Annotated in this window: 107 protein-coding genes and 2 tRNA genes (1 of these 109 running past the window's edge); 41 read left to right on the top strand and 68 right to left on the bottom strand. The window is 63.6% G+C overall.

What is annotated here, in order from left to right:
• Positions 1-468: 468 nt before the first annotated feature.
• The 4 genes from NCS00_RS08890 (at position 469) to NCS00_RS08905 (ending at position 4,155) form a co-directional block, all read left to right on the top strand.
• Entirely contained in the window at positions 469-1,683 is a 1,215-nt protein-coding gene (locus NCS00_RS08890; protein WP_175983165.1) for a DUF2863 family protein, read from the top strand.
• Between the two features lie 190 nt (positions 1,684-1,873).
• The gene (locus NCS00_RS08895) at positions 1,874-2,680 is read left to right on the top strand and encodes a helix-turn-helix transcriptional regulator (protein ID WP_250439923.1); all 807 of its coding nucleotides are present in this window, start codon (positions 1,874-1,876) and stop codon (positions 2,678-2,680) included.
• Between the two features lie 68 nt (positions 2,681-2,748).
• Entirely contained in the window at positions 2,749-3,423 is a 675-nt protein-coding gene (locus NCS00_RS08900; RefSeq protein WP_033535783.1) for a membrane protein, read from the top strand.
• A 147-nt stretch (positions 3,424-3,570) separates the two neighbouring features.
• Positions 3,571-4,155 carry a BspC domain-containing protein gene (locus NCS00_RS08905; RefSeq protein WP_034473902.1) on the top strand — a complete coding sequence of 195 codons (585 nt, stop codon included), beginning with the start codon at positions 3,571-3,573 and terminating at the stop codon, positions 4,153-4,155.
• A 93-nt stretch (positions 4,156-4,248) separates the two neighbouring features.
• Here NCS00_RS08905 and NCS00_RS08910 read toward each other — a convergent pair whose 3' ends face one another.
• The gene (locus NCS00_RS08910; protein WP_008341683.1) at positions 4,249-5,409 is read right to left on the bottom strand and encodes a M14 family metallopeptidase; all 1,161 of its coding nucleotides are present in this window, start codon (positions 5,407-5,409) and stop codon (positions 4,249-4,251) included.
• 32 nt (positions 5,410-5,441) lie between these two features.
• Positions 5,442-6,221, bottom strand: coding sequence for a peroxide stress protein YaaA (gene yaaA / locus NCS00_RS08915; RefSeq protein ID WP_008341685.1), 780 nt, complete (start codon positions 6,219-6,221; stop codon positions 5,442-5,444).
• A 56-nt stretch (positions 6,222-6,277) separates the two neighbouring features.
• Here yaaA and NCS00_RS08920 point away from each other — a divergent pair, with 56 nt between their 5' ends.
• Genes NCS00_RS08920 through NCS00_RS08950 form a run of 7 tightly spaced genes read left to right on the top strand, consistent with a single transcriptional unit; the run spans position 6,278 to position 13,436 of the window.
• On the top strand, positions 6,278-6,757 hold the full coding sequence (locus tag NCS00_RS08920; RefSeq protein WP_008341688.1) for a putative toxin-antitoxin system toxin component, PIN family: 480 nt from the start codon (positions 6,278-6,280) through the stop codon (positions 6,755-6,757).
• Positions 6,758-6,803: 46 nt separating this feature from the next.
• Positions 6,804-7,985, top strand: coding sequence for a pyridoxal phosphate-dependent aminotransferase (locus NCS00_RS08925; RefSeq protein ID WP_008341690.1), 1,182 nt, complete (start codon positions 6,804-6,806; stop codon positions 7,983-7,985).
• A 48-nt stretch (positions 7,986-8,033) separates the two neighbouring features.
• A complete protein-coding gene (locus tag NCS00_RS08930; RefSeq protein WP_250439924.1) occupies positions 8,034-9,575 on the top strand; it encodes a 3-hydroxyacyl-CoA dehydrogenase in 1,542 nt (513 codons plus the stop codon).
• Complete coding sequence (locus NCS00_RS08935) at positions 9,572-10,360, top strand: oxepin-CoA hydrolase, alternative type (protein ID WP_008341693.1); 789 nt, start codon at positions 9,572-9,574, stop codon at positions 10,358-10,360. Before NCS00_RS08930 ends, NCS00_RS08935 begins: the two co-directional genes overlap by 4 nt.
• A gap of 4 nt (positions 10,361-10,364) precedes the next feature.
• Positions 10,365-11,090 (top strand): histidine phosphatase family protein, encoded by a 726-nt coding sequence (locus tag NCS00_RS08940; protein WP_250439925.1) that lies wholly within the window; start codon positions 10,365-10,367, stop codon positions 11,088-11,090.
• A 22-nt stretch (positions 11,091-11,112) separates the two neighbouring features.
• The gene (locus NCS00_RS08945) at positions 11,113-12,216 is read left to right on the top strand and encodes a phosphotransferase (protein ID WP_244807404.1); all 1,104 of its coding nucleotides are present in this window, start codon (positions 11,113-11,115) and stop codon (positions 12,214-12,216) included.
• Positions 12,213-13,436, top strand: a complete 1,224-nt coding sequence (locus tag NCS00_RS08950; protein WP_250439926.1) for an acyl-CoA dehydrogenase family protein — start codon at positions 12,213-12,215, stop codon at positions 13,434-13,436. The genes NCS00_RS08945 and NCS00_RS08950 overlap by 4 nt, the downstream gene beginning before the upstream one ends.
• On the opposite strand, the gene NCS00_RS08955 is transcribed toward NCS00_RS08950, so the two are convergent.
• The 25 genes from NCS00_RS08955 to NCS00_RS09075 all read right to left on the bottom strand — a co-directional run bounded on the left by NCS00_RS08955 (position 13,425) and on the right by NCS00_RS09075 (position 37,915).
• The gene (locus tag NCS00_RS08955) at positions 13,425-13,895 is read right to left on the bottom strand and encodes a MaoC family dehydratase (protein WP_250439927.1); all 471 of its coding nucleotides are present in this window, start codon (positions 13,893-13,895) and stop codon (positions 13,425-13,427) included. The genes NCS00_RS08950 and NCS00_RS08955 overlap by 12 nt on opposite strands.
• A gap of 154 nt (positions 13,896-14,049) precedes the next feature.
• Positions 14,050-14,499, bottom strand: a complete 450-nt coding sequence (locus tag NCS00_RS08960; RefSeq protein WP_250439929.1) for a DUF1178 family protein — start codon at positions 14,497-14,499, stop codon at positions 14,050-14,052.
• Between the two features lie 198 nt (positions 14,500-14,697).
• The gene (locus NCS00_RS08965) at positions 14,698-15,297 is read right to left on the bottom strand and encodes an NUDIX domain-containing protein (RefSeq protein ID WP_250439931.1); all 600 of its coding nucleotides are present in this window, start codon (positions 15,295-15,297) and stop codon (positions 14,698-14,700) included.
• A 50-nt stretch (positions 15,298-15,347) separates the two neighbouring features.
• Complete coding sequence (locus NCS00_RS08970; RefSeq protein WP_175983173.1) at positions 15,348-15,668, bottom strand: DUF2818 family protein; 321 nt, start codon at positions 15,666-15,668, stop codon at positions 15,348-15,350.
• Complete coding sequence (gene nuoN, locus NCS00_RS08975; RefSeq protein WP_008341711.1) at positions 15,668-17,140, bottom strand: NADH-quinone oxidoreductase subunit NuoN; 1,473 nt, start codon at positions 17,138-17,140, stop codon at positions 15,668-15,670. The genes NCS00_RS08970 and nuoN overlap by 1 nt, the downstream gene beginning before the upstream one ends.
• A gap of 25 nt (positions 17,141-17,165) precedes the next feature.
• Positions 17,166-18,665 (bottom strand): NADH-quinone oxidoreductase subunit M, encoded by a 1,500-nt coding sequence (locus NCS00_RS08980; RefSeq protein ID WP_008341712.1) that lies wholly within the window; start codon positions 18,663-18,665, stop codon positions 17,166-17,168.
• Between the two features lie 13 nt (positions 18,666-18,678).
• Positions 18,679-20,748, bottom strand: coding sequence for an NADH-quinone oxidoreductase subunit L (nuoL, locus tag NCS00_RS08985; RefSeq protein WP_250439932.1), 2,070 nt, complete (start codon positions 20,746-20,748; stop codon positions 18,679-18,681).
• A gap of 17 nt (positions 20,749-20,765) precedes the next feature.
• The gene (gene nuoK / locus NCS00_RS08990; protein WP_007588140.1) at positions 20,766-21,071 is read right to left on the bottom strand and encodes an NADH-quinone oxidoreductase subunit NuoK; all 306 of its coding nucleotides are present in this window, start codon (positions 21,069-21,071) and stop codon (positions 20,766-20,768) included.
• Between the two features lie 20 nt (positions 21,072-21,091).
• The gene (locus NCS00_RS08995; protein WP_008341733.1) at positions 21,092-21,769 is read right to left on the bottom strand and encodes an NADH-quinone oxidoreductase subunit J; all 678 of its coding nucleotides are present in this window, start codon (positions 21,767-21,769) and stop codon (positions 21,092-21,094) included.
• A gap of 154 nt (positions 21,770-21,923) precedes the next feature.
• Positions 21,924-22,412 (bottom strand): NADH-quinone oxidoreductase subunit NuoI, encoded by a 489-nt coding sequence (gene nuoI, locus NCS00_RS09000; protein WP_008341734.1) that lies wholly within the window; start codon positions 22,410-22,412, stop codon positions 21,924-21,926.
• Positions 22,413-22,433: 21 nt separating this feature from the next.
• Positions 22,434-23,498: an NADH-quinone oxidoreductase subunit NuoH gene (gene nuoH / locus NCS00_RS09005; protein WP_008341736.1), complete on the bottom strand. Its 1,065-nt coding sequence runs from the start codon at positions 23,496-23,498 to the stop codon at positions 22,434-22,436.
• 2 nt (positions 23,499-23,500) lie between these two features.
• Entirely contained in the window at positions 23,501-25,840 is a 2,340-nt protein-coding gene (gene nuoG, locus NCS00_RS09010) for an NADH-quinone oxidoreductase subunit NuoG (RefSeq protein WP_175983175.1), read from the bottom strand.
• A 59-nt stretch (positions 25,841-25,899) separates the two neighbouring features.
• Positions 25,900-27,222, bottom strand: coding sequence for an NADH-quinone oxidoreductase subunit NuoF (nuoF, locus tag NCS00_RS09015; RefSeq protein ID WP_008341740.1), 1,323 nt, complete (start codon positions 27,220-27,222; stop codon positions 25,900-25,902).
• Positions 27,219-27,704, bottom strand: coding sequence for an NADH-quinone oxidoreductase subunit NuoE (gene nuoE / locus NCS00_RS09020; protein WP_008341741.1), 486 nt, complete (start codon positions 27,702-27,704; stop codon positions 27,219-27,221). Before nuoE ends, nuoF begins: the two co-directional genes overlap by 4 nt.
• Before the next feature lie 150 nt (positions 27,705-27,854).
• Positions 27,855-29,108: an NADH-quinone oxidoreductase subunit D gene (locus NCS00_RS09025; RefSeq protein WP_008341742.1), complete on the bottom strand. Its 1,254-nt coding sequence runs from the start codon at positions 29,106-29,108 to the stop codon at positions 27,855-27,857.
• 9 nt (positions 29,109-29,117) lie between these two features.
• The gene (locus tag NCS00_RS09030) at positions 29,118-29,720 is read right to left on the bottom strand and encodes an NADH-quinone oxidoreductase subunit C (protein ID WP_008341743.1); all 603 of its coding nucleotides are present in this window, start codon (positions 29,718-29,720) and stop codon (positions 29,118-29,120) included.
• Positions 29,721-29,741: 21 nt separating this feature from the next.
• Complete coding sequence (locus NCS00_RS09035; RefSeq protein WP_006052903.1) at positions 29,742-30,221, bottom strand: NuoB/complex I 20 kDa subunit family protein; 480 nt, start codon at positions 30,219-30,221, stop codon at positions 29,742-29,744.
• A gap of 61 nt (positions 30,222-30,282) precedes the next feature.
• On the bottom strand, positions 30,283-30,642 hold the full coding sequence (locus tag NCS00_RS09040; RefSeq protein ID WP_008341784.1) for an NADH-quinone oxidoreductase subunit A: 360 nt from the start codon (positions 30,640-30,642) through the stop codon (positions 30,283-30,285).
• 215 nt (positions 30,643-30,857) lie between these two features.
• A tRNA-Leu gene (locus NCS00_RS09045) sits at positions 30,858-30,942 on the bottom strand.
• Positions 30,943-31,069: 127 nt separating this feature from the next.
• Positions 31,070-31,447 carry a preprotein translocase subunit SecG gene (gene secG / locus NCS00_RS09050; RefSeq protein ID WP_175983176.1) on the bottom strand — a complete coding sequence of 126 codons (378 nt, stop codon included), beginning with the start codon at positions 31,445-31,447 and terminating at the stop codon, positions 31,070-31,072.
• An 88-nt stretch (positions 31,448-31,535) separates the two neighbouring features.
• The gene (gene tpiA, locus NCS00_RS09055) at positions 31,536-32,309 is read right to left on the bottom strand and encodes a triose-phosphate isomerase (RefSeq protein WP_008341786.1); all 774 of its coding nucleotides are present in this window, start codon (positions 32,307-32,309) and stop codon (positions 31,536-31,538) included.
• 177 nt (positions 32,310-32,486) lie between these two features.
• A complete protein-coding gene (locus tag NCS00_RS09060; protein ID WP_034473898.1) occupies positions 32,487-33,503 on the bottom strand; it encodes an NAD(P)H-quinone oxidoreductase in 1,017 nt (338 codons plus the stop codon).
• 190 nt (positions 33,504-33,693) lie between these two features.
• Positions 33,694-35,832 carry a polyribonucleotide nucleotidyltransferase gene (gene pnp / locus NCS00_RS09065; RefSeq protein ID WP_250439935.1) on the bottom strand — a complete coding sequence of 713 codons (2,139 nt, stop codon included), beginning with the start codon at positions 35,830-35,832 and terminating at the stop codon, positions 33,694-33,696.
• A gap of 363 nt (positions 35,833-36,195) precedes the next feature.
• Complete coding sequence (gene rpsO / locus NCS00_RS09070) at positions 36,196-36,465, bottom strand: 30S ribosomal protein S15 (protein ID WP_008341789.1); 270 nt, start codon at positions 36,463-36,465, stop codon at positions 36,196-36,198.
• A 160-nt stretch (positions 36,466-36,625) separates the two neighbouring features.
• Complete coding sequence (locus NCS00_RS09075) at positions 36,626-37,915, bottom strand: branched-chain amino acid ABC transporter substrate-binding protein (protein WP_250439940.1); 1,290 nt, start codon at positions 37,913-37,915, stop codon at positions 36,626-36,628.
• A 195-nt stretch (positions 37,916-38,110) separates the two neighbouring features.
• Between NCS00_RS09075 and NCS00_RS09080 the strand changes: the two genes are divergently transcribed.
• Entirely contained in the window at positions 38,111-38,626 is a 516-nt protein-coding gene (locus NCS00_RS09080; protein ID WP_250439942.1) for a hypothetical protein, read from the top strand.
• Positions 38,627-38,761: 135 nt separating this feature from the next.
• Here the strand turns inward: NCS00_RS09080 and NCS00_RS09085 are convergent.
• From NCS00_RS09085 to NCS00_RS09115, 7 genes are all read right to left on the bottom strand, one after another.
• A protein-coding gene (locus tag NCS00_RS09085; RefSeq protein ID WP_124633364.1) for an IS3-like element ISBcen22 family transposase occupies positions 38,762-39,870 on the bottom strand; the annotation gives its coding sequence in 2 pieces (ribosomal slippage) (positions 38,762-39,609 and positions 39,609-39,870; 1,110 coding nt in all).
• A 115-nt stretch (positions 39,871-39,985) separates the two neighbouring features.
• Positions 39,986-41,530: a 2-isopropylmalate synthase gene (locus NCS00_RS09090; protein WP_008341793.1), complete on the bottom strand. Its 1,545-nt coding sequence runs from the start codon at positions 41,528-41,530 to the stop codon at positions 39,986-39,988.
• 357 nt (positions 41,531-41,887) lie between these two features.
• Positions 41,888-42,544: a C40 family peptidase gene (locus NCS00_RS09095; RefSeq protein WP_008341795.1), complete on the bottom strand. Its 657-nt coding sequence runs from the start codon at positions 42,542-42,544 to the stop codon at positions 41,888-41,890.
• A gap of 147 nt (positions 42,545-42,691) precedes the next feature.
• The gene (locus tag NCS00_RS09100; RefSeq protein WP_250439943.1) at positions 42,692-44,290 is read right to left on the bottom strand and encodes an ABC transporter ATP-binding protein; all 1,599 of its coding nucleotides are present in this window, start codon (positions 44,288-44,290) and stop codon (positions 42,692-42,694) included.
• Positions 44,287-45,408 (bottom strand): ABC transporter permease, encoded by a 1,122-nt coding sequence (locus NCS00_RS09105; RefSeq protein WP_008341799.1) that lies wholly within the window; start codon positions 45,406-45,408, stop codon positions 44,287-44,289. The genes NCS00_RS09100 and NCS00_RS09105 overlap by 4 nt, the downstream gene beginning before the upstream one ends.
• Position 45,409: 1 nt before the next feature.
• Entirely contained in the window at positions 45,410-46,450 is a 1,041-nt protein-coding gene (locus tag NCS00_RS09110) for a microcin C ABC transporter permease YejB (RefSeq protein ID WP_008341800.1), read from the bottom strand.
• Positions 46,451-46,462: 12 nt separating this feature from the next.
• A complete protein-coding gene (locus NCS00_RS09115) occupies positions 46,463-48,328 on the bottom strand; it encodes an extracellular solute-binding protein (RefSeq protein WP_244807412.1) in 1,866 nt (621 codons plus the stop codon).
• Between the two features lie 240 nt (positions 48,329-48,568).
• Between NCS00_RS09115 and fabI the strand changes: the two genes are divergently transcribed.
• Positions 48,569-49,366 (top strand): enoyl-ACP reductase FabI, encoded by a 798-nt coding sequence (gene fabI / locus NCS00_RS09120; protein ID WP_008341802.1) that lies wholly within the window; start codon positions 48,569-48,571, stop codon positions 49,364-49,366.
• A gap of 85 nt (positions 49,367-49,451) precedes the next feature.
• Here the strand turns inward: fabI and NCS00_RS09125 are convergent, their stop codons facing one another.
• The 3 genes from NCS00_RS09125 to NCS00_RS09135 all read right to left on the bottom strand — a co-directional run bounded on the left by NCS00_RS09125 (position 49,452) and on the right by NCS00_RS09135 (position 51,965).
• Positions 49,452-49,847: a hypothetical protein gene (locus tag NCS00_RS09125; protein WP_008341803.1), complete on the bottom strand. Its 396-nt coding sequence runs from the start codon at positions 49,845-49,847 to the stop codon at positions 49,452-49,454.
• Positions 49,848-50,112: 265 nt separating this feature from the next.
• Positions 50,113-50,463: a hypothetical protein gene (locus NCS00_RS09130; protein ID WP_008341804.1), complete on the bottom strand. Its 351-nt coding sequence runs from the start codon at positions 50,461-50,463 to the stop codon at positions 50,113-50,115.
• A gap of 188 nt (positions 50,464-50,651) precedes the next feature.
• Positions 50,652-51,965: an MFS transporter gene (locus NCS00_RS09135; protein WP_244807413.1), complete on the bottom strand. Its 1,314-nt coding sequence runs from the start codon at positions 51,963-51,965 to the stop codon at positions 50,652-50,654.
• A gap of 142 nt (positions 51,966-52,107) precedes the next feature.
• Here NCS00_RS09135 and NCS00_RS09140 point away from each other — a divergent pair, with 142 nt between their 5' ends.
• From NCS00_RS09140 to loiP, 9 genes are all read left to right on the top strand, one after another.
• On the top strand, positions 52,108-52,881 hold the full coding sequence (locus NCS00_RS09140; RefSeq protein ID WP_244808122.1) for a GntR family transcriptional regulator: 774 nt from the start codon (positions 52,108-52,110) through the stop codon (positions 52,879-52,881).
• A complete protein-coding gene (mdcA, locus tag NCS00_RS09145) occupies positions 52,878-54,539 on the top strand; it encodes a malonate decarboxylase subunit alpha (RefSeq protein WP_250439944.1) in 1,662 nt (553 codons plus the stop codon). Before NCS00_RS09140 ends, mdcA begins: the two co-directional genes overlap by 4 nt.
• Positions 54,539-55,396 carry a triphosphoribosyl-dephospho-CoA synthase gene (locus NCS00_RS09150; RefSeq protein ID WP_244807415.1) on the top strand — a complete coding sequence of 286 codons (858 nt, stop codon included), beginning with the start codon at positions 54,539-54,541 and terminating at the stop codon, positions 55,394-55,396. The genes mdcA and NCS00_RS09150 overlap by 1 nt, the downstream gene beginning before the upstream one ends.
• A gap of 13 nt (positions 55,397-55,409) precedes the next feature.
• A complete protein-coding gene (locus tag NCS00_RS09155) occupies positions 55,410-55,718 on the top strand; it encodes a malonate decarboxylase subunit delta (protein ID WP_244807416.1) in 309 nt (102 codons plus the stop codon).
• Positions 55,715-56,557 carry a biotin-independent malonate decarboxylase subunit beta gene (locus NCS00_RS09160; RefSeq protein WP_244807417.1) on the top strand — a complete coding sequence of 281 codons (843 nt, stop codon included), beginning with the start codon at positions 55,715-55,717 and terminating at the stop codon, positions 56,555-56,557. The genes NCS00_RS09155 and NCS00_RS09160 overlap by 4 nt, the downstream gene beginning before the upstream one ends.
• Positions 56,554-57,369 carry a biotin-independent malonate decarboxylase subunit gamma gene (gene mdcE / locus NCS00_RS09165; protein ID WP_250439945.1) on the top strand — a complete coding sequence of 272 codons (816 nt, stop codon included), beginning with the start codon at positions 56,554-56,556 and terminating at the stop codon, positions 57,367-57,369. The genes NCS00_RS09160 and mdcE overlap by 4 nt, the downstream gene beginning before the upstream one ends.
• Positions 57,369-58,010: a malonate decarboxylase holo-ACP synthase gene (locus NCS00_RS09170; RefSeq protein ID WP_244807419.1), complete on the top strand. Its 642-nt coding sequence runs from the start codon at positions 57,369-57,371 to the stop codon at positions 58,008-58,010. The genes mdcE and NCS00_RS09170 overlap by 1 nt, the downstream gene beginning before the upstream one ends.
• Positions 58,007-58,942, top strand: a complete 936-nt coding sequence (gene mdcH, locus NCS00_RS09175; RefSeq protein WP_244807420.1) for a malonate decarboxylase subunit epsilon — start codon at positions 58,007-58,009, stop codon at positions 58,940-58,942. Before NCS00_RS09170 ends, mdcH begins: the two co-directional genes overlap by 4 nt.
• Positions 58,943-59,111: 169 nt before the next feature.
• The gene (gene loiP, locus NCS00_RS09180) at positions 59,112-59,870 is read left to right on the top strand and encodes a metalloprotease LoiP (protein ID WP_033535773.1); all 759 of its coding nucleotides are present in this window, start codon (positions 59,112-59,114) and stop codon (positions 59,868-59,870) included.
• Between the two features lie 236 nt (positions 59,871-60,106).
• Here the strand turns inward: loiP and NCS00_RS09185 are convergent.
• From NCS00_RS09185 to cysS, 6 genes are all read right to left on the bottom strand, one after another.
• A tRNA-Ser gene (locus NCS00_RS09185) sits at positions 60,107-60,199 on the bottom strand.
• Positions 60,200-60,381: 182 nt separating this feature from the next.
• Positions 60,382-61,632: an aspartate kinase gene (locus NCS00_RS09190; RefSeq protein ID WP_175982697.1), complete on the bottom strand. Its 1,251-nt coding sequence runs from the start codon at positions 61,630-61,632 to the stop codon at positions 60,382-60,384.
• Between the two features lie 327 nt (positions 61,633-61,959).
• Complete coding sequence (gene tilS / locus NCS00_RS09195; protein WP_250434896.1) at positions 61,960-63,387, bottom strand: tRNA lysidine(34) synthetase TilS; 1,428 nt, start codon at positions 63,385-63,387, stop codon at positions 61,960-61,962.
• Positions 63,388-63,430: 43 nt separating this feature from the next.
• Complete coding sequence (locus tag NCS00_RS09200) at positions 63,431-64,402, bottom strand: acetyl-CoA carboxylase carboxyltransferase subunit alpha (protein WP_008341830.1); 972 nt, start codon at positions 64,400-64,402, stop codon at positions 63,431-63,433.
• A 119-nt stretch (positions 64,403-64,521) separates the two neighbouring features.
• Positions 64,522-65,541, bottom strand: a complete 1,020-nt coding sequence (locus NCS00_RS09205; protein ID WP_250439946.1) for a DNA-3-methyladenine glycosylase family protein — start codon at positions 65,539-65,541, stop codon at positions 64,522-64,524.
• Between the two features lie 47 nt (positions 65,542-65,588).
• Entirely contained in the window at positions 65,589-66,986 is a 1,398-nt protein-coding gene (cysS, locus tag NCS00_RS09210) for a cysteine--tRNA ligase (protein ID WP_250439947.1), read from the bottom strand.
• 555 nt (positions 66,987-67,541) lie between these two features.
• Here cysS and NCS00_RS09215 point away from each other — a divergent pair.
• The 4 genes from NCS00_RS09215 (at position 67,542) to NCS00_RS09230 (ending at position 70,238) form a co-directional block, all read left to right on the top strand.
• A complete protein-coding gene (locus NCS00_RS09215; RefSeq protein WP_250439998.1) occupies positions 67,542-68,219 on the top strand; it encodes a tetratricopeptide repeat protein in 678 nt (225 codons plus the stop codon).
• 54 nt (positions 68,220-68,273) lie between these two features.
• Positions 68,274-68,855: a peptidylprolyl isomerase gene (locus tag NCS00_RS09220; RefSeq protein WP_008341835.1), complete on the top strand. Its 582-nt coding sequence runs from the start codon at positions 68,274-68,276 to the stop codon at positions 68,853-68,855.
• A gap of 74 nt (positions 68,856-68,929) precedes the next feature.
• On the top strand, positions 68,930-69,421 hold the full coding sequence (locus NCS00_RS09225) for a peptidylprolyl isomerase (protein WP_008341836.1): 492 nt from the start codon (positions 68,930-68,932) through the stop codon (positions 69,419-69,421).
• A gap of 13 nt (positions 69,422-69,434) precedes the next feature.
• On the top strand, positions 69,435-70,238 hold the full coding sequence (locus tag NCS00_RS09230) for a UDP-2,3-diacylglucosamine diphosphatase (protein WP_250439948.1): 804 nt from the start codon (positions 69,435-69,437) through the stop codon (positions 70,236-70,238).
• Here NCS00_RS09230 and cysE read toward each other — a convergent pair.
• A complete protein-coding gene (gene cysE, locus NCS00_RS09235; RefSeq protein WP_250439950.1) occupies positions 70,235-71,041 on the bottom strand; it encodes a serine O-acetyltransferase in 807 nt (268 codons plus the stop codon). The two genes, NCS00_RS09230 and cysE, sit on opposite strands and share 4 nt — an antisense overlap.
• Before the next feature lie 127 nt (positions 71,042-71,168).
• A complete protein-coding gene (locus tag NCS00_RS09240; RefSeq protein WP_244807423.1) occupies positions 71,169-72,068 on the bottom strand; it encodes an RNA methyltransferase in 900 nt (299 codons plus the stop codon).
• A 121-nt stretch (positions 72,069-72,189) separates the two neighbouring features.
• Here NCS00_RS09240 and NCS00_RS09245 point away from each other — a divergent pair, with 121 nt between their 5' ends.
• The 5 genes from NCS00_RS09245 (at position 72,190) to NCS00_RS09265 (ending at position 79,292) form a co-directional block, all read left to right on the top strand.
• On the top strand, positions 72,190-72,993 hold the full coding sequence (locus tag NCS00_RS09245; protein WP_008341842.1) for an inositol monophosphatase family protein: 804 nt from the start codon (positions 72,190-72,192) through the stop codon (positions 72,991-72,993).
• Positions 72,994-73,188: 195 nt separating this feature from the next.
• A complete protein-coding gene (gene lplT, locus NCS00_RS09250; protein WP_175982702.1) occupies positions 73,189-74,487 on the top strand; it encodes a lysophospholipid transporter LplT in 1,299 nt (432 codons plus the stop codon).
• 205 nt (positions 74,488-74,692) lie between these two features.
• The gene (locus NCS00_RS09255; protein WP_008341847.1) at positions 74,693-75,061 is read left to right on the top strand and encodes an ElaB/YgaM/YqjD family protein; all 369 of its coding nucleotides are present in this window, start codon (positions 74,693-74,695) and stop codon (positions 75,059-75,061) included.
• A gap of 222 nt (positions 75,062-75,283) precedes the next feature.
• The gene (gene mutS, locus NCS00_RS09260) at positions 75,284-77,977 is read left to right on the top strand and encodes a DNA mismatch repair protein MutS (protein ID WP_409014100.1); all 2,694 of its coding nucleotides are present in this window, start codon (positions 75,284-75,286) and stop codon (positions 77,975-77,977) included.
• Between the two features lie 49 nt (positions 77,978-78,026).
• Positions 78,027-79,292 carry a hypothetical protein gene (locus NCS00_RS09265; protein ID WP_250439952.1) on the top strand — a complete coding sequence of 422 codons (1,266 nt, stop codon included), beginning with the start codon at positions 78,027-78,029 and terminating at the stop codon, positions 79,290-79,292.
• Positions 79,293-79,335: 43 nt separating this feature from the next.
• Here the strand turns inward: NCS00_RS09265 and NCS00_RS09270 are convergent, their stop codons facing one another.
• The gene (locus NCS00_RS09270; protein WP_008341850.1) at positions 79,336-79,884 is read right to left on the bottom strand and encodes an FKBP-type peptidyl-prolyl cis-trans isomerase; all 549 of its coding nucleotides are present in this window, start codon (positions 79,882-79,884) and stop codon (positions 79,336-79,338) included.
• Positions 79,885-79,917: 33 nt separating this feature from the next.
• Here NCS00_RS09270 and NCS00_RS09275 point away from each other — a divergent pair, with 33 nt between their 5' ends.
• Both NCS00_RS09275 and NCS00_RS09280 read left to right on the top strand, forming a co-directional pair.
• Entirely contained in the window at positions 79,918-81,156 is a 1,239-nt protein-coding gene (locus NCS00_RS09275; RefSeq protein ID WP_033535775.1) for a cupin domain-containing protein, read from the top strand.
• Positions 81,157-81,424: 268 nt separating this feature from the next.
• Entirely contained in the window at positions 81,425-81,679 is a 255-nt protein-coding gene (locus tag NCS00_RS09280) for a hypothetical protein (protein WP_074168913.1), read from the top strand.
• 127 nt (positions 81,680-81,806) lie between these two features.
• Here NCS00_RS09280 and NCS00_RS09285 read toward each other — a convergent pair whose 3' ends face one another.
• The 10 genes from NCS00_RS09285 to NCS00_RS09330 all read right to left on the bottom strand — a co-directional run bounded on the left by NCS00_RS09285 (position 81,807) and on the right by NCS00_RS09330 (position 90,973).
• Positions 81,807-82,580 carry an MBL fold metallo-hydrolase gene (locus NCS00_RS09285; RefSeq protein WP_008341854.1) on the bottom strand — a complete coding sequence of 258 codons (774 nt, stop codon included), beginning with the start codon at positions 82,578-82,580 and terminating at the stop codon, positions 81,807-81,809.
• 23 nt (positions 82,581-82,603) lie between these two features.
• Positions 82,604-83,746: an NlpB/DapX family lipoprotein gene (gene bamC / locus NCS00_RS09290; protein WP_008341855.1), complete on the bottom strand. Its 1,143-nt coding sequence runs from the start codon at positions 83,744-83,746 to the stop codon at positions 82,604-82,606.
• A 182-nt stretch (positions 83,747-83,928) separates the two neighbouring features.
• Positions 83,929-84,834 carry a 4-hydroxy-tetrahydrodipicolinate synthase gene (gene dapA / locus NCS00_RS09295; RefSeq protein ID WP_008341856.1) on the bottom strand — a complete coding sequence of 302 codons (906 nt, stop codon included), beginning with the start codon at positions 84,832-84,834 and terminating at the stop codon, positions 83,929-83,931.
• Positions 84,835-84,897: 63 nt separating this feature from the next.
• Entirely contained in the window at positions 84,898-85,485 is a 588-nt protein-coding gene (locus NCS00_RS09300; protein WP_250439954.1) for a class I SAM-dependent methyltransferase, read from the bottom strand.
• Positions 85,485-86,687: a tryptophan--tRNA ligase gene (locus NCS00_RS09305; protein WP_008341861.1), complete on the bottom strand. Its 1,203-nt coding sequence runs from the start codon at positions 86,685-86,687 to the stop codon at positions 85,485-85,487. The genes NCS00_RS09300 and NCS00_RS09305 overlap by 1 nt, the downstream gene beginning before the upstream one ends.
• Positions 86,688-86,691: 4 nt before the next feature.
• Positions 86,692-87,357, bottom strand: coding sequence for a site-2 protease family protein (locus NCS00_RS09310; protein WP_008341863.1), 666 nt, complete (start codon positions 87,355-87,357; stop codon positions 86,692-86,694).
• Between the two features lie 130 nt (positions 87,358-87,487).
• Positions 87,488-88,117: an L-threonylcarbamoyladenylate synthase gene (locus NCS00_RS09315; protein WP_008341865.1), complete on the bottom strand. Its 630-nt coding sequence runs from the start codon at positions 88,115-88,117 to the stop codon at positions 87,488-87,490.
• 157 nt (positions 88,118-88,274) lie between these two features.
• Positions 88,275-89,105 carry a 3',5'-nucleoside bisphosphate phosphatase gene (locus NCS00_RS09320; RefSeq protein ID WP_008341867.1) on the bottom strand — a complete coding sequence of 277 codons (831 nt, stop codon included), beginning with the start codon at positions 89,103-89,105 and terminating at the stop codon, positions 88,275-88,277.
• 85 nt (positions 89,106-89,190) lie between these two features.
• Positions 89,191-90,075, bottom strand: a complete 885-nt coding sequence (locus NCS00_RS09325; protein ID WP_250439956.1) for an alpha/beta fold hydrolase — start codon at positions 90,073-90,075, stop codon at positions 89,191-89,193.
• Between the two features lie 58 nt (positions 90,076-90,133).
• Entirely contained in the window at positions 90,134-90,973 is an 840-nt protein-coding gene (locus NCS00_RS09330; RefSeq protein ID WP_250439957.1) for a ferritin-like domain-containing protein, read from the bottom strand.
• Positions 90,974-91,148: 175 nt separating this feature from the next.
• Here NCS00_RS09330 and NCS00_RS09335 point away from each other — a divergent pair, with 175 nt between their 5' ends.
• From NCS00_RS09335 to NCS00_RS09345, 3 genes are all read left to right on the top strand, one after another.
• Entirely contained in the window at positions 91,149-91,673 is a 525-nt protein-coding gene (locus NCS00_RS09335) for a gamma carbonic anhydrase family protein (RefSeq protein ID WP_008341871.1), read from the top strand.
• Between the two features lie 50 nt (positions 91,674-91,723).
• Complete coding sequence (gene hslO / locus NCS00_RS09340; protein WP_175982707.1) at positions 91,724-92,674, top strand: Hsp33 family molecular chaperone HslO; 951 nt, start codon at positions 91,724-91,726, stop codon at positions 92,672-92,674.
• Between the two features lie 164 nt (positions 92,675-92,838).
• Entirely contained in the window at positions 92,839-93,189 is a 351-nt protein-coding gene (locus NCS00_RS09345) for a hypothetical protein (protein ID WP_008341874.1), read from the top strand.
• Positions 93,190-93,275: 86 nt separating this feature from the next.
• Here the strand turns inward: NCS00_RS09345 and ftsB are convergent, their stop codons facing one another.
• From ftsB to NCS00_RS09390, 9 genes are all read right to left on the bottom strand, one after another.
• Positions 93,276-93,743 (bottom strand): cell division protein FtsB, encoded by a 468-nt coding sequence (ftsB, locus tag NCS00_RS09350; protein WP_008341875.1) that lies wholly within the window; start codon positions 93,741-93,743, stop codon positions 93,276-93,278.
• A gap of 113 nt (positions 93,744-93,856) precedes the next feature.
• Positions 93,857-95,140, bottom strand: coding sequence for a phosphopyruvate hydratase (gene eno, locus NCS00_RS09355; RefSeq protein ID WP_008341877.1), 1,284 nt, complete (start codon positions 95,138-95,140; stop codon positions 93,857-93,859).
• A gap of 329 nt (positions 95,141-95,469) precedes the next feature.
• A complete protein-coding gene (gene kdsA / locus NCS00_RS09360) occupies positions 95,470-96,324 on the bottom strand; it encodes a 3-deoxy-8-phosphooctulonate synthase (RefSeq protein WP_008341878.1) in 855 nt (284 codons plus the stop codon).
• Positions 96,321-98,009 (bottom strand): CTP synthase, encoded by a 1,689-nt coding sequence (pyrG, locus tag NCS00_RS09365; protein WP_008341880.1) that lies wholly within the window; start codon positions 98,007-98,009, stop codon positions 96,321-96,323. The genes kdsA and pyrG overlap by 4 nt, the downstream gene beginning before the upstream one ends.
• A 161-nt stretch (positions 98,010-98,170) precedes the next feature.
• Positions 98,171-98,992, bottom strand: a complete 822-nt coding sequence (locus tag NCS00_RS09370; protein ID WP_008341881.1) for an alpha/beta fold hydrolase — start codon at positions 98,990-98,992, stop codon at positions 98,171-98,173.
• 24 nt (positions 98,993-99,016) lie between these two features.
• Positions 99,017-101,503 carry a DNA internalization-related competence protein ComEC/Rec2 gene (locus tag NCS00_RS09375; RefSeq protein ID WP_244807431.1) on the bottom strand — a complete coding sequence of 829 codons (2,487 nt, stop codon included), beginning with the start codon at positions 101,501-101,503 and terminating at the stop codon, positions 99,017-99,019.
• Positions 101,504-101,564: 61 nt separating this feature from the next.
• The gene (locus NCS00_RS09380) at positions 101,565-102,353 is read right to left on the bottom strand and encodes a TatD family hydrolase (RefSeq protein WP_175982710.1); all 789 of its coding nucleotides are present in this window, start codon (positions 102,351-102,353) and stop codon (positions 101,565-101,567) included.
• 26 nt (positions 102,354-102,379) lie between these two features.
• A complete protein-coding gene (lolD, locus tag NCS00_RS09385; protein WP_008341887.1) occupies positions 102,380-103,093 on the bottom strand; it encodes a lipoprotein-releasing ABC transporter ATP-binding protein LolD in 714 nt (237 codons plus the stop codon).
• Positions 103,086-104,339, bottom strand: coding sequence for a lipoprotein-releasing ABC transporter permease subunit (locus NCS00_RS09390; protein WP_033535777.1), 1,254 nt, complete (start codon positions 104,337-104,339; stop codon positions 103,086-103,088). Before NCS00_RS09390 ends, lolD begins: the two co-directional genes overlap by 8 nt.
• A 156-nt stretch (positions 104,340-104,495) precedes the next feature.
• Between NCS00_RS09390 and NCS00_RS09395 the strand changes: the two genes are divergently transcribed.
• From NCS00_RS09395 to NCS00_RS09415, 5 genes are all read left to right on the top strand, one after another.
• Positions 104,496-105,590 (top strand): regulator, encoded by a 1,095-nt coding sequence (locus NCS00_RS09395; protein ID WP_250439958.1) that lies wholly within the window; start codon positions 104,496-104,498, stop codon positions 105,588-105,590.
• 11 nt (positions 105,591-105,601) lie between these two features.
• Positions 105,602-107,305, top strand: a complete 1,704-nt coding sequence (recJ, locus tag NCS00_RS09400) for a single-stranded-DNA-specific exonuclease RecJ (RefSeq protein WP_008341891.1) — start codon at positions 105,602-105,604, stop codon at positions 107,303-107,305.
• 83 nt (positions 107,306-107,388) lie between these two features.
• A protein-coding gene (prfB, locus tag NCS00_RS09405) for a peptide chain release factor 2 (RefSeq protein WP_144403574.1) occupies positions 107,389-108,493 on the top strand; the annotation gives its coding sequence in 2 pieces (ribosomal slippage) (positions 107,389-107,469 and positions 107,471-108,493; 1,104 coding nt in all).
• Between the two features lie 76 nt (positions 108,494-108,569).
• Positions 108,570-110,096: a lysine--tRNA ligase gene (lysS, locus tag NCS00_RS09410; protein ID WP_244807434.1), complete on the top strand. Its 1,527-nt coding sequence runs from the start codon at positions 108,570-108,572 to the stop codon at positions 110,094-110,096.
• Between the two features lie 285 nt (positions 110,097-110,381).
• Entirely contained in the window at positions 110,382-111,110 is a 729-nt protein-coding gene (locus NCS00_RS09415; RefSeq protein ID WP_250439959.1) for a glycine zipper 2TM domain-containing protein, read from the top strand.
• 71 nt (positions 111,111-111,181) lie between these two features.
• Here the strand turns inward: NCS00_RS09415 and pssA are convergent, their stop codons facing one another.
• From pssA to ilvC, 3 genes are all read right to left on the bottom strand, one after another.
• Positions 111,182-112,048, bottom strand: coding sequence for a CDP-diacylglycerol--serine O-phosphatidyltransferase (gene pssA / locus NCS00_RS09420; RefSeq protein ID WP_008341899.1), 867 nt, complete (start codon positions 112,046-112,048; stop codon positions 111,182-111,184).
• Between the two features lie 13 nt (positions 112,049-112,061).
• Positions 112,062-112,706 (bottom strand): phosphatidylserine decarboxylase, encoded by a 645-nt coding sequence (locus tag NCS00_RS09425; RefSeq protein ID WP_250439960.1) that lies wholly within the window; start codon positions 112,704-112,706, stop codon positions 112,062-112,064.
• A gap of 106 nt (positions 112,707-112,812) precedes the next feature.
• Positions 112,813-113,654, bottom strand: partial view of a ketol-acid reductoisomerase gene (gene ilvC / locus NCS00_RS09430; RefSeq protein ID WP_008341903.1) — the 3' portion only. 175 nt of this gene lie beyond the right edge of the window; the window shows 842 of its 1,017 coding nt (coding positions 176-1,017); the start codon falls outside the window, past its right edge — the gene reads right to left on this strand; its stop codon occupies positions 112,813-112,815.

Genomic DNA, 113,654 nt, shown 5'->3' on the forward strand with positions numbered 1-113,654 from the left:
CTATCGCCGATTCCGAAGAACCAGCCGCACTCGCCATCAAGCGCCCACACTTATCGGCTGTTAGTTTTTAAAGAGCACATCGCAAGACAAGCCTTACTTCAACTTCCGTCTTGCGTCGCTGCATCAGCAGCAGAGAAACGAGATTATGAAGAACGCTTCGGTTCGTGTCAACAAGAATTCGAAGTTTCTTTTTCCTGCCGATCCGCGCCCGGAGCCTTCTACAACCTACCCCCCAAGCGCACCGCCGATACCGCCCTCTCCCGCTTCCTTCGCGTTCATCGAATCGCGAAGGAACGGAATTCTAGTGAGCGAATCCCGACTCCGCAAGGGGATGCAAAGAAATTATCGCGGCGCTCCAAGTCACCCTGCACTCTCCTCCGATCGACGTGTTGCAACGCCGCACGATAAAAGCATCGCCCGAGCGACTACAATCAAAGGTTCACCGCACTAATTCACTCTAGTATCTATATGCGCTCGCGAATCGCAAAACGTATTCCCCCAGATGCAGACAAGCTCGTCAGCCTCTCCCTCGCGCTTTTCGCGTCCGGCAGCCGTGTCGAGGACCGCTTCTGGGAAGCTCGCCTCGACACGCTCATCGCCAAACTCGTGCGCAACGGCAATCAGACGACGCTCGACGCCGCGCTCGACCATCTGCAGCAGAATCATCCGGACGCCTACGGCGCGCTCGCCGATATGGCCGAGACGCACAGCGAGTCGTTCAGATTCGACATCGAAGGCGCACCGCATGAAGCCTTGCTCATTGCCGCGCCGGTGCTCGCGTGGACGCGCTACGCGATTCCATCGGGCTCGCTCAAAGGCGATGCCGTCGACGCACTGCGCACGCAGATGCAGGCTCATGTGCTCGCAGCCGATGCCCGGGTAGCCGTCGCGCCCTATCTGTACAGCATCGATCAGTTGCCACGCCACCATGTGGATACGTCGCGCCTCGCGCAACAGTTGCTGCAGACGGTGACGAGCGGCAGCGTCGCACGTCTGAATCTGTCGGACCTCCCGGAAACCTCGCCGATTCTCGCGGACCCGCGATTTCTATTGGCGCTGGTCGTCGTACCGGCCGGTGCGGCGTTCTTTCGCTGGCAGGAAGACGAAAACGGCAGCCGCGTGGAGCGGGGTCAATGCCTCGAACAGTGGGCCGCGCAAGGCGGACCGAGCTTCGCGGCAATTCTGCCGGGCTGCGAGTTCGAGTGCTTGCTTCCTGACGCCTACTACTCCGCCTGCCGCGACGCCGACGAGCAGGTGCGTCCGCACACCGTACGTACCGCCGTCCGATATCTGTTCGATACGCTCGGCACCGCGCCCCAGGACTTGCGCGCGGTCATCGCGGGCTTCGGCGAGCGGCGCATCGACGAATATCGCATCGGCTTTACACGTCGCGGCAGCAACGATGTGATCTACGGCGTCGTGTGGCCGCTCTACGGCCGCGAGAACGGGGAACTCGGAATGGACGAGGATCCGGTCGATCTCGAGGGCGCCAATGGACCGGTGGAAGAAATCGTCGAGTTGCTGAAGAAGACAGGTGTCTCTGACGTACGCCGCCATGCGGGACGCTTCGAACCGGAGTTCTGCGACGACTGCGGCGTGCCGCTCTATGCCGATCCGCTCGGCGAGATCGTTCACGCTGAAATGCCGGAAGACGCTGATCCTGCGCAGCCACATTTCCATTAACGATGCTCAATAGCAGCTATTTACGCCAAAAAGAACCCCGCCGCGTGCGGGGTTTTGTGTATTTATGCCTATGCCATTCGGATAGGGGGCCAAATCACCTTAAATTTGTCAACATACCGACTGGCGCCGATGCAAACCGGCGCCGAGTTCCGAAGCCGGTAGGCGACGGTGTATTGACAAGAGGTGAAGCATGATAATCAACATCATTGGTTCCGACGCAGAACGCCGGGCGGGCCTTAAAACATTGCTGCGCCGCGTTGCGCGCCAAGCGCAATTCATCGAGGCGAAGGATTGGAGACAAGCCCGTTCCGCCTTGAAGCGCTCCTCCCCTGACATGATCGTGATCGACTGGGCGCCCGAACTGCGCACCGGCGACCTGCAGATCCTGCTCGACGACGCCCCAGATGTGCCAGCGGCCATCATGGTCGACCGTTGCGGCGCCGCGCTGGTCTACGCGCTGATGAGCGTCGGCGCAATGGGCGTGATCCCGCGCGCCCTCGATCCCATCCTGATACTCCGCGCGCTGGAGATGGTCCTCGTCGGTGGACATTACATTCCGCCGGACGTGGTCGACCCGGAACTGACGCTTGAGCTCACCAACCGCCGCATTCGAAACAGTGCCAAGCTGCCGAAGATTCGCCATCATCCGACGCTGTCACCGCGACAACAGCAGATCATGCGCTGCGTGCACATGGGCAGCACGAACAAGATGATCGCGAAGACGCTCGGTATCAGCGAAGGCACGGTGAAAATCCACCTTGCAAGTATCTTCCAGCAGCTGGGCGCGACAAATCGCGCGGCCGCGGTCGCGATCTACAACGGCGTGCAGAATTCGCATCTCGAGATTCTGCGCAGCGGAGGCGAGAAACCGGTGCGCGTCGTATCGGGCCAGCCAGGCGTGATTCCGCTGCGCCGGCCGCGGACGCGCTATCCGTCGCTTCTCGACAACGATGCGGCCGCGCTGCCGATGGCCGCCGAGCCTGAATCAACGTTCTAGCAACAAACGAGGCAAACGGGTCCGTCCTTTGCGCACACGTTTTACGCGCAACGAGTAATATGCAAGGCATGGGGTTCTTCTACACACCGCTACCGCTTTGGCTAACCGTCGGCAGCTGGATCGCCGCCGCGGGGCTGCTCGCGCTCGCAATGCTGCAGCGTCCGTTCGCTCGCCTGCAGGACGCCACGCTGCAAAACGTGTGGCTTGGCGTCATCGTCGCGATCTCGGTGCTATGGGCATGCAACGCATGGTTCGATGACGGACCCGTCATCCATCTATTGGGCGCAACGTTGATGGTCACGCTGTTCGACTGGCGGCTCGCGCTCATCGGCACGGCCGCGACCACGGGTCTCGCGGCCGTCGTGCTCGATGCATCGTGGCTGTCGGTCGCGACCACCTATCTTCTCTTCGGCGCAGTGCCCGTCGCTGTGTCGACATTGCTGCAGCGCTTGAGCAACCTATGCTTGCCCCGCAATCTCTTTACCTTCATCGCCGGACACGGGTTCATCACGTCGGCGGTTGCGGTGGCCGCGGCTTGTGGCGCGACGGTCGGGCTCGAGATGGCGCTTGCCGGCGGCCCGGTCATCGTGCCTCCGGCATTCACGCGCGGCTCGCTGCTGCTGGGCGCCGGCGAGGCGCTCTTCACGGGCCTGCTCACCATATTGATCACGGTGTACAAGCCCGCCTGGATCACCACCTATGACGTGCGCCGCTATCGCCTGGACCGCGGCCCGCGCGTCTAGGTTGCGCGAAACGTATCAATTCACTGCTACTGGCGGAGTCGGATATCGGACTCCGGGCGATGGGTACGCGCACAAAGTACGATAAGATTGAACTCCCTCCCCACACGGCGCATCTTACTTGCCCGTGTCTTCTTAGCGCCAGACTTGATGGAAAGTAACTTCGCACCGCGCCGGCTCCTGCGGCTCGTCGGCCGGTTGGCGGTATGTGCATCGTTGGCATGCGCCGTGTCCGCTTTTGCCGATTCGCTCGACGAGCGCAACGAACTGATTCACCACTTCGTCACCGATTTCAAAGCCAACCCGCTCGTCGCGGATTGCGCTGCACATGGCAACTTCATCGCCAGCACGTCGTCGGCGTTCGATCACGTCGAATTTCCGCCTGCCTCGTTCGATGCCTCGCATTCCGCGATCGAGCCGTGGAACGATTCGTTCGACGAGAAGAAGCAGCGAATCAAAGTGGACAATGTCGTGACCGTCGAAGGTCAAGGCATGCCGAAGGACGGCGGGAGCGATCCCACTCCGCTCAAGTTCCGCTGCGGTTATGTCGGCAGTCAGATGCTCGCTTTCGGCTGGAACGATCCCGTCCCGCCATTGCGCGCGCGCGCTGAACCTCGCTCGACGCACGCCACGAAGGGCAAGCACGGCGCGAAGACGAAGGCGTCGTCGGGCAAGTCGAAAACCACGTCGAAGTCCTCGACCAAGTCGACAAAAAAGAGCACCAAGAAGCACTAGCTCCCTTCGTCCTGCGACGAAGACACGACAAAAAAGGGCGTGGCTGCATGAAGCGGCCACGCCCTTTTCACATCGGCGGCAAGTCGGCGGCGCTCAGGCGCCGAACGCCTGCAGATGCCACAGAATGGCTTGCAGCATCGATGCGCCGAGCGCCGCGCTGCGCGCGCCGTTCCAGCCGACGCTCTCGTCGGGCAGATTCGCGTTGTCCTTGAACGGCATCTCGAGCGTAAGCGACAGGCATTTATACTCGTTGCCGATGTACTTCGACGCGAGCTTGAGCGCATCTGTCTGATACTTGCTCGACTCGTAGCCGTGGACGTCCTGGAAATCCGGGCTCGCCTGCTTGAAGAAATCGACGAACGCCTTCTGCTCCTTCGCCTGCTGCTCGGTGAAGCCCGGCAGCATCTCCGAGCCCGCGACGAACACGTACGGAATGGCTTCGTCGCCGTGGATATCGAAGAACAGGTCGCAGCCCGTCTCCTCGATCGCCTCGCGCACGACCAGCACTTCCGGACTGCGTTGCGCGCTCGGCTCCATCCATTCGCGGTTGAGGTTCGCGCCCGCCGCGTTGGTGCGCAGGTTGCCGAGCACGCTGCCGTCCGGATTCATGTTCGGCACGATATGGAAAATGGCCCGCTCGAAGAGCGCGCGCGCCACCGGATCGCCCGCCCAGTCGCCGAAACCGGCGAGACGCTTCACGAGTCCTTCGACGAACCATTCCGCCATCGTCTCGCCCGGATGCTGACGCGCGATGATCCAGACTTTCTTCTTCGGCTCGGCGTCGCCGAAATCCGGGATGCCGAGCGACAGCACCGATATCGGGCGGCCCTGAACCGTGCTGCCGAGCTCGGTCAGCGTCGCGAGCGGCATCTGCTGGACCGCGCCGAGAAACTCCGAGTGGCGCTCTTCGCTGTACGGCTCGAAGTACGCGTAATAGATGCGATCGAAGTCAGGCGTGTGGTCGATCTTCATCACCTGCCCGTCGTACTCCGTCGACACGCGGAACCAGTTCACGCGGTCGTAACTGGCGACCGCTTCATAGTCGCGCCAGCCTTCGGGAAACGCGCACTGCGCCGCGTTCTCGAAGGTCATCACGAGACGCTCGCCGCGCGCGCCCGACACGCGGAAATAGAACCATTGCGCGAAATCCGCGTGCGAATCGGGACGAATGCGCAGGCGAATGTCGGCGGGATCGTCGGCGTTGAGGACTTCGATCGCGCCCGCGTCGAAGTTGCTTGAGATAGAGAGAGTCATCTGCGTTTCCTTGCGTGCTTGCCGCGTGGATCTCAGTCCGCGACGCGGCGACGAAATACATAGGTCGTGTCGTTCGATGCTTTTGCATCGAATTTGTAGCCTTCGCTGTCGAAGCCCTTGAGCGCTTCCGGTTCGTCGATGCGGTTCTCGACCGCATAACGCGCCATCATCCCGCGCGCGCGCTTCGCATGAAAGCTGATGATCTTGTAGCGCCCGCCCTTCCAGTCCTCGAACACGGGCGAGATGACCGGAGCCGCCAGCAGCTTCGGCTTGACCGACTTGAAATATTCCTCCGACGCGCAATTCACGAGCACCCGCGCGCCGCGCTGCCTCTGCAACTGCTCGTTGAGCGCCGCCGTAATGCGCTCGCCCCAGAAAGCGTAGAGGTCTTTGCCGCGCGCATTCGGAAACTTCGTGCCCATTTCGAGCCGATACGGCTGCAGCAAATCGAGCGGCCGCAACAAACCATACAGCCCCGACAGCACGCGCACATGATTTTGCGCGAAATCGAGATCGCCGGCAGACAGCGACTTCGCGGCAAAGCCTTCGTACACGTCGCCGTTGAACGCGAGCACCGCCTGCTTGGAATTGTTCGTGTCGAAGGTCTTCGACCAGTCCGCGTAACGCTGGAAGTTCAGCGCCGCGAGCGGGTCCGAAATGCTCATCATGCCGCCGATCTGCTGCGGCGAAAGTTCGCGCAGTCCGTCGATCAGTTCCGCGGCGTCATCGACGAATTGCGGCAGCGTGTGCTTCTTGATATGGGCAGGCGTCTCGTAGTCGAGCGATTTGGCGGGCGAGAGAACGATTATCATGGAGGCTCGCCGGCACGCCGCCGGCGATCATTGGCATAAACCCCTGATTGTATCGAATGGACAATTCCGCCGCGCCGCAGCCTGGCTCCACGCGCGTGGTGCTCGATTCGAATGTGTGGATCGACATCCTCGTATTCGACGACCCCGCCACGCGTCCGATTCACGCCGCACTCGTTGCCCGCACGCTCGAAGCGCTCATCGACGAGCGCTGTCTCAGGGAACTCACGCGCGTGCTCGACTATCCGCAATTCGTGCGAATGGACGTCGACAAGACCGCCGCGCTCGCGAGCGTCGCGCGCCTGTCGACGCTCGTGGCCGCGACCATCGACGAAAACGAGCGTCCGCTGCCCCAATGCAAGGACCGCGACGACCAGAAGTTTCTCGAACTCGCGCACGCATCGGGCGCACAGTGGCTCGTATCGAAAGACCGCGCGGTGCTGAAGCTCGCGCGGCGCGTCGCGCGCGATTTCGCGTTTCGCATCGCCGAGCCGAAGCCGTTCGTCATCGAATTCGAGGCACAGGCGGCCATCGGCTGACGGTGTCTTAAAATAGTCGCGAGCCAAATTCAACGCCCATCCGACCATGAACACGACGCACGAATTGCCGCCGACACCGCCCGAACTTTACTTCCCGTCGCGTCTGCCCAACGTGGGCACGACCATCTTCACCGTGATGAGCGCGCTCGCCACGCAAAAAGGCGCGGTGAATCTCGGCCAGGGCTTCCCCGATTTCGATTGCGACGCCCGCATCGTCGATGCCGTCGCGGCCGCCATGCGCGACGGCCACAATCAATATCCGCCGATGGCGGGCGCCGCGCCGTTGCGCCAGGCGATCGCGCGCAAGATCGACGCGCTCTACGGCCGCGCGTATAACCCCGACACCGACATCACCGTGACCGCCGGCGCGACGCAGGCGCTGCTCACGGCGATCCTGTGCTGCGTGCATCCGGGCGATGAAGTCATCGTCATCGAGCCGATGTACGACAGCTATGTGCCGTCGATCGAACTCGCGGGTGGCAAGCCGGTGTTCGTGTCGCTCGAAGCGCCCGACTACGCGCTGCCCTTCGACAAGATCGCCGCCGCGATCACGCCGAGGACGCGCCTCATCATGATCAACACGCCGCACAATCCGACCGGCCGCGTGTGGCGCGCGGAGGACATGAAGAAGCTCGAAGAGATCGTGCGCGACACCAATGTGCTGATCGTCTCCGACGAAGTCTACGAGCACATGGTCTACGACGGCGCGCCGCACGAAAGCGTGTCGCGCTATCCGGAGCTGGCGAAACGCAGCTTCGTCGTGTCGAGCTTCGGCAAGACGTTTCATGTGACCGGCTGGAAAGTCGGCTATGTGGCCGCGCCCGCCGCGTTGACGGCCGAATTCCGCAAGGTGCATCAGTTCAACGTGTTCACCGTGAACACGCCGATGCAGATCGGTCTCGCGCATTATCTCGAAGACCCGAAGCCGTATCTCGAACTGCCCGCGTTCTATCAGAAGAAGCGCGATTTCTTCCGCGAAGGTCTCGCGAAGACGCGCTTCTCGCTGTTGCCGTCCGAAGGCACTTACTTCCAGTGCGTCGATTATTCGAAGATCAGCGACATGCCCGAAGCCGAGTTCTCGCAATGGCTCACGAGCGAGATCGGCGTCGCGGCGATTCCCGTTTCGGCGTTCTATCACGAGAGCCATGAATCGGGCGTCGTGCGCTTCTGCTTCGCGAAGAAGGAAGAAACGCTCGCACTCGCGCTGGAACGTCTCGCGAAGCTTTGAACCGCGGCGCACGCGCCATAACCGCCACAACGAGGAGTCGAACGGAACATGAGTACCCAAGACTTCAAGATCGAAACGCTCGGCATCGTCGGCAGCGGCGCGATGGGGCGCGGCATCGCGCAGATCGCGGCGCTCGGCGGGCTCAGCGTGCGCATCTACGATACGAATCCGAAAGCGCTCGCTGCGGCGCGCGAGTATCTGTCGGACACGTTCGCGAAGCTCATCGCGAAAGGCAAGCTCAAGGAAGCCGACGCGCACGCGGCGCTCGCGCGCATCCGCGATGCGGGCGACACGGGCGAGCTTTCCGATTGCGACGCCATCGTCGAGGCGATCGTCGAGAACCTCGACCTCAAGCGCGAACTGTTTCGCGAGCTCGAAGCCGTGGTCGGCGAGCGCTGCATTCTGGCGTCGAACACGTCGTCGCTTTCGATCACCGCGATCGCCGCCGGATGCGCGCATCCGGAGCGCGTCGCGGGCTTTCACTTCTTCAACCCGGTGCCGTTGATGCGCGTCGTCGAAGTCATCGACGGACTGCGCGGCGACCCGCGCGCAGGCGACGCATTGATGGACCTCGCCCGCCGCGTGGGTCATACGCCCGTGCGCGCGAAGGACATGCCGGGCTTCATCGTCAATCACGCCGGGCGCGGCATGAACACCGAAGGCCTGCGCGTGGCGAGCGAAGGCGTCGCGAGCTTCGCGGAAATCGACCGCATCATGCGCGAGCAGGCAGGCTTTCGGCTCGGACCGTTCGAGCTGCTCGATCTCACCGCGCTCGATGTATCGCATCCGGTGATGGAGTCGATCTATCACCAGTTCTATGAGGAGCCGCGCTTCAAGCCGTCGCCGATCACGGGCACGCGGCTCGCGGGCGGGCTCATCGGGCGCAAGGCAGGCGAAGGTTTTTATCGCTATGTCGATGGCAAGCAGGACGTGCCGCCCGAACCCGCCGCGCCGACCGAACTGCCGACGCGCGTGTGGATCAGCCGCGCATCGCACGAAGGACGCGAGCAAGTGCTGAAGCTGATCGCCAAATGCGATTGCTCGTTGCACATCGACGCGGGCCACACGCCGGAGCCGGATTCGCTCATCATCGTGACGCCGCTCGGTTTCGATGCGACCACCGCCGCGGTCAACGAGCATCTCGATGCGACGCGCGTCGTCGCCGTCGATACGCTCTTCCCGCTCGATACGGTCGCGCGCCGCACGATCATGACGACGCCCGCGACCTCGCCCGAGATGCGCGACGCCGCGCACGCCCTCCTCGCTTTCGACGGCGTGCCGGTCTCCGTGATCCGCGATTCGACCGGCTTCGTCGCGCAACGCGTCGTCGCGACGATCGTCAATATCGGCTGCGATATCGCGCAGCAAGGCATCGCGACGCCCGAGGACATCGATCTCGCCGTGATGCTCGGCCTGGGCTATCCGCAAGGTCCGCTCGCGCTCGGCGATACGCTCGGCGCGACGACGATCCTCACGATCCTGCGCAACATTTGCACCGCGCTCGGCGATCCGCGCTACCGGCCCTCGCCGTGGCTCACGCGGCGCGCGCAGCTCGGACTTTCGCTTACCCATACCGAGGAGCTCAGATGAGCGCCGAACTTCTGACAGACCGTCCCGCGGGCAGCGACACCACGCTCGTGCTCAAGTTGTCCAATCCCGGCGCGCGCAACGCGCTGCATCCGGACATGTACGCGGCCGGCATCGAGGCGTTGAACACGGCGGAGCGCGACAACAGCGTGCGCGCGATCGTGCTGACCGGCGCGGACAACTTCTTCTGCGCGGGCGGCAATCTGAATCGCCTGCTGGAAAACCGCGCGAAGGATCCGTCGGTGCAAGGCGAAAGCATCGATCTGCTGGCGGAATGGATCAGCGCGTTGCGCTCATCGACGAAACCGGTCATTGCCGCCGTCGAAGGCGCGGCGGCCGGCGCGGGTTTCTCGCTCGCGCTCGCGTGCGATCTGATCGTCGCCGCCGATGACGCCCGATTCGTCATGTCGTATGCACGCGTCGGCCTGACGCCCGATGGCGGCGCATCGTGGTTTCTGTCACGCACGCTGCCGCGCACGCTCGCGAGCGAAGTGCTGCTCGAAGCGAAGCCGATCGGCGCGGCGCGGCTGCATGAAGTCGGCGTCGTGAACCGGCTGACGAAGAAAGGCATCGCGCTCGATGCGGCTATCGCGTGGGCCGACGATCTCGGCAGCGTGTCGCCGAAAGCGATGGCGCGCATCAAGTCGCTCATCAACGCCGCCGAGCTGCAGCCGCTCGCCGCGCATCTCGACATGGAGCGCGACAGTTTCGTCGATGCGCTGCATCACGGCGACGCGCTCGAAGGCATCACCGCGTTCCTCGAAAAGCGCCAGCCGAACTATCGCTAAGCTCATGGCTCACTACGAATTGCCGAAGCGCCGGCGCATCTTTCTGATGCGTCATGGAGACGTCACCTATTTCGACGACAGCGGCCGCGCGATCGATCCCGAAAGCGTGCCGCTCAACGAGCGCGGACGCGAGGAAGCGAGCGCCGCGGGCCGCGAGTTCGCCGCGCAGAACGTGCGCTTCGATCGCGTGATTGCGAGCGGATTGCCGCGCACGATCGAAACCGCGCAACGCGTGCTCGACGCGACGGGGCAAAGCATCGACATCGAAGTGTGGCCCGAGTGGCAGGAAATTCGCGGCGGCAAGCTGAAGGATCTGACGGTGTCGGACATCGAGCGCGCGTTTCTCTCGGTGTTCGACGGCGTCGTGCCGGAAGAGACGCAATTCCTCGGCGGCGAAACCATCGGCGAATTGCTCGACCGCGTGCTGCCTGCGGTCGCGCGTCTGCGTGAAGATCGATCGTGGGACACGGCGCTGCTCGTGCTGCACGGTGGCGTCAATCGCGCGCTGCTCTCGCACGCGATCACCGCGGGCGGGCGCGCGTTCTTCGGGCATCTGTCGCAGGCGACGGGCTGCATCAACGCGCTCGATGTCGGCGACAAGCAGGCCGACTGGGTCGTGCACGCGATCAATCATTCGCCGCCCTCGCCGCTGCACGCCGACGTGCGCAATACGACGATGGAACTGCTCTACGCCCAATTCGTTCGCTACAAGGCCGGCGACATGAACTGAAAACCGCAGTCCGGAGGAGACGATGCAGAACAACGAGACGCAAAAGCAGTCCGATTTCTCCGCGTTCGAAGGAACGCGGCCCGTGCAGGACAAACAGCGTTTCGATACCGATGCGCTCGTAGCGTGGCTCGCGGCGAACGTCGATGGCTTCGACGGCCCGTTGACCATCGAACAATTTGCCGGCGGCCAGTCGAATCCGACATTCAAGCTCGTCACGCCCGCGCGCAGTTACGTGATGCGCGCGAAGCCCGGACCCGCGGCGAAACTCTTGCCGTCTGCGCATGCGATCGAGCGCGAGTATCGCGTGATGCACGCGCTCGCCGCCACCGACGTTCCCGTCGCGCGCATGCTCGCGTTATGCGAGGACGAAAGCGTGATCGGCCGCGCGTTCTATGTGATGGAGTTCGTGCAGGGCCGCGTGCTGTGGGATCAGTCGTTGCCCGGCATGACGCCCGTCGAGCGCGCCGCGATCTATGACGAAACGAATCGCGTGATCGCAGCGCTCCATACCGTCGATGTCGAGGCCGCCGGGTTATCGGGCTACGGCAAGCCGGGCAATTATTTCGAGCGGCAGATCGGACGCTGGAGCAAGCAATACGTCGCGTCCGAAACCGAGAAGATCGACGCGATGAATCGCCTGATCGACTGGTTGCCGCGGCATATTCCCGCGTCCCGCGAACCGAAAGTCAGCGTCGTGCACGGCGACTTCCGGCTCGACAATCTCATCTTTCATCCGGCCGAGCCGCGCGTGCTCGCCGTGCTCGACTGGGAACTGTCGACGCTCGGCGATCCGCTCGCCGACTTCGCGTATCACTGCATGGCGTGGCATGTCGACCCATCGCAGTTTCGCGGCATCGCCGGACTCGACTGGGCGGCGCTCGGCATTCCCGGCGAAGCCGCGTACGTGAAGCGCTATTGCGAGCGCACCGGCTTCGCAATCGAAGGCGACTGGAACTTCTATCTCGCCTACAACATGTTCCGCATCGCCGCGATCCTGCAGGGCATCATGAAGCGCGTCGTCGATGGCACCGCCGCAAGCGCGCAAGCCGTCGATGCGGGCAAGCGCGCGCGGCCGATGGCCGAACTCGCGTGGACATACGCACAAAAAGTGGGGACAAGCGCATGAACTTCGACTACACGCCCAAGGTGCAGGCGTTGCGCGAGAAGCTGCTCGCTTTCTTCGACGCGCACATCTATCCGAACGAACGCGCTTACGCCGATGAAATCGCGGCGAATCGCGCGGCTGGCAACGCGTGGATTCCGACGCGCCTCATCGAAGGCTTGAAGGAGCAAGCGCGCGCCGAGGGACTGTGGAACCTCTTCCTGCCCGCATCGGCGCGCGGCGCGGGGCTGACGAATCTCGAATACGCGCCCTTGTGCGAAATCATGGGCCGCGTGCCGTGGGCGCCCGAAGTGTTCAATTGCAGCGCGCCCGATACGGGCAACATGGAAACCATCGAACGCTACGGCACCGATGCGCAAAAAGCCCAATGGCTCGAGCCGCTGTTGCGCGGCGAAGTCCGCTCGGCGTTTTTGATGACGGAGCCGGAAGTTGCGTCATCGGATGCGACGAACATCCGCTGCAGCATCGCGCGCGACGGCGACAGCTACGTGATCGACGGCCACAAATGGTGGTCGTCGGGCGCGGGCGATCCGCGCTGCACGGTGTATATCGTGATGGGCAAGACCGACGCCGACGCGCCGAAACACGCGCAGCAATCGATGATTCTCGTGCCCGCCGATGCGAGCGGCATCACGGTGCATCGGCCGTTGAACGTCTTCGGCTACGACGACGCGCCGCACGGCCATATGGACATCACGCTCGACAACGTGCGCGTGCCCGCGACGAACATGCTGTTAGGCGAAGGACGCGGCTTCGAAATCGCGCAGGGACGGCTCGGGCCCGGGCGCATCCATCATTGCATGCGTCTGATCGGACTCGCCGAACGCGCGCTCGAGTTGATGACGAGACGCACACTCGCGCGCGTCGCGTTCGGCAAGCCGATCGCGCAGCATGGCGTGACGCAGGAGCGTATCGCCGAGGCGCGCATCATGATCGAGCAGGCGCGGCTTCTGACGCTCAAGGCCGCGTACATGATGGACACCGTCGGCAACAAGGGCGCGCGCGGCGAAATCGCGATGATCAAGGTCGTCGCGCCGAACGTCGCGTGCCAGGTCATCGACTGGGCGATCCAGGCACACGGCGCGGGAGGCGTCTGCGACGACTTTCCGCTTGCTTATGCATATGCATCGGCGCGCACGCTGCGTTTAGCCGACGGCCCCGACGAAGTGCATCGAAATGCGATCGCGAAGCTCGAACTCGGGAAATACGCGTCAGGCGGCTGAAGCGCCTGAATCGACAGGATTGCGCAGGCCGAAAAGCGCGGCGGAATCGACGGTCAGCACGAGCTCGCCGTTCTGGTTGTGCGCTTCCCAGCGCGTCTGCACGATGCCGCGATCCGGCTTGCTCTTCGACACGCGCTTGTCGAGCACGCGCACGGTGAGGCGCACGCTATCGCCGACGCGCACCGGCTTGATCCAGCGGATGTTGTCGAGACCGGGCGAGCCCATCGAGGTCGAACCGCGCAACATGTCGCGCACGAGGATGCCCATCATCGCGGAACAGGTGTTCCAACCGCTCGCGACGAGCCCGCCGAAATGCGACGCCTCGCCCGCCGCCTCCGAGAGATGAAACGGTTGCGGATCGTAACGCTCCGCAAATCCGACGATCTCCTCTCTCGTGAACGTGTGCGCGCCCAGCGTCACGGCGCTGCCGATTTCGAAATCCTCAAAAGCGTAGGTCATGCGTTCTCCTTTACGTGGCGGCAAATTCTGAAAACGGAGAACACGGTCGCGCAGAACGCGCGGAGGACTGGCGTCGGTGAGAAAAACTGATGTCCATGCGCAGTGTCTCCTTCACGGCCCCTTCCGGAGCCCGCAAAGACACCGCGCAAGAACGTTACTGCAGCGGCTCTTTCAGCACGTCCGGAACAGGCAACGGCATCACGTCGATCCCTTCTTCGAGCAGCGCGTGCGTCTCTTCGGGCGTCGTGACGCCGCGTATGTTGCGCGCCGGCGCCTCGTTGTAATGAATGCGCCGCGCCTCGTCGGCAAACCGGTCGCCCACGTTTTCGGTCTTCTCGATCAGCTCGCGCATGAATTGCAGCGCGCGCGCCTGCAATGCCGCCGCTTCAGGCGCGGCTTGCGCCTGCGCAGGCTGGGAAGCCGCCTCACCTCGCGCGGACGACAAATTCAAGCGTGGCGCGGACGGCATACGACTCACATCGGTCGCCGAGCAAACCGGACAAGCAACCAGCTTGCGCGACAATTGCGACTCGAACTCTTCGGTCGAGGCGAACCAGCCTTCGAACCGGTGATCGTGCGAGCACTTTAAATCGAGGACCTTCATGCTGATGGGGCTTCGTTGAAGTTTATCTCAAAAACGCGCTTTATGAACGGTCGTTCGCAAATCTGCAGGAATGTGCAGTGGCCGTCAAACGCTGAACTACTCATTCTAGCCGCTCGGCCCGAAGGGCGCCTTTGACGACGCAAAAACGACAAAAGCGGCCATCGAGGCCGCTTTTGCACGCATCCGTGTGACGAGCGCTCAATCCTCGATCGACTCACCAAGCTTCCACTCACCCGAGCGGATCTTCTCCAGCCAGAACACGCCGATGATCGTCTTCACGTCGCTGATGCTGCCGTCCTTCACCCAGGCCATCAACTGCGCTTCGTCGGCGACGAAAGTCTCGAGGAATTCGCCTTCGTCGAGTTTCGCATCGCCGGCATCGAGGCCGCGCGCAAGATAAATGTCGATGAACTCGGTCGAATACGAAATCACCGGATGGATTCGCGTGAGGAACGTCCATTCACGCGCGGTGTAACCCGTCTCTTCCTGCAACTCGCGTTTCGCGCACGTCAGCTCGTCTTCGTCCGGATCGAGCTTACCCGCCGGAAATTCGAGCAGCACGCGGCCCACCGGATAACGAAACTGGCGTTCGAGCAGCACGCGTCCGTTGTCGAAGACCGGGAGAATCATCACCGCGCCAGGATGCTCGACGAACTCGCGCGTCGCGTGCTTGCCATCGGGCAATTCAACGGTATCGCGTTTCAGCGTGAGGAACTTGCCCTCGTGCAGCGTGACGCTTTCGACCTTCTTTTCGATGAGGCCGTCGTCGTTACCGGGAATCGAGGAATGATCTGCCATCTTGAGCCCTGTGCTGTTGAAGCAAACAAGCCGCTGACAGCACGAAGCGGTCAGCGGCGTTTGACGAGATATTGATACGTGAAGCCCGGAAAGGCGAACACGACGAAGAGACTGAAGGTAATGGCATAGAACTGCCATTCCTGATCGAATCGGTTGCCGGCGCGCGCTTCGAGCATGAAGCCGAGCGCACCGACCACAAAGTAAAGAACGACGAGCTCGCCGATGCGAATCCACGCGCTCTTCTTCGCCGCCTTGCGTCCCGTCGACGCCGGAAGCGGCAACGGGACGATGGCGAAGAGGCGCTGATTCAGGAACGGCACGTTGGCGAGAACGAGCGCCAACAGCACGATGAACCAGCCTGCCGCCGACATTACAGCGGCAGCGTATGCGAGATCGCCGTGAGGCACGCGCTCATCAACGGACCCGGCACCAGACCGAGCACCAGAACGGCCAGGCCGTTGAACGCGAGCAGCGAGCGGTTCAGGCCGCCGGCGACGATCGGCGATGCGTCCGTCGGCGCATCGAAGTACATCAGCTTGACGACGCGCAGGTAGTAGAACGCGCCCACGAGCGAGGTCATCACGGCGAGGACGGCGAGCCATGTGAGACCGGCGTTCATCGTCGCTTCGAGCACGGCGAGCTTCGCGTAGAAGCCGACCGTCGGCGGGATGCCGGCGAGCGAGAACATCATGATCATCATGACGAACGCGAATACCGGGCTGCGCTGATTCAGGCCCTTGAAGTCTTCGAGCATTTCGGCTTCGAAGTCGCGGCGCGCGAGCAGCATGACCACGCCGAAGGTGCCGAGCGTCGTGACGAGATAGATGATGCTGTAGAACATCGCCGAGCTGTATGCGCCCGCCGCACCCGTCAGCTTGCCGTCGACCACGCCGGCGAGCAGACCCAGCAGCACGAAGCCCATGTTCGAGATGGCCGAGTAAGCCAGCATCCGCTTGATGTTCTTCTGCACGATACCCGTGATATTGCCGACGATCAGCGACAGCGCCGCGAGGATCACGAGCATTTCCTGCCAGTCCACCGCGAGCGGCAAGAGGCCCATCACCAGGAAGCGCAGACCCCACGCGAACGCCGCGACCTTCGGTCCGCCGCCGGTGAGCAGCGTCATCGCGGTCGGCGCGCCCTGGTAGACGTCAGGCACCCACATGTGGAACGGCACCGCGCCCATCTTGAACGCCACGCCCGCAACGATGAAGATCGCGCCGAACAGCAGCACGGCGTCGTTGATGCGGCCCGAAGCGACGGTCTTCAGCACTTCGTTCAGATCGAGCGAGCCGGTCGCGCCGTAGATCATCGAGATGCCGTACAGCAGGAAGCCGGATGCGAGCGCGCCGAGCACGTAGTACTTCATCGCCGACTCGTTCGACTGCGGCACGTCCTTGCGCAGCGCGATCACCGCGTACAGCGACAGCGACATCAGTTCGAGGCCGAGATACAGCGTCAGGAAGTTGTTGCCCGAAATCATCACGCACTGGCCGAGCAGCGAAAACAGGCCGAGCAGGAAGAAGTCGCCGCGGAACAGGTCGCGGTCTTCCAGATACTTCTTCGAGTAGATGATCGACACCGCGTAGCCGAGACACACCACCGCCTTCATCGCGCTCGCGAACGGATCGACGATATACATGCGCGTGAAGAAGAAATGCGGCGTCGGGTCGAGCGCGGTGACGGCGAACCACACGCCGCAGACGATCGTCGACACGAGCGCGATCAGATACGTCGTGCCGCGGCTCTTCGGGCCGAACATCGTGTCGTTGAGCCAGGCCAGAACGACCGACGCCATCAGGATCGCGTCAGGCCAAAGAATACTCATAGAGGCGTTTTGCATGATCTTTTAGTTCCTCCGCACGACGTTACTGAGCCAGCGGCAGCTTGGACTGCGCGACGTGGGAGAGCAGGTTTGCCACGGATTCGTGCATCACGTCGGTAAAGGGCTTCGGATGCAGGCCCATGTACAGCGTGAACAGCGCAAGGATGGCGAGCATCAGGAATTCACGCCCGTTGATGTCCTTGAGCTTCGCGACGTGGTCGTTCGCGACCGCGCCGAAGTACACGCGCTTGTACATCCACAGCGTGTAGGCCGCGCCGAGGATCAGCGTGAACGTCGCGAGGAAAGCGATCCAGAAGTTGTACTTCACCGCCGCCAGAATCACCATGAATTCGCCGACGAAACCCGAGGTACCCGGAAGGCCGCAGTTGGCCATCGCGAAGAGCATCACGAATGCCGCGAACTTGGGCATCGTGTTCACGACGCCGCCGTAATCCGCGATCTGGCGCGAGTGCACGCGGTCGTACAGCACGCCGATCGAAAGGAACATCGCGCCCGATACGAAACCGTGCGAGATCATCTGGATGATCGCGCCTTCGACCGCGAGCTGGCTCGACGCACCGAACATGAAGAAGCCGAGCGTGACGAAGCCCATGTGCGCGATCGACGAATACGCGACGAGCTTCTTCATGTCGGACTGCACCATCGCGACGAGACCGATGTAGATCACCGCGATCAGCGACAGCGTGATGACCACCGGCGCGAGGAAATGGCTCGCGTCCGGCGCGATCGGCAGCGAGAAGCGCAGGAAACCGTACGCGCCGAGCTTCAGCATGATCGCCGCCAGCACGACCGAACCGCCCGTCGGCGCTTCGACGTGCGCGTCCGGCAGCCACGTGTGCACCGGCCACATCGGCACCTTCACGGCGAACGCCAGGAAGAACGCGATGAACAGCAGCACCTGCGGCGTCATGTCGAGCTTCGCGGCTTGCCACGTCGCCAGATCGAACGTGTGCGTCTGCGTGTAGAGGTACAGCAGCGCGACCAGCATCAGCAGCGAGCCGGCCAGCGTGTACAGGAAGAACTTGAACGCCGCATACACGCGGTTCGGGCCGCCCCACACGCCGATGATGATGTACATCGGAATGAGCGTGGCTTCGAAGAACACGTAGAACAGCAGGCCGTCCGCCGTCGAGAACACGCCGATCATGATGCCCGAGAGGATCAGGAACGCGGCCATGTACTGCGACACGCGCTCGGTGATCACTTCCCAGCCGGCGATCACGACGATCACCGTGATGAGCGCGGTCAGCACGACGAACCACATCGAGATGCCGTCGACGCCGAGGTGATACGTGATGTTGAAGCGCTCGATCCAGTTCGACTGTTCGACGAACTGCAGCGCGGCCGTCGACGTATCGAAGCCGGTGATGAGCGGAATCGTGACGATCAGCCCGAGCACCGAGCCGACCAGCGCGACCCAGCGCGCGGGCGCCGGGTTGCGGTCGTTACCAACCGCGAGCACGAGCAGGCCGAAAACGATCGGCAGCCAGATCGCGACACTGAGAATCGGAAAAGAGTGCATAGGATCCCTCGCCTTATTTGCCGCCGAGCGTCACAAACAGGGTCAAGAGCCCCAACATGCCGATAATCATGGCGAACGCGTAGTGATAGATGTAACCGGATTGAAGGAAGCGGATCACACCGGCGAACCAGCCCATGAACCGCGCACTGCCGTTGACGATGCCGTCGATGACGACCACATCGCCCTCTTTCCACAAGCCGCGGCCGATGGCGACAGCGCCCTTCGCGAACACGACCTCGTTGATCTTGTCGCAGTAGTACTTGTTGTCGAGCAGCACGTAGATCGGGCGGAACGTGCGCGCGACAACCGCCGGCAGGTCCGGACGCTTCATGTAGAAGAACCACGCGACGATCACGCCGAGCGCCGCGAGCCACACCGGACCCGGGGTGATGATGCCGTGCAGCGCCATCGCAATCCAGCCGTGGAACTCTTCGGCCATTTCCTTCAGGCCTTCGTGGTTCTCGGCGATGTAGATCACCTTGTCGAACACGACGCCGTGCGAGAAGAAGTCGCCGTAGATCATCGGGCCGATCATGATCGCGCCGATGATGATCGACGGAATCGCGAGCAGCACGAGCGGCAGCGTCACGACCCAAGGCGTTTCGTGCGGGACGTGAGCGTGTCCGTGACCGTGATCGTCGTGATGACCGTGCGGATCATGACCGTGGCCGTGCGCTTCCGCCTGGCCCATCGGCGAGTCGGGATGCTTCGGACCGCGGAAGCGCTCTTCGCCGTGGAACACCATGAAGTACATACGGAACGAGTACAGCGACGTGACGAACACGCTCGCGACCACCGCGAAATACGCGAAGCCCGAGCCCGCCAGATGCGAGTACTTCACGGCTTCGATGATCGAATCCTTCGAGTAGAAGCCCGAGAAGAACGGCGTGCCGATCAGCGCGAGCGAACCGATCAGCGATGTGATCCAGGTGATCGGCATGTACTTGCGCAGGCCGCCCATGTTGCGCATGTCCTGATCGTGGTGCATGCCGATGATGACCGAGCCCGCGCCGAGGAACAGCAGCGCCTTGAAGAACGCGTGCGTGCCGAGGTGGAACACGGCGACCGGATAAGCCGAGACGCCGAGCGCGACCGTCATGTAGCCGAGCTGCGAGAGCGTCGAGTACGCGACCACGCGCTTGATGTCGTTTTGCACGACGCCGAGGAAGCCCATGAACAAGGCCGTGATCGCGCCGATGACCGTCACGAACGAAAGCGCCGCATCCGAATGCTCGAAGAGCGGCGACATGCGCGTCACCATGAAGATGCCGGCCGTCACCATCGTTGCCGCGTGGATCAGCGCGGAGATCGGCGTCGGGCCTTCCATCGAGTCGGGCAGCCAGACGTGCAGCGGGAACTGCGCCGACTTGCCCATCGCGCCGATGAAGAGGCAAATGCACGCGACCGTCAGCAGACCCCATTGCGTGCCGGGGAACGTCATCGTCGCGAGCTTGTCGCCCTGCGCGAACACGTCGCCATAGTTCAGCGAACCGGCGAACGCGAGCAGCAGGCCAATGCCCAGCAGGAAGCCGAAGTCGCCCACGCGGTTCACGATGAACGCCTTCATGTTGGCGTAGATCGCGCTCTCACGCGTGAAGTAGAAGCCGATCAGCAGGTACGACACGAGGCCCACTGCTTCCCAGCCGAAGAACAGCTGCAGGAAGTTGTTGCTCATGACGAGCATCAGCATCGAGAACGTGAAGAGCGAGATGTACGAGAAGAAGCGCTCGTAGCCGACTTCCTCGTCCGCCATGTAGCCGATGGTGTAGATGTGCACCATCAGCGAGACGAAGGTCACGATGACCATCATCATCGCCGTGAGCGAGTCGACCAGGAAGCCGACTTCCATCTTCAGCGTGCCGACGCTCATCCATTCGTAGATGGTCGCGTTGAAGCTCGCGCCGTGCATCACGTCGTTGAAGACGATCGCCGAAAGAATGAACGAGATGAAGACGCCGAGGATCGTGACGCGATGCGCGCCCTTGCGCCCTACCCATTTCGCGAACAGCCCCGCGATCAGACAGCCGGCAAGCGGCGCCAGCGGAACCGCGAGCAGGAGGTTTTCATTGAGTGTCGTGGACATAACAGCCTAGCCTGAAATTAACCTTTGAGCTGATCGAGGTCCTCGACGTTGATCGTGTCGAGGCTACGGAACAGGGTCACGAGAATCGCGAGACCGATCGCGGCTTCAGCGGCGGCGACAGTCAGCACGAAGAACACGAAGATCTGGCCGTGCACGTCGCCCAGATAGTGCGAGAACGCGACGAAATTGGTGTTCACCGCGAGCAGCATCAATTCGATGGCCATCAGGATGATGATGACGTTGCGGCGGTTCAGGAAGATGCCGACGATGCTGATCGCAAAGAGGATCGCACCGAGCACGAGGTAATGGGCAAGACTCAACATATTCGATTTCTCCTTCGCGCTCAGCCCTTGTTGTCGACCGTGCCCGCGCCGATGTTGCCGGTCACGGCAGGTTCCGTGGAGGCGTCGGGCGCCTGCGTTTCGGCCTGCATCTTCACGAGGCGCACGCGGTCTTCGCGGCGCACCTTGACCTGCTGGCTGACGGTTTGGGTCTTCTTGTCCTTCTTGTCGCGGATCGTGAGCGAGATCGCCGCGATGATCGCAACCAGCAGCACGAGGCCGGCGATTTCGAACGCGAAGATGTAGTCGGTGTAGATGACCTTGCCGATCAGTTGCGTGTTCGACATCGCCGCTGCGCCCGTCACCGCCGTCGACGTTTCGGGTGTGATCGTGCCGCCGTAGCCGTGCCAAAGGATCAGCGCGGTCTCGATCACGATGATCGCGCCGACGATGCTCGCGAGCGGCACGAAGCGCCTGAAATCCTTGCGCAGGACATCGATGTTGATGTCGAGCATCATGACCACGAACAGGAACAGCACCATCACGGCGCCGACATATACGAGAACCAGCAGAATCGCGAGGAATTCGGCTTGCAGCAGCATCCAGATCGCGGCCGCGTTGAAGAACGCGAGCACGAGGAAGAGCGCGGACGACACCGGGTTGCGCGAAGTGATCACCTTCAGCGCGGAAACGACCAGCAGCAGCGCGAAGATATAGAACAGTACGGTTGTGAATTCCATGATTACCGGTTCATCGTTAGGCCATCATCAGGCATGGTGTGTCGGCGCTTTCGGACAGGAGCCGCCCTCGGCGCGCGCCGCAGTGTGCCAAACAGCAACAACAAAATCGCTACGGTGCGATGCCGGAACATGAGGCTCGGGCATCGGACGCATATCAACGATAAGGCGCGTCGGCCGCCTTCGATGCGGCGATTTCCGTTTCGTAGCGATCGCCCACCGCAAGCAGCATGTCCTTCGTGAAATACAGGTCGCCGCGCTTTTCGCCGTGATATTCGAGGATGTGCGTTTCGACAATCGAATCGACCGGGCAGCTCTCCTCGCAGAAACCGCAGAAGATGCACTTGGTCAGGTCGATGTCGTAACGCGTGGTGCGACGGGTGTTGTCCGCGCGCGTTTCCGATTCGATCGTGATCGCCATCGCCGGGCACACCGCTTCGCACAGCTTGCAGGCGATGCAGCGCTCTTCGCCGTTCTCATAGCGGCGCAGCGCGTGCAGACCGCGAAAACGCGGCGAGATCGGCGTCTTTTCTTCCGGGAACTGCACCGTGATCTTGCGCTGGAACGTGTAACGTCCCGTCAGCGCAAGACCCTTGAGCAACTCGGTCAGGAAGAAGGTCTTAAAGAAGTTCTGAATAGCATTCATGATGTTTTCGTCCGCGCTCGCTTACTTCCAGATGTTGAGCGGCGACATGATCCAGAAACCGACCACGACCACCCAGATCACCGACACCGGCAGGAACACCTTCCAGCCGAGACGCATGATCTGGTCGTAGCGGTAACGCGGGAATGTCGCGCGCGCCCAGATGAAGACCGACAGCAGCAGGAAAACCTTGAAAACGAACCAGAATACGCCCGGAATGAACGACAGGAAGCCGAACGGTGCATCCCAGCCGCCGAGGAACAGCGTCGCTGCGATCGCCGAGATCACGATCATGTTGATGTACTCGGCGAGGAAGAACAGCGCGAACGCCATGCCCGAGTAATCGATCATGTGACCGGCGACGATTTCCGATTCGCCTTCCACCACGTCGAACGGGTGACGGTTCGTTTCCGCGATGCCCGAGATGAAGTACACGACGAACATCGGCAAAAGTGGCAGCCAGTTCCACGACAGGAAGTTGATGCCCCAGCCCGCGAACATGCCGCGCTGCTGCGAGTGCACGATGTCGGACATGTTCAGCGTGCCCGCGACCATCAGCACCACGACGAGCGCGAAGCCCATCGAGATTTCGTAGGACACCATCTGCGCCGCGGCGCGCATCGCGCCGAGAAACGCGTACTTCGAGTTCGACGCCCAACCCGCCAGAATCACGCCGTATACGCCGATCGACGAAATCGCCATGATGTACAGCAGACCCGCGTTGATGTCGCCGAGCACCGCTTTCGCCTGGAACGGGATCACCGCCCACACGGCGAACGCCGGCACCACGGTCATGATCGGTGCGATCACATAGATCCACTTGCTCGCAGCCGTCGGCTGAATGACTTCCTTGAGCAGAAGCTTCAGCACGTCGGCGATCGGCTGCAGCAAGCCTGCGGGGCCGACGCGGTTCGGGCCGAGACGCACGTGCATCCAGCCGATGAGCTTGCGTTCCCAGAGAATCAGGTAGGCCACGCACAGCAGGATGACCACCGAAACCACCAGGATGCGGACCACCGCCCACACCGTCGGCCATGCGACGCCCAGAAGCTGCGTGCCGCCTGCGTTGATCGTATCGAACAAGCCCATTTTTACGCCTTCTCCACTACCAGTTCACCGAACAGGCCGCCGAGCGCGGCGCCAGCCGTCGTGCCCGCCGACACGCGGACCACCGATTCCGCGAGATTCGCATCGCGGACCGCGGGCAACGTCACCGACAGATTGCCTTGGCGAATACGCACTGCTTCGCCATCCTTCAGACCGAGCTTGTCGAAGAGCGCGGTCGGGAGGCCCGCCACGTTTGCATCGCGTGCGGCTGCCGTCAAATGCAACGAGGGCGCGCGGCGCACGAGCGCATCGGCGTGATAGATCGGTACATCGGCGAGACGCTGCAGGCCGCTGCCGTTCAACACGACGTTCGATGCAGCGCGCTTGGCCTGCACCGTCGTCTTGTTCGACAGACGCGCGGTCAGATCGCCCGTGCCCAACGCCGCGACACGCACTTCGTCAGCGGTGTCGAACTCGAAGCCCGGCAGGCCGAGGATCGTGCCCAGCACGCGCAACACCTTCCAGCCCGGACGCGTCTCGCCCAGCGCGCGCACGACGCCATTGAACGACTGAGCCGTGCCTTCCGCGTTGACGAACGTGCCCGACGTTTCCGTGAACGGCGCGATCGGCAGCAGCACGTCCGCGTAGTCCATGCCGTGCTTGAACGGCGACATCACGACGACCATTTCCGCCGCCTTGAGCGCGGCGATGGCTTGCGCCGGATTGGCCGTATCGAATTCCGGTTCCGCGTTGAAGAGCACGTAGCCCTTGCGCGGCTGCTCGAACACTTCGCGCGCGTTGAGACCGCCCTCGCCCGGCAATGCATCGACGAGATGCGCGCCGACCGAGTTCGCCCCTTCCGTGAGGAAGCCGAGCGTCGCGCCGGTATTGTCGGCGATCCACTGGGCGGCCGCCTGAATCTGCGCGAAATCCGGATGCTGAACCGCGAGGTTGCCGAGCAGCACGACGCGCTGTTCGCCCGCCGACAGCGACGCCGCGACGTCCTTCGCCGCGGCCGACACTTCGCGACCCGCGAATGCGTCCGGCAGCGCGACGCCGCGCGCTTCCGAAACCGCCGCAGCGATGCCCGCAAGCTGATCGAGCCACGCCGACGGCGCCGCGACCAGGCGATGCGCGGTCGGGATCAGCGAGTCGTCGTTGCTTGCGTTGAGGAACGTGAGCTTCGCGCCGTTTTTCGCGGCCTGACGCAGACGCGCGGCAAACAGCGGATGATCGCGACGCAGGAACGAGCCGATGACGAACGCAGTGTCGATAGTCGACAGATTCGCGATCTTCGTGCCGAGCCACGGCGCGCCGACGCCGACCGGCGCCGAGAAATCGTTCTGACGCAGACGGAAATCGACGTTCGGCGTGCCGACGCCTTCAGCCAGCGTCTTCAGCAGATGCAGTTCTTCGACCGTGCTGTGCGGCGTGGCCAAAGCGGCGATGGCATTCGCGCCGTGATCCGCCTTGATGCCCTTCAGGCCCTTCGCGACGTACTCGAGCGCGGTCTGCCAGTCGGTTTCGATCCAGTTGCCGCCCTGCTTCAGCATCGGCGCGGTGAGACGCTCGTCGCTGTTCAGGCCTTCGTACGAGAAGCGGTCCTTGTCGGAGATCCAGCATTCGTTGATGGCTTCGTTCTCCATCGGCAGAACGCGCATCACGCGGTTGTTCTTCACCTGCACCACGAGGTTCGCGCCGACGGAATCGTGCGGGCTCACCGACTTGCGGCGCGACAGTTCCCACGTACGGGCGCTGTAGCGGAACGGCTTGCTCGTCAACGCGCCGACCGGGCACAGGTCGATCATGTTGCCCGACAGCTCCGAATCCACGGTCTTGCCGACGAACGACGTGATTTCCGAATGCTCGCCACGGCCCAGCATGCCGAGCTCCATCACGCCGGCGACTTCCTGGCCGAAGCGCACGCAGCGCGTGCAGTGGATGCAGCGCGACATCTCTTCCATCGAGATGAGCGGACCGACGTTCTTGTGGAACACCACGCGCTTTTCTTCGCTATAGCGCGACTGCGACTTGCCGTAACCGACGGCCAGATCCTGCAATTGGCACTCGCCGCCCTGATCGCAGATCGGGCAATCGAGCGGGTGGTTGATCAGCAGGAATTCCATCACCGACTGTTGGGCCTTCACGGCCTTGTCCGACGTCGTGCGGACGATCATGCCGTTCGATACCGGCGTGGCGCAGGCGGGAACGGCCTTCGGCATCTTTTCGACTTCGACGAGGCACATCCGGCAGTTCGCCGCGATCGACAGTTTCTTGTGATAGCAAAAGTGAGGGATGTACGTATCGACCTTGTGCGCAGCCTGGATCACCATGCTGCCTTCAGGCACCTCGACCGCCTTGCCGTCAATTTCTAGTTCAACCATGATGGATAAAGATCCTCAACCCTTCTCGAGCGTTGTCGCGCATCTGACTGCGCGCCTGATTACGCGGTAAGCGCTTCGGACGGCGCGTGATGCGCGTGCCCGCCGACGAGACAATGCTTGTGCTCGACGTGATATTCGAATTCGTCCCAGAAGTGCTTGAGCATGCCGCGCACGGGCATCGCCGCTGCATCGCCGAGCGCGCAGATCGTACGGCCCATGATGTTCTCGGCGACCGAGTTCAGCAGATCCAGATCTTCCTTGCGGCCGAGACCGTGCTCGATGCGATGCACGACGCGATACAGCCAGCCCGTGCCCTCACGGCACGGCGTGCATTGGCCGCACGACTCTTCATAGTAGAAGTACGACAGGCGCAACAGCGAGCGCACCATGCAGCGCGTTTCGTTCATCACGATGACCGCGCCCGAGCCCAGCATCGAGCCGGCCTTCGCGATCGAGTCGTAGTCCATGTCGGTCGCGAGCATCATGTCGCCCGGCACGACCGGCGCGGACGAGCCGCCCGGAATCACGGCCTTGATCGACTTGCCGCGCACGCCGCCCGCCAGTTCCATCAGCGTCGAGAACGGCGTGCCGAGCGGAATCTCGTAGTTGCCCGGACGGTTCACATCGCCCGAGACGGAGAAAATCTTCGTGCCGCCGTTGTTCGGCTTGCCGATCTCGAGGTAATTCTGCGGGCCGATTTCCAGCAGGAACGGCACCGCCGCGAACGTCTCGGTGTTGTTGATCGTGGTCGGCTTGCCGTACACGCCGAAGCTCGCCGGGAACGGCGGCTTGAAGCGCGGCTGGCCCTTCTTGCCTTCGAGCGATTCGAGCAGCGCGGTTTCTTCACCGCAGATGTACGCGCCGTAACCATGGTGCGCGTACAGCTCGAACGAGAAACCCGAGCCCAGGATGTTCGCGCCCAGATAGCCGGCCTGACGCGCTTCTTCGAGCGCCGCTTCGAACACGCGATAGACCTCGAAAATCTCGCCGTGGATATAGTTGTAGCCGACGGTGATGCCCATTGCATACGCGCCGATGGCCATGCCTTCGATCAGCGCGTGCGGATTCCAGCGCAGGATGTCGCGATCCTTGAACGTGCCCGGCTCGCCTTCGTCCGAATTGCAGACGAGATACTTCTGCCCCGGAAACTGACGCGGCATGAAGCTCCACTTCAGGCCGGTCGGAAAGCCCGCGCCGCCGCGGCCGCGCAGACCCGACGCCTTGACGTCGGCGATCACCTGCTCGGGTGGAATCTTTTCTTCGAGAATGCGGCGCAACTGCTTGTAGCCGCCGCGCGCGACGTAATCTTCGAGATGCCAGTTCTCGCCATTGAGGCCAGCGAGGATCAGCGGCTTGATGTGACGATCGTGGAGTGACGTCATTTCGAAAGTTCCTCGATCAACTGGTCGATCTTCTCGCGGCTCATGAAGCTGCACATGCGATGGTTGTTCACGAGCAGCACAGGTGCGTCGCCGCACGCGCCGAAGCACTCGCCTTCTTTTAGCGTGAACTTGCCGTCGGGCGTGGTCTCGCCGAAATCGATTCCAAGCTTCTGCTTGAGATATTCGGCAGCGCTGTCCGAACCGCCATCCGGGCCGAGCTGGCAGGGCAGATTCGTGCAGAGCGTGATCTTGTGCTTGCCGACCGGCTTCAGCTCGTACATCGTGTAGAACGTGGCGACTTCCTGCACCGCGACCGGCGGCATGCTCAGGTAATCGGCCACGAACTGCATGATTTCGGGCGAGAGCCAACCATGCTCTTCCTGAGCGACAGCGAGCGCCGCCATCACCGCCGATTGCTTTTGCTCGGCGGGATACTTCGCGACCGCGCGATCGATTTCTTTCAGGCCTTCAGCTGAGATCATTTTCAGACACGACTCTTTCAATTCCTACCGAACGAAAACCTGCCGCGCCCTTCGTATTGCGGCAGACCTGGCGTTCCTGCGGGTTCCTGTTATTGCTTTCGCGTTTCTTGCGCAGCGGCTCGGCGAGCCGACCGCGCAGGCGCCGATGAATCAGCGATCGATCTCGCCGAACACGATGTCTTGCGTACCGATGATCGTCACTGCGTCGGCGATCATGTGGCCTCGCGCCATTTCATCGAGCGCTGCGAGGTGTGCATAGCCCGGCGCGCGAATCTTCAGGCGATACGGCTTGTTCGCGCCATCCGAGATCAGGTAGATGCCGAACTCGCCCTTCGGATGCTCGACCGCAGCGTACGTTTCGCCTTCCGGCACATGGAAGCCTTCGGTAAAGAGCTTGAAATGATGAATCAGCTCTTCCATGTTGCTCTTCATGCCGACGCGCGACGGCGGTGCAACCTTGTGATTATCGACCATCACAGGGCCAGGATTCTTGCGCAGCCACGCAATGCACTGTTTGGCGATGCGCGTCGACTGGCGCATTTCTTCCACGCGCACCAGATAGCGGTCGTAGCAGTCGCCGTTCACGCCGACGGGGATGTCGAAGTCGAGCTGATCGTACACTTCGTACGGCTGCTTCTTGCGCAAGTCCCACTCGATGCCCGAGCCGCGCAGCATCGCGCCGCTCAAGCCCATCTGCAACGCGCGCTCCGGGCTCACCACGCCGATGCCCACGAGACGCTGCTTCCAGATGCGGTTGTCGGTGAGCAGCGTTTCGTACTCGTCGACACAGCCCGGGAAACGATTGAAGAAGTCCTCGATGAAGTCGAGCAACGAGCCCTGACGGTTCTCGTTCATCTTGTCGAGCGCCTTCGCGTTGCGGATCTTCGACGCCTTGTATTGCGGCATCGCGTCCGGCAGATCGCGATAGACGCCGCCCGGACGATAGTACGCCGCGTGCATGCGCGCACCCGACACCGCCTCGTAGACGTCCATCAGATCTTCGCGCTCGCGGAACGCGTAAAGGAAGACCGCCATCGCGCCGACGTCGAGCGCGTGCGAGCCGATCCACATCAGATGGTTCAGCACGCGCGTGATTTCGTCGAACAGCACACGAATGTATTTCGCGCGGATCGGCACGTCGATGCCGAGCAGCTTCTCGATAGCGAGCACGTAGCCGTGCTCGTTGACCATCATCGACACATAGTCGAGACGGTCCATGTACGGCACGGACTGCAGGAAGGTCTTGGTCTCGGCGAGCTTCTCGGTCGCGCGATGCAGCAGACCGATGTGCGGGTCGGCGCGCTGGATCACTTCGCCGTCGAGTTCCAGCACGAGGCGCAGCACGCCGTGCGCTGCCGGGTGCTGCGGGCCAAAGTTCAGCGTGTAATTCTTGATCTCTGCCATGGCGTTCTCTTAATGTTTCAGACCGCCATAGCGATCTTCGCGAATCACGCGCGGCGTGATTTCGCGCGGTTCGATCGTCACGGGCTGGTACACCACGCGCTTCTCTTCCGGGTCGTAGCGCATTTCGACGTAGCCGGAAATCGGGAAGTCCTTGCGGAACGGATGACCGATGAAACCATAGTCCGTGAGAATGCGGCGCAGATCGGGATGGCCTTCGAATACGATGCCATAGAGGTCGAACGCTTCGCGCTCGTACCAGTTCGCCGACGTCCAGATATCGACCACCGAAGCCACGATGGGCACTTCGTCGTCCGGAGCGAATACGCGCACGCGCACGCGCCAGTTGTGCGTGATCGAGAGAAGATGACTGACTGCCGCGAAACGCGGACCGTCGTAGACGCCGTCGCCATACGTCGAATAATCGACGCCGGAGAGGTCCATAAGCTGCTCGAAGCGCAGCGACGGGTCATCGCGCAACTGCTTGCAGACGTCCAGATAGTCGGCCGCCTTGACGACGACCGTCACCTGACCCAGCGACTCGGTAATGCTCTGGAGACGGCCGCCAAACGCCGTCTCGAGGTTCGCTTTGAGGGTCTCGAGTTTGCTTGCCATAGTTTGGGGAGACTCAGGCCCTTACTGACGGGCGATGGTGTTGGTGCGGCGAATCTTCGCCTGCAACTGGATCACGCCGTAGACCAGCGCCTCGGCGGTCGGAGGACAACCGGGAACGTAGACGTCGACCGGGACGATCCGGTCGCAGCCGCGCACGACGGAATACGAATAGTGATAGTAGCCGCCGCCGTTCGCGCACGAGCCCATGGAGATGACCCAGCGCGGCTCGGCCATCTGGTCGTACACCTTACGAAGCGCGGGCGCCATTTTGTTGCAGAGCGTGCCGGCGACGATCATCACGTCCGACTGGCGCGGGCTCGGGCGGAACACCACGCCGAAACGGTCCAGGTCGTAACGGGCGGCGCCCGCGTGCATCATCTCGACCGCGCAGCATGCGAGACCGAACGTCATCGGCCACAGGGAGCCGGTGCGCGTCCAGTTGATGAGCTTGTCAGCCGTGGTGGTGACAAAGCCTTCCTTCAAGACCCCTTCGATACTCATTTGTTTTCCACTCCAGATGAGCAGCCAGCCAAAGCCGCCCATGAATCCGGTGATCTAACTGTCATTCCCAGTCGAGTCCGCCCTTTCTCCAGATGTAGGCGAAACCGAGCAAAAATTCGAGCAGAAAAATCATCATCGCGATGAAACCAGGCCAGCCGATATCGCGCAGGGAAACACCCCACGGGAACAGGAACGCCGTCTCAAGGTCGAAAATGATGAAAAGAATCGCGACGAGATAGTAACGCACATCGAACTTCATACGCGCGTCTTCGAACGCTTCGAAGCCGCACTCGTACGGCGCGTTTTTCTCGGTGTCGGGCTTGTTGGGACCGAGGATCTTGCCAATGCTGACCAACGCTATACCTAAACCAAGGCCCACCAGAAGAAACAAGAAGACGGGGTAATAGGGTGCGAGGTTCAAGGCTATCCTCAGATCGGTAGATGTGGCCTGTAATTGATTGGGGCGCTTCAGCCGGGACGGACCACCCGGCAGGAGATATCACTTGGGACCGCTCACGATATCAGCACAACGTGACAACCGCTTTGATGTTGTCGATGCCGCCGTAAAAACGTAAGCGTACTCCAGAAGTGACAATGCCAGCCGAAGCGATGCAAGCGGCTGGCATTGGATAACTTTGGTGCCGACGGCGAGACTCGAACTCGCACAGCTTTCGCCACTACCCCCTCAAGATAGCGTGTCTACCAATTTCACCACGTCGGCACTGTACTGCAATCCGGGAAAACTACTTCTTAATTGCCGCGAATCGCTTCAAGACTTGAATTATAACTGGGCCCTTGGAATTGTTCAACGCACAAAATGCAAAATCCGCGAAAAATCTGTTCCGTCGTTATTTGGGCACGTCAGCACCCGGCGCCGACGATGCAACCGGTGCCGACACAGGCGCAGACGCTCCCGATGCGGCCACGGCCGGAGCCGATGCCGGCACAGGAGCCGCACCGCCCAACACACCCGCGGACGTCTGCGGCTTATAGCTTCCGAGATAGGTCAGCGCCAGCGTCGTCACGAAGAAGATCGCGGCGAGAATGGCCGTGGTACGCGACAGGAAGTTGGCCGAACCCGTCGCACCGAACAGACTGCCCGATGCGCCGCTGCCGAACGCCGCGCCCATGTCCGCGCCCTTGCCGTGCTGGAGCAGCACGAGGCCGATTACACCCAACGCCGACAGCAACTGAACGACGATAATCAATGTCTTCAAATACAGCATTTCAACTCACCCGATTCCTGATGTTTCCGTGACACCTTCGTGTCGCACTATGCTCTTTCGCCTGCCGTGCCCGCTCGCCGTTCGACGCTCAATGCGTCACGGTTTGCGCCGCCCGGCAGATCGCCAGAAAATCTTTCGACTTCAGCGACGCGCCGCCAATCAGCCCGCCGTCGATGTCTTTCTGCCCGAACAGCTCTTCCGCGTTTTCCGGCTTCACGCTGCCGCCATACAAGAGCGGCACGTTCGCAACCGTTGCGCCCTTCTCCAGCAGCTTGTGACGCAGAAACGCATGAACATCCTGCGCCTGCCCCGGCCGCGCGGTCTTGCCCGTACCGATCGCCCAGACCGGTTCGTACGCGACCACGATGCCCGCCGCCTGCTCTTCCGTGAGCGCCTGCAACACGGCTTCGAGCTGCGTGCCGATGATCCGCTCCGTCGTGCCCGCCTCACGTTCTTCCAGCGTCTCGCCGACACAGACGATCGGCGTAAGGCCCGCTTCGATCGCGCGCTGCGCTTTCGACGCGACGAGTTCCGGACTTTCGCGATGATACGCGCGTCGCTCCGAATGCCCGACGATCGCGTACGTGACGCCGAAGTCCGCCGCCATCTCGGCCGCGACTTCGCCGGTGAACGCACCGCCCGTATGCGCCGACACGTCCTGAATGCCCCAGCGCACCACCGAGCCGCTGAGCAGCGCTTGCGATTGCGCGAGATACGGACACGGCACGCACACGCCGACGCTCACGCCCTTCTGCAAAGCCGATGCGCCCGCGGCGACCTCGATCAGCAAGGTCGCATTTTCTCCGATGCGGCCGTGCATCTTCCAGTTGCCCACCACCAGTTTCGCTCGTTCTCTGGACATATGTCTCGTCAGTCGGTGGCGGCTTGTTGCATGCACGTGGTCAGCCGCCCTGTTATAAGAATGAACCGCTACGAACCGCAAACTGCCTGCAAAACAGGCGATTTTACTGTGTTACGACGAAACCGGTCAAACCATCAAAAGCGAGCCGCAACATGAAACGCTCCCTCCCGGCGAATTTCACGCGTCGTCGCGCCAGTCGAGCACGATCTTGCCGACGTGCGTACTGCTTTCCATCAGTGCGTGCGCGGCGGCTGCATCGCGCGCCGGGAACACCTGATGGATCACCGGCTTGATGCGCCCCGCCTCGATTTCCGGCCAGACGCGCTCCTTCAGCTTCGCCGCGAGCTTCGCCTTGAATGCGACGGGACGCGGACGCAGCGTCGAACCCGTGATGACGAGACGCCGGCGCAGCACGTCGTTCAGATTGATCTCCGCCTTCGCGCCGCCGAGCAGCGCGATCACGCAGATGCGCCCGCCGTCGGCAAGCGCCTTGAGCTCGCGCTGAAGATAGTCGCCAGCGACCATATCCAGAATGACGTCGACGCCGCGATCGTTCGTCAGCGACTTCACCACTTCGACGAAATCTTCCGTCTTGTAGTTGATCGCCCGCTCCGCGCCGAGCGCTTCGCACGCGCGGCACTTTTCATCGGTGCCGGCCGTGGCGAACACGCGAAAGCCGAGCGCTTTGGCGATCTGAATCGCCGTCACGCCGATGCCGCTCGACCCGCCCTGCACGAGCAGCGTTTCTTCCTCGCCGTTCTCGCCCGCGCCCAACTGACCGCGTTCGAACACGTTGCTCCACACCGTGAAGAACGTCTCCGGCAAGGATGCCGCCTCGATGTCCGACAGACCCTTCGGCACCGGCAGACACTGTTCGAGCGGGGCCACCGCGTATTCGGCGTATCCGCCGCCCGCGAGCAGCGCGCACACGCGATCGCCTTTTTTCAGACCGAACGGGTTGTGCTTCGGATCGAAATCGCCATCGACGATTTCACCGGCAACCTCCAGCCCCGGGAGATCCGACGCGCCCGGCGGCGGCGCATAAGCGCCCTTGCGCTGGAACACGTCCGGCCGGTTGACGCCGGAAGCGGCCACCTTGATCAACACCTCGCACTTGCCCGGCGCAGGCGTCGGACGCTCGCCGAGTTTGAGAACTTCGGGTGCGCCGAACTCAGTGATTTCGATGGCCTTCATATGCTCTCCCTGTGCCGCCCAGAGTTAGTGTGCATCCGAACCGGATGGCACTGCGCGCGCCTCGAAGCAATCCGCGCTCCACACACTGCCATCGAGTCCGATGACGCGTCGGACAATGCATAGCGTCCCAAGCGTCATACATGAAAACGGCCGGCTCGCTGAAGCGGCCGGCCGTCTACACATTACCGCATTACTGCTGCGGGTGCGTCGGTTCTGCCTGCTGCGCGCCTTCGTTCAGAAGCGCCTTCGCCGACAGACGCACACGACCCTTTTCGTCCGTCTGGATGACCTTGACCTTCACGATCTGGCCTTCCTTCAGATAGTCGTTGATGTCCTTCACGCGCTCGTTGACGATCTCAGAGATGTGCAGCAGACCGTCCTTGCCCGGCAGAATGTTCACGATCGCGCCGAAATCGAGCAGCTTGAGCACCGGGCCTTCGTAGACCTGGCCGACTTCCACTTCCGCCGTGATGTTCTCGATGCGCTTCTTCGCGTCGGCCATGCCTTCCGCGCTCGTGCTCGCGATCGTCACGACGCCGTCGTCCGAAATGTCGATGGTCGTGCCGGTTTCTTCCGTCAGCGCGCGGATCACGGAACCGCCCTTGCCGATCACGTCGCGGATCTTCTCCGGATTGATCCTGATGGTGATCATGCGCGGCGCGTAGTCCGACAGTTCCGTGTTCGTCGTCGGAACGGCGGCGGTCATCTTGCCGAGGATGTGCATGCGGCCTTCCTTGGCCTGCGCGAGCGCGACCTGCATGATTTCCTTCGTGATGCCCTGGATCTTGATGTCCATCTGCAGCGCCGTGACGCCCTGCGACGTGCCGGCGACCTTGAAGTCCATGTCGCCGAGGTGATCTTCGTCGCCGAGGATGTCGGTCAGAACCGCGAACTTGTTGCCTTCGAGGATCAGGCCCATCGCGATGCCCGCGACGTGCGCCTTCATCGGCACGCCGGCGTCCATCAGCGCGAGGCAGCCGCCGCAGACCGAAGCCATCGACGACGAACCGTTCGATTCAGTGATTTCCGACACGACGCGAATCGAATAGCCGAACTCGTCGGCGCTCGGCAGGCACGCGACCAGCGCGCGCTTCGCCAGACGGCCGTGGCCGATTTCGCGGCGCTTCGGCGAACCGACGCGGCCGGTTTCGCCCGTCGCGAACGGCGGCATGTTGTAGTGAAGCATGAAGCGCTCGCGGTATTCGCCTTCGAGTGCGTCGATGCTTTGCTCATCGCCCTTCGTGCCGAGCGTCGCGACGACGAGCGCCTGCGTTTCGCCGCGCGTGAAGAGCGCCGAGCCGTGCGTGCGCGGCAATACGCCCGTACGAATTTCGATTGGACGAACGGTGCGCGTGTCGCGGCCGTCGATGCGCGGCTCGCCGTTCAGGATCTGCGTGCGGACGATCTTCGCTTCGATATCGAACAGGACGTTGCCGACCGTCGCCGCATCGGCCGCGACCGTGCCGCCCGTCGCGGCTTCTTCCGCCAGCTTCGCCGACGTCGCCGCGTAGACTTCCTTCAGCTTGGCCGAGCGCGCCTGCTTGTTGCGCAACTGATAAGCCGCTTCGAGTTCCGGCTTGGCGATTTCCGTGACGCGCGCGATGAGCGCTTCGTTCTTCGGCGCCGGCTGCCAGTCCCACTCGGGCTTGCCGCCTTCGCGCACGAGTTCATGGATCGCGTCGATGGCGGTCTGCATCTGCTCGTGGCCGAAAACGACCGCGCCGAGCATCACTTCTTCGGACAGCTGCTGCGCTTCCGATTCGACCATCAGCACCGCGCGCTCCGTGCCCGCGACGACCAGATCGAGCGCCGATTCCTTCATCTGCGGGCGCGTCGGGTTCAGCACGTACTCATTGTTGATGTACGCGACACGTGCCGCGCCGACCGGACCGTTGAACGGCAGTCCCGACACGGCGAGCGCGGCGGACGCGCCGATCAGCGCCGGAATGTCGGCCGGAACATCCGGGTTCAGCGACAGGACGTGGATCACGACCTGAACTTCGTTATAGAAGCCTTCCGGGAACAGCGGACGCAGCGGGCGGTCGATCAGACGCGAAATCAGCGTTTCGCCTTCCGACGGACGGCCTTCGCGGCGGAAGAAGCCGCCCGGGATCTTGCCGGCGGCATAGGTCTTTTCGAGGTAGTCGACGGTCAGCGGGAAGAAGTCCTGGCCCGGCTTGGCGGTCTTCGCGCCGACGACGGTTGCGAGCACGACGGTATCTTCGACATCGACGATCACCGCGCCGCTCGCCTGACGGGCGATTTCACCCGTTTCGAGGCGGACGTTGTGCTGTCCCCACTTGAACTCTTTGACGATCTTATTGAACATTTCGACTCCTTCTACGTTTGCGCCGCGCCGGTCGACTGGCGCGTGCGGGAAGGTCCGGAGCCGCGCTTGAGAGGTGTGTTATGCCATTCCAGCGCGATGCGTTTCGATGAACGTCGTCGCGCTGGAATGACACAAAGCTCCGCTGCGAGGCTGGACCGAGTGTCGGACCGGATGGACTCATCCGGGATAAAGCTTATGAACTGCCGAAACTTCCGACTGCGTGGCAACTCCGGGCGCCGATTGCCGAAAACACGATCGGGCACCACTTCGTGACCGAAACGCACAAAAACAAAGTGCCTGTATCAGCGGACTGACACAGGCACTTCATTAGGACGTTGGCCGCAAAGCCACGCTTGGCGCCAATTACTTGCGCAGACCCAGCTTTTCGATCAGCGAGCGATAACGATCCGCGTCCTTGCCCTTCAGGTAGTCGAGCAGCTTACGACGACGGCTCACCATGCGCAGCAGACCGCGGCGGCTGTGGTGATCCTTCGAGTGCGACTTGAAGTGGACGGTGAGTTCGTTGATGCGGCTCGTCAGCAGTGCGACTTGCACTTCGGGAGAACCGGTGTCGTTTGCGCCGCGTGCGTATTCAGCGACGATGTCGGATTTCTTGATTTCTGCTACGGACATTTGCTTTTCCTTTGATACAGACAGGCGGTCACGGAAGAAAGGCCGTGCCGTGGATTTACAAAAAGTGAATCGTTTCCGGCAATGCGCCAAAAACGAAGCGCAAAGTATAGCACAGTGCAATGTCTCGCCGAAGCACTTCTGCGCGGGGCGAATCGGCGCCTTAGCGCGGCGGGCGCGACATGCGGCACGTCGTCGGTTGCGCCGTCCTGTCGGCGGGGACGCTCTGAAGCGTGCGGAAGCCGTAGCCCGAGCCTTCGTTATCGAGCGCGACGCCTTTCGTCCCCGCCTTGTCCATTTCCATGACGTAAAGGGGCTGGATCACCTGATGATCTTCGGCACGCACGGTCATCGGGTGGAAGCCTTCGCCGTCGAACTTCATGCCTTCGAGCGTGCGCGCCACCGCGAGCGGGTCCGCGCTTTTTGCGTGCGTCATCGCGGCGGCGAGCATTTCTACCATCAGCGGCATACGCGCGACAAGGTAATCGTCCGCGGCGGCAGGATAGCGGGCTCTGAACGCGCGATAGTACGCGTCCGAAGCAGCGCTGCCCGCATTCGGATGCCAGTCCGCCACGGCGATCACGCGCTTCACGCCGGCATCGCCGAGCGCGGCCGGAGCGCCCAGACTGTTGCCGTAGAACGTGTAGAACTTCGTGTCGAGCCCCTGCTCGCGCGCGGCTTTGACGAGAAGCGTCAGATCGTTGCCCCAGTTTCCGGTGATCACCGCGTCCGCTCCACTCGCGCGGATTTTCGCGATGTAAGGCGCGAAATCCTTCACGCGCCCGATCGGATGAAATTCGTCGCCCGCGATCGCGATGTCCGGGCGCCGCTCCCTGAGCGCGCGCTGTGCCTCGCGGCTCACGTCGTGGCCGAAGCTGTAATCCTGATTGAGCAGATAGACCTTCTTCACCGCGCGATCGTCTTTCAGCGCATCGGCGAGGGCATCCATCCGCATGCCGGCGTGCGCGTCGAAGCGGAAATGCCAGAAACTGCACGCGTCGTTGGTGAGCGCGGGATCGTCGGCGGAATAATTGAGGAACAGCACGCGGCGATCCGGCTCGCGAGCGTTTTGGCGGTCGACAGCCGCTACGAGCGCCGCCGCCACCGCCGAACTGTTGCCCTGCATGACGAAGCCGATCTTCTCGTCGATCGCCGCACGCAGCTGCACGAGACTCGCCTCGCTGCTGCCCTTGCCATCGAGCACGACGAGTTGCAGCGGATGCGCGCCGTCCGCGAGCTTCACGCCGCCTTGCGCGTTCACGCGCTCGACGCCGAAACGCAGATTGCGCTCGACCATTGCGCCGGCGTTCGCGAACGGGCCGGACATGCCTTCGATCAGCGCGAGCTTGATGGGTGGCAATTCGGCCGCCCGCGCCGTCATGGACAAGGCAAGACACGCCGATGCCGCGATGCGCAGCCATTGCATCGCGCGCGCGCTGGTTCCGTTCTTCATGAGTTTCCGCCGATCCGCCGAAAGCGCGGATCATAGGCTGCAGCGCGCGCCCCGCGCAAGTCGCGATTGCCGACACATCGGCTTGAATGCCGCGACGTATCGGAGAATGCTTTGCCGCGCGCGCATGTCAAAATCACGGGAAACATCGAACAAACGCTGCTCGCCGCCGCGAGGAGCAAGCACGTGGAGGCTTCAATGCTGCACATACTCAACCGCATGCGCGCATCGCTGACATGCGCCGGGGTCGCGCTCCTTCTGTCCGCCTGCGCGCAGCCGTGGCAGAACTATCAGGCTGGCGCGGATGCCTCGACGATCACCGCCCGCCTCGGCCCGCCGCGCGAAATCTACGATCTGCTCAATGGCGGCAAGCGCCTGATGTGGCCGACGCAACCGCTCGGCGAATTCACCACCGCCGCCGATATCGACGCTTCCGGCAAGATCGTCAATGTTCGGCAAGTGCTCGACGAAAACGAGTTCTACAAGGCGCAGATCGGCACCTGGACGAGGCAGGACGTGCTCGTGAACTTCGGGCGGCCCGTGGAGACGTCGTACTTTCCGCTGATGAAGCGCGAAGTCTGGAGCTATCGCTACATGGAGGCGAACATCTGGTATCTGATGTACAACTTCTATTTCGACGAGCAGGGCATCTTGCGCATGACGCAGAAAACGCCCGATCCGTTGCACGATCCGGATCGGCGCAATCTGTTCTGAGCGCATCGACGCCATGTAAAAAGCCCTCGCGCGATGAACTGCACCCCAAAAGTTGGACACCCGTTCAACGATTTGGGGTGTTTTTTTGAACCGCTTGGATTTCTTGGACAGTGCCGAGCGTTAGTGTTCGGTCTTTCATGAGCCTTCGGCCGTGGGCCGGAGGCTGTATTGCCGGGCGAATTCACCCGGTGTTAGCTCTTTGAGCGCCATGTGAGGTCGAGTCTCATTGTAGTCGCGGCGCCAAGCCTCGATCTCTCGTTTGGCTTCCGCCAACGATTCGAACCAGTGCAGGTTCAGACATTCGTCCCTGAACGAGCCGTTGAATGTCTCGATGAAGCTGTTGTCGGTGGGCTTGCCTGGCCGGCTGAAGTCGATCTGCACCTTGTAGTGGTAGGCCCACATGTCCAGCAGGCGACCCGAGAATTCGCTGCCGTTATCGGCGAACAGGAACCTCGGTGCGCGGCGCTGAGCCACCAAACGATTCAGCACTGACACGACGTCCTCGGCACGCAAGCGCTTGCCTACTTCAATGGCCAGCGCTTCACGGCTAAAGATGTCCACGACCGTCAGGGCGCGCAAGCGGGTGCCGTCGGCTAACTGGTCCGCCACAAAGTCCAGACTCCAGACTTCATTGGGACGAACCGGCACGCAACGCTCGCGGCGCGATACCACCATCTTGCGGCGCTTGGGTAGCTTCGAACGCAGTTGAAGCTGCTCTTCGGCGTAGAGCCGATAGACCCGATTACGGCTCACACGCCAACCTTCACGCTTGAGCAGCACGTGCACGCGCCGGTAGCCATATCGAACGCGCGTCTGCGCAATCTCGCGCATGCGTTGACGCAGTGCCGTTTGCGGGTCCTTGACGCTGCGATAGTAGTGGGTACTGCGAGCTTGCTTGACCAGCCGGCACGCCCGCTGCGTCGGAAGACCGTAGTGATCCACGATGTAGCTCACTGCCTGTCTCTTCAGCGCGGGCGCGGCCACTTTTTTGTGGCGATATCCTGCAGGATGGCCTTGTCCAGACTCAGTTCCGCAACTAGCTTCTTGAGCCGCTCGTTCTCATCCTGGAGTTGCTTCAGTTCGCGGACCTGGTTCGACTCCAGACCCGCGTACTGCTTCTTCCATCGGTAATACGTCTGCTCCGATATCCCGAGCTGCCGAACCAGATCCGCCACCGGCATGCCCAGCTCAGCCTGCTTGAGCGCGGCCACGATCTGCTCCACCGAATATTGCTTGCGCTTCATCGCCAACCTCCCGTTCCTATTGGGAAAATTGCCTCCGAAACACTAACACTCATTTGTGTCCACGATTTCTAGAGCAGATCACGAAGAGGGCTTTTTTGCGTTTCGACCGATCGAATCAAAGCTGCGGATTGAGCTTTTCGACCTTCGAATGCAGCTTGTTCAACGCGGCGATGTACGCCTTCGCCGACGCCGCGACGATGTCCGGATCCGTGCCCACGCCGTTCACGATGCGACCGCTCTTCGACAGACGCACGGTGACTTCGCCCTGCGCCTGCGTGCCGGTCGTGATCGCGTTGACCGAATACAGCACGAGCTCCGCGCCGCTCTCGACCTTCGATTCGATCGCGTGCAGCGTCGCATCGACCGGACCGTTGCCGCGCGCTTCGCCCGTGACTTCGGTGCCTTCCACCGCGAACACGACCTTCGCTTGCGGCTGCTCGCCGGTTTCCGAATGCTGCTTCATCGACACGAAGCGGAAGTGCTCTTTCGCCTGCGCCTCGGCGGATTCCTCGGAGACGATCTGCATAATGTCTTCGTCGAAGATTTCGGCCTTGCGGTCGGCGAGATCCTTGAAGCGCGCGAATGCCGCGTTCACATCTGCTTCGGATTCGAGCGTCACGCCCAGTTCTTCCAGACGCTGCTTGAACGCATTTCGGCCCGACAGCTTGCCGAGCACGATCTTGTTCGCGCTCCAGCCCACGTCTTCCGCGCGCATGATTTCGTAGGTGTCGCGCGCCTTCAGCACGCCGTCCTGATGGATGCCCGAAGCGTGCGCGAACGCATTCGCCCCGACGACCGCCTTGTTCGGCTGCACGACGAAACCGGTGATCTGCGAGACGAGCTTCGAGGTCGGCACGATCTGCGTCGTGTCGATGCCCAGATCGAGGCCGAAGTAATCCTTGCGCGTCTTCACTGACATCACGATTTCTTCGAGCGACGTATTGCCCGCGCGCTCGCCCAGACCGTTGATCGTGCATTCGACCTGACGCGCGCCGCCGATCTGCACGCCCGCGAGCGAATTCGCGACCGCCATGCCGAGGTCGTCGTGGCAATGCACCGACCAGATCGCCTTGTCGGAGTTCGGCACGCGCTCGCGCAGCGTCTTGACGAGATTGCCGTAGAGCTCCGGCACGCCGTAGCCGACCGTATCCGCGATATTGATGGTGCGCGCGCCTTCGTCGATCACGGCTTCGAGCACGCGGCAGAGATAATCGATATCCGAGCGGCTGCCGTCTTCCGGCGAGAATTCGACATCATCCGTGAACTTACGCGCGAAACGCACCGCGAGGCGCGCCTGGTCGTAGACCTGCTCCGGCGTCATGCGCAGCTTCTTCTCCATGTGCAGCGCCGACGTCGCGATGAACGTGTGGATACGGAACTGGCCGGCGGGCTTGAGCGCATCGGCGGCGCGCTGGATGTCCTTGTCGTTCGCGCGGGCGAGCGAGCAGACCGTGCTGTCCTTCACGAGCCCCGCGATGGTGTGGATCGCGTCGAAGTCGCCGTTCGAGCTGGCCGCGAAGCCCGCCTCGATCACGTCGACCTTCATGCGTTCCAGTTGCTTCGCGATGCGGATCTTCTCTTCCTTCGTCATCGACGCGCCGGGGGACTGCTCGCCATCGCGCAAGGTCGTGTCGAAGATGATCAACTTGTCTGCTGCCATGTTGGGCTCCTGTGGGGAGATTTATCGATTGTTGGAGATATCGAGACGAAACTCAAAAGGGAATTCGGGTGTTCGCGCCACCGCTGGCGTCGAAAACCTGAATGGACGAGCAGACGGGAGGCGTGAAGGATCAGCGCGGTAGGCGCGCTAGCAGCGATAGTGCGCGTAGCGACGCACTAGCCGGAAACAACGAGAAGGGGAACGTGAAAAAGTTCATTCAAAAACTATAACGACTTTTGATGACCTGTGCAATGAGGCTTTCCGATTGCGCCGATTGACTTTACCTCGCGCCCGAACGCAAAACAAAAAAGCCTGCGTCCGCAAAGGAGGCAGGCTTTTTTCGATGCCGACAGACGATCAGTAACCGCCGATCGACGCGCTCACGCGCTGGCGCAGTTCCGCGCCGTCGCCGACTTGCGCGTTCTCGATGCGACGCGCGCCCTGAAAACGCTTTTCCCAATAGCCGTCTTCCATGTCGTCGACACGGATCGTGCTGCCGGTCGACGGCGAATGCACGAACTTGTTGTCGCCGATATAGATGCCGACGTGCGAGAACGAGCGGCGCATCGTATTGAAGAACACGAGGTCGCCCGGCTTCAGATCGGAGACGGTCACTTTCTCGCCGACCCGGCTCATTTCCTCGGCGCGGCGCGGCAAGGTCATGCCGAGCGTGTCCTGGAAAACGTAGCGGACAAAGCCGCTGCAATCGAGACCGGAATCCGGCGTGTTGCCGCCCCAGCGATAACGCACGCCGATCATGTTGAGCGCGCCGACGACGACGTCGCCCGCCTTGCTCGCCACGCCCGACAGAAACGACTTCGCGCCGCCCGGATTGCTGGCGGCGTCTGCGCTTGCTGCATCGCTGGATTTGCTGGAGAAAATGCCGTTGTTGGCATTTTGGCTGCTACTGCTGACTTCGTCGGCGAACGCGCCGGAAGTTGTTGTCATCAGAAGGCCGATTAACATGCTCGCGGCGGCGCGCGCACATGTCTGAGTCATCGTTAGTGGCTGCATCGGTCGGTAGGTTTTACAATTAAAAGCTGCTAAATCAGGGAGATACGTGAAAGTTTGGAGGGATACTAGCCATAAAGTATTTAACTGTCAAAAGAAATAGAAAAATACAATTGAGCCGCGCACCCAATTGGCGAAAAAGAAAGATTTTTAGGAAACTAGCGATGCTTTCAGAAGCTTTCTTGTGTATTCGTCAGAAGGGTTCGCAAAAATCTTCTCTACTTCCCCCGACTCCACGACAAAACCATTCCGCATGACCGCGACGCGATGAGCCATCGCGCCGATCACCTGAAGGTCATGGCTAATGAAAACGTAACCAAGATTGTGCTTCTTCTGAATATCGGCCAGAAGCGCAAGCACTTGAGTTTGAATGGAAACATCGAGCGCGCTGGTCGGCTCGTCCAGGATCAGGATGCTCGGTTCGAGCACGAGCGCGCGCGCGATCGCAATGCGCTGGCGCTGTCCGCCGGAGAATTCGTGCGGATAGCGATCGAGCGCCGCGCGCTCCATGCCGACTTCGCGCAGCACGGCGATCACTTTCGCCCGTCGAGCGGCGGCATCGAGTTCCGGTCGATGCAGCGCGAGCCCTTCTCCGACGATGCGCTCCACCGTCTGCCGCGGCGAGAGCGAGCTGAACGGGTCCTGAAACACCACTTGCAAGTTCGAGCGCAGCACGGTTTTTTCGCGTCCGCGAAAATCGCCGATTGCGCGCCCCTGGAACTCCACCGCGCCGTTCGAGATGCGCTGCAGGCCGAGTAGCGCCATCGCGAGCGTCGATTTCCCCGAACCCGATTCGCCGACGATGCCGAGCGTCTCGCCCTGGCGCACCGTCAGCGTGACGTCGTCGACGGCCTTGAAGCGGCCGCGCCGGAACCAGCCCGCGAAACCCGGCAGACGCGTCGGGTAATCGACGGACACATCCTTCGCATCGAGCAGCACCGGGGCGATGGGCAGCACCGGCAGCACGCTGCGCTTCGGCTTGCTCTCGATGAGCCGCTTCGTGTATGGATGCTGCGGCGACGCGAAAATGGCCTCCACCGTGCCGCTTTCGACGAGCACGCCCTTCTCCATCACCGCGACGCGCTCGGCGAAGCGCCGCACGAGATTCAGGTCGTGCGTGATGAGCAGCACCGCCATGCCGCGCTTTTCGGCTTCATCGCGCTGAAGTTCGAGCAGCAACTCGACGATCTGCGCTCGGATCGTCACATCGAGCGCGGTGGTCGGCTCGTCGGCGAGCAGAAGCCGCGGCCGGCAGGCGAGCGCCATCGCGATCATCACGCGCTGACGCTGTCCGCCCGAAAGCTGATGCGGATAACTGTCCACGCGCCTTTCCGGCTCGGTGATCCCGGTACGCGCGAGCAGCGCAATCGCGCGTTTTCTCGCCTCGCGCGGGCTCGTGCCGTCGTGCAGGCGGATCGTCTCGCCGATCTGGTCCCCGACCGTGTAGAGCGGATTGAGCGCGGTCATCGGCTCCTGAAAGATCATCGCGATGTCGGAACCGCGCAGACCTCGCATCGCGCGCTCGCTTTTCGACAGCAATTCCTCGCCGTTGAAGCGGATCGATCCGCTCACTTCGGCCTCGTGCACGAGGCGCAGCACCGACAGCGCCGTCACGCTCTTGCCCGAGCCCGATTCGCCGACGAGCGCCACACGCTCGCCCGCGCGAATGTCGAGATTGACGCCATCGACCGCGAGCGTGTCGCCGAAGCGCACGCGCAAGTCTTCGATCGAAAGTAGCGGCTCCGTCACTGCCCGCCTCCGGCTTTCACGGCATCGGAAATACGCGTATCGAGCGCGTTGCGCAAGGCGTCGCCCATGAAGGTCAGCAGGAGCAGCGTCGCGACGAGCACGCCGAACGTCGACAGCGAAATCCACCACGCGTCGAGATTGGCCTTGCCCTGCGCGAGCAACTCGCCGAGCGACGGCGTCGGCGACGGCACGCCGAGGCCGAGAAAATCGAGGCTCGTGAGCGCGAGAATCGCTCCGCTCATGCGAAACGGCAGGAACGTAATGACGGGCGTCAGGCTATTGGGCAAGACGTGCCGCCAGATGATCTGCCAGTTCGACAAACCCATCGCGCGCGCGGCGCGGACATAGTCCTGCGTGCGGTTGCGCAGAAACTCCGCGCGCACGTAATCCGACAGGCCGATCCATCCGAACAGCGACAGCAGGATGATCAAAAGAATGAGACTCGGCTCGAATATCGACGCGAAGATGATCAGCAGATAAAGCTCCGGCAACGCGCTCCAGATTTCGATCAGGCGTTGCCCGGTGATATCGATCCTGCCGCCGAAGTAGCCCTGCACCGCGCCCGCGACGACACCGAGCACGGTGCCGATCGCCGTCAGCACGAGTGCGAACAGCACCGACACGCGAAAGCCGTAGACGAGGCGCGCGAACACGTCGCGGCCGCGATCGTCGGTGCCGAGCCAGTTCTCGCGCGACGGCGGCGCCGGGTTCGAGCCCTTCGAAAAATAGTTGAGCGTGTCGTAGTAGTAGTGATTCGGCGGATAGATCGCGAAGTTGCCGGGCGCGCTGAAGCGATCGCGCACGAACGGATCGAGATAATCGGCGGGCGTCGGAAAGTCGCCGCCGAAGGTCGTCTCCGCATACGTCTTCACGAGCGGAAAGTAAAAGTGGCCCTGATAGCGCACGACGAGCGGCTTGTCGTTCGACCACAGCGGCCCCGCGAGACTGATGACGAACGCCGCGATGAACACGATCAGGCTCCAGTATCCGAGCCTGTTTCGCTTGAAGCGCAGCCATACGCGCCGTCCTGGCGGCACCGATGCCGCGCCGCGCAGCGGTTGCGCATCGCTGCCGTTGGCACCGCGCCGTGACGATTCCGGTGAAGCGGCTCGATTCAAATCAGCGCTCCAGTTGTTCGAATTGAATGCGTGGATCGACCCAGACGTAACAGAGGTCCGAGATGAGCTTCGTCGCGAGGCCGATCAGCGTGAAGAGATAAAGCGTGCCGAGCACGACCGGATAGTCGCGCCGCACGACGGATTCGTACGAGAGCAGTCCGAGGCCGTCGAGCGAAAAGAGCGTCTCGATCAGCAGGCTGCCCGTAAAGAACGCGCCGATGAACGCCGCCGGAAAACCGACGATCAGCGGCAAGAGCGCGTTGCGGAATACGTGCTTCCACAGCACGCGCCGCTCACTCAAGCCTTTGGCGCGCGCGGTCAGCACATATTGCTTGCGGATTTCGTCGAGGAACGCGTTCTTCGTGAGCATCGTGACGACGGCGAAGCTGCCCACCACCGACGCCACGACCGGCAACGTGATGTGCCACAGATAATCGAGAATCTTGCCGCCGAGCGAGAGCGTCGCCCAGTTGTCGGACGTGAGATTGCGCAGCGGAAACAGTTGCCAGAACGTGCCGCCGCCGAACAGCACGAGCAGCAGCACGCCGAGCACGAAGCCCGGAATCGCAAAGCCGACGAGCACGATGAGACTCGTCGCGACATCGAACTTCGAGCCGTTCTTCACGGCTTTGGCGATGCCGAGCGGCACCGATATCAGATACGTGATGAAGAAGGTCCACAAGCCGATGCTGATCGACACCGGCAGCTTCGACACGATCAGCGACCACACGCTCTGATGCCTGAAATAACTCTCGCCGAGATCGAAGCGCGCGAACTTGCCGAGCATCAGAAAGTAGCGTTGCAGCGGCGGTTTGTCGAAGCCGTAGAGCTTCTTCAGTTGCTCGACCTGCTGCGCATCGACGCCCGTATGCGTGCGCAGCCCGAAGCCGCCGCCGCCTTCGGACTGTCCGCGCCGCAAGTCGTGCACCGCCTGTTCGACCGGACCGCCCGGCACGAACTGGATCACGACGAACGTGAGCGTCAACACGCCGATGAGCGTCGGGATCATCAAGAGAATGCGTTTAAGGATGTAGCTCCACATGGCGCGTCCTCGTTACTTCGCCGCGTGCGCGACGGGCCCGGATTTGGCCCACCACGTCGATATGACCCACTCTTCCGCGCCGTAATACAGCGGCAGCGTCGACGGGTACGCCAGCGTATTCCGATACGCCACGCGATGCGTCGCCGAGTACCAGTGCGGCACCACATAGTAGCCGTTGATCAGCACGCGATCGAGCGCGTGCGTCGCGTCCACCAGTTGCTCGCGCGTCTGCGCGGAGATCACTTTCTGCAGGATCGCATCGACGGCCGGCGACTTCACGCCTGCGAGATTGTCGGAGCCCTGCTCGTCCGCGGACTTGCTGCCGAAGCGCGAAACCTGCTCGGTGCCCGGCACCTGCACGTCGGGCATGCGCACGCTCGTCATGTCGAAGTCGAACGCATCGAGACGTTTCTGGATCAACGCGTAATCGACGGTGCGAAAGTTCATCGTGATGCCGAGCTTCTGCAGATTGCGCCCGAACGCGGCCGCGACCGGCTCCATCGACGCGCCGCCGCCGGTGTCGTCGAGAATCTCGAAGACGAACGGCTCGCCCTTCGCGTTGCGCAGCGCGCCGTCGCGATACGTCCAGCCGGCTCGAGCGAGCAATTCGCGCGCCTTGATGAGATTGGCGCGCAGCGAGCCGGGCGGATCGGTGTCCGGCTGACGCGGCATCTCGCCGAACACGGAAGGATCGAGCTGCTTCTTCAGCGGGTTCAATATCGCGAGTTCGCCTTCGCTCGGCAATCCCTTCGCCTGCAGATCCGTGTTGACGAAAAAGCTGTCGATGCGCCTGTACTGATTGAAGAACAGTTGCCGGTTGAGCCACTCGAAATCGAGCGCGAGATCGAGCGCCTGACGCACGCGCACGTCCTTGAAGAGCGGCTTGCGCGTGTTCATGAAGAAGCCCTGCATGCCGGTGCCGTTGTGGTGCGGGAACTCGCGCTTGATGAGCTCGCCGCTGTCGAAGCGTTTGCCGATATCGCGCCGCACCCAACTGCGCGCGACGTACTCGACCAGCACGTCGTACTCGCCCGCCTTGAACGCTTCGAGGCGCGCGGTCGGATCGCCGTAAAGCTTGTAGTCGATGTGCGCGAAATTGAACGTGCCGACACGCACCGGCAGCGCCGTGCCCCAGTAATCCGGATTGCGCCGGTACGAGATCGTGCGGCCGTTGTCGTAACGATCGATCAGATACGGCCCGCTGCCGATGGGCTTCTGGAACGCGATCTTGTCGAACGGAATGCGCGTGCCGTCCGGCTTCATGCCCCACTTGCGCGAAAACACCGGAATGCCGCCCGCGAGCAGCGGCATCTCGCGCGTCGCGATCTTGAACTCGAAGCGGATCGTCTGCGGATCGACGATCACCGCGCGCGCGATCTGCCCGAAGTACACGGAGAACTGCGGCGCGGCAAGCGGACTCTTGAGCGTCTCGAACGAGAACTTCACGTCTTCCGCCGTGACCGGATCGCCGTTGGAAAAGCGCGCTTTCGGATTGATGTGGAAGGTGGTCGACATGCCATCGGGCGCGACGGAAATGTCATCGGCGAGCAGGCCGTAAGCGGTCGATACTTCGTCGGAACTGCCTGTCGTCAGACTCTCGAACATCAGCGAAAGACCGGGCGCGGGATTGCCGCGCAACGTGAACGGATTGAACTTGTCGAAGCTCGTCAGCCGGTTCGGGTTCGCGAGGACGAGCGTGCCGTCGCGCGGCGCGTCGGGATTCACGTAATCGAAGTGCTTGAAACCGGCCGGGTATTTCGGCTCGCCGTATTGCGCGATGGCATGCACCGCGTAAGCCGGACTCGCGAGCCATGCAGCCGATGCGGCCAGCGACCAGGTCAGGACCAAGCGTGAGGCGCTGCATAAACGGATCGTCATGTGCCTCTGGGCGCGATTTGAGTGTGTGACGCGATGGAGTGACCCGGCCGGAAACCCGAAGCGCGAGCCGCGGGAATCTTAAGGCGAGGCATTGCGATGTGAGAGAATTCTACCCAAAATCACGCACCGCTCGGCCTGCGACCCAAGGGTTGTCGACTGGCCGATCGCGCCACGCACGACCCCGCGCGGCATCGGACAACCGGTGCGCGCCGCGACACTGACATCAAAGAAGGAGCATTCATGGGCTTTCTCGCTGGAAAACGAATTCTGCTGACGGGCCTGCTGTCCAACCGCTCGATCGCTTACGGCATCGCCGCGGCCTGCAAGCGCGAAGGCGCGGAACTGGCGTTCACGTATGTCGGCGAGCGCTTCAAGGAGCGCATCACCGAGTTCGCGACCGAGTTCGGCAGCGACATGGTCTATCCGTGCGACGTCGCCGACGACGCGCAAATCGATGCGCTGTTCGCGTCGCTGAAAGAACGCTGGGACTCGCTCGACGGCCTCGTGCACTCCATCGGCTTCGCGCCGCGCGAGGCGATCGCGGGCGATTTCCTCGACGGCATGACGCGCGAGAACTTCCGCGTTGCGCACGACATCTCCGCCTACAGCTTCCCCGCGCTCGCGAAAGCCGCGCTGCCGATGCTGAAAGACGGCTCGTCGCTGCTCACGCTGTCGTATCTCGGCGCCGAGCGCGCGCTGCCGAACTACAACACGATGGGCCTCGCGAAGGCATCGCTCGAGGCGAGCGTGCGTTACATGGCGGCGTCGCAGTCGCTCGGCGCCAAGGGCGTGCGCGTCAACGCCATCTCGGCCGGCCCGATCAAGACGCTCGCGGCGAGCGGCATCAAGAGCTTCGGCAAGATTCTGAACTTCGTCGAACAGAATGCGCCGCTCAAGCGCAATGTGACGATCGAGCAAGTGGGCAATGTCGCCGCGTTCCTGCTGTCGGATCTGTCGAGCGGCATGAGCGCGGAAGTCGTCCACGTCGATGCCGGATTCCATGCGGTCGTCGGCGGAATGGGCGGCGACGCGGAATAAGCGCCCGTTCGCAGCTTCAAAATGAAGCGCCGCTCACTTCAGGTGAGCGGCGCTTTTTATTTGCCGCGATGACCGCGCCCTGCGCTCAACGATAGCCGTGCGGGCCGCCATGTCCGTTGCCGTGCCCGTTGCCATGTCCGTAACCGTGCCCCGGCGGCGGACCATGCGGGCGCGGCGGAGGCGGCGGACGGCCGTGCCCGTAATGACGATAGTAGTCGTTGCGGCTCCAATAGCGTCGGCCGTCCCAGTACCGGCTGCCATGCCAGCCGATGACGACCGGCGGCGCGTACATCGGCGCGGGCTGATAGACGACGGGCGGCGGAGGCGGTGCATAGACCGGCGTCGGCGCGACGTAGACCGGCGCCGGAATGCCGATATTCACGCCGACATGAACATCCGCCGCGCGCGCGATGCCCGTCGCGCTCAGCGCCGCCATGGTCAGCACACCGGCCACGATTCGTCCCGAGAACTTCTTTTTCATATGCAACCGGACCTCGCTTTGTACTTGTTCGCTTGCGCCCAAATATAACGAAAACCTTTCGACGCAATATTTCAGCTTTGTAAGTTATTGCCTGCTCGCGCTTTACGTCTGGAGAAACCTTACCTTTTGTTACATCGCGCGGGTGAGAATTCGCGGCGTTGTTGTTTTACTGGGAATTCGCCCTTCCACGTTCAAGCGGCAACAAAAAAGCCACCCGTGACGAACGAGTGGCTTTCGGCGACGGACGCCGGGCGGCGCGGGACGATCAACGCCAGCCGTTGTGACGGCCGTGGTCATGGCCGTCGTGATCGTGGCCGCGGCCATGATCGTAGTGGCGATAGTAATCGTCGCGATCCCAGTAGCGACGGCCATCCCAGTAACGATCGCCATGCCAGCCGACCACGATGGCCGGCTGCACGTAGACCGGCGCCGGAGGCGGCGCGTACACGACGGGCGGCGGAGGCGGCGCATAGACCGGCTCGGGCGCGACGTACACGGGCGCGGGCACCCCGATGTTCACGCCCACGGACACACCCGCATTGGCCGCGCCGGACACCATCAGACCGCCGAACATCACGGCGCCAGCCAGCACGGAAGCCTTCGATACCTTGTTCATGTAAAGCCCCACCCCGATGGGTTGTTTGTTGTGTTGACCGGACTATATCGGACGGATGCCGCATCGAGTGTTCGACTTCGTAACCTGCTATTACCGAGGAAAAACTTACGAAAAGTAAGCTCGTGCAGATGGAAAAACGGCGGCCCTCGCATCGCGAAGATCGCCGTTCGTGAGAGGCGCAGCGAAGATCAGTTCGGCAGTTCCTGGCCTTTGGTTTCCGGCGCGAGCGGGATCACCGCGAGACCGATGAGAAACGCAATCGCGGTAATGGCAATCGGCACGCCGAGCGTCTTCATGTTGAGCACCATCGCGCCGATGCCGAAGTTCACGATCGCGCCGAAGAAGCGCCCGACCGACGTGCAGAACGCGAAGGCCGTCGCACGCACGCGGGTTTCGAACTGCTCGGGCAGCCACAGCGAGAAGAGCGCGAAGTTGCCGCCGAAAAAGCCCAGCACGACGAGCAGCGCGATGAACGGCACCAGCCCGTTCGGCAGATAGAACGCCCAGCCGAACGCGAGCGCGATCGACGCTGCCATGCCGACGAAATACACCGCGAGCGTCTTTCTGCGGCCGATCTTTTCGGCCATCGGCGGCAGCGCGAGACAGCCGACGATCGTGCCGATCGAAAGCAACCCCGTCGCGATCGACGCCATGCGCGCGGCATCGTGCTTGTCCATGCCCGCCTTCGTCGCGAGCTGAACGACCGCCGACGGTTCATACACCGCGCCCGCCCACAAGCCGATGATCGCCACCGTCAGCAGCACGGCCGCGACGATCGTCCGCTTGCGATATTGCGCATTGAAGATCGCCTTCAGCGAACTCTCGTGCTTGACGTGCGGATGAGCGGTTTCGGCGCGTTCCCACTTGTCGGTTTCCTTCACGCGCAGGAGCACCATGATCGACACGACGACCGGAAACAGGCCGACGAGAAACATCGCGCGCCAGCCGAACGTCGCGCCGATCGTGTAATTGAGCGCGGCGGCGAGGAAGAAGCCCGCGTAGTAGCCGGTCTGCAGATAACCCGCGCCCATCTTCCGGCGATCTTCCGGCCACGCTTCCGCGACATACGTGCCCGCGAGCGCCCATTCACCGCCGATCCCCACGCCCGCGCAAAACCGATAGAAGCCGAGCTCCCACACGTTATGCGCGGTCGCCGCGAGGCCGGTGAAGATCGCGAACGTGAAGATGGTCGCCGCGAGCACTTTCGTGCGTCCGAAACGGTCGGCGAGCGGTCCCCAGATGAACGACAGTCCCCATCCGACGAGAAAGAGCGCGAAGAGAATTGAGCCCGCAAGCCCGATGTTCGCCGGCGTCGCCGCATAGCCCGAACGCGGCAGCAATTCGGTGAGCGCCGGCGCGAGCACGAGCGCGTAGATGAACGAATCCATTCCGTCGAGCGTCCAGCCGGCCCACGCACCCCAGAAACCGGTGATCTGCGACCGGTTGAGCGGTGTCTTCGTGGCGCGCGTGGCGCTTATCTGTCGATCCAGCGTGCTGGGCATGGCCATGTCTCCAAAGGAATTAGCGACGCGCCGGTTAAAAATGTTTGTTATGGCGTCTAGGGAAAGCACCGAAGTACCGTGTGCGTTTTTATATATAATATTTGAACATCGAGACACGACAAGTCCGCACTTTCACCTAGCCATGCCGACAGATCTCTCAGCCGGATCGACTCCGGCCTCATTTCGCGACGCGCAGTTCGAACCGCGCCAGAGCACGTCGCGCTTCATCGCGGATGCGCTGCGCGCCGCCATCGTCGATGGCTCGCTGTTGCCGGGCGAGCCGCTGCGGCAGGACGCGATCGCCCGGCAGTTTTCGGTCAGCGCCATTCCGGTGCGAGAAGCGTTCCGCCAGCTCGAAAGCGAAGGCTGGGTGACAATCGAGCCGAATCGCGGCGCGGCCGTCAGTCTGCAGTCGGCCGACGAGGCGCGCGAGATCTACGAGATTCGCGCATCGCTCGAAAGTCTCGCGATCGGCATTGCGATCGCGCATCACACGCCCGAAACGCTTGCCGACGCGAAACGCCTGCTCGAAGCCGCCGAGAACGAGCCCGATCCGACGCTCTACGTCGTGCGCAACGAGCAGTTCCACATGGCGCTCTACGCGCCCGCCGACCGTCCTCGGCTGATGGAGCTGATCGGCCAGATGCATCGGCGCGGCGAACGCTATTTGCGGCTGAAGCTCGGTCTGCCGATCCACAAGGATTCATCCGATGCCGAGCACCGCGCGATCTTCGATGCCCTCGCCGCGCGCGATATCGAACAGGCGCAGACGCTCGTCGCGCGCCATCTGCTCGCGACGGGCGACCTGCTCTACCGCTTTCTCGCCGATGCCCAGGCGCTCGCGCAATCGAGCCACGTCAAGAAGAAGAAACGCCGCGCATCTTCCCGATCGAATTCCGTCAAGGCCGACCAATGAACGACGTCATCGCTGAAACCCGCAACTGGAACACGCGCGCGCAGGAAAAGGCGCGGCGTCTTAAGCTGATCGAGCCGTGGATGAACGGCTCCGTGCTCGATGCCGCGCACATCGTCGATGCGTTGAGTGCGCTCATCGTCACCGGCGACCGTGTCGCGCTCGAAGGCAACAATCAGAAGCAGGCGGACTTTCTCTCGCGCGCATTCGCGAAGCTCGATCCGGACCGCGTGCACGACATCCATCTGCTGATCTCGAGCATCAGCCGTCCCGAGCATCTCGCGCTCTTCGAGCAAGGCATCGCGCACAAGGTCGATTTCGCGTTCGCCGGGCCGCAAAGCCTGCGCGTCGCGCAACTGCTCGAAGACGGCATGCTGGAGATCGGCGCGATCTATACGTACATCGAACTGTATGCGCGCATGTTCATCGACTTGACGCCGCAGGTCGCGCTCGTGTGCGCGGTGCAGGCGGACCGGCATGGCAATCTGTACACGGGCGCCAACACCGAGGACACGCCGACGATCGTCGAAGCCACCGCGTTCCGGCATGGCATCGTGGTCGCGCAGGTGAACGAATTCGTCGACGAACTGCCGCGCGTCGATATTCCCGGCTCGTGGGTCGATGTCGTCGTCGAGGCCGATCGTCCGTTCGCCGTAGAGCCGCTTTTCACGCGCGATCCGCGTCACATCGGCGAATTGCAGATTCTCATGGCGATGATGACGATCCGCGGCATCTACGAGCGCTATGGCGTCAAGGCGCTCAATCACGGCATCGGCTTCGATACGGCCGCGATCGAACTGCTGTTGCCGACATACGGCGAGAAGCTCGGCCTCAAAGGAAAGATCTGCACGAACTGGGCGCTCAATCCGCATCCGACGCTGATTCCCGCGATCGAATCCGGCTGGGTGGACAGCGTGCATTGCTTCGGCAGCGAAGTCGGCATGGAGGACTACATCGCGGCGCGCTCCGATGTGTTCTTCACCGGCCGCGACGGCAGCCTGCGCTCGAATCGCGTGTTCTGCCAGCTCGCGGGGCAATACGGTGTCGATCTCTTCATCGGCTCGACCTTGCAGATGGACGCCGACGCGAATTCGTCGACGGTCACGCTCGGGCGGCTCGCGGGCTTCGGCGGCGCGCCGAACATGGGACACGATCCGCGCGGCCGGCGTCATTCGAGCGAAGCGTGGCTGAAGCTCCTGAAGGACGACGGCCCGAATCCGAAGATCGCGCGCGGGCACAAGCTCGTCGTGCAGACGGCCGAGACGTACAAGAAAGGCGGCGAGCCGACCATCGTCGATGCGCTCGACGCGATTGCCGTCGGCGAGAAAAGCGGCATGCCGATCTCGCCCGTGATGATCTACGGCGACGATGTCACGCACGTCGTGACGGAAGAAGGCATCGCGTATCTGCACGCGGCCGAAGGCGTCGACGAGCGCCGCGCCGCGCTCGCGGCGGTCGCGGGCGTGACGCCGATCGGCATGCGCGCCGATCCCGCGAAGACGGCGGAATTGAGACGGCGCGGCATCGTCGCGTATCCGGAAGATCTGGGCGTGCGGCGCGGCGAAGCCAAGCGCTCGCTGCTCGCGGCGCGCAGCATCGACGATCTCGTCGCGTGGTCGGGCGGCTTATACGCGCCGCCCGCGCGCTTCCGGAGCTGGTGATGAAGCCGGCTCTTCGCGAACTTGCGCGCGCGGTCGCGTCGCCGCCGCTCATCGCGCAATGCGCCGTCGATGCGCTGATCGCCGAGGCGCGTCTCACGCCGAAGCCCGCGCTCGTCGATGAACGTGGCAGCGGCGCGCATCGCGATCTCGATCTGGACACGATGCTGCGTTCCGCTCGCGCCCTGCATCCGACGTTTCTCGCGATCGCGCGCGCGGCGTCGCACGCGGAGCCGTCGCAGATCTTGCGCGAGCAACTGGCGCGCATCGGCCGCGAAGGCGAATCCGCGATGATGCGCGCAACCGAAGGCAGCAACGCGCATCGCGGCGCGATCTGGATCATCGGTTTGCTGTGCGCGGGCGCGGCGATGCAAGCGCCCGACGACAGCGGCGCGATCTGCTTCTCGGCGGCGAAGATCGCCCGTTTCGACGATCGCTACGCGCCGCTAACGGCAACGAAGAGCCACGGTGCGCGCGTCAGCGAACGCTACCGCGTGGCGGGCGCACGCGGCGAAGCGCGCGATGGTTTTCCTCACGCGCGGCTCGTCGGCCTGCCCGCGCTGGACGCCGCGCGCGCAAGCGGACTCGACGAATCCGACGCGCGGCTCGATGCGCTCGTCGCGATCATCGCGTCGCTCGACGATACGTGTCTTCTGCATCGCGGCGGAATGCCCGCGCTCGAAGCAGCGCAACGCGGCGCGAGCGATGTGATCGCTTGCGGCGGAGCGGCGAGCGTCGCGGGCCGTCGCGCGCTCGAGGCGCTTCACGAAGAACTGATGAAGCTGAACGCATCGCCCGGCGGCGCGGCCGACCTGCTCGCGGCGACACTCTTTCTCGACAGTCTCAGGCGCTTGCCCTGAAGAGGAACGAACGATGGAAAACATGCGATACGAATATCCGGCCAAACGGCCCGTCACGCGCCGCGCGCACGTGGGCGTCGTCGGCTCGGGCGATCTCGAAGTGCTGCTTTCGCCGTCACAAAACGCGAACGCGGAAGTGGTGATCCGCACGAGCGTCGATGGCTACGGCCATGTCTGGAAAAGCGTGCTCGACCGCTTCTTCCAGCGCTACGACGGCGCGGCGAAAATCGAACTGAACGATTTCGGCGCGACGCCCGGCGTCGTCATGCTGCGACTCAACGAAGCCGTCGAAGCAAGCGAAAGCGAAGGAGACACGCCATGAACGCGCACGACACGTTTCTCGCGCGGCACAGCTTCATCGAAATGACGGCGCGCGAACGCGCGCACGCGCTGCTCGACCAAGGCACGTTCCGCGAACTGCTCGGCCCGTTCGACCGCATCGAATCGCCGTGGCTCGCGATGCAGAACATCGTCTGCCAGGCGGATGACGGCGCGGTCATCGCACGCGGCATGCTCGGCGGCGAACCGGCGGTGATCGCCGCGATCGAGCCGGCGTTTCAGGGCGGCAGCATCGGCGAAGTATCCGGCGCGAAGATCGCCGCCACGCTCGAAATGGCCTTGAGCGAATTCGAAGCCGGGCGCGCGATCCGTCCCGTCGTGCTGTTCGAAACCGGCGGCGTGCGCCTGCAGGAAGCGAATCTCGGGCTCGCGGCCATCGCCGAAATTCAGGCGGCGATCGTCGCGCTGCGGGCTCATGTGCCTGTCGTCGGGGTGATCGGCGGGATGGTCGGCTGCTTCGGCGGCATGTCGCTCGCGGCCGCGCTCTGTACCGAGCTGGTGATGACGCGGCAGGCGCGCCTCGGCATGAACGGGCCGGAGGTGATCGAGCAGGAAGCGGGCATCGAGGAACTCGATTCGGGCGACCGGCGCCTCATCTGGTCGATGATCGGCGGCGAGGAACGCGTCGCGGTCGGTCTTGCGGACACGCTCGTCGAAGACGATACCGAGCAGGTGCGCGACGCCGTGCTCGCGGCGTTCAGGCGCGGCGTGCCGCCGCGGCATCGCACGGAGAACGTGGATGGCTTCATCGCGCGGCTCGCCGACGTCAACCCCGACGCCATCGATCCCGACACCTTGCGCAAACTGTGGGGCGCATCATGACCGGCATACTTTCCCGCGGCGAGCGCTGGCTCGACGCGCTGACTTCTGCGTCGACGCAATCGGAGCGCGGGCCGATCCGCGTGCGCGAAGGCGCTCTCGATGGCGAACGCGCGAGCTTCTTTGCCGTCGTGCCCGATCCGCAGAACCGCTTTCCGCGCGCGACCGATAACGTCGTCGGCCTCGAACAGGGCTGGCTGCTCGCACGCGCCGTGCGCGAAACGATCGACGCCGATCGCGATGCCGGGGTGAAGCGCGCCATCGTCGCCGTCGTCGATGTGAAGAGCCAGGCGTACGGACGTCGCGAAGAACTGCTCGGCATTCATCTCGCGTGCGCCGCCGCCGTCGATGCCTACGCGAGCGCGCGGCTCGCGGGCCATCCGGTGATCGCGCTGATCGTCGGACCGGCGATGTCGGGCGCGTATCTCGCGCACGGCTATCAGGCGAATCGCATCGTCGCGCTCGACGCGCCCGGCACGGCCGTCCACGCGATGGGCAAGGAAGCTGCGGCGCGCGTTACGCGGCGCAGCGTCGAAAGCCTCGACGCGCTCGGCGACGCGGTCCTGCCGATGTCGTACAAGATGAGCGCCTACGCGAAGCTCGGCTTGCTGCACGAGCTGATCGAAGGCGTCGACGCCGACGCGCCCTCTTCCGCCGACATCGAGCGCGTGAAGGCATCGCTCGCGGCGGCGGTGAAGGATGCGCGCAACGGTCCGCGCGATCTGTCGAACCGGCTCGCTTCCGCCGATGCGAAACGCACGCGCGCCGCATCGATCGAGGTGCGCAGGCGCATGCGCGAGCAGTGGAGCGTTTGATGGACCGCGTGATGGAGCGCGCGCCGCGTCCGCACGATTTGCTGCGGATCGCGCCCGGGACGGCCGCCTTTGACAACGCGCCGGCGTGGGTCGCCGCGTCGCTCGCGCGCGCGCCGTTCGTCGTCGTGCGGCGCGCACCGCGCATCGGCGCTGCGATTCCCGTCGGCGTGCGCGGAATGGCGCGCGGCGAACGCTTCGGCGCGTGGATCGAGACGCGTCACATCGACGCGATGCTCACGCCCGAAGCGCTGCGCACGCGCGCGCCGGATCCGGCGCGTCGCGACCTGCCCGCGTTCGCGTTGTTGCGCGCGGTCGCGCCGATCATCGACGGATGCGGTCTCGAATGGGGCCCGGCCGGCAGCGCGGGCTTCGAGCTCGCGTGCGCGATGCCGGCGATCACGCGCGACAGCGACCTCGATATCGTCGTGCGCGCGCCGACGCCCTTGCCCCGCGAAGACGCATCGGCGCTCTTCGATGCGCTCTCGCAAGCGGCGCAGAAGGAAGACACGCGCATCGACGTGCAGATCGAAACATGCGACGCGGCTTTCTCGCTCGCGGAGTTCGCGCGCGTCGGACTACGCGTCATGCTGCGGCACGCCGACGGCCCGCGCCTCGTCGCGAATCCGTGGGCAGCGGCATGATCGCCTATCTCTTTCCCGGACAGGGCGCGCAAGCGCCGGGCTTTCTGCATCGGCTCGGCGGCGGCGAGCCGCATCCGGCGATCGTCCGCACGCTCGACGAAGCATCCGATGTGCTCGGCGCGGACGTCCGCGATCTCGACAGCGCCGACGCGCTCAAATCGACCGTCGCCGTGCAGATTTCGCTCGTCGTCGCGGGCGTGGCCGCGGCGCGCGCGCTCGCGGAGGAAGGCGTCGAGCCGGAAGCCGTCGCGGGCTTGTCGGTCGGGGCGTTCGGCGCGGCGGTCGTGTGCGGCGCGATTCGCTTCGACGATGCGCTCGAACTGGTGCGCCTGCGCGCCAGGCTGATGGAAGACGCGTATCCGAGCGGCTACGGCATGCTCGCCGTGCTCGGGCTCAACGAAAGGGAGATCGCCCGCGCGATCGCCGATTGCGGCGCCGACGCCTACATCGGCAATCTGAACGCGCCGCGTCAAATCGTCCTTTCGGGCAGCGACGCCGCGCTCGCGCAAGTCCGCGACATCGCCCTGTCGCGCGGCGCGCGGCGCGCCGAACGGCTGTGCGTGAGCGTGCCCTCGCATTGCGTGCTGCTGGAAAGCGCCGCGCAACGGCTCGGCGAAGCGGCGAGCAAGGTGCGGATCGAGGCGCCGCGCATCGCCTACATCGGCAATCGCGGCGCGCGCGTGCTGCGTCGCGCCGACGCCATTCGCGAAGACCTCGCCACCAATCTGCGCTATCCGGTGCGCTGGCACGAATCGACGATCGCGCTCGCCGAACTCGGCGCGAAGGTGTTCGTCGAGATGCCGCCGGGACAGACGCTCACGCAGCTTGCCGCCGAAGCCTTGCCGGACGCGGCTTCGATCGCGATGGACGCCGCACCCGCCGCATCCGTCGCCGCACGCGTGCGCGCCGCCTGCAGGCGCACGACCGATTGATTCGCGTTCCGTGCGCGACTGATGCACGGTTTCCGCTGGCGTTTTCATCTTTTTTGCCGACAAAATCGGAATTTTCGAATAGCTTACGAATCGACTGTCATTAGCATTTCGCTGCGTTCGCGCACTCTGCGCAGAACGACGATCACAACAACATTCGAAAGGTAAAACTATGATGATCTTCCGCATCGCGCTGGCGGCCTCCGCTGTGTTCACACTTGCGTCGTGCAGCAGCATGAGCAGCATGGATCCGAACCAATTGATGCAATCCGGGCAAATGGCGACTCAGGCGCTGTCGCTGAGCGACTCCGATGTCCGCACGCTGTCCGACAAGTCCTGTGCCGAACTCGACAAGGAAAACAAAGTCGCGGCAGCCAACAGCCCGTACACCCAGCGCTTGAACAAGATTTCGAAGCAGCTCGGCGACAACATCAACGGCGTGCCGGTCAATTACAAGGTCTATCTGACGAAGGACGTCAACGCGTGGGCGATGGCGAACGGCTGCGTGCGCGTTTACAGCGGCCTCATGGACCTGATGAACGATGACGAAGTGCGCGGTGTCGTCGGGCACGAAATGGGGCACGTCGCGCTCGGCCATACGAAGAAAGCGATGCAGGTGGCGTACGCGACGTCGGCGGCGCGCACGGTGGCTTCGGCGGCGGGCGGTATGGTCGGAAGCCTGTCGGCGTCGCAGCTCGGCGATCTGTCGGAAAAATTCGTCAACGCGCAGTTCTCGCAAACGCAGGAATCGGCCGCTGACGATTACTCCTTCGATACGCAGAAGAAGAAGGGCTACGACCCGAAAGGACTGGTCACGGCGTTCCAGAAGCTCGCGACCATCGATGGCGGCAAGTCGAGCATGCTGAGTTCGCATCCGTCGTCGCCGGCGCGCGCGAAGCATATCGAGGACCGGATCGCGTCAGGGAAGTAAGGATGTGACTGAGCGCGAGCGGCGACGCTCGCGTTCTCTTCGGCGACGATTCAGAAGGATGACGAAGCGATGCACTTCGTCGCAATGCACTTCGTCGCAATGCACTTCGTCGCAATGCACTTCGTCGCAATGCACTTCGTCGCAATGCACTTCGCCGCAATGCACTTCGCCGACTAACGCGGCAAAAAGAAAAAGCCCCGCAAGTTTTTAACCTTGCGGGGCCTTTCTACGACAACTGGCGGAGACGGAGGGATTCGAACCCTCGATCCAGTTTTTAGCCAGATGCTCCCTTAGCAGGGGAGTGCCTTCGACCTCTCGGCCACGTCTCCCAAACTTTTCGCCGCACCGGGAGTGCAGTGCAACGAGATCGAGATAATAGCGTGTTCGCAGGCCGGGGTCAAATTCACACGACGATTTTTTTCGAAACGGCCAATATGGAATCGCGCGTTCAGCGAACCGCAACGATGTGAAGGCCCGCGAGCCTTCACATCTCCGTCACACGCTTACACGCTTACGCGCGATCCAGCTCGAACGCCTTGTGCAGCGCGCGCACGGCGAGTTCGGTGTACTTCTCGTCGATCAGCACCGAGATCTTGATTTCGGACGTCGAGATCATCTGGATGTTGATGCCCTCTTCCGACAGCGTGCGGAACATCGTGCTCGCAATACCCACGTGCGAGCGCATGCCGACGCCCACCACCGACACCTTCGACACCTTCGGGTCGCCCAGCACGGTTTCGGCCTGGACGTGGCCCTTCACCTGGTTGTTCAGGATTTCGAGCGCGCGCTGATAGTCGCCGCGGCCGACCGTGAACGTGAAGTCGGTCTTGCCGTTCACGCTCTGGTTCTGAATGATCATGTCGATGTCGATGTTCGCATCGGCGACCGGGCCGAGAATCTGATACGCGACGCCCGGCTTGTCAGGCACGCCCATGACCGCGATGCGCGCTTCGTCGCGCTGGAACGCGATGCCAGAAATCACTGCTTTTTCCATGTTCTCGTCTTCTTCAAAAGTAATCAGGGTGCCGGAGTGCATTTCGGCTTCGAGCGGCATCAGCGGGTCGGTCAGGCTGGAGAGCACACGCGTCTTCACCTGATACTTGCCGGCGAATTCCACCGAGCGGATTTGCAGCACTTTCGAGCCGAGGCTCGCCATCTCCAGCATTTCCTCGAAGGTCACGCGGTCCAGCCGGCGCGCTTCTTCCACCACGCGCGGATCGGTCGTGTAGACGCCGTCGACGTCGGTGTAGATCAGGCATTCGTCCGCTTTCATCGCCGCCGCGATCGCAACCGCCGACGTGTCCGAGCCGCCGCGTCCGAGCGTCGCGATATGGCCTTCCGGATCGACGCCCTGAAAGCCCGTGATGACCACGACCTTGCCCGCGTCGAGGTCCTTCAGCACGCGTTCGCCGTCGATTTCGCTGATACGCGCCTTCGTGAACGCGCTGTCCGTCTTGATCGGCACTTGCCAGCCGGCATAACTCACGGCGTCGAGGCCTTCCGCGTGCAGCGCGATGGCCAGCAAGCCCACGCTGACCTGCTCGCCGGTGGAGGCAATCATGTCGAGTTCGCGCGGGTCCGGATCGGCCTTGATGTCTTTCGCGAGACCGAGCAGGCGATTGGTTTCGCCGGACATCGCCGAGGGCACGACGACCATCTTGTGGCCGGCCTTATGCCATTTGGCGACGCGCTTGGCGACGTTCTTGATGCGCTCGACCGAGCCCATCGAAGTGCCGCCGTATTTGTGTACGATGAGTGCCATTGTCGTTCTTGAACTGGAGAGAAAACCGCGCTTCACGCGCTTTGACGCGAGAACGCTCGAGACTCGCGCTCGATCGCTTCAGGGGATGTCGAAGCCGGCTACGATACGCGGGCGCTGCCGCACGCCCTTCGCACGCTCGCGCCATTGATAAGCGACGCGAGCGGATGCGTCGTTGCGGGCGAAATCGAGTCTTTTGAACGCAGATGCCGCGCAAAAACGCGCTTGGGCGAAAACGAGTTACCGTACCCGATCGAGGCTGAAATTACAAGATGAGGCACCGGTGACGGCGATTTTACCGGCTTCGGCGCAACGTTTGCCCAAAGCGCCTCACACGAGCAGCAAATCCGGCCGCCACGAAATGCGCCGCAGCGGTCCGTGCGCGGCGCTCGGCGCGGCCTCGCGGTTCACGCCGACATGCGGCACGAACAGCAGCGCCTCGCCGATGAAAAGCAGCGGCACATCGCGCTTCCAGGCCGGCACGCCGCGCTCCTGAAAGAGGTTCTTGAGCGTGCGGCTCGGCGCTTCGGCCGCGACGCGCATGCGCTCGCCGCCCGCACGCGAACGCGCAACGAGCGGCGCGGCGCGCAACACGCCCTCCCCGACGACATCGTCGGCGGAAGAATCAGCGGGCTCGAACACGAACGAGCCGCGCCATTGCGGCAGACGCCACACCTCTTCGCCCTGCCATAGCAGTTCCGCCGCGACTTTGAGCGCGGCCGCGCCTTCATCGAGATCGGGCGCATCGGCGCTGTCGCCGGCTTCCCAGAACAGCAGATTGCGATACACGCGCAAGCTGTGCCCCGCATGATCGACGCGCAGCGCGTGGCCATCGCGCGCGGCGGCGGCATCGCGCAACTGACGCAACATGTCGGCGATGCGCGCCGTCGATGCCGCCATCAAACCGCGCGAGCGGATCCAGAAACGCATGAGATTGATCGCGCGCTCGTCGTCGAGTGCGAGAAACGCGTCGAGCACGAGCGCGCCCTCTTCGTCGGCGCTCTGAACGTGTCCGAGATCGATGCGCGCAAGCTGATCCAAAAGCCGCTGCGCCGACGCGGCATGCGATGCCGTGCGCGCGAGGGCATCGCGAAAGCCGGGAAAATGCACCGCGAGCATCGGCAGCACGTCATGGCGCAGCGCGTTGCGCGAATAGCGCGTGTCGGCGTTGGATTCGTCGTCGATCCAGCTCAGGTCGCGCTCGTGCGCGTATTGCTCCAGTTGCGCGCGCAGCAGGCGCAGCAGCGGACGCACACGCGGCGCGGCGCCGTCCGCACGTTGCGGCGCCATCGCCGCGAGGCCCGCGACGCCCGCGCCGCGCAGCAGTTGCAGCAGCACGGTTTCGGCCTGATCGTCGGCATGATGCGCAATGAGCAGCGCCGCCGCGCCATGCTGATCGCAGAGCTCGTCGAGCGCGCGATAACGCGCGTCGCGCGCCGTGGCTTCGAGGCTCTCGCCGCCGGTCCGCGCGACATCGACATGACGCGCGTCATACCGCACGCCGAGCGACGCCGCAAAGCGCTCGCAATGCGCGGCCCACGCGTTGGCGTTCGGACTCAGACCGTGATGAACATGCAGCGCGATCACACGTCGCGCGCCGAAGCAACTCACGGCCGCGTCGAGCAGCACGGTGGAGTCGAGCCCGCCGCTCAATGCGACCGCGAGAAGTGAATCCGGGGAAAGGTCCGCGTCCGAAACCGCCGCGCGCACCGCCTGTAACACGAGGCGGCCGGCCGGGGTTTCGTTATCGGATGTCACGAGAGTTCGTGATGGATGAGATGACGAAGATGACGGGAACGGATTACGCGCCCGGCAGCGATTCCTTGAACTTGCCGTACGCCATCAGCTTTTCGAAGCGGCGCTCGCGCAAGTCGTTGACGCTCATGCCCTGGAACTGACGCAGCGAATCGGCGAGTGCGCGGCGCAGGAGCGCGGCCATGCCCTTCGCGTCGCGATGCGCGCCGCCGAGCGGTTCGTTCACGATCTTGTCGATGAGACCGAGCGCCTTAAGACGATGCGCCGTGAGGCCGAGCGCTTCGGCCGCTTCCGGCGCCTTCGCCGCGCTCTTCCACAGGATCGACGCACAGCCTTCCGGCGAAATGACCGAGTACGTGGAGAACTGCAGCATCATCACGGTATCGGCGACGGCGATCGCCAGCGCGCCGCCCGAGCCGCCTTCACCGATGATCGTCGTGATGATCGGCGTCTTGAGCTCCGCCATCACATAGAGATTGCGGCCGATGGCTTCCGACTGGCCGCGCTCTTCCGCGCCGATGCCCGGGTACGCGCCCGGCGTATCGACGAACGTGAAAATGGGCAAGCTGAACTTCTCGGCGGTACGCATCAGGCGCTCCGCCTTGCGATAGCCTTCCGGACGCGGCATGCCGAAGTTGCGCAGCGCGCGTTCCTTCGTGTCGCGGCCCTTCTGATGGCCGATCACCATGCACGGCTGGCCATTGAAGCGCGCGAAGCCGCCGACGATCGCGAGGTCGTCCGCGAATGCGCGGTCGCCATGCAATTCATGAAAATCGGTGAAAAGCTCGCTGACGTAATCGAGCGTGTACGGACGCTGCGGGTGACGCGCAATCTGCGAAACCTGCCACGGCGACAGGTTTGCGTAGAGATCCTTCGTGAGCTGCTGGCTCTTCTTCGACAGCCGCTCGATTTCTTCCGAAATATCGACAGCGGAATCGTCCTGAACGAAGCGGAGTTCTTCGATCTTCGCTTCGAGTTCAGCGATCGGCTGCTCGAAATCCAGAAACGTGGTCTTCATATGTTCGAGTCCTGGGAACATCGGGCAGCGCGTATTCTAACCGCGTCCGCCCCTCAAAAATTCGCGCGTGAACTATCGATTATAAAGCAACGATAGCGCGCGCTTTTCGCGTGGTTATTTTAGTGATCTGACGGAATCGGATTGAGGCTGCGCCACATGTACCACGTCGCGACCGTGCGCCACGGCTCCCAGTTCGCCGCCACTTCGCGCGCCTCGCTGCGCGTCACCGGCTCGCCGCTGAAGTAGTTGACGCTGATCGCCTGAATCAGGCCGAGATCGTCGAGCGGCAGGACGTCCGGGCGCGACAGATTGAAGATGAGGAACATCTCCGCCGTCCATCGGCCGATGCCGCGAATCTGCGTGAGCTCGGCGATGACGGCTTCGTCGTCCATCGACGTCCATGCGTCGACGTGCAGCGCGCCCGATTCGAAATGCTGCGCGAGATCGAGAATGTACTCGGCCTTGCGTTTGGATAAGCCGCACGCCTGCAGTTTCTCGTGACCGAGCTTGATGAAGTGCGCCGGATGAACCTCGGGACATGCGCCCTTCACCCGTTCCCAGATCGCCTGCGCGGCCTTCACCGAAATCTGCTGGCCGGCAACGGAACGCGCGAGCGTGGAGAACGGATCGCCGAGATTGACGAGATGAATCTCGCCGAACTTCGGAATCAGCTTCTTGAGTATGCGGTCGCGTCGCATCAAATCTGCGCACGCGCGGTCCCAGTAGTCGGGACGAACGGCTTCGCGCGTGAGTCCGCCGATTTGCACGGGCACCGCGGCATCCGATGTGACGACGCGCGACTTGCGCACCACTTCGCCGCGTTCGGCGACCAGCGCCTGAGCGCGCGCGCCATCGCCTGCGACCGCGCGGCCGTTGCCCTTCGCGGGCGACGCTTCGGCTTCTTCCGTGCCCGCTTTCGATGCGCGCGCAGCGCCGTTCAGGCGCGTTGCCGTCTCCGGCTTCGCGGCCTTGAGCGCAACGCTGCGCGCCGGCTTCGCCGTCTTGCCGGCCGCCCCACCTGCGCCATCGATCTTCTGCGTGTTCACTTTCGTTTGTGCGCTGCTCGCGCGCTTCGTTGCGCCCGACGCATCGCTGACAGACGCGGGTCGCTTGACCGGCGTCTTCCTGGCCGTTGCCATCTTGCCTCCTGCCTGGTGAGTCGATCAGAGGGTTCGAAGGGCCGCGCTCAAACGCGGCGCCATTCGGTCGACCCACCCGGTTTGTCTTCAAGCGCAATACCGGCTTCGAGCAATGCAGCGCGAATCCGGTCTGCTTCGGCATAGTTCTTCGCCTGCTTCGCGGCGATGCGCTCGGCGATCTTCGCTTCGATCTCTTGCGGCGAGAGTCCCTCGCTCGAGCCTGCGCCGCTCGCCCGCTGCAGGAACGCACGCGGCTCGCGCTGAAGCAGTCCGAGCACGCCCGCAAGACCCTTGAGCTGACGAGCGAGCGCGGCATCGCGCGTACGATTCACTTCGCTCGCGAGATCGAACAACACCGACACGGCCACCGGCGTGTTGAAGTCGTCGTTCATCGCAGACTGGAAACGCTGCGCGTTCGCCTCGCTCCAGTCAAGTTGCTGATTGTCCGGCTCGACATCCTTCATCGCCGTATATAGGCGCGTCAACGCGTTCTTTGCGTCGTCGATATGCACGTCGCTGTAATTCAGCGGCGACCGATAGTGTGCCCGCGCAATAAAGAAGCGCACGACTTCAGCATCAAATTTTTCAAGAACTTCGCGGATCGTGAAAAAGTTGCCGAGCGACTTCGACATCTTTTCACTGTCGATCTGCACGAAGCCGTTGTGCATCCAGTAGTTCACGAACTGCTTTCCGGTTGCGCCTTCGCTTTGCGCGATCTCGTTCTCGTGATGCGGGAACTGGAGATCCATGCCGCCACCGTGGATGTCGAACTGTTCGCCGAGCAACGTGCAGCCCATCGCGGAACATTCGATGTGCCAGCCGGGACGCCCGCGGCCCCACTTCGAGTTCCAGCCTGTGTCTTCCGGCTCGCCCGCCTTCGATTGCTTCCACAGCACGAAGTCGAGCGGATCTTCCTTGGCGTCGTTGGCCGTGACGCGCTCGCCGGCGCGCAAGTCTTCGATCGACTTGCCGGACAGCTTGCCGTAGTCGGCGAACTTGCGCACCGAGTAATTCACGTCGCCGTCTTTGGCCTGATATGCATAACCGTTGGCGTGCAACGCATCGATCATGCCGAGCATCTGCGGCACGAACTCGGTCGCGCGCGGCTCGATGTCCGCACGCGCGACGCCGAGCGCGTCCATGTCCTCATACATCGCCTCGATGAAACGCTGCGTGAGCGACTTGATCGATTCGTTGTTCTCCACCGCGCGGCGAATGATCTTGTCGTCGATGTCGGTGATGTTGCGGACGTAAGTCACCTTGTAGCCGGTCTCGCGCAGCCATCGCTGAACGATGTCGAACACCACGAACATGCGCGCGTGCCCGACGTGACAGTAGTCATACACGGTGATTCCGCAGACATACATGCGTACCTCGCCGGCGCGAAGCGGCGTGAAGGTTTGCTTGTCACGCGCGAGCGTGTTGTAGATGCGCAGCGAGTTCATAGAAGGCGAAGCATGGGCCGGAATCAACCGTGTGCCGGGCAGCGAGCGCCGTGAGCGATACGCGCGGGAGCGAAGAGACCCACACGCGAGCGCGAACACGACGGTCATGCGACCAGGACGGAGACGGCCACGAGTGGCGAAAGACAGTCTGGAGTCGGCGCGAGATGCTCGCCTGGAGATCCAGGCGCAAGACTCGTGCGCGGGACGTGCAGACCTTTTGTTAGAATGGGTCGGAGTATAACACCGGGACTTGAGCCTATGAAATCTCGAAGCGGCCGCGCGGCGGGCATGGCAAGCCGCGCTCCGGGCCGGGCCGAAAGCCTTGCCGGACACGACGCCGCATCGGGCATTTCCGCTCGTTATCCAGTGCTCGCACGCCTTCGCGTGCTCGGGCGCTCGCCGTCCCTTTCGCCGCTTCCACGGCTTCTTTCGCCGCCTCATTCATTGACTCGATTCCAAGTGACTCATCGCCACGCGCGCACGCCTCTGCAACTCTCTTGCCGGCTCGTTTCCCGGACGCTCGCCATCGCGGCGCTCGGCTTCGCATGTGTCGGCATGTCCGGGGCCGCGCTCGCGCAGACCTCTGCCGCAACTCGCGACGACACGCCGCAGATCGATTCGGCCATCGCGGGCAAGGACTGGAACGCCGCGCTAACACAACTCGATGCGCGCATCGCGAGCAACCCGCGCGACGTGCAGGCAAAGTTCAAGCGCGCCACCGTGCTCGCGCGCCTGAATCGCGACGACGAAGCCATCGCCGCCTTCACCGAGCTCACGCAAGCCTATCCAGAATTGCCGGAGCCGTATAACAACCTCGCCGCGCTCTATGCGAAGAAGGGCCGCTACGAGGATGCGCGCGTCGCGCTCGAAACCGCGGTCAAGGCGAATCCAGGCTACGCGCTCGCCTATGACAACCTGGGCGATCTTTATCTTCGTCTCGCGAGCGAGTCGTACAAGCGCGCGCAATCGCTCGGCTCGAAGAGTCCGCTCACGCGCCAGCGCATCACGGCGATTCAGAACATCTACAACCCGCCGAAGAAGCGCGCGGGCGCGGCAGAAGGCGCATCGGGAACGGGCGCGGCAATTGCGCCAAGTCCGGCCGCGGACGAATGGGCGCCGGCATCCGGAGCCGCCTCGCAGACGATGCCCGGTCCCGACGATTACGCGCCGTTCGGCGGCCCGACGAGCCCGCTGCCGGCCACGCCATACGTCGCGCCGCAAGCGCAGCCATAAGCAGGCGCATTCGCGGCCGACTGTTTGCATTCACCACACGAGGATCGATCCTTCATGAAATTCCTGATGTTGGCGCTGTCGAGCGCTGCCCTGATCGCGACCACGCCTGCGTTAGCGCAGCCGAACGCGCAGGCCGCGCACCCCACCGTGCTCTTCAAGACCACGCAAGGCGACATCAAGGTCGAGCTGTATCCCGAGAAAGCGCCGAAGACGGTCGCGAACTTTCTCGACTACGTGAAGTCCGGTCAGTACAGCGGCACGATCTTTCATCGTGTGATTCCGGGCTTCATGATCCAGGGCGGCGGCTATAGCACGAGCTTCGCCGAGAAGCCGACGCGCGCGCCGATTCCGCTCGAAAGCAAGAACGGTCTGAAGAACGCCACCGGCACGCTCGCGATGGCGCGCACGAGCGATCCGAATTCGGCCACCGCGCAGTTCTTCATCAATACCGTCGATAATGCGGGTCTCGACTATCCGAGCCCGGACGGCAACGGCTACGCCGTGTTCGGCAAGGTCGTCGCGGGCATGGACGTCGTGAAGAAGATCGAAGGCAGCCCGACCACCACGCGCGGCCCGATGCAGGACGTGCCGCAAAAGCCGACCGTGATCGAGTCGGCCACCGTGGTCCCGCAGTAATCCGTAAGCGCCTGTCGCTGACCTGGCGCGCGCTGCGCCAGGGCTCAATCAAACACAATGGAGAGAACATCATCATGGTCGAACTGCATACGAACCACGGCGTCATCAAGATTGAACTGGACGCCGACAAGGCCCCGAAGACGGTCGAGAACTTCCTCAACTACGTGAAGAAGGGTCATTACGACAACACCGTGTTCCATCGCGTGATCGATGGCTTCATGATCCAGGGCGGCGGCTTCGAGCCGGGCATGAAGCAGAAGCCGACCGATGCGCCGATCGACAACGAAGCCAACAACGGCCTCAAGAACGAAAACGGCTCGATCGCGATGGCGCGCACGAACGACCCGCATTCGGCGACTGCACAGTTCTTCATCAACGTGAAGGACAACGACTTCCTGAACCACTCGTCGCCGACGCCGCAAGGCTGGGGCTACACCGTGTTCGGCAAGGTCGTCGAAGGCATGGACGTGGTCGAGAAGATCAAGAAGGTGAAGACCGGCTCGAAGGGCTTCCACCAGGACGTTCCGGTCGACGACGTGGTGATCGAGAAGGCCGTCGTGGTCTGATCACGGTCATTGCATGATCGATACGAAGACTTCATTCGATCGCGAAGCAGCGGGCACAGCGAAAAACGCGCGCCCGCTGTTTTTCATTGGCGATCTGCATCTTTCCGAAGCGATTCCGAAAACGGTTGCGGCCTTCGAGCATTTCATCGAGGTCACGGCGAACGACGCCGATTCGGTCTTCATCCTCGGCGACCTGTTCGAGTTCTGGATCGGCGACGACATTCTCGACGGCCCCGCGACCGACCCGCGCGCCAGCTTCGCGCGCCGCATGACGCGCCTCATGCATACGCTCTCGGAACGCGGCATCGGCCTATATGTGATGCACGGCAATCGCGATTTCCTGCTGGGCAAGCGCTTCATGAAAGATGCAGGCGCGCTGCCGCTGCCCGATCCGTTCGTCATCACCGCGTTCGGCAAGCGCATCGTGCTCGCCCACGGCGATGGCCTGTGCACCGCCGATCGCGCCTATCAAGGCTTTCGCTCGTTCGCGCGCAACAAGCTCGCGCAACGGCTCTTTCTGGCGTTGCCGCTCGACACGCGCCTGGGCATCGGCCAGCGCATGCGCTCGAAAAGCGAGGGCGCGCGCGTGACCACCGGCGTCAAGGCGAAGTACGACGTGACGAAGAAAGCGGTCGCGGAACTCTTCATCAATAGCCGCACGAACACGCTGATTCACGGCCACACGCATCGTCCGGCGATGCATCGCGAAGTCGCAGGCGTGCGCTGGGTTCTGCCCGACTGGGAACTCGACGCGGACCCGCCGCGCGGCGGCTATCTGCGCGTCGATGAAGAAGGCGTGCGCCCGCTGCCGCTTTAACTCGCGCGTTCGAGCGACGCGGCGCGCTCGTCCGCCGCCTTGCCATCCATCGACGTGCACAGGCGCTTGAGATCGACGAGCGCGGCGCCATCGGCGGCGTTGAGCGCTTCCACGCGCGCGCCGAGCCGTTCGAGCGCCGCGACGATGTCGTCGATGCGCTGCGTCTGCGTCGACGCGTGATCGATCAGCCCGTGGATCGCGAGCGACACGGGATCGTCCGCGTTCGGCGTAATGCCGTAAGCGCAAAAGCCGCTCTTCGCGGTTTCATCGGATGGCTTCTTCGCGACGGCCGGCATCACGATGCGCGCCGGATTGCCCACCGCCGTACCGCCCGCCGGCACCGGCTTCACGACGACCGCATTCGAGCCGATCTTCGCATCGGCGCCGACCGTGAAGCCGCCGAGCACCTTCGCGCCCGCACCGACGATCACGCCGCGCCCGAGCGTCGGATGACGTTTCGCGCCGCGCGTGAGCGACGTGCCGCCGAGCGTCACGCCCTGATAGATCGTGCAGTCGTCGCCGATTTCGGCCGTCTCGCCGATCACGACGCCCATGCCGTGATCGATGAACACGCGCCGTCCGAGCGTCGCGCCCGGATGAATTTCGATGCCGGTGAGAAAGCGCGCGATCTGCGACACGAACCGCGCGAGCCAGCGCCACTGTCCGCGCCAGCACGCGTTCGCGATGCGATGCAGGACGATCGCGTGCAGCCCCGGATAACAGGTGACGACTTCCCAGGCGCTGCGGGCGGCGGGATCGCGCTCGCGGATGGCGGCGATGTCTTCGCGAAGTCGGTCGAACATGGCGATGTCTCTGAAAGGGGGACGAGTGCTTTGCACGAATCGCGCAAAGCTTATCGGCGTTCGCCGTTTTTCGCCGATTGTAGGACGAGCGCGCGCAGTCTGCCCGATGCCCCCGACGCCAGCGCGGTCAGTCCTTTTTCGTCCGAAGGAGGATGTGCTTCGCGATGCCGCGCAAAATATTCACTTCTTCGCGCTCGAGCCCGGAACGCGCGAACATCCGCCGCACGCGCGACATCAGCTTCTTCGGATTGGCCGGATCGAGAAAATCGAGCGCGACGAGCGCGTCTTCGAGATGCGCGTACATGCCTTCGATTTCATCGCTCGATGCGCTCTGCCCCGCCGATTCCACCACGGCAAGCGGGCTCGCGGACGTCTGGAACGCGACGCGTAGTTCATACGCGAGCACCTGCACGGCCTGCGCGAGATTGAGCGAGCTGTAGGCGGGATTGGCCGGAATATGTGCGAGCGCGCTGCATCTTTCGACGTCCGCGTTGGAAAGCCCGGTGCGCTCGTTGCCGAACACGAGCGCGATATCGCCGTGGCGCACGAATTCATGCGCGCGTTCGGCGAGCGCGCGCGGCGGCATCTGCGGCGGCCCGTATTCGCGCATACGCGCGGTCAGCGCGACCGACCAGCGCACGCCGACGAGCGCATCGGCGAGCGTGTCGACGACATGCGCGGACGCGAGCACGTCGTCGGCGCCGGAGGCCATCGCGATGGCTTCGGGCTCGTTCTTGACGTCGGTCACGCGCGGCGCGACGAGGACGAGGCGCGCGAAGCCCATCGTCTTGAGCGCGCGGGCGGCCGCGCCGACATTGCCCGGATGACTCGGCTCGACAAGGATGAAGCGCGTCGACGTGAAGCCGCCGGCGGGCGCGGAAAGTTCGTTGGGTTCCAAGGCGCGGTTCGTGCTGAATTTTGAAGAAAGTGCGACCCGATATGTTAACGCGCTTTGGCCATGCGCCGGAACCGCGCGGCCACTTTCGGGTAAAATGGCGCCTTCGCGCGCGGCGAACGGTTCTTGCATGGCTTCCAAAGAACCTTCGCGCGAACGCCCCGCTCTTATTCAATTCGTCTTTCGTCGACATAGTCGTTGTCGCCAATTTCCCGTCCACACGAAGCTGCTGGGCGGTCAGAGGATTTCGCTCATGCATCCGATGCTCAATATCGCTGTCAAGGCCGCCCGCCGCGCCGGACAGATCATCAACCGCGCGTCGCTCGATCTGGATCGTCTCCAGGTCAGCAAGAAACAGCACAACGACTTCGTGACGGAAGTCGACAAGGCGTCCGAAGCCGCGATCATCGAGACGCTGCACACCGCCTATCCCGATCACTCGATCCTCGCCGAAGAATCCGGCGCGACGGATCGCGAGTCGGAGTTTCAGTGGATCATCGATCCGCTCGACGGCACCACCAACTTCATCCACGGCTTTCCGTACTACTGCGTGTCGATCGCGCTCGCGCACAAGGGCGTCGTGCAGCAGGCGGTCATCTACGATCCGACGCGCAACGACCTCTTCACCGCATCGCGCGGCCGCGGCGCGTATCTGAACGAGCGACGCATTCGCGTGGGCAAGCTCGACCGTCTGTCGGATGCGCTGATCGGCACCGGCTTCCCGTTCCGCGACGGCCAGGGTCTGAACGCCTATATGCGCCTCTTCAGCGAAATGACGCTGTCGTGCGCAGGGCTGCGCCGTCCGGGCGCGGCGGCGCTGGATCTCGCGAACGTCGCGGCCGGCCGTCTCGACGGCTTCTTCGAGCAAGGCATCCATCCGTGGGATGTGGCGGCGGGCAGCCTCATCGTGACCGAAGCGGGCGGACTCGTCGGCAACTACACCGGCGAATCGGATTTCCTGTTCAGAAACGAAATCGTCGCCGCCAATCCGAAGGTCTACGCGCAGATGGTCAAGATCCTCGACATGTACTCGCGCACGCGCCTGACCGGCGAATAAGCTGCATCGAAGGGGCGCGTCTTGCGCCCCTTTTGTTTGACCTCTTCCGCATCCCGGGCGCGCCGCCTGCTCTGCACCGAATGCAGGGCTCCGTTACAGTGCAAGCTTTGCCCTCGTTCCGGCAACGGCGATGCGCGCTTTCTTCCGCCCGCCCCGCTCTCACGCCGCGCGCCGCGCCCCACGTTATTCCCGCTCATGAAGAAAGGCTTCTATACGATCATCGCCGCGCAGTTCGTTTCGTCGCTCGCCGACAATGCGCTCCTGATCGCGGCGATCGCCATGCTCGCCGTCGTGCATTCCGCGCCGTGGGTCACGCCGCTGTTGCAGATCTTCTTCACGATTTCGTATGTTCTGCTCGCGCCATTCGTCGGCGCATTCGCCGATGCGATCCAGAAGCGCCACGTCATGTTCACGTCGAACGCGCTCAAGGCGGCCGGCTGCGCGATGATGATCGCGGGCGTGCATCCGATGATCGCGTATGGCGTCGTCGGCCTCGGCGCGGCGGCCTATTCGCCCGCGAAATACGGCATTCTCACCGAACTCTTGCCGCCGCAAAAGCTGATCGCGGCGAACGCGTGGCTCGAATCGGCGACGGTCGGCTCGACGATTCTCGGCACCGTGATCGGCGGCGCGCTCGTGAGCCAGGTCGTCGGGCGCTGGGTCGAGCACGCGCATCTGCCGTTCGTGAGCAGCGCCGCGCACGCCGCGCTCTTCGCCGTGATGGTGATCTACGCGTCGGCGGCCGTCATCAACGTATTCATCCCCGATACCGGCGCGCGCTATCCGAATCTGCTGAACGAACCGACGAAGCTCGTCCACGATTTCTCGCGCTGCTTCATGGTGCTGTGGAAGGACAAGCTCGCGCAGATCGCGCTGTGGGTCACGACGCTGCTCTGGGGCGCGGCCGTCACGCTGCAATTGCTCGTGCTGAAATGGGCCGATGCGAACCTCGGCCTGTCGCTCTCCAAAGCCGCCGTGCTGCAGGGCGTGACGGGCGTGGGCATCGCGCTCGGCGCGGCGGCGGCGTCCGCGTGGATCGTGCTGCGCCAGTCGCTGAAAGTGCTGCCGGTCGGCGTGCTGATCGGCGCGGTCGCGGTCGCGATGGCGTTCTACAACAAGGACCTCTTTCCCGCCGGCGCGGGCGTGCATATCGGTCCGCTCTTCGCGCCGGCGTACATCCTGATGGCCTATCCGCTGATGATCGCGCTCGGCGGCCTGTCGGGCTTTTTCATCGTGCCGATGAACGCGATCCTGCAGCATCGCGGCGCGACGCTGCTGTCGGCCGGACATTCCATCGCGGTGCAGAACTTCAACCAGAATCTCGCCGTGCTCGCAATGCTCGGCGCTTACGCCTTGCTGTTGACGGAGAAGGTGCCGGTGCAGTGGATCATCGTCGTGTTCGGCGTCTTCGTGTGCCTGATGATGGCGCTGGCGATGCGCCGCCACACGCACAACGAGCGCGAAACCGATCTCGTCGCGCTCGTCGAGGAATGAACCTTGCTCCACGGTGAACGGTGTATTCTGGGTTCATGCCCCGGCGCCGGCTCACGAGGAAACCATGGGAGGAACGCCGGCGGCGGGGTCGGGTCGTAACGCCATGTACGGCCCGGCGCGGCCGATCGCGGGCATCCGCATGGCGCATCGCGGAAGGACCCGGCGATATCCATTCCTCGGCAAACGTCAATAAAGGAGCATGGAAATGGGATTGTTCACACGTTCGACGCTCGACAGCAAGATCAATGGCGCAGCCGATGTCGGCCAGCGCGCGGTACGCGGTGCGAGCGACGCGGTCGATTCGGCGAGCAGCCAGTTGCGCAGCCTGCTCGATGATCTGGAAAGCTCGATCTCCGGCGCAAGGGACGTCGATGCCGACAAGCTGCGCAAGGAGCTGCAATCGCGCCTCAAGACCGCCCGTTCGCAGATGAACGGCGCGGGCACGGCGCTCACCGGCAGACTGAACGACGCAGCCGGTTACGCCGACGAGTTCGTTCACGACAAGCCGTGGCACACGCTCGGCGCGGTGGCGGGTCTCGCATTGCTCGTCGGATATCTCGCCGGGCGCGCGTGACGCGCTCCGGCGTCATCGGAAATCGCCGCCGGCACGGCATCGCGTCCGTGCCGGCGGCGGCGTTCGCGCGGGCGATGCACATCGACTAGACACATCTCGTTGGCCATTCGGCCGACTCGCCGTCATCTCGCGACAGGTTAAACTCATGCTCTATCGGCTGAACGACGGCCGGCGCACGTCGCGCCCGGCCGTTTAGTCATTCTGGCCTTCAAAGCACGCAAGATGGGCACTCAAACGGCAACTCCCGACACCTCACCAGACACCGCCGCGCCGCTCGCGGACCTGTCGCAGCACACGCCGATGATGCAGCAGTATCTGCGCATCAAGGCGGAGCATCCCGGCACGCTCGTTTTCTACCGGATGGGCGATTTCTACGAGCTTTTCTTCGACGACGCCGAGAAAGCCGCGCGTCTGCTCGATCTCACGCTCACACAGCGCGGCGCATCGGGCGGCAATCCGATCAGGATGGCGGGCGTGCCGCATCACGCATGCGAACAATATCTCGCGAAGCTCGTGAAGCTGGGCGAATCGGTGGCGATCTGCGAGCAGATCGGCGATCCGGCGACATCTAAAGGTCCGGTCGAGCGCAAGGTCGTGCGCGTCGTCACACCGGGCACGCTCACCGACGCAGCCCTGCTCTCCGATAAGAGCGATGTCTATCTGCTGGCGCTCTGCCCCGCGCACAACCGTCGCGGCGTGGTGACGAGCGTCGGCCTCGCGTGGCTCAATCTCGCGAGCGGCGCATTGCGTCTCGCGGAAGTCGCGCCGAATCAGGTCAGCGCGGCGCTCGAGCGCATTCGTCCGGCGGAAACGCTCATCGCCGATTCGATCACCGACGTTCAGGCGTCGCTCGGCGTGACGCATCCCGGCGCGACCACGCGCGTGCCGGCGTGGCACTTCGACGTCGGCTCGGGCACGCAGCGCTTGCGAGAGCAACTCGATGTCGCGAGCCTCGACGGTTTCGGCGCGCAAACGCTCACCTGCGCGTGCGGTGCGGCCGGCGCGCTGCTGCTCTATGCCGCCGCCACGCAAGGCCAGCAGTTGCGCCACGTGCGCAGTCTGAAAGTCGAATACGAATCGGAGTACATCGGGCTCGATCCGGCCACGCGACGCAATCTCGAACTCACCGAAACACTGCGCGGCACCGAATCGCCGACGCTGTTCTCGCTGCTCGACACTTGCTGTACGACGATGGGCAGCCGCCTGTTGCGCCACTGGCTGCATCATCCGCCGCGCGATGCGTCGATCGCTCAGGCGCGCCAGCAGGCGATCGGCGCATTGCTCGACGCGCCCACGAGCGGCGGCCTCGACACGCTGCGCGGCGCGCTGCGCAAGATTTCGGACATCGAGCGCATCACGGGCCGTCTCGCGTTGCTGTCGGCGCGTCCGCGCGATCTGTCGAGCCTGCGCGATACCTTCGCCGCGCTGCCCGATCTGCGCGCCCTCGTCGCCGCAGTCGCCACGCATGCGCCGGCGCTCGAGCGCATCGACGCCGGGCTTGAACCGCCGCACGAATGTCTCGATCTGCTGACGAACGCCATCGCAGCGGAACCCGCCGCGCTGATTCGCGACGGCGGTGTGATCGCGCGCGGCTACGATCCCGATCTCGACGAATTGCGCGATATTTCGGAGAACTGCGATCAGTTCCTGATCGATCTCGAAGCGCGCGAGCGCACGCGCACCGGCATCGCGAATCTGCGTGTCGAGTACAACAAGGTGCACGGCTTCTATATCGAGGTCACGCGCGGGCAGACCGACAAGGTGCCCGACGACTATCGCCGCCGTCAGACGCTCAAGAACGCCGAGCGCTACATTACGCCCGAACTGAAGGCGTTCGAAGACAAGGCGCTTTCCGCGCAGGAACGCGCCCTCGCCCGCGAACGCGCGCTGTACGACGCGCTCTTGCAGAACCTGTTGCCCTTCATCGCGGATTGTCAGCGCGTCGCAAGCGCGCTCGCGGAACTCGATCTGCTGTGCGCGTTTGCCGAACGCGCCCGCGCGCTCGACTGGGTCGCACCGGAATTCAGCGCCGACGCGGGCATCGATATCGAACAGGGCCGGCATCCGGTCGTCGAGGCGCAGGTCGAGCAGTTCATCGCCAACGACTGTTGTCTCAGCCAGGACCGCAAGCTGTTGCTCATCACCGGCCCGAACATGGGCGGTAAATCGACCTTCATGCGTCAGACCGCGCTGATCGCGCTGATGGCGCACGTCGGCAGTTACGTGCCCGCGAAGCGCGCGCGTTTCGGCGCGCTGGATCGCATCTTCACGCGCATCGGCGCCGCCGACGATCTCGCGGGCGGACGTTCGACCTTCATGGTCGAGATGACGGAGGCAGCGGCGATTCTCAACGACGCGACCGCGTCGAGCCTTGTCTTGATGGATGAGATCGGACGCGGCACGTCGACCTTCGACGGCCTCGCGCTCGCATGGGCGATCGCGCGGCATCTGCTCACGCACAACGCCTGCTACACGCTCTTCGCCACGCATTACTTCGAGCTCACGCAGTTGCCCGCGGAATTTGCGCAGGCGGCCAACGTGCATCTGTCGGCGGTGGAGCACGATCACGGCATCGTGTTCCTGCACGCGGTGAGCGAAGGTCCGGCCAATCAGAGCTACGGTCTACAGGTCGCGCAGCTCGCCGGCGTGCCAGGCGCCGTGATCCGCGCGGCGCGCAAGCATCTCGTCCATTTGGAGCAGCAGTCGATCAGCCAGCCCGCCGCGCAATTCGACCTGTTCGCGAGCCAGCCTTACACGCCTTATGAAGATGAAGCGCCAGCGAAGGAAGCGCCCGAACATCCGGTGATGGAAAAACTGCGCGCGCTCGATCCGAACGATCTGCGGCCGCGTGAGGCGCTCGATCTGCTCTACGAACTGCATGAACTGGCGAAGCTTGCGCCGGATGCCTCGCGTTGAGCGTGACACTTCGCGCGTTGCGCGTGCCGCGACACGTTTGACGCGCGTCATGGCGATCGGCGCCGCACTCGCGTGCGGCACGATCGCGCAGGCGCGCGCCGAGGGCAGCGCGCCGCTCGGCTTCGCGGTTCTGTCCGGCGCCATTTCCCGCCCCGCCGACGAAGCGCCCGTGCGCCGCATGCTCGACGCGATCGGGCGCGACCCCAACATCGCGTTCATCGTCTACGACGGCAATTTGAAGGACGGCGCCGAACCGTGCCGCGACAGCGTCTATCAGTCGCGGCACGATCTGCTCGACGCGTCGCGCACGCCGCTCGTGCTGCTGCTCGGCCAGCACGACTGGGCGGATTGCGGACTCGCGCATGCGGGTGCCTACGATCCGGTCGAGCGGCTCGACTTCGTGCGCCAGCTCTTTTTCGCCGATGCCGGGTCGCTCGGGCAGAACCCGCTTACGCTCTCGCGCGAAAGCGATGTCGCGCGCTTTCGGACCTTCCGGGAAATCGTGCGCTGGCAGGCGCAAGGCGTCGCGTTCATCGGGCTGAATGCACCGAGTCCGAACAATCACTATCTGACCGCGGGCGGGCGCAACGGCGAGTTCGAGGATCGCGCCGTCGCGACAACATTCTGGCTCGAACACGCGGCGGAATCGGCGCGACGTTCCGAGATGCGCGCGCTCGTCATCCTGTTGCAGGGCGATCCCGATTTTTCGCGCTACGAACGGCGCGAGCGCTTCGCGTGGCTGCGCTTCTCGCGCACGAACCAGCCGCGCGATGGCTTTCTCGAATTGAAACGCAGCCTCGTGAAAGCGGCCGAAAGTTTTCGCGGGCCCGTGATCGTGATTCACGGCACGGATGCGCCCGAGCCGAACGGCTTTCACATCGATCAACCTTTGCGCAACGACAAGGGCTTGATCGTTACGAATCTCACGCGCGTCGCGATTGCGTTCAAGAAGCCGCAATCGCAATGGCTCGAAGTGCAGAGCGATGCGCAGTGGCATCCGCCGTTTCGTCTGCGCGTGCGCGATGTGAATGTGAATGTGAAGGACACGCGCACGCGTGAACCGGTCGCGCCACCAGAGACGCCAGCTGCATCCTACCCGGCTCCTTACCCCGCGCCTCAGCCGACGATGCCCGCATCAGCGCCGCCCGCGTTGCCGCGTAACGACCTGCCCGAGTCGCTGCCGGCGCCGCCGTCGATGCCCCTGCCGGCATCCGACCTGCCGCCGATCCTCACGCCGCCGCAGTCGTTGCCGCCGATCTATCCCGTGCCCGCGTCGGGCGTGCAGAACGAGACCGGCGCGACGAACGGGCAATAAAAAAGCGCAGCCGTAGCTGCGCTTTCTTCATCGGCCGACGCGCTCAGTGCAGCGTCGGACCTGCGTCCTTGGGCGGTGCGTCGTCATCGTCTTCGTCGTCATCGACGACATGCAGGCCGTCCGCGCCGTGCGCGTGTTGATGTTCGATTTCGTCGTCCGTCGCCGTGCGCACTTCCTGCACCGACAGCGCGAAACGCAGCGCCATGCCGGCGAGCGGATGATTGCCGTCGAGCACCACTTTGTCTTCGGCGACGTCGGTCACGGTGTAGATGAGCGAGTCGATATCGTCATCGCCGTCTTCGGGCGTGCCTTCGAACTGCATGCCGACTTCCAGCGGCTCCGGAAAACGGCTGCGCTCTTCGACCTTCACGAGCTCGGGATCGTACTCGCCGAATGCATCCTGCGGCTCGAGTTGAATGAGCGTTTCATAGCCCGCCTCGTGACCGTCGAGCGCTTCCTCGATCTTGGGGAACGTGCCATCATAGCCGCCGTGCAGATAGACCATCGGCTCGTCGCTCTCCTCGATCAGATTGCCTTGCGCATCCGATAGCTTGTAAGCGACCGAAACGACAGTGTCTTTCGCAATTTTCATTGGATCCTCCAAGATACAAGCCTCGATTATACGATGCCCAAGCGGCCCTCATACGCAACACCGTCCCCCGTTTCCGGCCTTCCCGAGCATGCCCGCGCGCCTTTGCCGGACGAACTCACACCGCTGTTGGGCAACCGTACGCCGCGACAGTTCATGCGGCGTTACTGGCAGAAGAAACCGCTCTTGATCCGGCAGGCGATTCCCGATATCGCGGCGCCGCTCGCACGCGACGAACTGTTCGAACTTGCCGATCTCGACGACGTCGAGGCACGGCTCATCACGCATTTTCGCAATGCGTGGAATCTGGAGCACGGACCGTTCGCGCCCGACGAATTGCCATCGGTCAAAAAGCGTGAATGGACGCTGCTCGTGCAAGGCGTGAACCTGCATCACGACCGCGCACACGCGCTGATGAACCGGTTCCGCTTCATTCCGGACGCGCGCCTCGACGATCTGATGATCTCCTATGCGACCGATGGCGGCGGCGTCGGACCGCACTTCGACTCTTACGACGTGTTCCTGCTTCAGGTCCATGGCAAGCGGCGCTGGCGAATCGGCGCGCAGCGCGACCTTTCGCTAAAACCCGGACTGCCGTTGAAAGTTTTACAGCACTTCGAGCCCGAGGAAGAATGGGTGCTGGAGCCGGGCGACATGCTTTATCTGCCGCCGCATATCGCACACGACGGCATCGCCGAGGGCGAATGCATGACGGCATCGATAGGCTTTCGCGCGCCCTCGTCGCACGAGCTCACGGCTCAGTTCCTCTATCACCTCGCCGAGCGCGCCGGTGAAGCATCGGAGGGTGCTCGCGGCAACGCGCGGTATCGCGATCCGGCGCAGGAGCCGGTGTCGAATCCAGCGGCGCTGCCCGCGCTGCTGATCGACCGCGTTGGCGCGATACTTGCGAACGTGAACTGGAACGAAAAGGACATCGCGGAGTTTCTGGGTACTTATCTGAGCGAGCCGAAAGCGAACGTCGTGTTCGATGCACCCGACCGTGCGCTGAATGAGCAAAAATTTGTAGAACGAGCGAAAAAGACAGGCGTCAGGCTGGATAGAAAGACCATTTTGCTCTACAACGCCCGTTCTTATTTCGTAAATGGCGAAGCGGAAGTCTTGTCGTCGAAGCTGAAAAAGTGGCTCCCTGAATTGGCCGATACTCGGTCTCTGGAGGCGAAACGCTTTGTAACACTTACAGACGAATCGACAATGACAGCGCTGCTACACGAATGGTATCGTGCGGGCTGGATTCTTTTGGGCGCTTTGCCTTGACGGGCGTGCCTTTACAGGATTTCACGGAATGCAGCAGATGCTAGAAATTTGCTGTTCCGCAATATGAAAATTTGTATGAGAAAGACAACGTATCGTCCCCTGATTTATCGACGGTCGTTACGAAAGTGCCTATAATTTCCGGCCAAGCCGTAGGAAGTCTCACATAAAAAAGAATTGTGAGTCTCCACAGCGGCCCAGGTCGGTGTTGGAGCACACATTACCGGTACTTTGCGCTGTTGCTTACCTTTAACCATAAAAGGACGTGATCATGAAGAAATCCCTCCTCGTAGCATCCCTGTTGGCTGCTGTTGCTCTGGCTGCATGCAACAAGTCTAGCGAAACGGCTGCTCCGAGCGCTGCAAGCGATACGTCGGCTGCTTCGGCTCCGGCTGCTGCTGCTTCGGACGCAAACGCTGCTGCATCGAGCGCTTCGGCCGCTGCAAGCGACGCAGCTTCGGCTGCTGGCGCAGCTTCGGACGCTGCCGCTTCGGCTGCCGCTCCGGCATCGGGCGCAAGCCAGTAAGGCTAGCGCTACGCCGCAGGCCGCTTCATGCGGTCTGCCAACAAAAAAACCGGCCCTTGGGCCGGTTTTTTTGTATCTGCTTTTGTATCTGCTTGCGGCGTCGGTCGGCGCGCAAGGCGTCTTCGATTCAGAGCGTGAGCCAGTCGAAGCCTTCTGCCTGAGTCGCGACGACGACGTCCACCGCACTCGCGCCCAACACGGACGCAAGCGCCGCCTGCGCGAGGTGCGGCAGATTGTTTTGCTGACTCAGATGCGCGGCCACGAGATGGCGCAGCTTGGAGCGATCCAGCGACGCGAGAATGGCCGCCGCCGCTTCGTTATTCAGGTGTCCATGCGTGCCGCCGATACGCGCCTTTAGCATCGGCGGATAGCGGCTCGCGGCAAGCATCTCGACATCGTGATTGGATTCGAGCACGAGCGCGTCGCAGCCGCTCAGCACGCTCGTGATATGCGGCGTCGACACGCCGACATCCGTCAACACGCCGAGCCGGCTCGCGCCGTCGGAGAACACATATTGCAGCGGCTCACGCGCATCGTGAGGCACGGTGTACGGCAGCACGCTCAGATCGCCGATGGCGACGCTTTCATCGCCCCACAGCACGTTCAATTCGACCTTGGCTTCATCGGCGCCGATGGCGCGCGCCGTGCCCCAGCTCATGTACAGCGGAATCGACCAGCGGCGCGCCAGCGTCAGCGCGCTGCCGATATGGTCCGTGTGCTCATGCGTGATGACGATGGCGTCGAGATCTTCGGCACGGCAGTTCAGACGCGCGAGACGGCGCTCGACCTCCTTGCCGGAGAATCCGCAATCGAGCAGCACGCGCGTCGTCGTCGTACCGCTCGATGCCTCGACGAGCAATGCATTGCCCTCGCTGCCGCTGCCGAGACTGGCGAATCTCACGATGTCTTCACTTCAGGATGTCGTTAGTTCAACTGCGCGTGCAGCAAGGAAACGATGCGCTGCGCATCGGACGACGTGTCCGGCTGGCCGTTCGCATCGACGACGCCGACTTGCGTGACCGAGTCGGCCTTCGGCCTCACGTTGACGAGGAACTGGCGCGTCGGCTTCGGCGTGTTGCTCGAGAAGAACTTGCCGAAGAGGCCGTCCTTCTTCAGCTCCGCCATGGAGTCCGAAAAATGGACGTAATAGATGCCCTTGTCGCGATCGCGATTGTCGACCGTGAAGTTGGTGCGATCGAGCGCGAGGCCCACACGCAGCCAGGCGCGATCGAACGGCTCGGCGAGATCGAGCGTGGAGCCGCCCGCGCTCGGGTCGACCGCGACCTTCGCGCCGATCGGACGCGCTTGCGCCATCAACTGCTGCGACTGCTTTTCGGTCAGGCCGAACTTCTGCATCAGCTTCGTGAGCACCGCGGCTTCGAGCTGCGGATTACGCGGACGCGCCTCCCAGCGCGACGACGTCTTGTCCTGCCCCGTCAGCACTTCTTCCATCGCGCTGTGCGTGACGGAGATGTCGGTCGAGCCATCGGATGCGCGATCGACCTGCGTGCGGAACATGTCGCGCGTACCCGACGAGTACGCGAAGTCGAGCAGCTTGCCCACGCTGTTCCTGAACCAGTCGTTCGGAATGTTCGCGCGGTTTTCGGCCCAGTCCGTCGCCATGATGCCCGTCTGCGGGGCATCGGTCTTGAGCGTGAAGCCGTTCTCTTCCCAGAACTCCTTCAGCGGTCCCCAGACCTGGTCCGGCGAACGGCCATCGACGACGAGCCAGCGGTGATCGCCATCGCTTTCGATGTGCATGCCGAACGGATCCTGCGCGTTCGGCACGCCGAGCGTCGCGTTGCCGGCCGGCGTGACCGCTCGCTCCGCGGCGCCGCCGAGCGAGTTGATCTTGGGCGGCGCGGCATAACGCTGGCTGATGTCGGCCGTGGTCAGGTCGGACGGAACGGCCAGCGAGGGTGCGGTTTCAGCAGCCTTGTAGTTGACGCGATCCGGCGCGAGCCAGTCGTTGAGCGTGTCGCAACCCGCGAGCGCGAAGACCGCACCGGCGCCGAGCGACAGCACGCCCAGGCGTTTGGCACGAGTAAGAAGAGCGGAACGTTTCATGAGGTCCTTCTTTGCTGCTGATGCGCATTGCCTCGCGCCGAACCCGCTCTAGGCGAGCGGCTCAGCGAGGCCAATGTCGAGGCCAATGAGCGGCGGTTGATGACTGAAGGTGTGGTTCATTTCGATCACGTGCGGCGGCGCGGCTTTCGATTCCTTGTGACTCGGCGCGCCGCCCCATGCGATCAGGCGAGGAGCCCGGCGTCGCGCAACGCGCCACGCACCACGTCGTGATAGCGCGCGTCGAGCGGCGTGAGCGGCAGCCGGATGCCGCCTTCCATGCGGCCGAGCGCCTGCAGCGCCCATTTGGCCGGAATCGGATTCGATTCGCAGAAGAGTTGCTTGTGCAGCGACAGCAGCTTCAGATGGATGCGGCGCGCGGTGATCGCATCGCCTTCGATCGCGGCGCGGCAGAGCTGGCTCATTTCCTTCGGCGCGACGTTGGCCGTCACCGAGATGTTGCCGTGTCCGCCGAGCAGCATGAGCGCGATCGCCGTGGGATCGTCGCCGCTGAAGATGCTGAAATGCGCCGGCGCGTGCTTGATCAGATGCGCAGCGCGATCGATGTTGCCCGTCGCTTCCTTGACGCCGATGATGCCCGGCACGTCCGCGAGGCGCAGGATCGTTTCGTTGCTCATGTCGGCAACGGTGCGGCCCGGCACGTTGTAGAGCAGCACCGGCAGATCGACGGCTTCGGCGATCGCCTTGAAATGGCGATACATGCCTTCCTGCGTCGGCTTGTTGTAATACGGAACGACTTGCAGCGTGGCGTCGGCGCCGACCTTTTTGGCCTGCTTCGAGAGCTCGATGGCTTCGGCGGTCGAATTGCCGCCCGCGCCCGCGATGATCGGAAAGCGCTTGGCCGTATGCTCGACGGCCGTCTGGATCATCAGGATGTGTTCTTCGACCGACAAAGTGGCCGACTCGCCACTGGTGCCGACCACGACGAGTCCGTTCGAGCCTTGTTCGACGTGCCAGTCGATCAGTTTTCGAAACGCCGGCAGATCGAGACTACCGTCCTCGTGCATCGGTGTGACGATGGCAGGGATACTGCCGCGGATCTGGATGCCGCCGTGTGTTCCGTTTGTCATGAAACTCTATGAATTTAATCGTGAATTTAATCGCAAAAAGCGATATTACGCGATTGTAGCGGATTAGCCGCCGAGCGCGTAACGTGGCGGACCCGGGGGTATGTTACTAATCGTGAGTGGGTTTTCCGCTGACTGCGGTGCGCGAACCGCGCAGATTCGCTGCACGTAGGCAGGGCGCGGGGCATCGACGAACCCGTCTTCGTAGCCGATCACGCGCAGTCGCCCTCGCACCGCTTCGAGCAGTTCGCCGGGTTCGAGCAGAAACGCCGGATTCGACGGCTTGCCGATACTGCCGTTGCCCGCCGCGAACGTTTCGTAGATCAGCACGCCGCCGGGCGCGAGCGCGTCGATGAAGTGCCCGAACAGCGGCCGATGCAGATAGTTGGTGACGACGACGGCATCGAACTTTCGATCGCCCGAAAGCGGCCAGGGCGCGCCGTTTTCCAGATCGGCGGCAAGCGTTTCGATGCCTTCGAGCGCCGCCATCGACGCGAGCGCGTCCGCGTCACGATCGACCGCCAGCACGGAAAAACCACGCGCCGCGAACCAGCGCGCGTGGCGCCCGCTGCCCGCGGCGACGTCGAGGACCGCGCCGCCGGGCGCGACGAGATGCGCCCAGCGCGCGACCCACGGACTGATCGCACTGTCCATCAGTTGTAAGACAGCCCCATGGCCTCGCGCACGTCGCGCATCGTTTCGGTCGCGAACTTGCGCGCCTTGTCGCAGCCGTCCGCGACGATCGCGCGCAACAGCGACGGATCGTCCATGTACTTCTGCGCGCGTTCCAGCATCGGCTGCTGCTCGCGCAGAATGCCTTCGATCACCGGCTGCTTGCACTCCAGACAGCCGATGCCCGCGCTGCGGCAGCCCTTCTGCACCCATTCGTGCGTGTTCTCGTCGGTGTAGACCTGATGCAGTTGCCACACCGGACACTTGTCGGGATCGCCCGGATCGGTGCGGCGCACGCGCGCCGGGTCGGTCGGCATCTTGCGGACTTTCTGCTCGATGGTCGCCGCGTCCTCACGCAAGCCGATGGTGTTGCCGTACGACTTCGACATCTTCTGGCCGTCGAGGCCCGGCATGCGCGACGCTTCGGTCAGGAGAACCTGCGGCTCGACCAGAATGATCTTGCGCGCGCCTTCGAGATAGCCGAACAGACGCTCGCGATCGCTCATCGACAGGCTTTGCGATTCCTGCAGCATCGCGCGCGCTTGTTCGAGCGCTTCGTCGTCGCCTTCCTGCTGATACGCGACGCGCAGCTCGTGATACAGCTTCGAGCGCTTGCCGCCGAGTTTCTTGGCCGCTTCGAGCGCCTTCTCCTCGAAATCCGGCTCCTTGCCATAGAGATAGTTGAAGCGGCGCGCGATCTCGCGCGTCATTTCCACGTGCGGCACCTGATCCTCGCCCACCGGCACGAGCGACGCGCGATACAGCAGGATGTCCGCCGCCATCAGCACCGGATAGCCGAGGAAGCCGTACGTCGACAGATCCTTTTCGCGCAGCTTTTCGATCTGCTCCTTGTAGGTCGGCACGCGTTCGAGCCAGCCGAGCGGCGTGCCCATGCCGAGCAGCAGCGAAAGTTCGGCGTGCTCGGGCACGCGGCTCTGGATGAAGAGCGTCGCCTGTGCCGGGTCGATGCCGGACGCCAGCCAGTCGATGAGCACTTCCCAGACGTTTTTCTCGATGACCTCGGGCGTCTCGTAGTGCGTCGTGAGCGCGTGCCAGTCGACCACTGCGAAGAAGCACGGATATTCGGACTGCAGCCGCACCCAGTTTTTCAGCACGCCGTGATAGTGGCCGAGGTGCAGCGACCCGGTGGGCCGCATGCCGGAGAAGATACGGTCAGGGAACATGATGTTATGGGAATAGTGAAGCGAGGGGATTCAAGATAGCCGACACCGCCGTATAGCCGACGTTCACGAGCGGCCCGAGCCAGAAGCGCGTCAGCACGCCGGTCACGACGAGCGCCATCACGATGAAGAAGCCGTACGGCTCGAGCTTCGAAAACGCGATGGACGCGCGCACCGGCAGAAGCGCCATGACGACACGGCCGCCGTCGAGCGGCGGCAACGGAAAGAGATTGAGCACGCCGAGCACGAGATTCACGCTGATGCCCGCCTGAGCCATGCCCGTGAAGAACGGCTCGTCGATGTGAAAGGCCCGCAGCAGCACGAAGATCACGCCCCAGACGATCGCCTGGGCGAAGTTGCTGCCAGGCCCGGCCGCCGCGACCCACAGGCTGCCCCAGCGCGGATTGCGCAGGTTGCCGAACGCCACGGGCACGGGCTTCGCATAGCCGAACATGAACGCACCGCTCGTCACGAAGTAAAGGACGATCGGAATGACGATCGTGCCGATCGGGTCGATGTGGCGCATCGGGTTCATCGAAACGCGGCCGAGAACGTAGGCCGTGTTGTCGCCGAGCAGTCGCGCGGCGTAGCCATGCGCGGCCTCGTGCAGCGTGATCGCGAAAATCACGGGGAGCGCGTAGACCGCGATGGTCTGTATCAGGGAAGCATCCATAGGGCGGTATTGTAACAAGCAGGCAGGTTGGATCAGACACGCACGGCGGCGCCGGGCGCGCACTATTTCGCCCATGGTCTGAGCAAACGCTTAATCGGGACTTATGCCCGTGTGCGCTACTGCGCGGCGCTTACGCCGTGAGCCCGAACGGTTCGAGACTGCCTCTCCCCGCGCGCACGAGCACTGGCTCCCCCGAAGAAAGATCGATCACCGTGGACGGCTCCGCCGGACACGCGCCGGCATCGATCACGAGTTCGATCTGTTTTTCGAGGCGTTCGCGGATTTCCTCGGCGTCGTTGAGCGGCTCGGTGTCGGGCGGCAGGATCAGCGTCGATGCAAGCAGCGGTTCGCCGAGCGCCTCCAGCAACGCGAGCGTGATCGCGTGATCGGGCACGCGCAGCCCGATCGTCTTGCGCGACGGATGCGAAAGCCGCCGCGGCACTTCCTTGGTCGCCTGCAGCACGAAAACGTAAGGCCCAGGCGTCACCGACTTGATCAGCCGATACTGCTGGTTGTCGACCATGGCGAAATTGGACAGCTCGGAGAGGTCGCGCACGAGCAGGGAGAGCAACTGCTTGTCGTCGATGCCGCGCACGCGTCGCAATCGCTCGACCGCGTCCTTGTCGTCGAGATGGCAGCCGAGCGCGTAGCTCGAATCGGTCGGCAACGCGACGAGACCGCCGTCCTTGATGATCTGCACGGCCTGATTGATGAGCCGCGGCTGCGGATTATCCGGATGAATGCGAAAGAATTGAGACATGGCGACGCCTTATTGTTTCGATCGTTATCGCGATGGGCCGAGCGGCGCGCGACTTCTTGTCTCGCGCGCGAGCGCGCCCTGCGCGATGCGCGTGCGGAAAATCACAGGTGATGCAAAGACCGTGCGCGCGAACAGAAAGACGCGCGCCGCGGGAACGCTAAAGCCAGCGCTCCCAGACAGGCGTGAGATCGTCGGGCAACGGCGGAAGCAGGCCGAGATCGACGCGCCCTTCGCCCGCGCCGTGGAAGTCCGAGCCGCGCGATGCCTCGAACCCATAGCGGCGCGCGACATCGGCGTATTCGCGGTACTGGTCGGGCGTATGGCTGCCCGTCACGACTTCGATGGCCCGGCCGCCGAGCTCGATGAATTCATCGAAGAGCGCGGCGAACTCGACCGGCGTGAAGTCGTAGCGGCCCGGATGCGCGATGATCGGCTCGCCGCCCGCATCCTTGATCCATTTCACGGCGTCCGCGAGCTTCGCCCAGCAATGCCCGACGAAACCCGGCTTGCCGTCGCCGAGATAGCGCGCGAACACATCCGACGTGGACTGCGCATACCCCGCCTCCACCAGATACCGCGCGAAGTGCGTGCGCGAGATCATGTCGGGATCGTCGGTGAAGCGCAGCGCGCCTTCGTAGCAATCCGGAATGCCGACCGCCGCGAGCGCCTCGCCGATCGCCACGCCGCGCGCCGCGCGCCCGTTGCGCGTCGATTCGAGCCCCTTGCGCAGCGCATCGTTATGCGGATCGACGTTCATGCCGACGATATGCACCGTGCGCGACGCCCACGTCACCGAAATCTCGACGCCGGGCAGATAGCGCATGCCGAGCGCCTCGGCGGCCTTCTTCGCTTCGTCCTGCCCGCCGAGCTGATCGTGATCCGTCAGCGACCATAGCGTGACGCCGTTCGCGTGCGCGCGCGCGGCGACATCGGCGGGCGCAAACTGTCCGTCGGACACGGTGGAATGGCAATGCAGATCGGCGTTCATCGTCGTTTATCGGGCTTCACTCACATTCTAACTGTATCGGCGCGACAAGCCGATTATGTAGTTCCTTCGTTCCGTGCTGCGCCGCTCACGCGCAGAACGATTCGACGAGCGCCGCGACGCGCTCCGGCTGATCGTGATGGATCATGTGACCGGCCTCGTCGACGATTTCCTCGCGCCAGTCGGGAAACGCCTGAAAGCGCGTCTTGAATTCGGCGATGGGCGTCTCGCCCGCGAAAGCCGCGAGCGTCGGCGAATCCTTCGCCTCGACGTGCAGCACGGGCGCCGCCACGCGCGCCCACGCCGCGCTCACCTCGTCGAGCCGATACAGCGTCGGTCCGCGCAATTTGTGCGCCGGATCGGCAAGCAGATGGAAGCGCCCATCCGCTTCCTCGCGGGACCAGTGTTGCGCGAGATAGCGCGCACGCGCGAGCGGCAGACGCGGATTCGTGCGGATCAGCCGGTCGGCGACTTCGTCGAGGCTCGCGTAGCTGCGCAGCGCGGGCGGCGCGCGCAGATCGTCGAGCCATTGCGAAATGCGCCCCGGCGATTGCGACGCGCGCGCCGCCGGCAATCCGAAGCCTTCGAGATCGACCACGCGGCGCACGCGCGCGGGCCGCACGCCCGCGTACAGCAGCGCGACGTTCGCGCCCATGCTGTGGCCGACGATGTTCATCTGACCGCCCGGCGCGTAATGGTCGAACAGCACGTCGAGATCGGAGAGATAGTCGGGAAAGTAGTAATGGCCGCCGCCCTTCTGCGCGACCGGCCAGTCGGAGAGCCCGAAGCCGCGCGCATCGGGCGCGAGCACTTGCCAGTCGCCCGCGAGTGCATCGACGACGAACTGGAACGACGCGCCGATATCCATCCAGCCGTGCAGCATGAAGAGCATCGGGGCGTCGGGCGAGCCCCAGCGGCGTACGTGCAGGCGCACGCCGCGCGCGTCGACGAATTCGGAGCGCGAATCTTTCATGGTGTCGTCTCGAAGTAAAAAAGGATGATCGTTCGATTATAGCGACGAAGAACCTGCCCTACTTCGCATCGTCGAGGCCGGCGAGCGCGCGCAGTTCGGCTTCGTCGAAACCGGCGTCGCGGCGCGCTTCGAAATTGAACGGGCCGCGCAGCTTCGGCGCGTGATATTGCGCGGCGAGGCGTCCGTAAGTCGTGTGCGGGTCCAGATTTCGCGCGTCGCACAGAAACCGGAACCAGCGATTGCCGATCAACACATGGCCGATTTCATCGCGCAGGATGACGTCGAGGATCGCCGCGGACGGGTGATCGCCCGCCTGCGCGAGACGCTTTCTGATCGGCGGCGACGCGTCGAGCCCGCGCGCCTCCAGTGTCCGCGGCACGAGCGCCATGCGCGCCAGCACATCGCCGCGCGTGCGTTGCGCCATGTCCCACAGCCCATCGTGCGCCGGGAAGTCGCCGTAAGCGTGGCCGAAATCGGCGAGGCGCGCGCTCAGCAGCGAAAAGTGATGCGCCTCCTCCGCCGCCACCTTCAACCAGTCGAGATAAAAATCCTGCGGCATCGACGGAAATCGCCAGACGGCATCGAGCGCGAGATTGATCGCGTTGAATTCGATGTGCGCGAGCGCGTGCAACAGCACGGCGCGCCCCGCATCCGACTGCATGCTGCGACGCTTCAGCGACGATGGCTCCACGAGCGCCGGACGCTCGGGCCGGCCAGGCAGATCGCCGGGTTCCGCGAACGCGGCTCGTGGATCGATCCGCGACGGCTGGGCGCGCGCCGCATCGAAAAGTGCGCGGGCGCGCGCGGCTTTCGTCGCGGGATCGCGCTCGCGCAGGACCGCGAGCGCTGCGCGGCGGGCGCAGTCATCGGCTTCCGGGGAAATGACAAGGTCGTGCATCGGACTGTCTCGAAAACGGGCGTCGAACACTGCGTTCCAGCGGACGCTTACGGCAAACAGCTAAAATGGTAATCCCGGCGGACGCCTCAAAACGCGCAACAATGCGCGTGCGCCGCCTCACCGGCAGGCGCGCATTGTAGTCCCACCTTCACGACATCACGCCTCAGGAGACAATGTGGCCATCTACAAACTCGGCGACGACGCCCCGACCATCCACGAAAGCGTGTTTCTCGCGGACACCGCGACCATCATCGGCCGGGTGACGCTCGAGGAAAACGCGAGTGTCTGGCCCGGCGCGGCGCTGCGCGGCGACAACGAGCCGATCGTCGTCGGACGCGGCAGCAACGTGCAGGAAGGCGCGGTACTCCACGCCGATCCGGGTTTTCCTCTGACGATCGAGAGCGATGTCACCGTCGGCCATCAGGCAATGCTGCACGGCTGCACGATCAAGGAAGGCTCGCTGATCGGAATCCAGGCGGTGGTCTTGAATGGCGCGGTGATCGGCCGCAACTGTCTGGTTGGCGCGGGCGCCGTCGTCACCGAAGGCAAGGTGTTTCCGGACAATACGCTGATTCTCGGCGCGCCCGCCAAGGCAGTGCGGGAAATCGGCGAGGCGGATATCGCCCGCATGCGTGCGGCCACGGCGAGTTATGCCGACCGTCGCGAATATTACAAGGCGCACCTCGTGCGTATCGGCTGAACGGACGCCGCACGAGACGGCGCAGCAGCCTCAACACCCAAGGAAGAGTTGTGAACGACCAGTTGCAGAAATTCATGTTCAACGCGGCGCCGGTGCGCGGCGAGATCGTCTCGTTGCGTCATACGTGGCAGGAAGTGCTCGCGCGCCGCTCGTATCCCGTGGCCGTGCGCAACGTGCTCGGCGAAATGATGGCCGCATGCGCGCTGCTGTCCGCGAACCTCAAGTTCGACGGCACGCTCATCATGCAGATCTACGGCGACGGCCCCGTGAAGATGCTGGTCGTGCAGTGCAATTCCAACCTGTCGCTGCGCGCCACGGCGAAGCTGGCCGATGGCGGCGAGAGCGAGCTCGACAGCGAAATGTCGCTGCCGGACCTGCTGAACCGTCACGGGCGCGGCCGCTGCGTCATCACGCTCGATCCCTCCGACAAAAAGCCGGGGCAGCAACCGTATCAGGGCATCGTACCGCTGTCGGACGAGCATGGCGCGCTCAAGTCGATGGCCGAAGTGCTCGAGCACTACATGCATCACTCCGAGCAGCTCGACACACGCTTGTGGCTCGCCGCCGATACCGACCGCGCCGTCGGCCTGCTGCTGCAGAAGCTGCCGGGCGATGGCGGCATCGTTCCGCATCCGGGCGAGCACGACGCCGATACGTGGCAGCGCGTCTGCCATCTCGGCAGCACGCTTTCGAACGACGAATTGCTGAAGGAAGAGCCGGATACCGTGTTCAAGCGCCTTTTCTGGCAAGAAAACGTCCAGCACTTCGAGCCGGCAGCGGCGCGCTTCCAGTGCACGTGTTCGCGTGAGAAGGTCGGCGGCATGCTGAAGATGCTCGGCCGCGAGGAAGTCGACAGCGTGATCGTGGAGCGCGGCAATGTCGAAGTGCATTGCGAGTTCTGCAACCAGCGCTATGACTTCGACTCCGTCGACGTTGCGCAACTTTTTGTCGCAAACGAACTCTCACAAGGTGTGAGCCCGGCGTCGGACCGGCGCCACTGAAACGCCGCGCAAGCCTTGTCCAGTCGAGGTTTCGCCACGCGCGCCGGTGACGCTCGAAGCACGGCGCGCCGCTTGCGGCCTGCTTTCGGCCCGGCTCTCACGACAGATTCCGCAAGCTATGATGGGACTCCTGCACAGATGTCCGGCCCGCTGGAGGTCGCAAAATGAAAACCGCAACACTCAACTGGAAGTTGCTGCCGTGTCTGGCCGGGGTCGCGCTCGTCGCCGGCTGCATGATGGATCCGCCCGGCCCGTCGCCGATCTATAGCCGCTTGCCCGACACATCGCCTGCGCCGCAACAGACGCTCACGCCGCAGCAGGAGATGGACCGCTACAACGCCATCGACAAGCAGGCGCTCAACGAATCGCAGCAGGCAGCCGCGGCTGGCAACGCCGCGAAGACGATGTCGCAGTTCTACGCGCCCGCGCCGGTGTCGGTCTACGGCGGCTATTCGAGCGGCGGCTGGGGCGGCCCGTACTGGGGCACCGGCATCGGATTCGGCACTTCGTGGTAGGCGAGGCGGCCATCCGCCTTTGTCTGCCAAATACAAAAATGGCGCGGTCGTGACCGCGCCATTTTTTCTCTCAACCAGCCGGCGTCTTACTGCGCCGCGCCCTGCTGCTTTTTCTTCGCTTCGGCCGCTTTTTCCTTCTGCGCCTTCTTGTCCAGCTCGCGCAACTCCTGCTTCGAGCGCGACACGGGATTCGGCACCACGCGCAGCGGCGCCGCTGAAACCTGACCGCGCGTCGAGCCGTTCATGCCCGGCACGTTCGCGGAATTGACGGGCGCGTTCGAATTCGGCGAGACGAACTGCACGAACACCTCGCTGTCCTTCACCATGCCCATCTCGTAGCGCGCGCGCTCTTCCACGGCGGCGGTGCCGTTTTGCAGGTCCTGCACTTCGCCCTGGACGCGCTCGTTGCGCAGTCTCAGATTCGTGTTCTTGTCCGTCTGCTGCGCGAGCTGCTGCTGCAATTCATGCACGCGCAGCCAGCCGCCATGTCCCCACCAGAGCGGGTATTGGATCAGCACCAGCAAAAGAACCAGAACGACAGTTACGAGCCGCATTCACGTAGCCGAAATAAGCGCCGCCCGGCGGCAAGCTGCCCCGGGCGACGGGCTTCAAAAGATGACGCTTCAAAGACCACTAAGCGTCCTTATCGACTAAAGCGGCAAAAGCTTTAGCGCAAGTTGTAAAACGCCGACTTGCCCGGGTAGCTGGCGATATCGCCGAGATCTTCCTCGATGCGCAGCAACTGGTTGTACTTCGAGATGCGATCGCTGCGCGACAGCGAGCCGGTCTTGATCTGGCCGGCGTTCAGGCCGACCGCGATGTCCGCGATGGTCGAATCTTCCGTCTCGCCCGAGCGGTGCGAGATGACCGCCGTGTAGCCCGCGCGCTTGGCCATTTCGATCGCCGCGAAGGTTTCCGTCAGCGTGCCGATCTGGTTGATCTTGATGAGGATCGAGTTCGCGATGCCCTTCTCGATGCCTTCCTTCAGAATGCGCGTGTTCGTGACGAAGAGATCGTCGCCGACGAGCTGGATCTTCTTGCCGAGCTTGTCGGTCAGCGTCTTCCAGCCTTCCCAATCCGACTCGTGCATGCCGTCTTCGATCGACACGATCGGGAACTTGTCGGCGAGTGTGGCGAGGTAATCCGCGAATTCGGTCGACGACAGTTGCAGGCCTTCGCCAGCCAGTTGGTACTTGCCGTCGTGATAGAACTCGCTCGCCGCGCAGTCGAGCGCGAGCAGCACATCTTCACCGGCGCGATAACCGGCCTTCTCGATGGCTTGCAGAATCGTCGACAGGCACTCGTCGTTGCTGCCGAAGTTCGGCGCGAAGCCGCCTTCGTCGCCCACCGCGGTGCTCATGCCGCGCTCGGCCAGGATCTTCTTCAGCGCGTGGAACACTTCCGCGCCGCAACGCAGCGCTTCGCGGAACGTCGGCTGGCTCACCGGGACGATCATGAATTCCTGGATGTCCAGGCTGTTGTTCGCGTGCGCGCCGCCGTTGACGATGTTCATCATCGGCACCGGAAGCTGCATCGCGCCCGAGCCGCCGAAGTAGCGGTACAGCGGCAGGCCGGCTTCTTCGGCGGCAGCCTTCGCGACCGCCATCGACACCGCGAGCATCGCGTTCGCGCCGAGACGCGACTTGTTGTCGGTGCCGTCGAGTTCGAGCAGGGTCTTGTCGAGGAAAGCCTGTTCCGAGGCGTCGAGGCCCATGATGGCTTCGGAAATCTCGGTGTTGATGTGTTCGACGGCCTTAAGCACGCCCTTGCCGCCGTAGCGGCCCGCTTCGCCGTCGCGCAATTCGATGGCCTCGCGCGAGCCGGTGGATGCGCCCGAAGGCACCGCCGCGCGGCCCATCGTGCCCGACTCGAGCAACACGTCGCATTCGACGGTCGGATTGCCTCGCGAATCGAGAATCTCGCGGCCGATGATATCTACGATAGCACTCATGGTTTCCTCAAGAAATGACGATGAATTCTGTCAGTCACAACGAAGCGCGCCGCCTGTTTTTACACTTCGATACACGCTTCACTGGCTTCGCTCAGACCCATTCGATGACCGCCGGGTTCAGCTCCGGCGCAAAGAGCGGTCGTTTCGGGACCGGATCGAATCCGGTCCGCATCGCTTTCGTGGGGAGCGGGCGTCTCATCCGCCGGTTGCGGATGCCGCCCCGATGCGTTGCACGCTCCTCCGTTGCCCGGATGACGCCGGACGGCCTGATCTCGCAACACGGGCGCCCATGATGACGCCCGCGCCGTACTACTTTTTGCTGCCGACGCTCAGTTGAAGTCGTTCTCGAGGAACGAACCGCTTTTCACCGCGCGATCGATCGTGATGAGCGTCGAAAGCAGCGCTTCCATGTGATGCAGCGGCACCGCGTTCGGGCCGTCGGACTTCGCGCAGGCCGGGTCCGGATGGGTCTCCATGAAGAGGCCCGCCACGCCCGTCGCGACCGCCGCACGCGCCAGCACCGGCACGAACTCGCGCTGACCGCCCGAGCTCGTGCCCTGCCCGCCCGGCAACTGCACCGAATGGGTGGCATCGAAGACGACCGGCGCGTTGGTTTCGCGCATGATCGCGAGCGAGCGCATGTCGGACACGAGGTTGTTATAGCCGAACGACACGCCGCGCTCGCACGCCATGAAGCGGTCTTCCGACAGACCCGCTTCACGCGCGGCGTCGCGCGCCTTGTCGATCACGTTCTTCATGTCGTGCGGCGCGAGAAACTGGCCCTTCTTGATGTTGACCGGTTTGCCCGAGCGCGCGCACGCGTGGATGAAGTCGGTCTGACGGCATAGGAACGCGGGCGTTTGCAGCACGTCCACGACCGATGCGACCGCTTCGATTTCTTCCTCGGTGTGCACGTCCGTGAGAACGGGCACGCCGAGCTGCTTCTTCACTTCGCCGAGAATGCGCAGGCCTTCGTCCATGCCCGGACCGCGATACGACTTGCCCGAACTGCGGTTCGCCTTGTCGAACGACGACTTGTAGATGAACGGAATGCCGAGCTTCTGCGTGATTTCCTTCAGCCGGCCGGCGACGTCGATGGTCATTTGCTCCGACTCGACGACGCACGTGCCCGCGATCAGGAAGAACGGCTTGTCGAGGCCCGCTTCGAAATGACACAGCTTCATGCTTGCGCTCCCGCGGTGGCTTTCGCCGGCGCCTTCACGCCATTGCCTTCGGCGTGCGCGCGCGCTGCATCGACGAATGCCTTGAAGAGCGGATGCCCGTCGCGCGGCGTCGACGTGAATTCGGGGTGGAACTGCACGCCGACGAACCACGGGTGCAGCGACTGCGGCAACTCCATCATCTCGGGCAGATCCTCGCTCGGCGTACGGGCGCTGATGATAAGCCCGCCGGCTTCGAGCTGGGGCACGAAACGGTTATTGACTTCATAACGGTGACGATGACGCTCGTTCACATCGCTGCCGTAGATGCGCTCGGCCATCGTTCCCGGCTTGATCGGGCACTTCTGCGAGCCGAGGCGCATGGTGCCGCCGAGATCCGACTCTTCGTTGCGCTTTTCGATGCGGCCCGCGCGGTCGTACCACTCCGTGATGAGCGCGACGACCGGGTTGCCCGTGTCCTGATCGAACTCGGTGGAATTCGCATCGGCGAGACCGGCGACATCGCGCGCGAACTCGATCACCGCGAGCTGCATGCCGAGGCAGATGCCGAGATACGGCGTCTTCGATTCGCGTGCGTAGCGGATCGCCTTGATCTTGCCTTCCGTGCCGCGACGGCCGAAACCGCCCGGCACCAGCACGGCGTCGAGGTGCTTCAGTGCGTCGGTGCCTTCGGCGTCGATCTGCTCGGAATCGATGTACTCGATGTTGACCTTCGTCGACGTATGGATGGCCGCGTGACGCAGCGCTTCGATCAGCGACTTGTACGATTCGGTGAGCTCGACGTACTTGCCGACCATGCCGATGGTCACTTCGTGCTTCGGATTTTCGAGCTTCTCGACGAGGTTCGACCACATCGCCAGATCGGCCGGCGGCGGCGCGAGCTTCAGCTCTTCACAGATGATGTCGTCGAGGTGCTGGTCGTTGAGCATCTGCGGAATCTTGTAGATGCTGTCCGCGTCCCAAACGGAAATGACCGCGTCTTCGGGCACGTTCGAGAACATGGAAATCTTGGCGCGCTCGTCGTCGGGAATGCGGCGGTCGGCGCGGCACAGGAGCACGTTCGGATAGATACCGATTTCGCGCAGCTTCTGCACGCTGTGCTGCGTGGGCTTTGTCTTGAGTTCACCCGCCGTCGCGATGAACGGCACGAGCGTGAGGTGCACGAAGCACGCGCTGTTGCGGCCCATGCGCAGGCTCATCTGACGCGCGGCTTCGAGGAACGGCAGCGATTCGATGTCGCCCACCGTGCCGCCGATTTCCACGATCGCCACGTCCGGCTGGCCGCACGTCGCCGCAGCGGCGCCGCGCTCCACGAATGCCTGGATTTCGTTGGTGATATGCGGAATGACCTGCACCGTCTTGCCGAGATACTCGCCGCGGCGTTCCTTGCGGATCACCGATTCGTAGATCTGGCCCGTGGTGAAGTTATTGGCCTTGCGCATCTTCGTGCTGATGAAGCGCTCGTAATGGCCGAGGTCGAGGTCGGTCTCCGCTCCGTCTTCCGTCACGAACACTTCCCCGTGCTGGAACGGGCTCATCGTGCCGGGGTCGACGTTGATGTAGGGATCGAGCTTGAGGAGAGTGACTTTGAGACCGCGCGATTCGAGGATCGCGGCGAGAGAGGCGGCGGCAATACCCTTGCCAAGGGACGAAACTACGCCGCCGGTGACGAATACATATTTGGTCATCGCTAGATGCTCGCGGGAAAAACGGATTATACCGTAAAGGCCGGTTCCCACGAAGCGCGCCCGGCGCGGATATTGGCTACAAATCCGCGCATTTCGGCGTCATTTTTGCGGAACGTGACGCGGGCCGTTCGTCAAGTCCCGCGCGCGCGCTCGCGCCCTTTTCAGCGCGCCGTCTGCATGGCCGTGAGCAGCCGCTGCACGGCGCGCGCGGTGTCGATCGGGCGCTCCATCGGAAAGAGATGGCTGCCTTCCATCCATTCGATGTGCTCGCCCGCGATGCGCCGCGTCATCCCGAGCCCGACCTGGCGCACTTCGCGCGAATGCGTCCCCGCGATGAAACCGACGGGCACCGGTGCGCCGTGCGCGAGCCGCGCGCCGAGCGTGTGCGGCAGCGTGCGATAGATCAGATATTCCACATGGCGATCGAATGCGAGCGAGCGTGCGCCGTTCGCATGGGTCTGCGGAATGCCGAAATCGATATAGTCCGACAGCATGCGTTCGTCCCAGCGCGCGAACGCCGGTTTCGACAGGAAATGCCGCCACGCCTCGTCGCGGCTCGCCCACTGCGTGCGGCGCTTGCGCGTCGCGGCGGCGGGCGACAGGCGCTCGTCCAGCCCGGTCCATTGCGTGACGCGCAGGAGTCCGCTCTTCCAGCCCGCGATCACCGGCGAATCGAGCATCACCACGCCTTTCACCCATTCCGGGCGCTTCAGCGCCGCCATCAGCGACAGATAGCCGCCGAGCGAATGCCCGACGAGCCACACCTTCGGATGATCGCCGTCGGCTTCGCGCCGATAGCGGCTCATGTCGTCGATGAGCTGATCGACGAGATACGGCCAGTCGCGTGTCACGGGAAAGCGCGCGTCATGACCGATGCGCTCGATGCTGCGAACTTCGTATTCGTCGGAAAGCTCCGCGAACATCGTGCGATACGTCGATGCGGGAAAACCGTTCGCGTGCGAGAAATGGATGATGTCTTTCAAGCGTGTCTCTTGTTTTTTTAGCGTTTAGCGCGCCATCCAGTAGCGCGCGTGGCTTTGCCGGTAGCGCTCGAACGTAATCTGCGAACCGATTTCGATACGCGCCGCGCCGTCTTCGTCGCTGCGCGAAAGCACGATGTCGCGCATCCGGTAGCGCGCGAAAACGGTCGGATGCGGATGATGAAAACGGTTGCGATAGCCTACCTGAAATATCGCGGCCAACGGCCCGACAGAATCGAGGAAAGGCTCGGTGGACGAAGTGCGGCTGCCGTGATGCGGCACGATGAGCACATCGGCGCGCAGGTCTGACGCGTCGCGCGCGATCAGCATGCGTTCGACGTCCGCTTCGATATCGGCGGCGAAGAGCGCCGAGCGTCCCGCCGCGTTCGTCACCTTGAGCACGCACGACTGCCGATTCGGCTTGCCCGAAAGCGGTCCCGGCTCGGGCCACAGCATTCGGAATTCGACGCCGTCCCACGTCCAGCGCTGCCCCGCCGCGCAACGCAGCGTCTGCGCGCCGCGTGCGCGCGCATCGGACCACGACGCGTCCTGCGCGGGCAGCGACGCGAGCAGTTGCCGCACGGCGATCGATTGCAGCACCGCCGGCGCGCCGCCCGCGTGATCCGAATCGGAATGGCTGATGACGAGCGCATCGAGCGCGCGCACGCCCGCAGCCTGCAGATACGGCACCACGATCCGCTCGCCCGCATGCGTCGATTCGGGACCGGGACCGGCGTCGAAGAGCAACGTGTGCCGCGCCGTTTCGACGACGAGCGCCGAGCCCTGGCCGATATCGAGCGCGGTGACGCGAAACGCGCCGACCGGCGCGGGATGCATCGCGGGCGCGAGCAGCGGCAGCCACGTCAGCGGCGCGGCGAAGCGCAACGGCCAGCCGCGCGGCGCGAGCGCCCATGCGACGCCGACGCACGATGCCGCGAGCGCGAACGCATCCGGCCGGGGCAAAAGCCAGAGCGACGCGGGCGCGGCATTCGCGAGACGCGCGAGCATGTCGCAGAGCACGGACAACGCGGCATGGGCGACGTGAAGCATCGGCGCATCGAGCGGTGCGGGAAGCATGAGACCGGCGAGCGTCGCGGGCGTCACGAGCGCGCTGATCCACGGAATCGCGAACGCATTCGCGAGCGGACCGAGCAGCGGAATCTGCGAGAACCAGTAGACGGTGAGCGGCGCGAGCGCGATCGTCACCGCGTACTGCACACGCGCGCTCGACGCGATATACCGCCGCGCGCGCGCGGCGAACCGCGCGACGATCGCGAGCGGCCTGCGCTTCGCGACATGTTGCGGACGATGACCGACTTCGCTCGGATCGACGCGATCCCATTGATCGACGTCGTCCTGTTCTTCCGTTTGCGCCCGCGACGCGCGACGTCCCGCCGACGCGATCGCATGCAGAATCGCCGCCACCGCGCAGAACGACAGCCAGAATCCCGGCGCTGTCACCGCCCACGGATCCGCGATCAGCACGAACGCGAGCGCCCAAAGCAGCACGAGCGACGACAACGGCCGTCGTCCGAAGAAAAACGCGAGCGCAACGACCAGCAGCATCCACAGCGTGCGTTGCGCGGGCACGTTGAAACCGGCGAGCGCGGCATAGCACGCAGCGAACACGGTCGCGCCGATGGCCGCCGCTTTCGGCGTGGCCGCGATCAACGGCGCGCTCAGGCCGCGCAAGCGCACGCGCTTCCACACGAATCCGACGATCAACGCCGCCAGCCCCGCGACGAAGCCGATATGCAAGCCCGATATCGCAACGAGATGACTCGTGCCGGTCGCGCGCATGACGGTCCAGTCGGCATCGCTGACGGCGTCCTGCGCGCCCACCGCGAGCGCGACGATGATCCCGCGATGCGGCGCATCGCCGAGCACGGTCTCGATGCGTTCGCGTGCCCGCGCACGCAGCCGGTCGATCGTCAGCCGCGGACCCGACGCATCGGCGTGCAAACGGCGCGGCTCGCGTGCTGCCGATACATAACCCGTCGCGCGAATGCCGCGTTCGAGCAGCGTTGCTTCGGCATCGCGCAGACCGAAGTTGGCGTTGGCATGCGGACGCTTCAAACGCGCCATCAAGCTCCATCGCTCGCCGGCGTGCAGGTTCGGAACATGATCGCCCGACATCCAAAGCAAGCGCACGACGCGCGGAAAGTCATGCAATTTCGCGCCGTTGGCCTCGACTTCGAAGAGAAAGCGCGTACCGTCGGCCCGTCGCTCGGGCATGCCGCGCACGAAACCCGTCAGTTCGATGTCGCGCTGCTCGTAGCGTGCTGGCAATTGTTCGCGCAGCCGCACATCCGCGCGTATCGCCGCATACGCGAAACCCAGCGCGCAAGCAGCCAGCGCGAAGCTCGCGATGCGCGCACGCGGCTCGATCGCGCCCGACGCAATCGCGATGACGAACGCCGTGCAGCACGCGCACCACGCGATGACATCCGGCAAGCGAGCCTGCTGCTGCAACCACCAGACACCCAATGCAAATCCCAGCAGAATCGCCCGCACGTCTTCCCTCTTCGTTCCTCGTCACGGCGAACGCATGCAGCCGATGCGTCCATCGAAACGATTATGAAGAGGCGAGCGCGAGCCGTGGGAGCGCAGCGTGAGCGTTAGCCGTTGTGCCTAGGGAAAGCACGTTTTCGTCGATGCCGCGCAGTTGCGCGAGCACTTGCGCGATGCGCGCGACCTGGTCCGGCGTGTTGCGTTGCTTGTAGCGCCAGGACGGCGCGATGTCGGGCGCATCGGTTTCGAGCACGATCGCGTCGAGCGGCAGCTCCGTCGCGAGCCGGCGGATCTGCAGCGCGCGCTCGAACGTGAGATTGCCGCCGAAGCCGAGATGCATGCCTTGCGCGATGAACGCCTCGGCCTGCTGGAAACTGCCGTTGAACGCATGCGCGATGCCGCGATGAATGTCGTGCGCGCGCAAGCCCTTCAGCACCTTGTCCTGCGACTTGCGCACATGACAGATGACCGGCAGATCGAACTCGCGCGCGAGCTTCAGTTGCTCGTTGTAGAAGAACTGCTGGCGGGCGTCGTCGAGCGTCGGCACGAAGTAATCCAGCCCGATTTCGCCGATGCCCACAAAGCGCGGATCGTCCATGCTCGCTTCGATTTCCTCGCGCAGCGCGCGCAGGTCGTCTTCGTGCGCGCCCGGCGTGAAGAGCGGATGAATGCCGAGCGCGTACGCGCCGCCTTCGATGCGATGCGCCAGCGCCCGCACCGTGTCGAAGTTGAAGCGCCCGACGCCCGGAATCACGATGCGCGTCACGAGCGCATCGAGCGCGGCATCGGCGACGGCATCGCGGTCGGCATCGAATTCGCCGGCATCCAGATGACAGTGCGTATCGATCCACATGGCGGCCTCCGCGCGTCGCGAAAGATTCAGACCGGCACGACCGGCTCTTCGTGCAGCACGCCGTCGCGCAGGCGCAGGATGCGGTCGCAGCGCGCGGCGAGATCGGGATCGTGCGTGACGATCACGAAGCTCGTCTCGAGCGTGCGCGACAGCTCCAGCATCAGGTTGAAGACGGTATCGGCGGTGCCGCCGTCGAGATTGCCGGTGGGTTCGTCGGCGAGCACGCATGCGGGATGCGTGACGAGCGCCCGCGCGATCGCCACGCGCTGACGCTCGCCGCCCGACAATTCGCCCGGCCGATGCTTCGCCCGATGCCCGATGCCCACGCGCTCCAGCATGACGAGCGCTTCCTTGCGCGCGTCTTCCTCGGGCATGCGGCGGATGCGCAGCGGCATCGCGACGTTGTCGAGCGCCGTGAATTCCGGCAGCAGATGATGGAACTGATACACGAAACCGAGCGCGCGATTGCGCAGCTCGTTGCGTTCCTTTTCCTTCAGTTCGGTGAACGGCTTGCCGAGCAGCGAGACCTTGCCCGCGCTCGGTTCGTCGAGCCCGCCGAGCACATGCAGCAGCGTGCTTTTACCCGAGCCCGATGCGCCGACGATCGCGAGCTTTTCGCCCTTCATCACGTCGAGTTGCGCGTTGTTGAGCACCTGCACGTTGAAGCCGCCCTGCACGAACGTCTTCGAAATCGCCGATGCCCGCAGCACGATGTTGTTGGCCGGAATCAGATCACTCATAGCGCAGCGCCTCCGCCGGACGAACCTTCGCGCCGCGCCAGCTCGGATAGAGCGTGGCGAGCGACGACAACAAAAATGCGATGACGCCGATCTTGACGACATCGCCCGGCACGAGCTCAGACGGCAGTTCGCTGATGAAATACACCGAGGACGGCAGGAACTGCACGTTGAAAAGATGCTCGATCATCGGCACGAGCCATGGAATGCTCCACGCGATCAGACAGCCGAGCGTCACGCCGAGGGCCGTGCCGATGAAGCCGATCGTCACGCCCTGCACGACGAATATCTTCATGATCGAGCCCGGCTGCGCGCCGAGCGTGCGCAGAATGGCGATATCGGCCTGCTTGTCGGTGACGGTCATCACGAGCGACGACACGAGATTGAACGCCGCTACCGCGATGATCAGCGTGAGGATGATGAACATCATGCGTTTCTCGATCTGCACGGCGGAGAACCACGTCTTGTTCTGCTGCGTCCAGTCGCGAATGTACAGATCGCCCGACAGCGTGCCCGCGAGCTGGCGCGCGACTTCGGGCGCGCGCTGCATGTCCTTCAGGCGCAGGCGCACGCCGGTCGGCGCGGGCAGGCGAAAGAGCGCTTCGGCATCGCGGATTTCGATGAGCGCGAGCGTCGAATCGTATTCGTAGTGCCCCGACTCGAAAACGCCGACGACGGTGAACTGCTTGAGGCGCGGCATCATGCCGGCCGGCGTGATGGTGCCTTCGGGCGCGACGAGCGTGATCTTGTCGCCCCGCGTCACGCCGAGGTTGGCCGCGAGATCCTTGCCGAGCACGATGCCGAACTCGCCCGGCTTCAGGTCCGTGAGCTTGCCCGCGCGCATTTCCTTGCCGATGTCGGACACTTCCGGCTCGAGCGTGGGCTCCACGCCGCGCAGCGCGACGCCGCTCACGGCGCCCTGACGCGTGAGCAGCGCCTGCGCTTCGACATAAGGCGCGGCGCCGATCACTTCCGGATTGCGCTTCGCTTCCTGCGCGGTCAGTTGCCAGTCCGGCATGGAACCCGTCGGCGAGAAGATTTCGACGTGCGCGAGCACCGACAGCATGCGGTCGCGCACTTCCTTCTGGAAGCCGTTCATGACCGACAGCACGACGATCAGCGCGGCGACGCCGAGCGCGATGCCCGCCATCGAAACGAGCGCGATGAAGGAGATGAAGCCGTTGCCCGTGGTGCGTTTGCTGGCGCGCGTGTAGCGCCAGCCGATCTGCCATTCGTACGGAAGTTTCAAGCGATTCCTTTCTGCTGCTGTTCCAGCGTTGTTGAGTCCGGTGAAGCAAATTTGCGAAAGTTTGCCATATGTCGCGAAAGCCACGCACTGGCAGCCTTCGTCCGCGAGGCGGGAACGGCGCGCCGAGCCTGATCGGAGAAGGCGCTTTGCCCTACAATGCCGAGCATCATGCCCGTTCATCATCTCCATCTCCTGTTGCCGTTCGCCCTGCCTTCGGCCGCGGACGCCGCCACCGCCCTGCACGGACTGGAGAGCGCGGCGCTCGACAAGCTGCTCGCCCGCGCCACGCTCGAAGAACGCGTCATCGGCGAGGATTTTCAGCGCACGCTGCCGCACGAACGCTGGATCGCGCGCCGCTTCGGCGCGGTGACGCCCGCCGATCAGCGCTATGCCGACGACGCCCCGCTCGCGCCCTTCATGCTGCTCGCCGACGGCGGCACGCCCGGCGATGCGCTCTGGGCCTGCATCGAGCCGGTTCATGTCCGTATCGCGCACGATCATCTCGTATTGATCGATCCCGACACGCTCGGCGTGCACACGGAAGAAGCGCGCGCCCTGCTCCAGACCGCGCGGCCGGTGATCGAAGCGCTCGGCGTGACGCTGCAAGCGCCGACGCCATTACGCTGGTACGTGTCGGGTGAAGCGCTGGGCGCGCTCGCGGGCGCATCGCCGTTGCGCGCGACCGGGCGCAACATCGAAATCTGGCTGCCGCACGAGGCCCGCACCGGCGATCGCGCGCGCGCGTGGATGAAGCTGCAGAACGAAGTGCAGATGGCATGGTTCGAACATCCGCTGAATCTGGAACGCGAATCGCGCGGCCTGCCTGCGATCAATTCGATCTGGCTCCACGGGCAAGGCGCGATGCGGCCCGTGCAAAGCCCGTTCGCGCGCGTGATGTCCGATGCGGCCGCGACGCGCGGTCTCGCGCTCGCTTCCGGCGTGAAGCCGTCGATGCCGCCGGAGTCGTTTGCATCGCTCTCGAAAGACGACGCGCAGGACGCGACGCTCGTCGAGCTCGATGCGTTCTCCGCGCCGTTCATCGAACAGGATTGGGCGCGCTGGAACGATGCGCTCAAGGCGCTGGAAAACGCGTGGTTCGCGCCCGCGCTGCAGGCGCTTCTCGACGGCTCGCTCGGCCGCCTGAGTCTCACGCTTTGCGGCGATACCGGCTCGGTCACGCTCTCGGTCACGCGCGCCGATCTGCGCAAGTTCTGGCGGCGCCGTCCGATCGCGGCGCTCTTCATCGAATAAGGCACTTTGCAATGACGCGAATCGTTACGCGCGCTTCTTCTCCCGCCGATGCCGAAGCGCTGATGCGCCACGGCCTGCATCCCGTCATCGCGCGTCTTTACGCATCGCGCGGCGTGACTTCTCCCGATGAAGTCGAAACCGAATTCAAGCGCCTGCACGCGCCCGCCGGCCTGAAAGGCTGCGACGCCGCCGCCGTCGTGCTCGCCGATGCGCTCGTCTCGGGACAGCGCATGCTCGTCGTCGCGGACTACGATTGCGACGGCGCGACCGCATGCGCCGTCGCCGTGCGCGGGCTGCGGATGTTCGGCGCGAACATCGACTATCTGGTTCCGAACCGCTTCGAATACGGCTACGGGCTGACGCCGGAAATCGTCGAGCTGGCGTCGCGTTCGAAGAGCGGCCTGCCGGATCTGCTCATCACGGTCGATAACGGCATCGCGAGCGTCGATGGCGTCGCGGCGGCGAACGCGCTCGGCATCGACGTGCTCGTCACCGATCATCACCTGCCCGGCGACGAGCTGCCCGCCGCGCGCGCGATCGTCAATCCGAATCAGCCGGGCTGCGCGTTTCCGAGCAAGTGCATCGCGGGTGTCGGCGTCATGTTCTACGTGCTGCTCGCGTTGCGCGCGGAGTTGCGGCGGCGCGGCGCTTATGCCGATGGCACACCCGAGCCGCGTCTCGATGGCCTGCTCGATCTCGTCGCGCTCGGCACCGTCGCCGATGTCGTGAAGCTCGACTGCAACAACCGCATTCTTGTCGCGCAAGGCCTGAAGCGGATTCGCTCGGGCCGCATGCAGCCGGGCATCGCCGCGCTCTTTCGCGCCGCCGGCCGCGATGCGCGCGCGGCGTCGGGTTTCGATCTCGGCTTTGCACTCGGGCCGCGCCTCAACGCGGCGGGACGGCTGTCGGACATGTCGCTCGGCATCGAATGCCTGACGACCGACGATGTCGGCCGCGCCTGGGAGCTCGCGCAGCAACTCGATTCGATGAACCGCGAGCGTCGCGAAATCGAAGCCGGCATGCAGCAGCAGGCGCTCGCCGAATTGCAGACGATCGATCCGGGCGAGCGCGCCACGCTCACGCTCTACGACGCGAGCTGGCATCAGGGCGTGATCGGCATTGTCGCGGGGCGGCTGAAGGAGCGGTTTCATCGGCCATCGTTCACGTTCGCGCACGCCGACGACAGCGGCACGCTCAGCAAGGGCTCCGGCCGCTCCATTCCGGGCTTTCATCTGCGCGACGCCGTCGATCTGATCGCCAAACGCGAGCCCGGCCTCATCCACAAGTTCGGCGGACACGCAATGGCCGCGGGCCTGACGCTTTCCACCGCCGACATCCCGCGCTTCACCGCCGCGTTCGAAGCGATCGGGCGCGAATGGCTGACGGCCGAAGCGCTGTCGCGCACCGTCGAAACCGATGGCGAACTCGAAGACGCGTACTTCACGCCGCAATTCGTCGAAATGCTCGACGCCGCCGTCTGGGGACAGGGCTTTCCCGCGCCGACCTTCTCCGGCGAGTTCGAAGTCGCGTCGCAGGCGCTCGTGAAGGACAAGCATCTGAAGCTGTCACTGTTGCGCGGGCGGCAGCGTTTCAACGCGATCTGGTTCAACCACGTCGATCCGCTGCCGCCGCGCGCGACCGTCGCGTACCGGCTCGTCAGCGATTCGTGGAACGGCGTCGCGCGGGTGCAGCTGATCGTGGAGCACGCGGGCTGAGCGGCCCGCCGCGCACCCCGAAGGCCGGGGAAACCCTGTCGATCGGCTATAATTTCATCTTTTTACGAAGCCGAAGATCGACAATGGAAGCGGAACGTCTCAACGCGATCGAAAGCCTTCTGGCCGACCTGCGCCGCCGCGCGGGCGAGCTACGGGGGTATCTTTGACTACGACGCCAAGTCCGCGCGTCTAGCCGAAGTCAATAAGGAACTCGAAGACCCGAACGTCTGGAACGACTCGAAGAACGCCCAGGCGCTCGGTCGCGAAAAGAAGCTGCTCGACGGCGTGGTCTCCGCACTCACCGCCCTCGACAACGACCTGCGCGACGCGGACGAACTGTTCGGCATGGCGCGCGAGGAAAACGACGAGGACACGCTCGTCGCATCCGAATCCGATGCGGATGCGCTGCGCCTGCGCGTCGAAGACATGGAATTCCGCCGGATGTTCTCGAACCCGGCCGACCCGAACAACTGCTTCATCGACATCCAGGCGGGCGCGGGCGGCACCGAAGCGTGCGACTGGGCGTCCATGCTGCTGCGCCAGTACCTGCGCTACTGCGAACGCAAGGGCTTCAAGACCGAAGTGCTCGAAGAGTCCGAAGGCGACGTCGCGGGCATCAAGAGCGCGACGATCAAGGTCGAGGGCGAATACGCATACGGCTATCTGCGCACCGAAACCGGCATTCACCGCCTCGTGCGCAAGTCGCCGTTCGACTCGTCGGGTGGGCGTCACACGTCGTTTTCGTCGGTGTTCGTGTATCCGGAAATCGACGATTCGATCGAGATCGAGATCAATCCCGCCGATATCCGCACGGACACGTATCGCGCATCCGGCGCGGGCGGCCAGCACATCAACAAGACCGACTCCGCCGTGCGACTCACGCACGCGCCGACGGGCATCGTCGTGCAGTGCCAGAACGACCGCTCCCAGCACCGCAATCGCGCGGAAGCCATGCAAATGCTCAAGGCGCGTCTCTACGAATTCGAGATGCGCAAGCGTCAGGCCGAGCAAGACAAGCTCGAATCGAGCAAGACCGACGTGGGCTGGGGCCATCAGATCCGCTCCTACGTGCTCGACCAGAGCCGCGTGAAGGACTTGCGCACCAACGTGGAAATGAGCAACACGCGCGCCGTGCTCGACGGCGACCTCGACGACTTCATCAGCGCGAGTCTGAAACAGGGCGTTTAATTCGCCGACGCGGGTATCGACTTCGATATCCGCGTTTTCAATTCAGCCCGCCTCGCATCAAAAAGCCACAATCATCATGACCGAACCGATTCAACCGGGCGCCGCTCCCGAACTGGAAGAGAACCAGATCATCGCCGAGCGACGCGACAAGCTGCGCGCGATGCGCGAGCAAGGCATCGCCTATCCGAACGACTTCCGCCCGACGCATCAGGCCGCCGCGCTGCAGAGCGACTACGCCGAAACGGATAAAGACGCGCTCGAAGCGAATCCCCTGCCCGTCGCGATCGCCGGCCGGATGATGTTGAAGCGCGTGATGGGCAAGGCGAGCTTCGCGACGGTTCAGGATGGCAGCGGCCAGATCCAGTTCTTCGTGACGCCCGCGGACGTCGGCGCCGAAACCTACGACGCATTCAAGAAGTGGGATCTGGGCGATATCGTCGCCGCCAAGGGCGTGCTGTTCCGCACGAACAAGGGCGAGCTGTCGGTGCGCTGCACGGAGTTGCGTCTGCTCTCGAAGGCGCTGCGTCCGCTGCCGGACAAGTTCCACGGCCTCGCCGATCAGGAAACGCGCTATCGCCAGCGCTATGTCGATCTGATCGTCACGCCGGAATCGCGCAAGACCTTCATGGCGCGCACGAAAGCCGTCACGTCGATCCGCAATTTCATGGCGCAGGCGAGCTTCATGGAAGTCGAAACGCCGATGCTCCACCCCATTCCCGGCGGCGCGGCGGCCAAGCCGTTCACCACGCATCACAACGCGCTCGACATGCAAATGTTCCTGCGCATCGCGCCCGAGCTGTATCTGAAGCGGCTGATCGTCGGCGGTTTCGAGCGCGTGTTCGAGATCAACCGTAACTTCCGGAACGAAGGCGTGTCGCCGCGTCACAATCCGGAGTTCACGATGATGGAGTTCTACGCCGCGTACACCGATTACCGCTGGCTGATGGACTTCACCGAGCAACTGATCCGCCAGGCCGCGATCGATGCGCTCGGCACCGCCACCATCACGTATCAGGGGCGCGAGCTTGATTTGAGCAAGCCGTTCCATCGTCTGACGATCAATCAGGCGATTCAGAAGTACGCGCCGCAATACACCGACGCGCAGTTGTCCGATGCCGCTTTCCTGCGCACGGAACTGAAGAAGTTCGGTGTGGATACGACGCAGCCCGCGTTCCTCAACGCCGGTCTCGGCTCGCTGCAGCTCGCGCTGTTCGAAGAGACGGCGGAATCGCAATTGTGGGAGCCGACGTACATTGTCGATTATCCGATCGAAGTGTCGCCGCTCGCGCGTGCGTCGGATTCGGTGCCGGGCATCACCGAGCGTTTCGAGCTCTTTATCACGGGCCGCGAAATCGCCAACGGCTTCTCGGAGCTGAACGATCCGGAAGATCAGGCCGCGCGCTTCCAGAAGCAGGTCGACCAGAAGGACGCCGGCGACGAAGAAGCGATGTACTTCGACGCCGATTACATCCGCGCGCTCGAATACGGCATGCCGCCGACGGGCGGTTGCGGCATCGGCATCGACCGTCTGGTGATGCTGCTGACCGACAGCCCGAGTATTCGCGACGTGATTCTGTTCCCGCATCTGCGTCGCGAGGACTGAGCTTTCGCCTCGGTTTTCAGCGAAAAAAGCGCGCCTTTCGAGGCGCGTTTTTTTTCGATGGAACGATCGTGTTGTAACCGCTGGTAAAAATTTCAAGCCGTATTCGGCCCGGAAGGGCGCACAGCCGCGAGCCATCGGGATTGGCATCGCTCCTGCTTTCATCGAAACAGACAATCTCCGCGAATTTGTTACACGCCGAAAAAGCGGAAAGTCGGCGCTTCCCCGAGAATGGGCGTGATCGCCGACATCGGTAGCGGCAGTTCGCCTCGAAACGGAGGTTCGATAATGGATAACGGAACCAGCAAACTCAGCACGTCACCCTCTTCCGGCAGCGCTCAGCCGCCGCAGCGGCGTCTGCATCCGCTCATCGCCACGGCGGCGGGCGCGGTCATCGTCGCGAGCCTCGTGGCTACCGCCGCGATGACGGGACTGTTCCCGAGGGCATCGAGCAATTCCTCGCAAAACCCGCAGACACAGACGGCGGCGGTCGCGCAGCAGCCAGTAGTCGATTCCGCCGCGCCGAGCCCGGCGCAGCAGCAAGCCGCCGCTCAACAGCAGGCGGCGCAGCAACAAGCCGCCCAGCAACAGCAAGCGGCACAGCAGCAGGCGCAACCGGCCCCGGCGCAGCCACGACCCGCGCAGCCATCGTATGCGCAGCAACCGCCGCAGCATCCGGCGTATTGCTCGACGTGCGGCACCGTCGAGTCGATTTCAACCGTCAAGCATGAAGGCCGCGGCACCGGCATCGGCGCGGTCGGCGGCGCGGTGGCGGGCGGCGTCGTTGGCAATCAGTTCGGCCGTGGCGGCGGGCGCACGGCGATGACGCTGCTCGGCGCGCTCGGCGGCGGTCTGGCCGGCAATTCGGTCGAAAAGCATATCCGCAGCGAAACCGATTACTCGGTGCACGTGCGGATGGAAAACGGCAAGACTCGGACCTTCACGTACAAGAATCCGCCGCCGTTCCAGCAAGGCGAGCGCGTGCATATTCAGAACGGCACGCTGGTCGCGGGTTGATCGGCGCGCAAAAAGCAAAAAGGCGGCGAACCTCATCGGTTGCCGCCTTTTTTGTTTGAAAGCGTCGAGGCCTAGTGTTCCCGCTGCGAACTGCGCGCGGGATTCGGCCGTCCGCGGATCGCGAGATAGCCCCACCAGATATAGCCCGAGAAGCCGTACAGCACGAACAGGCAGAACAGCATGACCGGCGGATCCGACGACACCAGTACGAACGCCACCACGATCAGCAACACGCCCGCGAACGGCACGCGATAGCGCACGTCGAGCGCCTTGCCGCTGTAGAACGGCGCGTTCGATACCATCGTCACGCCGGCGTAGATGGTCAGCGCAAACGCGACCCACGGCAGCCACACGAGCTTGAGCGGCACGCGATTGTCGGTCGCGAGCCAGACGAAACCGGCGATCAGCGCAGCCGCGGCCGGTGACGGCAAGCCCTGGAAGTACCGCTTGTCGACCACGCCGACGTTCGTATTGAAGCGCGCGAGCCGCAGCGCCGCGCCCGAGCAGTAGACGAACGCGGCGAGCCAGCCCCAGCGCCCGAGATCCTTCAACACCCATTCGTACATGACGAGCGCCGGCGCGACGCCGAAAGACACCATGTCCGAAAGGCTGTCGAACTGCTCGCCGAACGCGCTCTGCGTGTGCGTCATGCGCGCGACGCGTCCGTCCATGCCATCGAGCACCATCGCGACGAAAATGGCGATGGCCGCGATCTCGAAACGCACGTTCATCGCCTGAACGACGGCGAAGAAGCCGCAAAAAAGCGCGGCCGTGGTGAACGCGTTGGGCAGCAGGTAAATGCCGCGTTTTCTGAGGAACTGCTGCCGCTTCGCGCGCCGCGTCTCCACGGCGCCGACGTCCTGCGCGGCCTTGTTGCGGCGGAACGCGCGCGGAGGCGTCGCGTTCGCGCGATTACGGCGCGGTTTGAATGCCGCCATCGAATCCTCCGCGTTATTCCGCGAATTCGGCGAGGATCGTCGACGAAGCCGAAACCTTCTCGCCGATCGACACGCGCGGCCGGCTGCCAACCGGCAGAAACACGTCGACACGCGAGCCGAAGCGAATGAAGCCGTAGCGCTGGCCGCGCGTGAGCGGCTCGCCCACATGCACATAGCAGAGAATGCGTCGCGCGATGAGGCCCGCGATCTGCACCGACGTCACGGTATGCCCGCCCGCCGTCTGCAGCACGACCGCGTTGCGCTCGTTCTCGGTCGACGCTTTATCGACGGCCGCGTTCAAATACGCGCCCGGAAAGTACTGCACCTTCGTGATGGCGCCGTCCACCGGCGAGCGCTGCGAGTGTACGTTGAACACGTTCATGAACACGCTGATCTTGAGCGCTTCGCGGCCCACGTACGGATCGTGCGCGGTTTCGACCGCGACGATGCGGCCATCCGCCGGACACAGCACCGCGTTGGGCTGGGTCGGAATCGGGCGGGCCGGATCGCGGAAGAACTGGACGACGAAAATCACGATCAGCCAGAAGATCCAGGCGAAGCCAAAGCCGCCGATCGCCTGAACGAGGATGGCGACGACAGCCGCGATGGCGATGAACGGCCAGCCTTCGCGGGCAATGATCGGATGAGGATAGTTCATGAACGAGTTCTGTGTTTTATAAAAACCGTAGGATAGCAAAAGCCGCCCGGCGCACAGGGCATCCGGGCGGCTTTCGATGCAGCAAAAAGCGTGACTAGCGAAAGATTTAGTTCTTCGACTGGTCGACGAGCTTGTTCTTCGCGATCCACGGCATCATCGCGCGCAGCTTCTCGCCGACTTGCTCGATCTGATGCTCCGAAGTCAGACGGCGGCGCGATTGCAGCGTCGGCGCACCGGCGCGGTTCTCGATGATGAAGCTCTTCGCGTATTCGCCCGTCTGGATGTCCTTCAGCACGGCCTTCATCGCCTTCTTCGTCTCTTCCGTGACGATGCGCGGACCCGTCACGTATTCGCCATATTCGGCGTTGTTCGAGATCGAGTAGTTCATGTTGGCGATGCCGCCTTCGTAGATCAGGTCGACGATCAGTTTCAGTTCGTGCAGGCACTCGAAGTACGCCATTTCCGGCGCGTAGCCGGCTTCCACCAGCGTTTCGAAGCCGGCCTTGATCAGGTCGACGGTGCCGCCGCACAGCACGGCCTGCTCGCCGAACAGGTCGGTTTCGGTTTCTTCACGGAAGTTCGTTTCGATGATGCCCGCGCGGCCGCCGCCGTTCGCCACCGCATACGACAGCGCCACGTCGCGCGCGGAGCCGGACTTGTCCTGCGCCACGGCGACCAGGTGCGGCACGCCGCCGCCTTGCGTGTACGTGTTGCGCACGGTGTGGCCCGGCGCCTTCGGCGCAATCATGATGACGTCCAGATCGGCGCGCGGGATCACCTGACCGTAGTGCACGTTGAAGCCGTGCGCGAACGCGAGCGCCGCGCCCTGCTTGGCGTTGTCATGCACTTCGTTCTTGTAGACCTCAGCGATCTGCTCGTCCGGCAGCAGCATCATGACCACGTCCGCGCCCTTCACGGCTTCGGCCACTTCCTTCACCTTGAGGCCCG

It is taken from the genome of Caballeronia sp. AZ1_KS37 (assembly GCF_023631165.1).
Lineage (GTDB): Bacteria > Pseudomonadota > Gammaproteobacteria > Burkholderiales > Burkholderiaceae > Caballeronia > Caballeronia zhejiangensis.

Bases quoted from the DNA above. Each gene is read 5' to 3' on its own strand.
- NCS00_RS09095 (WP_008341795.1), bottom strand. From the start codon at position 42,544: ATGCAGCCACTAACGATGACTCAGACATGTGCGCGCGCCGCCGCGAGC.
- NCS00_RS09240 (WP_244807423.1), bottom strand. From the start codon at position 72,068: ATGCAAGAACCGTTCGCCGCGCGCGAAGGCGCCATTTTACCCGAAAGT.
- NCS00_RS08940 (WP_250439925.1), top strand. From the start codon at position 10,365: ATGGCTCACTACGAATTGCCGAAGCGCCGGCGCATCTTTCTGATGCGT.
- NCS00_RS09380 (WP_175982710.1), bottom strand. From the start codon at position 102,353: ATGTGGATCGATACGCACTGTCATCTGGATGCCGGCGAATTCGATGCC.
- yaaA (WP_008341685.1), bottom strand. From the start codon at position 6,221: ATGATAATCGTTCTCTCGCCCGCCAAATCGCTCGACTACGAGACGCCT.
- NCS00_RS08955 (WP_250439927.1), bottom strand. From the start codon at position 13,895: ATGACCTACGCTTTTGAGGATTTCGAAATCGGCAGCGCCGTGACGCTG.
- NCS00_RS08905 (WP_034473902.1), top strand. From the start codon at position 3,571: ATGGAAAGTAACTTCGCACCGCGCCGGCTCCTGCGGCTCGTCGGCCGG.
- mdcE (WP_250439945.1), top strand. From the start codon at position 56,554: ATGACCGGCATACTTTCCCGCGGCGAGCGCTGGCTCGACGCGCTGACT.
- eno (WP_008341877.1), bottom strand. From the start codon at position 95,140: ATGAGTGCTATCGTAGATATCATCGGCCGCGAGATTCTCGATTCGCGA.
- NCS00_RS09425 (WP_250439960.1), bottom strand. From the start codon at position 112,706: ATGAACTATCCTCATCCGATCATTGCCCGCGAAGGCTGGCCGTTCATC.
- secG (WP_175983176.1), bottom strand. From the start codon at position 31,447: ATGCTGTATTTGAAGACATTGATTATCGTCGTTCAGTTGCTGTCGGCG.
- rpsO (WP_008341789.1), bottom strand. From the start codon at position 36,465: ATGTCCGTAGCAGAAATCAAGAAATCCGACATCGTCGCTGAATACGCA.
- NCS00_RS09025 (WP_008341742.1), bottom strand. From the start codon at position 29,108: ATGGCAGAGATCAAGAATTACACGCTGAACTTTGGCCCGCAGCACCCG.
- NCS00_RS09170 (WP_244807419.1), top strand. From the start codon at position 57,369: ATGGACCGCGTGATGGAGCGCGCGCCGCGTCCGCACGATTTGCTGCGG.
- mutS (WP_409014100.1), top strand. From the start codon at position 75,284: ATGGGCACTCAAACGGCAACTCCCGACACCTCACCAGACACCGCCGCG.
- cysE (WP_250439950.1), bottom strand. From the start codon at position 71,041: ATGTTCGACCGACTTCGCGAAGACATCGCCGCCATCCGCGAGCGCGAT.
- loiP (WP_033535773.1), top strand. From the start codon at position 59,112: ATGATGATCTTCCGCATCGCGCTGGCGGCCTCCGCTGTGTTCACACTT.
- pssA (WP_008341899.1), bottom strand. From the start codon at position 112,048: ATGGCGGCATTCAAACCGCGCCGTAATCGCGCGAACGCGACGCCTCCG.
- dapA (WP_008341856.1), bottom strand. From the start codon at position 84,834: ATGACAAACGGAACACACGGCGGCATCCAGATCCGCGGCAGTATCCCT.
- pyrG (WP_008341880.1), bottom strand. From the start codon at position 98,009: ATGACCAAATATGTATTCGTCACCGGCGGCGTAGTTTCGTCCCTTGGC.
- ftsB (WP_008341875.1), bottom strand. From the start codon at position 93,743: ATGCGGCTCGTAACTGTCGTTCTGGTTCTTTTGCTGGTGCTGATCCAA.
- nuoL (WP_250439932.1), bottom strand. From the start codon at position 20,748: ATGTCCACGACACTCAATGAAAACCTCCTGCTCGCGGTTCCGCTGGCG.
- NCS00_RS09325 (WP_250439956.1), bottom strand. From the start codon at position 90,075: ATGAAAGATTCGCGCTCCGAATTCGTCGACGCGCGCGGCGTGCGCCTG.
- NCS00_RS08900 (WP_033535783.1), top strand. From the start codon at position 2,749: ATGGGGTTCTTCTACACACCGCTACCGCTTTGGCTAACCGTCGGCAGC.
- NCS00_RS09075 (WP_250439940.1), bottom strand. From the start codon at position 37,915: ATGAAGAACGGAACCAGCGCGCGCGCGATGCAATGGCTGCGCATCGCG.
- pnp (WP_250439935.1), bottom strand. From the start codon at position 35,832: ATGTTCAATAAGATCGTCAAAGAGTTCAAGTGGGGACAGCACAACGTC.
- NCS00_RS09320 (WP_008341867.1), bottom strand. From the start codon at position 89,105: ATGAACGCCGATCTGCATTGCCATTCCACCGTGTCCGACGGACAGTTT.
- NCS00_RS09255 (WP_008341847.1), top strand. From the start codon at position 74,693: ATGGGATTGTTCACACGTTCGACGCTCGACAGCAAGATCAATGGCGCA.
- fabI (WP_008341802.1), top strand. From the start codon at position 48,569: ATGGGCTTTCTCGCTGGAAAACGAATTCTGCTGACGGGCCTGCTGTCC.
- nuoK (WP_007588140.1), bottom strand. From the start codon at position 21,071: ATGTTGAGTCTTGCCCATTACCTCGTGCTCGGTGCGATCCTCTTTGCG.
- NCS00_RS09190 (WP_175982697.1), bottom strand. From the start codon at position 61,632: ATGGCACTCATCGTACACAAATACGGCGGCACTTCGATGGGCTCGGTC.
- NCS00_RS09090 (WP_008341793.1), bottom strand. From the start codon at position 41,530: ATGGCAGCAGACAAGTTGATCATCTTCGACACGACCTTGCGCGATGGC.
- tpiA (WP_008341786.1), bottom strand. From the start codon at position 32,309: ATGTCCAGAGAACGAGCGAAACTGGTGGTGGGCAACTGGAAGATGCAC.
- NCS00_RS09135 (WP_244807413.1), bottom strand. From the start codon at position 51,965: ATGCCCAGCACGCTGGATCGACAGATAAGCGCCACGCGCGCCACGAAG.
- NCS00_RS09140 (WP_244808122.1), top strand. From the start codon at position 52,108: ATGCCGACAGATCTCTCAGCCGGATCGACTCCGGCCTCATTTCGCGAC.
- mdcA (WP_250439944.1), top strand. From the start codon at position 52,878: ATGAACGACGTCATCGCTGAAACCCGCAACTGGAACACGCGCGCGCAG.
- NCS00_RS09270 (WP_008341850.1), bottom strand. From the start codon at position 79,884: ATGAAAATTGCGAAAGACACTGTCGTTTCGGTCGCTTACAAGCTATCG.
- NCS00_RS09205 (WP_250439946.1), bottom strand. From the start codon at position 65,541: ATGGCAACGGCCAGGAAGACGCCGGTCAAGCGACCCGCGTCTGTCAGC.
- cysS (WP_250439947.1), bottom strand. From the start codon at position 66,986: ATGAACTCGCTGCGCATCTACAACACGCTCGCGCGTGACAAGCAAACC.
- NCS00_RS08910 (WP_008341683.1), bottom strand. From the start codon at position 5,409: ATGACTCTCTCTATCTCAAGCAACTTCGACGCGGGCGCGATCGAAGTC.
- NCS00_RS09150 (WP_244807415.1), top strand. From the start codon at position 54,539: ATGAAGCCGGCTCTTCGCGAACTTGCGCGCGCGGTCGCGTCGCCGCCG.
- NCS00_RS09110 (WP_008341800.1), bottom strand. From the start codon at position 46,450: ATGTGGAGCTACATCCTTAAACGCATTCTCTTGATGATCCCGACGCTC.
- nuoN (WP_008341711.1), bottom strand. From the start codon at position 17,140: ATGCAAAACGCCTCTATGAGTATTCTTTGGCCTGACGCGATCCTGATG.
- NCS00_RS08965 (WP_250439931.1), bottom strand. From the start codon at position 15,297: ATGGCAGATCATTCCTCGATTCCCGGTAACGACGACGGCCTCATCGAA.
- NCS00_RS08970 (WP_175983173.1), bottom strand. From the start codon at position 15,668: ATGTCGGCGGCAGGCTGGTTCATCGTGCTGTTGGCGCTCGTTCTCGCC.
- NCS00_RS08960 (WP_250439929.1), bottom strand. From the start codon at position 14,499: ATGAAGGTCCTCGATTTAAAGTGCTCGCACGATCACCGGTTCGAAGGC.
- NCS00_RS08980 (WP_008341712.1), bottom strand. From the start codon at position 18,665: ATGCACTCTTTTCCGATTCTCAGTGTCGCGATCTGGCTGCCGATCGTT.
- nuoI (WP_008341734.1), bottom strand. From the start codon at position 22,412: ATGAATGCTATTCAGAACTTCTTTAAGACCTTCTTCCTGACCGAGTTG.
- NCS00_RS09125 (WP_008341803.1), bottom strand. From the start codon at position 49,847: ATGAAAAAGAAGTTCTCGGGACGAATCGTGGCCGGTGTGCTGACCATG.
- NCS00_RS09060 (WP_034473898.1), bottom strand. From the start codon at position 33,503: ATGAAGGCCATCGAAATCACTGAGTTCGGCGCACCCGAAGTTCTCAAA.
- NCS00_RS08895 (WP_250439923.1), top strand. From the start codon at position 1,874: ATGATAATCAACATCATTGGTTCCGACGCAGAACGCCGGGCGGGCCTT.
- lysS (WP_244807434.1), top strand. From the start codon at position 108,570: ATGACCGAACCGATTCAACCGGGCGCCGCTCCCGAACTGGAAGAGAAC.
- NCS00_RS09160 (WP_244807417.1), top strand. From the start codon at position 55,715: ATGAACGCGCACGACACGTTTCTCGCGCGGCACAGCTTCATCGAAATG.
- NCS00_RS09415 (WP_250439959.1), top strand. From the start codon at position 110,382: ATGGATAACGGAACCAGCAAACTCAGCACGTCACCCTCTTCCGGCAGC.
- NCS00_RS08930 (WP_250439924.1), top strand. From the start codon at position 8,034: ATGAGTACCCAAGACTTCAAGATCGAAACGCTCGGCATCGTCGGCAGC.
- NCS00_RS09310 (WP_008341863.1), bottom strand. From the start codon at position 87,357: ATGGATGCTTCCCTGATACAGACCATCGCGGTCTACGCGCTCCCCGTG.
- NCS00_RS09035 (WP_006052903.1), bottom strand. From the start codon at position 30,221: ATGAGTATCGAAGGGGTCTTGAAGGAAGGCTTTGTCACCACCACGGCT.
- NCS00_RS09030 (WP_008341743.1), bottom strand. From the start codon at position 29,720: ATGGCAAGCAAACTCGAGACCCTCAAAGCGAACCTCGAGACGGCGTTT.
- NCS00_RS09245 (WP_008341842.1), top strand. From the start codon at position 72,190: ATGCATCCGATGCTCAATATCGCTGTCAAGGCCGCCCGCCGCGCCGGA.
- NCS00_RS09275 (WP_033535775.1), top strand. From the start codon at position 79,918: ATGCCCAAGCGGCCCTCATACGCAACACCGTCCCCCGTTTCCGGCCTT.
- NCS00_RS08890 (WP_175983165.1), top strand. From the start codon at position 469: ATGCGCTCGCGAATCGCAAAACGTATTCCCCCAGATGCAGACAAGCTC.
- NCS00_RS09230 (WP_250439948.1), top strand. From the start codon at position 69,435: ATGATCGATACGAAGACTTCATTCGATCGCGAAGCAGCGGGCACAGCG.
- mdcH (WP_244807420.1), top strand. From the start codon at position 58,007: ATGATCGCCTATCTCTTTCCCGGACAGGGCGCGCAAGCGCCGGGCTTT.
- lplT (WP_175982702.1), top strand. From the start codon at position 73,189: ATGAAGAAAGGCTTCTATACGATCATCGCCGCGCAGTTCGTTTCGTCG.
- NCS00_RS08945 (WP_244807404.1), top strand. From the start codon at position 11,113: ATGCAGAACAACGAGACGCAAAAGCAGTCCGATTTCTCCGCGTTCGAA.
- NCS00_RS08950 (WP_250439926.1), top strand. From the start codon at position 12,213: ATGAACTTCGACTACACGCCCAAGGTGCAGGCGTTGCGCGAGAAGCTG.
- NCS00_RS09300 (WP_250439954.1), bottom strand. From the start codon at position 85,485: ATGGACAGTGCGATCAGTCCGTGGGTCGCGCGCTGGGCGCATCTCGTC.
- bamC (WP_008341855.1), bottom strand. From the start codon at position 83,746: ATGAAACGTTCCGCTCTTCTTACTCGTGCCAAACGCCTGGGCGTGCTG.
- nuoF (WP_008341740.1), bottom strand. From the start codon at position 27,222: ATGACGTCACTCCACGATCGTCACATCAAGCCGCTGATCCTCGCTGGC.
- NCS00_RS09220 (WP_008341835.1), top strand. From the start codon at position 68,274: ATGAAATTCCTGATGTTGGCGCTGTCGAGCGCTGCCCTGATCGCGACC.
- NCS00_RS08925 (WP_008341690.1), top strand. From the start codon at position 6,804: ATGAACACGACGCACGAATTGCCGCCGACACCGCCCGAACTTTACTTC.
- nuoH (WP_008341736.1), bottom strand. From the start codon at position 23,498: ATGGGCTTGTTCGATACGATCAACGCAGGCGGCACGCAGCTTCTGGGC.
- NCS00_RS09200 (WP_008341830.1), bottom strand. From the start codon at position 64,402: ATGAAGACCACGTTTCTGGATTTCGAGCAGCCGATCGCTGAACTCGAA.
- NCS00_RS08995 (WP_008341733.1), bottom strand. From the start codon at position 21,769: ATGGAATTCACAACCGTACTGTTCTATATCTTCGCGCTGCTGCTGGTC.
- NCS00_RS09215 (WP_250439998.1), top strand. From the start codon at position 67,542: ATGTCCGGGGCCGCGCTCGCGCAGACCTCTGCCGCAACTCGCGACGAC.
- NCS00_RS09225 (WP_008341836.1), top strand. From the start codon at position 68,930: ATGGTCGAACTGCATACGAACCACGGCGTCATCAAGATTGAACTGGAC.
- NCS00_RS09080 (WP_250439942.1), top strand. From the start codon at position 38,111: ATGCTGCACATACTCAACCGCATGCGCGCATCGCTGACATGCGCCGGG.
- NCS00_RS09330 (WP_250439957.1), bottom strand. From the start codon at position 90,973: ATGCACGACCTTGTCATTTCCCCGGAAGCCGATGACTGCGCCCGCCGC.
- NCS00_RS09265 (WP_250439952.1), top strand. From the start codon at position 78,027: ATGGCGATCGGCGCCGCACTCGCGTGCGGCACGATCGCGCAGGCGCGC.
- kdsA (WP_008341878.1), bottom strand. From the start codon at position 96,324: ATGAAGCTGTGTCATTTCGAAGCGGGCCTCGACAAGCCGTTCTTCCTG.
- NCS00_RS08935 (WP_008341693.1), top strand. From the start codon at position 9,572: ATGAGCGCCGAACTTCTGACAGACCGTCCCGCGGGCAGCGACACCACG.
- NCS00_RS09155 (WP_244807416.1), top strand. From the start codon at position 55,410: ATGGAAAACATGCGATACGAATATCCGGCCAAACGGCCCGTCACGCGC.
- NCS00_RS09280 (WP_074168913.1), top strand. From the start codon at position 81,425: ATGAAGAAATCCCTCCTCGTAGCATCCCTGTTGGCTGCTGTTGCTCTG.
- NCS00_RS09115 (WP_244807412.1), bottom strand. From the start codon at position 48,328: ATGACGATCCGTTTATGCAGCGCCTCACGCTTGGTCCTGACCTGGTCG.
- recJ (WP_008341891.1), top strand. From the start codon at position 105,602: ATGACGCGAATCGTTACGCGCGCTTCTTCTCCCGCCGATGCCGAAGCG.
- lolD (WP_008341887.1), bottom strand. From the start codon at position 103,093: ATGAGTGATCTGATTCCGGCCAACAACATCGTGCTGCGGGCATCGGCG.
- NCS00_RS09345 (WP_008341874.1), top strand. From the start codon at position 92,839: ATGAAAACCGCAACACTCAACTGGAAGTTGCTGCCGTGTCTGGCCGGG.
- nuoE (WP_008341741.1), bottom strand. From the start codon at position 27,704: ATGATCTCAGCTGAAGGCCTGAAAGAAATCGATCGCGCGGTCGCGAAG.
- nuoG (WP_175983175.1), bottom strand. From the start codon at position 25,840: ATGGTTGAACTAGAAATTGACGGCAAGGCGGTCGAGGTGCCTGAAGGC.
- NCS00_RS09395 (WP_250439958.1), top strand. From the start codon at position 104,496: ATGCCGAGCATCATGCCCGTTCATCATCTCCATCTCCTGTTGCCGTTC.
- NCS00_RS09315 (WP_008341865.1), bottom strand. From the start codon at position 88,117: ATGTCTCAATTCTTTCGCATTCATCCGGATAATCCGCAGCCGCGGCTC.
- NCS00_RS09130 (WP_008341804.1), bottom strand. From the start codon at position 50,463: ATGAACAAGGTATCGAAGGCTTCCGTGCTGGCTGGCGCCGTGATGTTC.
- NCS00_RS09305 (WP_008341861.1), bottom strand. From the start codon at position 86,687: ATGTTCCCTGACCGTATCTTCTCCGGCATGCGGCCCACCGGGTCGCTG.
- NCS00_RS08920 (WP_008341688.1), top strand. From the start codon at position 6,278: ATGGACAATTCCGCCGCGCCGCAGCCTGGCTCCACGCGCGTGGTGCTC.